Source organism: Kitasatospora sp. NPDC023120, assembly GCF_055560835.1.
This window is the reverse complement of sequence record NZ_JBVHHY010000023.1, coordinates 1-115,343: the sequence shown is the minus strand read 5'-3', so window position 1 is coordinate 115,343 and position 115,343 is coordinate 1. Positions and strand designations below refer to the sequence as shown.

Annotated in this window: 84 protein-coding genes and 2 pseudogenes (1 of these 86 running past the window's edge); 40 read left to right on the top strand and 46 right to left on the bottom strand. The window is 73.9% G+C overall.

Going from position 1 to position 115,343, the window contains the following annotated elements; all coding sequences use genetic code 11:
• From ACZ3TI_RS29980 to ACZ3TI_RS29970, 3 genes are all read left to right on the top strand, one after another.
• A protein-coding gene (locus ACZ3TI_RS29980) for an ArsR/SmtB family transcription factor (RefSeq protein WP_465731644.1) crosses the window boundary here: on the top strand, positions 1–132 show its final stretch. It extends 462 nt beyond the left edge of the window; the window shows 132 of its 594 coding nt (coding positions 463–594); its start codon lies off the left edge, out of view; it ends in the stop codon at positions 130–132.
• Between the two features lie 39 nt (positions 133–171).
• The gene (locus tag ACZ3TI_RS29975) at positions 172–1,458 is read left to right on the top strand and encodes an MFS transporter (RefSeq protein WP_465731642.1); all 1,287 of its coding nucleotides are present in this window, start codon (positions 172–174) and stop codon (positions 1,456–1,458) included.
• Between the two features lie 212 nt (positions 1,459–1,670).
• Positions 1,671–3,095 (top strand): pyridoxal phosphate-dependent decarboxylase family protein, encoded by a 1,425-nt coding sequence (locus ACZ3TI_RS29970; protein WP_465731640.1) that lies wholly within the window; start codon positions 1,671–1,673, stop codon positions 3,093–3,095.
• Between the two features lie 70 nt (positions 3,096–3,165).
• On the opposite strand, the gene ACZ3TI_RS29965 is transcribed toward ACZ3TI_RS29970, so the two are convergent.
• Both ACZ3TI_RS29965 and ACZ3TI_RS29960 read right to left on the bottom strand, forming a co-directional pair.
• Complete coding sequence (locus tag ACZ3TI_RS29965) at positions 3,166–3,669, bottom strand: DinB family protein (RefSeq protein ID WP_465731638.1); 504 nt, start codon at positions 3,667–3,669, stop codon at positions 3,166–3,168.
• Between the two features lie 99 nt (positions 3,670–3,768).
• Entirely contained in the window at positions 3,769–4,215 is a 447-nt protein-coding gene (locus ACZ3TI_RS29960; protein WP_465731636.1) for a hypothetical protein, read from the bottom strand.
• Positions 4,216–4,458: 243 nt separating this feature from the next.
• On the opposite strand from ACZ3TI_RS29960, the gene ACZ3TI_RS29955 reads away from it, so the two are divergent.
• A complete protein-coding gene (locus ACZ3TI_RS29955; RefSeq protein WP_465731634.1) occupies positions 4,459–4,887 on the top strand; it encodes a PPOX class F420-dependent oxidoreductase in 429 nt (142 codons plus the stop codon).
• Positions 4,888–4,959: 72 nt separating this feature from the next.
• Here the strand turns inward: ACZ3TI_RS29955 and ACZ3TI_RS29950 are convergent, their stop codons facing one another.
• The 5 genes from ACZ3TI_RS29950 to ACZ3TI_RS29930 all read right to left on the bottom strand — a co-directional run bounded on the left by ACZ3TI_RS29950 (position 4,960) and on the right by ACZ3TI_RS29930 (position 9,840).
• Entirely contained in the window at positions 4,960–5,763 is an 804-nt protein-coding gene (locus ACZ3TI_RS29950) for a putative protein N(5)-glutamine methyltransferase (protein ID WP_465731632.1), read from the bottom strand.
• 223 nt (positions 5,764–5,986) lie between these two features.
• Complete coding sequence (locus tag ACZ3TI_RS29945) at positions 5,987–6,793, bottom strand: TetR family transcriptional regulator (protein ID WP_465731630.1); 807 nt, start codon at positions 6,791–6,793, stop codon at positions 5,987–5,989.
• An 11-nt stretch (positions 6,794–6,804) separates the two neighbouring features.
• Positions 6,805–7,692, bottom strand: coding sequence for an AfsR/SARP family transcriptional regulator (locus ACZ3TI_RS29940; protein WP_465731628.1), 888 nt, complete (start codon positions 7,690–7,692; stop codon positions 6,805–6,807).
• Positions 7,693–8,013: 321 nt separating this feature from the next.
• On the bottom strand, positions 8,014–8,733 hold the full coding sequence (locus ACZ3TI_RS29935; protein ID WP_465731626.1) for a ScbR family autoregulator-binding transcription factor: 720 nt from the start codon (positions 8,731–8,733) through the stop codon (positions 8,014–8,016).
• A 312-nt stretch (positions 8,734–9,045) separates the two neighbouring features.
• Complete coding sequence (locus tag ACZ3TI_RS29930) at positions 9,046–9,840, bottom strand: hypothetical protein (RefSeq protein ID WP_465731624.1); 795 nt, start codon at positions 9,838–9,840, stop codon at positions 9,046–9,048.
• Between the two features lie 200 nt (positions 9,841–10,040).
• Here ACZ3TI_RS29930 and ACZ3TI_RS29925 point away from each other — a divergent pair, with 200 nt between their 5' ends.
• Positions 10,041–10,448: an ArsR/SmtB family transcription factor gene (locus ACZ3TI_RS29925; RefSeq protein WP_465731622.1), complete on the top strand. Its 408-nt coding sequence runs from the start codon at positions 10,041–10,043 to the stop codon at positions 10,446–10,448.
• Positions 10,445–10,933: an SRPBCC family protein gene (locus ACZ3TI_RS29920; protein ID WP_465731620.1), complete on the top strand. Its 489-nt coding sequence runs from the start codon at positions 10,445–10,447 to the stop codon at positions 10,931–10,933. Before ACZ3TI_RS29925 ends, ACZ3TI_RS29920 begins: the two co-directional genes overlap by 4 nt.
• Before the next feature lie 65 nt (positions 10,934–10,998).
• Here the strand turns inward: ACZ3TI_RS29920 and ACZ3TI_RS29915 are convergent, their stop codons facing one another.
• Positions 10,999–11,403 (bottom strand): RidA family protein, encoded by a 405-nt coding sequence (locus ACZ3TI_RS29915; protein ID WP_465731618.1) that lies wholly within the window; start codon positions 11,401–11,403, stop codon positions 10,999–11,001.
• A gap of 211 nt (positions 11,404–11,614) precedes the next feature.
• Here ACZ3TI_RS29915 and ACZ3TI_RS29910 point away from each other — a divergent pair, with 211 nt between their 5' ends.
• Together ACZ3TI_RS29910 and ACZ3TI_RS29905 are read left to right on the top strand one after the other, a co-directional pair.
• A complete protein-coding gene (locus ACZ3TI_RS29910) occupies positions 11,615–12,259 on the top strand; it encodes a C40 family peptidase (RefSeq protein WP_465731616.1) in 645 nt (214 codons plus the stop codon).
• A gap of 424 nt (positions 12,260–12,683) precedes the next feature.
• On the top strand, positions 12,684–13,526 hold the full coding sequence (locus tag ACZ3TI_RS29905) for a siderophore-interacting protein (RefSeq protein WP_465731614.1): 843 nt from the start codon (positions 12,684–12,686) through the stop codon (positions 13,524–13,526).
• Positions 13,527–13,587: 61 nt separating this feature from the next.
• Here the strand turns inward: ACZ3TI_RS29905 and ACZ3TI_RS29900 are convergent, their stop codons facing one another.
• Complete coding sequence (locus tag ACZ3TI_RS29900) at positions 13,588–14,484, bottom strand: AraC family transcriptional regulator (protein WP_465731612.1); 897 nt, start codon at positions 14,482–14,484, stop codon at positions 13,588–13,590.
• A 91-nt stretch (positions 14,485–14,575) separates the two neighbouring features.
• On the opposite strand from ACZ3TI_RS29900, the gene ACZ3TI_RS29895 reads away from it, so the two are divergent.
• Entirely contained in the window at positions 14,576–15,691 is a 1,116-nt protein-coding gene (locus ACZ3TI_RS29895) for a serine hydrolase domain-containing protein (protein ID WP_465731610.1), read from the top strand.
• A 58-nt stretch (positions 15,692–15,749) separates the two neighbouring features.
• A complete protein-coding gene (locus tag ACZ3TI_RS29890; RefSeq protein WP_465731608.1) occupies positions 15,750–16,301 on the top strand; it encodes a hypothetical protein in 552 nt (183 codons plus the stop codon).
• A gap of 56 nt (positions 16,302–16,357) precedes the next feature.
• Here ACZ3TI_RS29890 and ACZ3TI_RS29885 read toward each other — a convergent pair whose 3' ends face one another.
• The 5 genes from ACZ3TI_RS29885 to ACZ3TI_RS29865 all read right to left on the bottom strand — a co-directional run bounded on the left by ACZ3TI_RS29885 (position 16,358) and on the right by ACZ3TI_RS29865 (position 21,014).
• On the bottom strand, positions 16,358–16,591 hold the full coding sequence (locus tag ACZ3TI_RS29885; RefSeq protein WP_465731606.1) for a hypothetical protein: 234 nt from the start codon (positions 16,589–16,591) through the stop codon (positions 16,358–16,360).
• A gap of 161 nt (positions 16,592–16,752) precedes the next feature.
• On the bottom strand, positions 16,753–18,018 hold the full coding sequence (gene thrS, locus ACZ3TI_RS29880) for a threonine--tRNA ligase (protein WP_465731710.1): 1,266 nt from the start codon (positions 18,016–18,018) through the stop codon (positions 16,753–16,755).
• Positions 18,019–18,277: 259 nt separating this feature from the next.
• Positions 18,278–19,009 carry a leucine-rich repeat domain-containing protein gene (locus tag ACZ3TI_RS29875; protein WP_465731604.1) on the bottom strand — a complete coding sequence of 244 codons (732 nt, stop codon included), beginning with the start codon at positions 19,007–19,009 and terminating at the stop codon, positions 18,278–18,280.
• An 84-nt stretch (positions 19,010–19,093) separates the two neighbouring features.
• Positions 19,094–20,362 carry a serine hydrolase domain-containing protein gene (locus ACZ3TI_RS29870; protein ID WP_465731602.1) on the bottom strand — a complete coding sequence of 423 codons (1,269 nt, stop codon included), beginning with the start codon at positions 20,360–20,362 and terminating at the stop codon, positions 19,094–19,096.
• 163 nt (positions 20,363–20,525) lie between these two features.
• Entirely contained in the window at positions 20,526–21,014 is a 489-nt protein-coding gene (locus ACZ3TI_RS29865; RefSeq protein ID WP_465731600.1) for a carboxymuconolactone decarboxylase family protein, read from the bottom strand.
• 135 nt (positions 21,015–21,149) lie between these two features.
• On the opposite strand from ACZ3TI_RS29865, the gene ACZ3TI_RS29860 reads away from it, so the two are divergent.
• A complete protein-coding gene (locus ACZ3TI_RS29860; protein ID WP_465731598.1) occupies positions 21,150–22,109 on the top strand; it encodes a pirin family protein in 960 nt (319 codons plus the stop codon).
• 156 nt (positions 22,110–22,265) lie between these two features.
• On the opposite strand, the gene ACZ3TI_RS29855 is transcribed toward ACZ3TI_RS29860, so the two are convergent.
• Entirely contained in the window at positions 22,266–24,002 is a 1,737-nt protein-coding gene (locus ACZ3TI_RS29855) for an amidase (protein WP_465731596.1), read from the bottom strand.
• Between the two features lie 224 nt (positions 24,003–24,226).
• Between ACZ3TI_RS29855 and ACZ3TI_RS29850 the strand changes: the two genes are divergently transcribed.
• Entirely contained in the window at positions 24,227–25,228 is a 1,002-nt protein-coding gene (locus ACZ3TI_RS29850) for a LacI family DNA-binding transcriptional regulator (RefSeq protein WP_465731594.1), read from the top strand.
• 174 nt (positions 25,229–25,402) lie between these two features.
• Here the strand turns inward: ACZ3TI_RS29850 and ACZ3TI_RS29845 are convergent.
• From ACZ3TI_RS29845 to ACZ3TI_RS29795, 11 genes and pseudogenes are all read right to left on the bottom strand, one after another.
• Positions 25,403–25,621, bottom strand: a pseudogene (locus tag ACZ3TI_RS29845) (tRNA (adenosine(37)-N6)-threonylcarbamoyltransferase complex transferase subunit TsaD); the annotation flags it as partial.
• Positions 25,622–25,794: 173 nt separating this feature from the next.
• Complete coding sequence (locus ACZ3TI_RS29840; protein ID WP_465731592.1) at positions 25,795–26,880, bottom strand: zinc-dependent alcohol dehydrogenase family protein; 1,086 nt, start codon at positions 26,878–26,880, stop codon at positions 25,795–25,797.
• A 166-nt stretch (positions 26,881–27,046) separates the two neighbouring features.
• Positions 27,047–28,315 (bottom strand): APC family permease, encoded by a 1,269-nt coding sequence (locus ACZ3TI_RS29835; RefSeq protein ID WP_465731590.1) that lies wholly within the window; start codon positions 28,313–28,315, stop codon positions 27,047–27,049.
• 229 nt (positions 28,316–28,544) lie between these two features.
• The gene (locus ACZ3TI_RS29830; RefSeq protein WP_465731588.1) at positions 28,545–28,748 is read right to left on the bottom strand and encodes a hypothetical protein; all 204 of its coding nucleotides are present in this window, start codon (positions 28,746–28,748) and stop codon (positions 28,545–28,547) included.
• Positions 28,749–28,755: 7 nt separating this feature from the next.
• Positions 28,756–29,499, bottom strand: a complete 744-nt coding sequence (locus ACZ3TI_RS29825; RefSeq protein WP_465731586.1) for an SRPBCC family protein — start codon at positions 29,497–29,499, stop codon at positions 28,756–28,758.
• A gap of 46 nt (positions 29,500–29,545) precedes the next feature.
• Positions 29,546–30,796 carry a cytochrome P450 gene (locus ACZ3TI_RS29820; RefSeq protein WP_465731584.1) on the bottom strand — a complete coding sequence of 417 codons (1,251 nt, stop codon included), beginning with the start codon at positions 30,794–30,796 and terminating at the stop codon, positions 29,546–29,548.
• A gap of 9 nt (positions 30,797–30,805) precedes the next feature.
• Positions 30,806–31,030, bottom strand: coding sequence for an MbtH family protein (locus ACZ3TI_RS29815; RefSeq protein WP_465731582.1), 225 nt, complete (start codon positions 31,028–31,030; stop codon positions 30,806–30,808).
• A gap of 3 nt (positions 31,031–31,033) precedes the next feature.
• Positions 31,034–55,006 carry a non-ribosomal peptide synthase/polyketide synthase gene (locus ACZ3TI_RS29810; protein ID WP_465731580.1) on the bottom strand — a complete coding sequence of 7,991 codons (23,973 nt, stop codon included), beginning with the start codon at positions 55,004–55,006 and terminating at the stop codon, positions 31,034–31,036.
• A gap of 103 nt (positions 55,007–55,109) precedes the next feature.
• Entirely contained in the window at positions 55,110–57,407 is a 2,298-nt protein-coding gene (locus ACZ3TI_RS29805; protein ID WP_465731578.1) for an ABC transporter ATP-binding protein, read from the bottom strand.
• 204 nt (positions 57,408–57,611) lie between these two features.
• Positions 57,612–57,974, bottom strand: coding sequence for a DUF5132 domain-containing protein (locus ACZ3TI_RS29800; RefSeq protein ID WP_465731576.1), 363 nt, complete (start codon positions 57,972–57,974; stop codon positions 57,612–57,614).
• A 305-nt stretch (positions 57,975–58,279) separates the two neighbouring features.
• Positions 58,280–59,989: a DUF885 domain-containing protein gene (locus tag ACZ3TI_RS29795; protein WP_465731574.1), complete on the bottom strand. Its 1,710-nt coding sequence runs from the start codon at positions 59,987–59,989 to the stop codon at positions 58,280–58,282.
• 220 nt (positions 59,990–60,209) lie between these two features.
• On the opposite strand from ACZ3TI_RS29795, the gene ACZ3TI_RS29790 reads away from it, so the two are divergent.
• Genes ACZ3TI_RS29790 through ACZ3TI_RS29770 form a run of 5 tightly spaced genes read left to right on the top strand, consistent with a single transcriptional unit; the run spans position 60,210 to position 66,736 of the window.
• The gene (locus tag ACZ3TI_RS29790) at positions 60,210–61,793 is read left to right on the top strand and encodes an ABC transporter substrate-binding protein (protein ID WP_465731572.1); all 1,584 of its coding nucleotides are present in this window, start codon (positions 60,210–60,212) and stop codon (positions 61,791–61,793) included.
• Positions 61,794–61,807: 14 nt separating this feature from the next.
• A complete protein-coding gene (locus tag ACZ3TI_RS29785) occupies positions 61,808–62,776 on the top strand; it encodes an ABC transporter permease (RefSeq protein ID WP_465731570.1) in 969 nt (322 codons plus the stop codon).
• A gap of 35 nt (positions 62,777–62,811) precedes the next feature.
• On the top strand, positions 62,812–64,671 hold the full coding sequence (locus ACZ3TI_RS29780) for a dipeptide/oligopeptide/nickel ABC transporter permease/ATP-binding protein (RefSeq protein WP_465731708.1): 1,860 nt from the start codon (positions 62,812–62,814) through the stop codon (positions 64,669–64,671).
• Entirely contained in the window at positions 64,668–65,441 is a 774-nt protein-coding gene (locus tag ACZ3TI_RS29775; protein ID WP_465731568.1) for an ABC transporter ATP-binding protein, read from the top strand. Before ACZ3TI_RS29780 ends, ACZ3TI_RS29775 begins: the two co-directional genes overlap by 4 nt.
• A complete protein-coding gene (locus tag ACZ3TI_RS29770; RefSeq protein ID WP_465731566.1) occupies positions 65,438–66,736 on the top strand; it encodes an NAD(P)/FAD-dependent oxidoreductase in 1,299 nt (432 codons plus the stop codon). Before ACZ3TI_RS29775 ends, ACZ3TI_RS29770 begins: the two co-directional genes overlap by 4 nt.
• Here ACZ3TI_RS29770 and ACZ3TI_RS29765 read toward each other — a convergent pair.
• Positions 66,726–67,790 (bottom strand): alpha/beta fold hydrolase, encoded by a 1,065-nt coding sequence (locus ACZ3TI_RS29765; protein WP_465731564.1) that lies wholly within the window; start codon positions 67,788–67,790, stop codon positions 66,726–66,728. The two genes, ACZ3TI_RS29770 and ACZ3TI_RS29765, sit on opposite strands and share 11 nt — an antisense overlap.
• A 223-nt stretch (positions 67,791–68,013) precedes the next feature.
• Here ACZ3TI_RS29765 and ACZ3TI_RS29760 point away from each other — a divergent pair, with 223 nt between their 5' ends.
• The 6 genes from ACZ3TI_RS29760 (at position 68,014) to ACZ3TI_RS29735 (ending at position 76,052) form a co-directional block, all read left to right on the top strand.
• A complete protein-coding gene (locus ACZ3TI_RS29760; RefSeq protein ID WP_465731562.1) occupies positions 68,014–69,297 on the top strand; it encodes a metal-dependent hydrolase family protein in 1,284 nt (427 codons plus the stop codon).
• A 94-nt stretch (positions 69,298–69,391) separates the two neighbouring features.
• Positions 69,392–71,038: an AMP-binding protein gene (locus ACZ3TI_RS29755; protein WP_465731560.1), complete on the top strand. Its 1,647-nt coding sequence runs from the start codon at positions 69,392–69,394 to the stop codon at positions 71,036–71,038.
• 177 nt (positions 71,039–71,215) lie between these two features.
• The gene (locus ACZ3TI_RS29750; RefSeq protein ID WP_465731558.1) at positions 71,216–72,910 is read left to right on the top strand and encodes an HAL/PAL/TAL family ammonia-lyase; all 1,695 of its coding nucleotides are present in this window, start codon (positions 71,216–71,218) and stop codon (positions 72,908–72,910) included.
• Positions 72,907–73,854: a zinc-dependent alcohol dehydrogenase gene (locus ACZ3TI_RS29745; protein WP_465731556.1), complete on the top strand. Its 948-nt coding sequence runs from the start codon at positions 72,907–72,909 to the stop codon at positions 73,852–73,854. Before ACZ3TI_RS29750 ends, ACZ3TI_RS29745 begins: the two co-directional genes overlap by 4 nt.
• A 126-nt stretch (positions 73,855–73,980) precedes the next feature.
• Positions 73,981–74,787, top strand: coding sequence for a DeoR/GlpR family DNA-binding transcription regulator (locus ACZ3TI_RS29740; RefSeq protein ID WP_465731554.1), 807 nt, complete (start codon positions 73,981–73,983; stop codon positions 74,785–74,787).
• A 287-nt stretch (positions 74,788–75,074) separates the two neighbouring features.
• Positions 75,075–76,052, top strand: a complete 978-nt coding sequence (locus ACZ3TI_RS29735; RefSeq protein WP_465731552.1) for an endonuclease/exonuclease/phosphatase family protein — start codon at positions 75,075–75,077, stop codon at positions 76,050–76,052.
• Here ACZ3TI_RS29735 and ACZ3TI_RS29730 read toward each other — a convergent pair.
• From ACZ3TI_RS29730 to ACZ3TI_RS29705, 6 genes are all read right to left on the bottom strand, one after another.
• Entirely contained in the window at positions 76,023–76,736 is a 714-nt protein-coding gene (locus ACZ3TI_RS29730; RefSeq protein WP_465731550.1) for a cytochrome b/b6 domain-containing protein, read from the bottom strand. The genes ACZ3TI_RS29735 and ACZ3TI_RS29730 overlap by 30 nt on opposite strands.
• Complete coding sequence (locus tag ACZ3TI_RS29725; RefSeq protein ID WP_465731706.1) at positions 76,720–77,421, bottom strand: molybdopterin-dependent oxidoreductase; 702 nt, start codon at positions 77,419–77,421, stop codon at positions 76,720–76,722. Before ACZ3TI_RS29725 ends, ACZ3TI_RS29730 begins: the two co-directional genes overlap by 17 nt.
• A gap of 65 nt (positions 77,422–77,486) precedes the next feature.
• Positions 77,487–78,932, bottom strand: a complete 1,446-nt coding sequence (locus tag ACZ3TI_RS29720) for a hypothetical protein (RefSeq protein WP_465731549.1) — start codon at positions 78,930–78,932, stop codon at positions 77,487–77,489.
• Positions 78,933–78,942: 10 nt separating this feature from the next.
• Complete coding sequence (locus tag ACZ3TI_RS29715; RefSeq protein WP_465731547.1) at positions 78,943–79,794, bottom strand: S-methyl-5'-thioadenosine phosphorylase; 852 nt, start codon at positions 79,792–79,794, stop codon at positions 78,943–78,945.
• 134 nt (positions 79,795–79,928) lie between these two features.
• On the bottom strand, positions 79,929–80,417 hold the full coding sequence (locus ACZ3TI_RS29710) for a hypothetical protein (protein WP_465731545.1): 489 nt from the start codon (positions 80,415–80,417) through the stop codon (positions 79,929–79,931).
• Positions 80,414–81,739, bottom strand: a complete 1,326-nt coding sequence (locus ACZ3TI_RS29705; RefSeq protein WP_465731543.1) for a molybdopterin-dependent oxidoreductase — start codon at positions 81,737–81,739, stop codon at positions 80,414–80,416. Before ACZ3TI_RS29705 ends, ACZ3TI_RS29710 begins: the two co-directional genes overlap by 4 nt.
• 347 nt (positions 81,740–82,086) lie before the next feature.
• Between ACZ3TI_RS29705 and ACZ3TI_RS29700 the strand changes: the two genes are divergently transcribed.
• A complete protein-coding gene (locus ACZ3TI_RS29700; protein WP_465731541.1) occupies positions 82,087–83,142 on the top strand; it encodes an NAD-dependent epimerase/dehydratase family protein in 1,056 nt (351 codons plus the stop codon).
• A 2-nt stretch (positions 83,143–83,144) separates the two neighbouring features.
• On the opposite strand, the gene ACZ3TI_RS29695 is transcribed toward ACZ3TI_RS29700, so the two are convergent.
• Positions 83,145–84,302 (bottom strand): sensor histidine kinase, encoded by a 1,158-nt coding sequence (locus ACZ3TI_RS29695; protein WP_465731539.1) that lies wholly within the window; start codon positions 84,300–84,302, stop codon positions 83,145–83,147.
• Positions 84,299–85,078: a response regulator transcription factor gene (locus ACZ3TI_RS29690; protein ID WP_465731537.1), complete on the bottom strand. Its 780-nt coding sequence runs from the start codon at positions 85,076–85,078 to the stop codon at positions 84,299–84,301. Before ACZ3TI_RS29690 ends, ACZ3TI_RS29695 begins: the two co-directional genes overlap by 4 nt.
• Before the next feature lie 152 nt (positions 85,079–85,230).
• Here ACZ3TI_RS29690 and ACZ3TI_RS29685 point away from each other — a divergent pair.
• The 4 genes and pseudogenes from ACZ3TI_RS29685 to dacB all read left to right on the top strand — a co-directional run.
• Positions 85,231–85,941: pseudogene (locus ACZ3TI_RS29685) on the top strand (glycosyltransferase family 2 protein); the annotation flags it as partial.
• A gap of 99 nt (positions 85,942–86,040) precedes the next feature.
• A complete protein-coding gene (locus ACZ3TI_RS29680) occupies positions 86,041–86,568 on the top strand; it encodes a DUF2064 domain-containing protein (RefSeq protein WP_465731704.1) in 528 nt (175 codons plus the stop codon).
• The gene (locus tag ACZ3TI_RS29675; RefSeq protein ID WP_465731535.1) at positions 86,565–87,290 is read left to right on the top strand and encodes a class I SAM-dependent methyltransferase; all 726 of its coding nucleotides are present in this window, start codon (positions 86,565–86,567) and stop codon (positions 87,288–87,290) included. Before ACZ3TI_RS29680 ends, ACZ3TI_RS29675 begins: the two co-directional genes overlap by 4 nt.
• A gap of 151 nt (positions 87,291–87,441) precedes the next feature.
• A complete protein-coding gene (dacB, locus tag ACZ3TI_RS29670) occupies positions 87,442–89,055 on the top strand; it encodes a D-alanyl-D-alanine carboxypeptidase/D-alanyl-D-alanine endopeptidase (RefSeq protein WP_465731533.1) in 1,614 nt (537 codons plus the stop codon).
• Positions 89,056–89,128: 73 nt separating this feature from the next.
• Here dacB and ACZ3TI_RS29665 read toward each other — a convergent pair whose 3' ends face one another.
• Positions 89,129–89,782, bottom strand: coding sequence for a DUF4360 domain-containing protein (locus ACZ3TI_RS29665; protein WP_465731531.1), 654 nt, complete (start codon positions 89,780–89,782; stop codon positions 89,129–89,131).
• A 213-nt stretch (positions 89,783–89,995) separates the two neighbouring features.
• On the opposite strand from ACZ3TI_RS29665, the gene ACZ3TI_RS29660 reads away from it, so the two are divergent.
• The gene (locus ACZ3TI_RS29660; RefSeq protein ID WP_465731529.1) at positions 89,996–91,303 is read left to right on the top strand and encodes an aldehyde dehydrogenase family protein; all 1,308 of its coding nucleotides are present in this window, start codon (positions 89,996–89,998) and stop codon (positions 91,301–91,303) included.
• A 263-nt stretch (positions 91,304–91,566) separates the two neighbouring features.
• A complete protein-coding gene (locus tag ACZ3TI_RS29655) occupies positions 91,567–92,775 on the top strand; it encodes an IS110 family RNA-guided transposase (protein ID WP_465731527.1) in 1,209 nt (402 codons plus the stop codon).
• Positions 92,776–92,870: 95 nt separating this feature from the next.
• On the opposite strand, the gene ACZ3TI_RS29650 is transcribed toward ACZ3TI_RS29655, so the two are convergent.
• A complete protein-coding gene (locus ACZ3TI_RS29650; protein WP_465731525.1) occupies positions 92,871–93,410 on the bottom strand; it encodes an EF-hand domain-containing protein in 540 nt (179 codons plus the stop codon).
• 302 nt (positions 93,411–93,712) lie between these two features.
• Here ACZ3TI_RS29650 and ACZ3TI_RS29645 point away from each other — a divergent pair, with 302 nt between their 5' ends.
• The gene (locus tag ACZ3TI_RS29645) at positions 93,713–94,657 is read left to right on the top strand and encodes a tetratricopeptide repeat protein (protein WP_465731523.1); all 945 of its coding nucleotides are present in this window, start codon (positions 93,713–93,715) and stop codon (positions 94,655–94,657) included.
• 50 nt (positions 94,658–94,707) lie between these two features.
• Here ACZ3TI_RS29645 and ACZ3TI_RS29640 read toward each other — a convergent pair whose 3' ends face one another.
• Positions 94,708–95,148: a COG4705 family protein gene (locus ACZ3TI_RS29640; RefSeq protein WP_465731521.1), complete on the bottom strand. Its 441-nt coding sequence runs from the start codon at positions 95,146–95,148 to the stop codon at positions 94,708–94,710.
• A gap of 7 nt (positions 95,149–95,155) precedes the next feature.
• Here ACZ3TI_RS29640 and ACZ3TI_RS29635 point away from each other — a divergent pair, with 7 nt between their 5' ends.
• Entirely contained in the window at positions 95,156–95,389 is a 234-nt protein-coding gene (locus ACZ3TI_RS29635; RefSeq protein ID WP_465731702.1) for an MGH1-like glycoside hydrolase domain-containing protein, read from the top strand.
• Positions 95,390–95,412: 23 nt separating this feature from the next.
• On the opposite strand, the gene ACZ3TI_RS29630 is transcribed toward ACZ3TI_RS29635, so the two are convergent.
• Both ACZ3TI_RS29630 and ACZ3TI_RS29625 read right to left on the bottom strand, forming a co-directional pair.
• The gene (locus ACZ3TI_RS29630; protein WP_465731519.1) at positions 95,413–97,545 is read right to left on the bottom strand and encodes a SpoIIE family protein phosphatase; all 2,133 of its coding nucleotides are present in this window, start codon (positions 97,543–97,545) and stop codon (positions 95,413–95,415) included.
• Positions 97,546–97,694: 149 nt separating this feature from the next.
• On the bottom strand, positions 97,695–98,750 hold the full coding sequence (locus ACZ3TI_RS29625) for a serine/threonine-protein kinase (protein WP_465731517.1): 1,056 nt from the start codon (positions 98,748–98,750) through the stop codon (positions 97,695–97,697).
• Between the two features lie 171 nt (positions 98,751–98,921).
• Here ACZ3TI_RS29625 and ACZ3TI_RS29620 point away from each other — a divergent pair, with 171 nt between their 5' ends.
• Complete coding sequence (locus ACZ3TI_RS29620) at positions 98,922–99,740, top strand: HAD-IIA family hydrolase (protein ID WP_465731515.1); 819 nt, start codon at positions 98,922–98,924, stop codon at positions 99,738–99,740.
• A 152-nt stretch (positions 99,741–99,892) separates the two neighbouring features.
• Here ACZ3TI_RS29620 and ligD read toward each other — a convergent pair whose 3' ends face one another.
• The gene (gene ligD / locus ACZ3TI_RS29615) at positions 99,893–100,795 is read right to left on the bottom strand and encodes a non-homologous end-joining DNA ligase (protein WP_465731513.1); all 903 of its coding nucleotides are present in this window, start codon (positions 100,793–100,795) and stop codon (positions 99,893–99,895) included.
• A 223-nt stretch (positions 100,796–101,018) separates the two neighbouring features.
• Between ligD and ACZ3TI_RS29610 the strand changes: the two genes are divergently transcribed.
• From ACZ3TI_RS29610 to ACZ3TI_RS29600, 3 genes are all read left to right on the top strand, one after another.
• Positions 101,019–101,657, top strand: a complete 639-nt coding sequence (locus ACZ3TI_RS29610) for an endonuclease (protein WP_465731511.1) — start codon at positions 101,019–101,021, stop codon at positions 101,655–101,657.
• Positions 101,658–101,680: 23 nt separating this feature from the next.
• A complete protein-coding gene (locus ACZ3TI_RS29605; protein WP_465731509.1) occupies positions 101,681–102,163 on the top strand; it encodes a hypothetical protein in 483 nt (160 codons plus the stop codon).
• A 158-nt stretch (positions 102,164–102,321) separates the two neighbouring features.
• The gene (locus ACZ3TI_RS29600) at positions 102,322–103,320 is read left to right on the top strand and encodes an asparaginase (RefSeq protein ID WP_465731507.1); all 999 of its coding nucleotides are present in this window, start codon (positions 102,322–102,324) and stop codon (positions 103,318–103,320) included.
• A gap of 231 nt (positions 103,321–103,551) precedes the next feature.
• Here the strand turns inward: ACZ3TI_RS29600 and ACZ3TI_RS29595 are convergent, their stop codons facing one another.
• The 4 genes from ACZ3TI_RS29595 to ACZ3TI_RS29580 all read right to left on the bottom strand — a co-directional run bounded on the left by ACZ3TI_RS29595 (position 103,552) and on the right by ACZ3TI_RS29580 (position 107,576).
• The gene (locus ACZ3TI_RS29595; protein ID WP_465731505.1) at positions 103,552–104,568 is read right to left on the bottom strand and encodes a chitinase; all 1,017 of its coding nucleotides are present in this window, start codon (positions 104,566–104,568) and stop codon (positions 103,552–103,554) included.
• Between the two features lie 196 nt (positions 104,569–104,764).
• A complete protein-coding gene (locus tag ACZ3TI_RS29590) occupies positions 104,765–105,586 on the bottom strand; it encodes an MBL fold metallo-hydrolase (protein WP_465731503.1) in 822 nt (273 codons plus the stop codon).
• The gene (locus tag ACZ3TI_RS29585) at positions 105,579–106,484 is read right to left on the bottom strand and encodes an NAD-dependent epimerase/dehydratase family protein (protein ID WP_465731501.1); all 906 of its coding nucleotides are present in this window, start codon (positions 106,482–106,484) and stop codon (positions 105,579–105,581) included. Before ACZ3TI_RS29585 ends, ACZ3TI_RS29590 begins: the two co-directional genes overlap by 8 nt.
• Positions 106,485–106,547: 63 nt before the next feature.
• Positions 106,548–107,576, bottom strand: coding sequence for a helix-turn-helix domain-containing protein (locus ACZ3TI_RS29580; protein WP_465731499.1), 1,029 nt, complete (start codon positions 107,574–107,576; stop codon positions 106,548–106,550).
• A 229-nt stretch (positions 107,577–107,805) separates the two neighbouring features.
• On the opposite strand from ACZ3TI_RS29580, the gene ACZ3TI_RS29575 reads away from it, so the two are divergent.
• Positions 107,806–109,509, top strand: a complete 1,704-nt coding sequence (locus ACZ3TI_RS29575) for a CocE/NonD family hydrolase (protein ID WP_465731497.1) — start codon at positions 107,806–107,808, stop codon at positions 109,507–109,509.
• Between the two features lie 70 nt (positions 109,510–109,579).
• On the opposite strand, the gene gltX is transcribed toward ACZ3TI_RS29575, so the two are convergent.
• Entirely contained in the window at positions 109,580–110,950 is a 1,371-nt protein-coding gene (gene gltX, locus ACZ3TI_RS29570) for a glutamate--tRNA ligase (protein ID WP_465731700.1), read from the bottom strand.
• 702 nt (positions 110,951–111,652) lie between these two features.
• On the opposite strand from gltX, the gene ACZ3TI_RS29565 reads away from it, so the two are divergent.
• The 3 genes from ACZ3TI_RS29565 to ACZ3TI_RS29555 all read left to right on the top strand — a co-directional run bounded on the left by ACZ3TI_RS29565 (position 111,653) and on the right by ACZ3TI_RS29555 (position 115,252).
• On the top strand, positions 111,653–112,318 hold the full coding sequence (locus tag ACZ3TI_RS29565) for a response regulator transcription factor (RefSeq protein ID WP_465731495.1): 666 nt from the start codon (positions 111,653–111,655) through the stop codon (positions 112,316–112,318).
• Positions 112,315–113,604, top strand: a complete 1,290-nt coding sequence (locus ACZ3TI_RS29560; protein ID WP_465731493.1) for a sensor histidine kinase — start codon at positions 112,315–112,317, stop codon at positions 113,602–113,604. Before ACZ3TI_RS29565 ends, ACZ3TI_RS29560 begins: the two co-directional genes overlap by 4 nt.
• A gap of 403 nt (positions 113,605–114,007) precedes the next feature.
• A complete protein-coding gene (locus ACZ3TI_RS29555; RefSeq protein WP_465731491.1) occupies positions 114,008–115,252 on the top strand; it encodes an alpha/beta fold hydrolase in 1,245 nt (414 codons plus the stop codon).
• Positions 115,253–115,343: the final 91 nt, after the last annotated feature.

Sequence of the window (115,343 nt, the reverse complement as noted above, 5' to 3'; positions counted from 1 at the left end):
GAACTGGGCGAGGAGTTGCAGAAGCTGTCCCGGCGCTGGCGGGAACGCGGCAAGGCCGCCAGGGCGGCGGGTGACACCGCGGGCCGCGAGCACGTGTCCGTCCACCTGTACGGGTTCCCCTTCCGCCCCTGACGCCCCGTCGGCCGCAGCCCTCACCCACCGGAGCCCACCATGGCCGTCGCGGAAGCGACCCCGCCCCTCCACTCCGCCACACCACCCGCCCACCGCGACCCCAACGTGCTGCGCTGGCTCGCCGCGTACACCGCATCGCTCATCGGCGACAGCGTCTACTTCGTCGCGCTCGGCTGGTCCGCCCAGCGGGCCACCGGCCCCACCGAGGTCGGCCTGGTCATGGCCGCCGGGGCGCTTCCGCGCGCGGCGCTGATGCTCGGCGGCGGCGTGCTGGCCGACCGGCTGGACCCGCGACGGGTGATCCTCGGCAGCGACGCCCTGCGCTGCCTGCTCATCCTCGCCGTGGCCGCCGCCATCGCGCTGACCACGCCCGGGCTCTGGCTGCTGGTCGCGGTGGCGCTGGCCTTCGGCGCCGTGGACGCGCTGTTCGTGCCCGCCGTCGGTGCCCTGCCGCCCCGGATCACCGGACCCGACCAGCTGGCGCGGATCACCGGCATGCGGTCGCTGTCGATGCGCGTCGGCCAGATCGCGGGCCCGCCGCTCGGCGGCCTGGCCATGGGCCTGGGCGGCCCGGCGGCCGCGTTCGGCGTCGCGGGGATGCTCTTCGCGCTCTCGCTGCCGCTCCTGCTGAGCATCCGGGTCCGGCCCCTCGAAGCGCCGGCCCGGGAGACCGCGCCCGGCACCGGCACGGCTCGCGCCGACCTCCTCGACGGGCTGCGCTACCTGCGTCGCCACCGGCTGATCGGCCCGCTCGTCGCCGTCGGCGCCGTCTGCGAACTCGGACTCACCGGCACCCTCAACGTCGGCATGGTGCTCCTCAACGCCGAACGCGGTTGGGGCCCGTCCGGCTACGGCTGGATCGCCGCCTGCTTCGGCGCCGGGGCCACCGCCGGCGCCGCGCTGCTCACCTTCGCCGGCCGACTGCCCCGGGCGGGCCTGACCATGGCGGGCACCCTGCTCGTCGCCGGTGCGGGCGCTGCGGCGATCGGCCTGGTCCCGAGCCTGTGGACCGCCGCCGTGCTCGCCGCGCTCGTCGGCCTGACCGCGGGCATCTCCGGCAGCCTCATCCACGCCCTCGTCCAGACCGCGGCCTCCCCTGCCTACCTCGGCCGGGTGACCTCCGTCGTGATGCTCGCCATGCTGGGCCTCGCCCCGCTCAGCTACCCGCTGGTCGGCGCCGCCATCGGCGTTTGGGGAGCGGCCCCGGTGTTCATCGCCTGTGGCGGCCTCTCCTTCCTGGGCGCGGCCGTCGCCCTGGCCTCCGGGGCGGTCCGGCGCGCCGAGCTGCCCCGGCGACGGAACCCTGACGATCGGACAGCACGGTAGCGTCCCGGCCCGTGTGGGAGGAGTGGACGCGGCTGGCTACCCCCGCACGCCGGCCCGCCCCACTGACCGCTCCCCCGCCCGAACCTCGCCCGGACCCCGCCCGGACCCAGCCCGGACCCAGCCCGACCAGGCCACTCGTACCGGATTGGCCCGGGACGGCGCACCCGCGGCCAGCTACCCTCGGGCGAAGTCGATCACCGAGGAGAACCGTCATGCAGCCCGAACTCGCCGCCGACCTCCGGCGGTTGCCCGAGCTCCTGGAGGAGACCCGGCAGCACGCCCTCGCCTTCCTCGGCGGCCTCGACGAGCGGCCCGTCGTCCCGCAGGCCGCCCCGACCGGCACCGGAGCGGCCGCGACCGGCACCGGGTCCCTCGGCGCGGCGAAGCTCGCCGAGGCGGGTGGCGGGCTTCCGGCGGCGCTGGCGGAGTTCGCCGAGCGATGGGAGCCGCGGCTGTCGGCCAGTGCCGGGCCGCGCTACTTCGGGTTCGTGACCGGTGGTGCGACCCCGGCGGCGCTGGCGGGCGACTGGCTGACCTCCACCGTCGACCAGAACTCCAACTCCTCGCTGGACCCGGCCGGTCAGCACCTGGAGCGGGAGACGGTCGGCTGGCTGCGCGAGCTGTTCGGGCTCTCGGAGGCGCACCACGGCACCTTCGTGAGCGGCGCGACCATGTCGAACACGGTCGGACTGGCGATCGCCCGCGAGTGGCTGGGTGAGCGGCTCGGCGTGGACGTCGCCCAGGACGGGGTCGGTGCGCTGGGCCCGGTCCGGGTGCTGTCGGGCGGCGCGCACTCCTCCGTCTCCAAGGCGCTGTCGGTGCTGGGTCTGGGCCGGACGGCGCTGCGGCCCGTGCCTCTCCTACCCGGCCGGGAGGCAGTGGACGTGGCCGCGCTCGAGCGGGCGCTGGCCGAGGCGGACGGGCCGTGCGTCGTGGTGGCGAACGCGGGCACGGTCAACACCGTCGACTTCGACGACCTGCGGGCGATCGCCGACCTCCGCGAGCGGTACGGGTTCTGGCTGCACGTGGACGCCGCCTTCGGCGCCTTCGCCGCGCTGTCGCCGCAGCACGCGGAGCTGGTGGCCGGCCTGGACCTCGCCGACTCGGTCTGCGTCGACCTGCACAAGTGGCTCAACGTGCCGTACGACAGCGCCGTACAGTTCACCCGCCGCCCCGACCTGCAGGCCCGGGTGTTCCAGAACTCCGCCGCCTACCTGGGGCCGCTGAGCGAGCACCCCGACCTGGTCCACCTCACCCCGGAGAACTCGCACCGGCTGCGCGCCCTCGCCGCCTGGTTCACGCTGCGCGCGTACGGCCGCTCCGGTCACCGGGAGATCGTGGAGCGCAACGTCGCGGGCGCCCGTGCGCTCGGCGAGGCGGTCGAGCGGATCGACGGCCTGAGCCTGCTGGCACCGGTCCGGCTGAACGTCGTGTGCTTCACCCTGGCGGCGGACCCCACCCCCGAGCGCCTCGCCGCCCTCGCCGGCGAGCTGGCCGACGAGGCCTTCGTCACCCCGACCCGCTACGCCGACCGGCCCGCCCTGCGCGCGGCGTTCAGCAACTGGCGCACCACGGACGCGGACGTCCGCCGGACGGCGGAGGCGCTGGCGCGGGCCGTGCGGAAGCTGACCGTCTGACGAGGCGGCTCGGAGGCGGCTCGGGGACGGCACCAGGACAGCTCCGGGGACGGCACCGCGCTACCGGGGGTCAGCTCCGGTTGTGGTCCCCGGTGCCGCCGTCGATCAACTCCCGCAGGATGTCCAGGTGTCCGGCGTGCCGGGCGGTCTCCGTGGTCATGTGGATCAGCACCCAGCGCAGCGAGACGGTGTTGCCGGACCAGGACGTCCCGAGGTCGTCCAGCTCGAGCTCCCGGATCACCTCGTCCGCGGCGGCCCGCGCCCGTGCGTAGAAGGCCAGGATGTCGGCCGTCGACTCGTGCGGCTCCACCCGCATGTCGGACGAATCGTCGGCGTCGATGTCGAACGGCAGCGGCCCCATGTCCCGTCCGAACGTCTGCCGGAACCAGCCGAGTTCGGCGCCGCCGAGGTGCTTCAGCAGACCCAGCAGGTTCGTCCCCGACGGTGTCATCGGACGGCGCAGCTGCTCGTCGTCCAGACCCTCCGTCTTCCACACCACCGCCTCGCGGTGCCGGTCCAGCGCCGCGTGAAGGCTTTCCTTCTCCCCACCCGTGAAGGGCACTCGTTTGCTCATGCGCGGACCGTACCAGCCGACACTGACACTCCCTTCGCTCACGTCCGCCATGCCCGCCATGCCCGCCCGGCGGGGGTGCCGCGCCCGCCCGCCAGGCGGTCACGGGTGCGCGCCGTCCCCGTACACGCCGCCCGCCTCGTCGGTCAGGTCGGCCATGAACTCCGCGTGGGCGAGGTTCATGAACCGCAGCGGCCGCCACCGGGTGCGGTAGTCGGGGTGGTCGCGGAACTCCCGCGCCGTCTCGCACAGCCGCGCCCACCACACTGACGCGTCATGCCGAATCCGCTGCGTCGACCCGGGCTCGTCGCGGCAACCCTCGAGGATCGCGTCCTCCCAGGCGCCGAGGGTGTCCGACAGGAAGATGCAGTCGCTCTTGGTGATGTCCGCCAGCCGCTCGGCGGCGAACCGGGCACCGCTGCCCTCCGGTTGGGCCTCGACCAGCTCGCCGAGGCGGGCGGACAGGAAGGCCTGCAGCGGCGTGACGTCCTGGTAGTGGAGGTCGTCGGAGAACTCCAGCAGTTCCACGGGCCTGCGTTCGCGTGCCATCGTGCGGTGCCCCCTCGGTTCGGACCGGCGCGTGCGCCGACGGCCCGTCACGCAGAAGTGACAGACCGTCACATTCATCGGGACCCCCGACCCTAGACCCTCCCCGAGCGCCGCCACACCCGGATTCCCGGACTTCCCCGCCGGCCGGTGACGCCCGTGCGTGTGCCGCCGCCGGCGTCGCCCTCCGCAACACGCCTGGCGCACCTTGACCTTCACACCGGTGTGAAGGCCGATGATGCTCCCATGACCGCCACACCTTTCGACCCGTACGCGCTGCTCGCGCAGAGCCGCCTCGGCGTCCTCGCCACCATCAAGGCGGACGGACGCCCCCAACTCTCCCCCGTCCTGCCGTTCTACGACCGGGAGGCGAACGTCATCCTGGTCTCCACCCGGGACGGGCTGGCCAAGACCGCCAACCTGCGCCGGGACCCGCGGGTCAGCCTGGAGGTGACCGGGCCGGACGGACGCTCCTGGGTCACCGCCGAGGGCGTCGCCACCCTCACCGGCCCGGGCACCGACCCCGACGGACCCGAGGTGGAGGCGCTGGTCGACTACTACCGCCGCGCCGCCGGGGAGCACCCCGACTGGGCGGAGTACCGCGAGGTGATGGTCTCGGACCGCCGGGTGCTCCTCACCATCCCGGTCGACCACGTGTACGGCACCCACCTCTGAGCGGTCCCGCCGGGAGTCGCGCCGGTCACTCTCACGGGGGATCGGCGGCGGCCGGGGGACACCCGAAAGTGGTCACCCCAGCGTCGCGGTGACCACCGTGGCGTCCAGGTCCTCGTGCCGGCTCGCCACCGCCGTCAGCCCGGCCGCCCGCGTCACCGCGATGGCCGTCGCCACCTGCCGGTCGCTGGTCTCGAACAGCAGCGACCCGCCCGCCGCCAGCCACCGCGGCGCCTCCGCGACCACCCTGCGCAGCACGTCCAGGCCGTCCGCGCCGCCGTCGAGCGCCGGCCGGGCCTCGTGCAGCCGCGCCTCGGGCGGCAGTAGCGCGAGGTCGCCGGTCGGGACGTACGGGACGTTGGCGATCAGCACGTCCACCCGCCCGCGCAGCTCGGCGGGCAGGGCGGCGAACAGGTCGCCCTGGTGGACCCTCGCGTCGGCCCCGGCCAGGTTGCGGCGGGCGCAGCGGACGGCGTCCGGGTCGATGTCCGCCGCGTACAGCTCGACCGGGTGCGCGGCCCCGGCGGCCACGGCTGCGCCCAGTGCGCCGCTGCCGCAGCACAGGTCGAGCACCACCGCGCCGGGGCCGCGGGGCGGGCCGGTCAGCTCGGTGGCGGCTGCGGCGAGGAACTCGCTGCGCCGGCGCGGGACGAAGACGCCCGGGTCGACGGCGATCCGCAGACCGGCGAACTCGGCCCAACCGACGACGTGTTCGAGCGGCCGCCCCTCGGCCCGGGCGCGGACCATGGCGGCCAGGTCGGCGGGCGAGGCGGCGGCGGAGAGCAGGATCCGCGCCTCGTCCTCGGCGAACACGCAACCGGCGGCGCGCAGTCGGGAGACCACGGAGGAACGGAGGGCGGAGGAGGAGAAGACCGGCAAGAGAACACCTTGGGGGATGACGGGAGGAGGGTGAACGGAGGAGAACGACTCCGTCAGGGCTCCCGCAAGGGCCGGCACCGCGTCGGCGCGCCGTCCGCGCTACGCGCGCGTGGCGCCCGCACGGCCGCGCTCCGGGAGCACCCGCTCGGACATTCCGGTAATGGGTCTCACCTCCCTGAGTCGCGGTCATACTCGGCGTATGCCAGCCTATCGCACTGCCCGGTCACCGGGACCGGTGGTCCCGTCCGGTAGGAGTGGGCCCGTCCGGTAGGAGTGGTCCCGTCCGGTAGGAGTGGGCCGCGCCCGGGGGGACCAGGCAGGGCAGCAGCCAGTCCCAGAGGGTGCAGAGCCGGCGGACGCGTTCCTCGGCGGGGCAGCCGTCGGCGAACACCACCTCCAGGCCGCAGGCGACGGTCACGACGAGCGTCTCCGGGCCGGGAGAGCCCGGGCAGTCCCGCCCCGGGCAGTCCCGCAGTTCGCCGGCACGGCGGGCTGCGGCCAGCAGGTCCCGGACGATGCCGGCCCAGACGCCGTGGAGGCCGCGCATGTCCGCGAAGGGTTGCTGGGGGTCGGCTGCCCCGGGCCCGCGCCCACCGGCCGTGCACCCGCCCGCCGCGCACTCGTCGGCCGGGCACTCGTCCGCTGCGCGTTCGTCGGCCGGGCACGCATCCGCTGCGTGTTCCGCCTGCCACCCGCCGTCCTCGCGGCCGAGGCGGAACGCCGCCCGGACCACCGGATCCGCCCGCACGGCGTCGACCAGCCAGTACCCGGCGTCGATCAGCCGTTGGAGCGGCGAGGCGGCGGCGTGCCGGTCGCCGCAGGCCGACCGCAGTGCACGTTCGGCCCGCGCGAACACCGCTTTGGCCAGCTCCTCCTTGGAGGCGAAGTGGAAGTAGAGCGCCCCCTTCGTCACCCCCGCGGCCGCGGCGATCTCACCGAGGGTGGCACCGGCGTAGCCACGGCGGTCGAACAGCCCCGCCCCCGCCTCCACCAGCCGCCCGCGCGTCCGTTCCGACCTCTCCTGGACCACCCGCGCCTCCCTCAGCCGACCCGGCTCAACGGGGCCGCCGCGACCTCCGCCACCACGGCCGCGCCGGGTTCCCGCTCCGGGCCGGCGGGCCGCTCCGGCCCCGCGGACCGCTCCGGGCCGGCGAGCAGGATGGAGCGCTGCAACCGCCGCAGTCCGGCCGAGGGCTCCATGCCCAACTCCCCTACCAGGGTGTTCCGCAGGCGCTGGTAGGCCTCCAGCGCCTCGCCTCGGCGCCCGGAGCGGTGCAGGGCGACCATGTACTGCCCGTGCAGGCTCTCGTGGGTGCGGTAGCGGTCGACCAGGACGGTCAGTTCCGCGAGCAGCCCGCGGTGGCGGCCCAGGCGCAGGTCGGTGTCGATCCGCTGTTCCAGTGCGCAGAGCCTGGCCTCCTCCAGCCTTCGGGCCTCGACGGCGAGTTGGCCGCCGACCGGGACGTCCACGAAGGCCGGTCCGCGCCACAGCGCGAGCGCCTCGCCGAGCGTCCGAGCGGCCAGCGGGTGGTCCTCGCCGTCGATCGCGCGGTAGCCCAGCCCGGTCAGCCGCTCGAACTCCCGGACGTCCGACGGTCCGCCGCCGCTGTTCAGCAGGTAGCCACCGGGCGAGGTCACCAGGACGTCCTTGGCACCGGACGCTCCCGCCTCGCCACCGTCCTCCGCACCCGCGCGGGCGAGCGCGCGGTCGATCAGATCGCGCAGCTGGAGGACGTACGTCTGCACGGTGGCTCGCGCGCTGCGCGGCGGACGGCCGGACCACAGCTCGTCGGCCAGCACGACCGCCGGGACCACCTCGTCGGCGCGGAGTGCCAGCAGCCCCAGCACCTGACGCGGCTTCGGTGCCGACGGCACCACCGACACCCCGCACACCCGGACGTCCAACGCCCCGAGCACCCGAATTTCCACGAGGACCCACCCCAATCACACGGAACGCCGCAGGCTCCTCCGCCGCGGCCGGCACCCGGGTCGACACCCCAGGGGGCAACTGCCACCAGTGAAAAACAGGACGCGCGGTTTGTCAATACAAAACCGAACGCGCTGTTTGTTTTCGGCGAAGAGCGACCACACGCGACCACACCACTACACGAATCCGCCCGGACACCCTCGGTGACGGCCGGAAGGCAAACCAAAGGCGGCGCCGGACCCCACAGTCCCGCCGCCGCCCATGCGCCGCGCTCAGCCACCTCCCGCGAACGGGACGCCGGTTGAGCCCGCGTCAGCCCCCGTTCACCCCACGCCGACGCCCGCCTGCGCCTCGACCGGCGCACCGTCGCCCCCCGCCGCATCCCCCTCAACCGCACGGGCCGCCGCGACCTCGGCGACCACCTGGGCGCCCCGGTCCGGCCCCATCCGCAGCGAACCGAGCACACCGGGAACCGCGATGCTCGGCATCAGGTGCTGGAACAGCCCGGACACCCGAAGCTCCAGGTCAGCCCGCCCGGAGAGCTTCTGGGACTGGATCTGGACGCCCGTCCACGCCGCGATGATCAGCCACGCGGTGTCCGCCGGAACGACGTGCGGCAGCAGCTCCCCGCGCTCGCCGGCCGCGAGCAGCAACGTCTCCATCCGGCTGATCCACCCCGGGATCGCACCCCCGCCGAGGTCGTCGATCACGTCCTGGCCGAGCGACAGTCGGGCACCCGCGCTCAGCAGCGGGTCGCGCGGCATCAGATGCGCCACCACCATTCCGGTGTCCACGAACTCCTGGAGCTTGCAGCTCCGTTCCGGAACTCCGTCCTGGGAGAACTGTTCCTCGACCACGCCCTGCGCGAGATCCCGCTTCGACGCGAAGTGGAAGTAGACCGCACCACGCGTCACCCCGGCCCGCGAGACCACCTCCCCGATGGTCGCGCCCTCGTACCCGAACTCGTCGAAGACCGACGCCGCCGCCTCCAGGATCAGCCGACGCGTCCGGAGCGCCCGCTCCTGCCGTACCACCGCAACCACCCCGCCCTGAGCTCCCGGAAAACAAAACCAAACACCCCGTATCTTAGCTACGGCGCACCCGCAACCGACAAGACAATGCCGGTTTGCCCCGACTGCTCACCCTTCACGACAAACTCGGCGAGCCCCACCTGAACGTTCGTCATCACACGGCCCACCCGAACCCCATCGCGACGTCTCTCCCTCAGGGCGCATCTCCCCCACGAAAACCGAATGATCGGTTTCTTTGAGAGGGTGTGCGAGACCGCGCGTTTCCCATGAGCGCAGCTACGCGCCACGCACCGCTTGCCCGCCCCACGCGCGGTCGAAGGGGTGTCAGGTCGCCCAGGGCAGCCGGAGTGCCTCGAGCTCGGGATCGTCCAGCAGCGCCTCGATGAGGGCGGGCGGCCCGGCGATCTTGGTGGCCCAGAGGTCGTAGTCGGTGCACAGCACCCAGGAGCGGTCGGCGGGCCAGAGGTTGGAGGGGCTGGAATCGGCGTCGTGGGTGTCGTAGAGGAACTCGGCGTCGCCGAGGCGGCCCGCGCGCACATGGTGCCGGTCGAAGTCACCGGTCATCAGCGGGTTGTGGAAGGAGAAGCAGCGGGTGTCCGGGCCGGCCGGGCCGTGCGCGGCGAGGACGGCGATCAGACGGTTCCAGGTCTCCCGGTCGAGGCTGCCCTCGGTGGGCGGGACGATGCCGACCGGCCAGCTGCCGTCCTTCCGCGCGGACGGGAGGCAGCGGTGGCAGGGCAGCACGCCCTCGGGCACGACGGGATCGCCGGTCCGTCGGGCGAGTTCCGCCCAGCGCAGGCGCCTCCAGCCCGGCCCCGGGTGCTCCGCACGGCCCAGGCCACCGCCCGTGACGACGCCCACCGCATCGAGGTCCACACCGACGAGCACCAGCGGCTGCGCGCTCCCGTCCGCCAGCCGGGCCCGGCGCTCCTCCTGGTACGAGACCTCGCCCGGCCCCCGCTCGTGCTCGTACATCGCATTGAGCACCCACGCGGCGTCGGGCATCGCGGGCGGCATGAACCCGAGCACTCCGTCCCCGCACAGCTCCTGCAGCCAGTCGGCCTCGGCGGACGGCGCGAGCGGCCACAGGCCGGACAGCGGATCGGGTTCCTCGGACATCCGGTCATGATCCCATAGCGGTGGACCGGCGGACCCGTGCCGCCGGGGCGGCTCGGGGGCCCGGCCCACCCGAGGAGTGGCGGCCGTCGACACGTCCGGCGCGGAAGCCACCCCGGGGATCCACAACCAAGCGGTTGAATACGTAGGCGGAGCGGCGTAGCGTTGTTCTCAACCAATCGGTTGAGAATGAACAGGGGTGCATGGTGGCTGTGGACCAGCTGTCCCGGGCGTTCGTCGCCCTGGCGGATCCGACGCGGCGGGACATCGTCGCCCGGCTTTCCATCCGGGACGCGACCGTCGGCGAGCTGGCCGAGTCCTATGCGATGTCCATGCAGGCCGTCTCCAAGCACCTCAAGGTGCTGGAGGAGGCCGGGCTGGTGAGTCGCAGCCGGGAGGGGCAGCGGCGACCGTGCCACCTGGAGCCGCAGGTGTTCGACTTGATGACGAGCTGGATCGAGCGGTACCGGCGCCAGGCCGAGGAGCGGTTCAGCCGCCTGGACGCCCTCCTCGCGGACCTGGCCGACGAGACCGACGACACCGACGGCACCGACAAGAACAACAACGACGACAACGACCGACCCCAGCAGAGCGAAGGAGCCCCGTCATGACCTCCAGCACCGGCCACGAGACCCGGATCGAAGCGGACCCGCAGCTGCCCACCATCCGGATCGTCCGCGAGTTCGACGCCCCGCAGCAGCGGGTGTTCCGGGCCTGGATCGAGCCCGAGCTGGTCACCCAGTGGCTCGGCCCGAAGGACCTCGAAATGAAGATCGACACCTGGGAGGCGCGGACGGGCGGGCACTACCGCTACTCGGCGCACCGGGACGGCCAGGAGATCGCCGCCTTCTACGGCTCGTTCCACGAGGTCCGACCGGCCACCCGGCTCGTCCAGACCTTCACGTTCGAGGGCGTGCCGGACGGCGTCTCGCTGGAGACCGCGACCTTCGAGCCCGTCGGGGAGGGCCGCACCCGCGTCACCGTGCTGTCGGTGGTCGACAGCCTGGAGGCCCGGGACGCCATCCTGAGCAGCGGCATGGAACGCGGCGTGGTCGAGGGCTACCTGAAGCTGGACGCCCTGCTCGCCGCGGGCTGACCCGCCGACGCCCGGGAGGGCCGACGCCTCCGGGGATTCAGCGCTCGGGGTCAGCGTTTCGGGATTCAGCGCAGCACGGCCACCGCCTCGACCTCCACCAGCTGGTCGTGGTAGCCGAGCACCGAGACACCGAGCAGGGTGCTGGGCGCGTCGTGCTCCCCCATGTACGCGCGGTACACGTTCCACACCTTGACCAGGTCCGCCTGGTCGGCGGAGGCCACGTACACGGTGGTCCGGGCGATGTCGGTGAGGGCGGCGCCCGCGTCCTCCAGCACGGCTGTCAGGTTGCGCATCACCTGATGGGCCTGCCCCTCGTAGTCGCCGACGGCGACCGTACGGCCGTCCTCGTCGAGCGGGCAGGCCCCGGCCAGCCACAGCGAGCGCGCCGGGGCGTCGACCACCGCGCCGTAGGCGTAGTCGACGGCCTGCGTCAGCCGTGTGGTGCGGATCAGCTTGACGGCGCTGCTCATGAAGTCCTCCGACGGTCCCGACCGAACGTTCGCGCCCATCGTTGGCCCCACCTGAACGACCGTCAAACCATTTACGGGCGAACTTCCCGCCCCACCAAGCCCGGTGCGCCCACGATTCACCGTTGCGGGTGATGGCGGACGGCCCGCCCGGACCGGAATCCTGGTGCCGGTACGCACGCCTCCACCGCAACCACCGCCCGGGAGCCGCCCCATGGAACCCCAACCCGCCGACCGCGACCAGGACGCCGGCGTCGGTCGGCGCCGCATGCTCGGCCTCGCGCTCGGGGCGGGCCTGGTCCCGGCGCTCGCCCCGGCGGCCCTCGCGACCCCCGCCGCCGCGGCCGCCCGTCCCGCCGCTGCGCCCGCACCCACGGATGCACCGACCGAGGCCCTGGGCCTGCGGGTCGCCGCCGTGGCCGCGGCCCAGATCGGCGTGCCGTACGCCTGGGGCGGCGGCGACCGCCTCGGCGCGAGCCTCGGCTTCTGCGACGAGGACAACGGCTGGCTCAACGGCGTGTGCATGGGCGAGAAGACGGTCGGTTTCGACTGCAGCGGCCTGTCGCTCTACTGCTGGTACCGAGCCAGTCACGGCACCGTCGAGCTCGGGCACTACACCGTCGCCCAGTTCAACCTCAGCGCCCCGGTGGCCCGGGACGCGCTGGCCCCCGGCGACCTGCTGTTCTTCTCCCGCCCCGACGCGCCCCTCCACCACGTCGGGGTCTACGTCGGCGACGGCGCGATGGTCCACGCCGAGCGCACCGGGACGCTGGTCGCCCGGGTCGAGGACGTGCTCGACGTCCCACGCTGGGCGGGCGAGTTCGCGGGCGCCCGCCGCCCGGGCCAACCCGTCGGCTGAACCCGCGCGCCCCCGGTCAGAGGCCGCTGCGCCGCTCCCCTCTCGGCGACCTTGGCGAGGTCGCTCGGGTCGAGGCCCAGCCGCCGCACCAGGTCCCGCTGGGCCTGCGGACCGAAGTCGGCGAGCGCGGCCGGCACCGCCATGTCCCAGAGCCGCAGGCCGCGTTCGGCCAGCCGCCCGCCCGAGCCGACCCGAGCCCACACCCCCAGGAGTTCGACCGTGGACGCCCTGTACCCCCGCCTGCTCGTCACCCGCTTCGCCGACTGCTTCTGCGCGACCCGGACGGCCACCTGATCGAGCTGCAGTCCTACTGACCCCGCCCCCTCCCGGAAGCGCCCCCGGCTCCCCCCTCCGTCGACCAGGGCCGCCAACTTAGGCTAGCCTAACCATCTGATCGACCTGACGACATGACCGGGGGGTCCCCATGACCGATCAGTCAGCCCGTAGGACGCCGCGCGCCCGCGAGACGCGGATCCTGCGCACCGAGCGGATCACGCCGCACATGGTGCGCCTGGTCCTCGGCGGCGAGGGGCTGCAGGACTTCGACGCCGCGGAATTCACCGACCACTACGTCAAGGTGCTGTTCGCGCCCACGGGCGTGACGTACCCGGAGCCGTTCGACCTGGCGCGGATCCGCGAGGAGTACCCGCGTGAGCAGTGGCCGGTCGCCCGAACCTACACCGTGCGGGCCTGGGACGCAGTGCTGCGCGAGCTGACCGTCGACTTCGTGGTGCACGGTGACGAGGGCCTGGCCGGGCCGTGGGCCGCCCGGGCGCAGCCGGGCGAGACGGTGCGCATCCTGGGCCCCGGCGGCGGCTACGCCCCGGATCCGGACGCCGACTGGCACCTGCTCGCCGGCGACGAGAGCGCGCTGCCCGCGATCGCGGTGGCCCTGGAGCGGATGCCGCCCGGCGCCGTGGTGCACGCCTTCGTCGAGGTCGCCGACGCGTCGGAGGAGCAGAAGATCGTCTCGCCCGCCGCCGTCGAGCTGACCTGGCTGCACCGCGGCGAGCGCCCGGTGGGCGAGGCCCTCGTCGAGGCGGTGCGCGCCTTGGAGTTCCCCGCCGGCACGGTGTCGGCCTTCGTCCACGGGGAGGCGGCCTTCGTCAAGGAACTGCGGCGCCAGCTGCGCATGGAGCACGGGGTGCCGCGCGAGCGGCTGTCCGTCTCGGGCTACTGGCGGTTCGGCCAGAACGACGATGCCTGGCGGGCGACCAAGCGCGAGTGGAACGCCCAGGTGGAAGCCGAGCAGGAGCCGGTCGGCTGACCCGGATCCGGCCCACGGGCAGTCGGCGCACCGGAGCCGAACGGCGTTCCCGTCCGGCCGGTCAGGCGCCGGTGGTCGTGCCCGCGGCGCTCCCGCCGCTCAGCTCGACCGGGATCCACAGCTGGGAGCCGGTCTGCGCGCCGATCTCCACGGGCCGGGTCCGGAGTAGCTCCGGACCCGGCCGGCTCGCGTAGGGGTTCGAGGGGAACCACTGCGTGAACACGTCCCGCCACAGTTCCTGGAGGGCCTGCGGATAGGGCCCGTGGTTGTCGAAGACCGCCCAGGTCCCGGCCGGTACGTCGAGGGCGTCGAGCTCCTCGGCGGCCGCCTCGGGACCGGTCACCACGCCGATCCAGTAGTCCACCTCGGCGCCCTCCTCCCGGCTGTCGGTCAGGTGCACCGCCGCCGACAGGATCCCTTCCGGCTCCCGGTCCGACAGCTCCTTCATCCGGACGATCGCCCGCTCGTCCAGGCTCTCCAGGTGCGCCGCCGCGGCCGCGTTGACCCCCTCGTGCACGAGCGGGACCCGGGCCTTCCTGCCGATGATCCGGAACGGCTCCTTCTCCACGATCCGGTACCGCATGGTCGTACTCCCTTCAACCACGACGCGGAAGGACATGCGCGGCTGCGCCGTGAGCACCGCACCCGTGCGACGGGCCTCGCCCGGCCCGATGCCGTGCGCCGACCGGAACGCCCGGGCGAACGCCTCGCCCGAGCCGTACCCGTACCGCACCGCGACATCGAGCAGCGTCCGCTCCCCGGACAGCACCTCGGCCCCGGCGAGCGTCATCCGCCGGCGCCGCACGTAGACCGTGAGCGGCATCCCGGCGAGCGTGGCGAACAGCCGCCGGAAGTGGTACTGCGACATCGCGGCGATCCGGGCCGCCTCGGCAATGTCGACCTCGCCGTCGAGGCGGGCCTCCAGATGGTCCAGCGCCTGATTCAGCCGCTCCAGCACGCACGTCCGCCCTTCATCCGATCGCGACGCCCGACCGAACCGGTGCGGGAATTGTCGGGCAGGAACCCCGGCGTCACCTGAGGCTTACACCATGACCGATATCAAGGGAGCATGCGAGCCCCGCTTCGCCGCGGTCCGGACGGCCCTCGCGGCCTCGCTCGACAGGGACGACGTGGGCGCCTCGGTCGCCGTCTACCTCGACGGCGAGCCGGTGGTCGACATCTGGGGCGGCTACGCCGACGCGGACCGCTCGGTCGGCTGGGAGCGCGACACCCTCACCGCGGTGAACTCCACGACCAAGAACATGACCGCCCTGTGCGCGCTGATCCTGGCTGACCGGCGCCGGCTCGACCTGTCCGCGCCGGTCGCCGCCTACTGGCCCGAGTTCGCCGCGGCCGGCAAGGAGGACGTGCTGGTACGGCACGTGCTGTCCCACACCGCGGGGCTGCCGACGCCGACCGGGCCGATAGCGGTCGAGGACCTCTACGACTGGGAGAAGGTGACGGCGGGGCTGGCCGCGCAGGCCCCCGCGTGGGAGCCCGGAACAGCCGCCGGCTATCACGCGCTCACCTTCGGGTTCCTGATCGGTGAGATCGTCCGCCGCATCACCGGCCGCAGCCTCGGCGGGTTCTTCGCCGAGGAGGTGGCCGGGCCGTTGGGCGCGGACTTCCACATCGGCCTCTCCGCCGAGCACGACCACCGTGTCGCACCGCTCATCCCGCCGCCGTCGCTGACCGACGAGTACGTCGCCGCCGCACCGCCCGGACCGGACGGCGCACCCCGGGAGACCACCGGCCCCGCGATCCGGGTCGAGGACGTCAACTCGGTGGCCTGGCGCCGTGCGCAGATCCCTGCGGTGAACGGCTTCGGCAACGCCCGGTCCGTCGCCCTCGTCCAGTCGGTACTGGCGAACCGGGGAGCGGCCGGCGGCGTGCGGCTGCTGTCTCCGCAGGGCTGCGAGCCCGCGTGGCAGGAGGTGTTCCGCGGTGAGGACCGCGTCCTGGGAACACCGATGTGCTGGACGACGGGCTTCGGCAGGTTCGGCAACACCTTCGGCTGGGGCGGTTGGGGCGGCTCGTTGGTCGCGAGCGACCCCGACGCACGGATGACGGTGGCCTACGTGATGAACCGGATGATCGACCGGGACCGGCAGGAGGACAACCGCGGCATGGAGATCATCATGGCCGCCTACAGCGGACTGCGCTGACAGGCAATGGGAGCGGTCCGCGCCCGGGCGCCCACGGTGGTTCCGCTACGGTTCCCCGGTGACCTCTCCTGCCTGGACCGACGACGCGATCGTCGCCGCCATCCGCGACTTCGCCGAGGAGCGCGACCTCCCTCGACCGGCACCCCCGGAGGCTGCGGACGAGTTCGAAGCCCTCACCGGGTTCCCGATGGCGCGGCTGCTGCGGAGAATCTACTGCGAGGCCGCCGACGGCGGGTTCGGTCCCTACGGCGGCGGTCGGCCCGGCCGCGGGGTCGAGTGCGGAGTGGTGTCGCTCACCGACTCCAGGAGACGCTTCAGCAACGAGGCGTCCCTGTCGAAGCTCTACCGCTCGTGGAACTCCCAGCCGTACGAGGAGCTGCAGTCCTATCCGCGCAACGTGCTGCCGCTGGCCACCCTCGGCGGCGTGATCTGGTGGTGCATCGACCTCAGCAGCCCGGACGGCAGCATGTGGGGCGCGGACGAAAACGCGTGCGACCGCCACTGGCTCGCGCCACAGAACCTCAGCCTGGCGGAGTGGCTCACCGAGTGGCTCCGCGGCAATGTCCTCGTCCCGACGATTCCCCCCGTTCCGGGCTGCCCCGGCTGCTGACAGCCCGCCGGCCGTCGGTCACCACCCCAGCAGCCGGCGGCCGTCGGGCCGGGCCGTCAGCTGTGGTGGGCGAGCGCGTCGGCGTGGGAGGCCGGCGAGCAGGCCCGACCGAAGACCGGTGAGGCCGCGTCCGCGCCGGGGACGTGTCCGAGCACGGCAGCGCAGTACTGGACGTCGGGTACCGGCAGCGGGCGGGGCCGGATCGAGCCGGCCGGGGCGGCGGCGACCGCCCCGGCCAGGGCGAGACAGCCGGCGAGCGCGGGGGCCAGGAGACTGCGCGGGACGCGCATGGGGTACCTCCGGTGCGGGGTGGGGACGGCGGCGGCCGTGGACTCGGCCGCCGCGCCCATTCGACGGGCGGCTCCCGCCCACGGCCCGGCCGACACACCGCGCACCGCACTAGTCGTACGTATGCCCCGGCCCGAGGACCGCCGCGTGCGCGGCGGCCCGCTCACCCCTCGGCGCCGTCCCCCCACAGGTCGGCGCTGCACCCGGCCACCAGCGCGCCGATCCGCGCCCACGCCTCCTCCGCCGACAGCGGCTCCAGCCGGCGGCCGTCCCGCAGGCGCAGCGCGACCCGGTCGTCCACCGCCTCCTTGGCGCCGATAACGGCCTGGTACGGCACCAGCCGGGCCTCCCGGATCCGGGCGCCGAGGCTGCCGTGCTCGGGCCCGGCGACCTCGGCGCGCAGCCCGAGGTCCAGGCAGCGCTGCCGGAGCCGCTCGGCCTGCGGCAGTTCGGCGTCGGAGATCGGCAGCAGCACGACCTGGACGGGCGCGAGCCAGGCCGGGAACGCGCCGCCGTACAGCTCGATCAGGTGGGCGACCACGCGCTCGACGCTGCCGATCACGCTGCGGTGGACCATCACCGGACGGTGCTTGGCGCCGTCCGGGCCGATGTAGTGCAGGTTGAACCGCTCGGGCTGGTGGAAGTCGATCTGGACGGTGGAGAGGGTGAATTCGCGCCCGGCACCGTCGGCGATCTGCACGTCGATCTTGGGCCCGTAGAACGCGGCCTCGCCCTCCGCCGCCTCGAACGGCACCCCGGAGCGCTCCAGCACATCGGTGAGCAGTGCGGTCGCCCGCTCCCAAAGCGCCGGATCCGCAACGTACTTGCCGCCCGCGCCGGGCAGCGAGAGGCGGTAGCGGATCGGCACCACGCCGAGCGCCCGGTGCGCGTCGCGGATCAACTCCAGTGCGGCGACGGCCTCGTCGGCGGCCTGCTCGGGGGTGCAGAACACATGGGCGTCGTTCAGCTGGATCGCCCGCACCCTGGTCAGCCCGCCCAGCACGCCGGACAGCTCGGAGCGGTACATGCCGCCCAACTCAGCCATCCGCAGCGGCAGTTCCCGGTAGCTGTGGGAGCGGGAGCGGAAGATCAGCGCGTGGTGCGGACAGAGGCTGGGTCGCAGCACCACTTCCTCCGAGCCCAGCTCCATGGGCGGGAACATGTCCTCGCGGTAGTGCGCCCAGTGGCCGGAGATCTCGTACAGCTCCCGCTTGCCGAGCACCGGGGAGTAGACGTGGCGGTAGCCGGCCCGGCGCTCGCGGCCGCGGATGAACTCCTCCAGGGTGTGCCGGATGGCTGCGCCACCGGGCAGCCAGTACGGCAGGCCGGAGCCCATCAGCGGGTCGGTGTCGAAGAGGTCGAGTTCGCGGCCGAGCTTGCGGTGGTCGTGCGCGGAAAGGTCGCGGTCGTGCGCGGAAAGGTCGTTCACGGGGCGGTCGTTCACGGGGCGGTCGTTCACGGTGACGGTCTCCACTCGGGGGTTGCGGGCGAGTGGAGCCGGAGACGACGAAGCCCCGGGGCACTCGCCCCGGGGCTTCGGACTAGGTCAGCAGTCAGCGCGCCGGGACTCTCTCCGGCGTCGTCGTGACGAGTGCAGCGCGCTTCATGTGATCAACCGTAGCAGGTCCGCCGACGAGCGCAAGATCTTTTCCGGCAGCCCCGACAGGCTGACGGCGCCGGCACGGGTCTCAGTACAGGACGACGCACCCGCGCGCACCGAGCGCGGCCAGCATCCGCTCCGACGGCCGGACGTCGTTCCACCGCAGGTCCAGCTTCTCCAGCGCGGGCAAGGCCTCCGATTCGCCCAGCCAGTGCGGCAGTTCGGTGATCCGGTTGCCGCGCAGGTCGAGTCGGCGCAACAGCGGGAGCCCGGCGAGCGCGGCCGGGACCTCGGCGAGGGCGTTCTCCCTGAGCTCCAGCTCGCGCAGCTCCGCCAGCCCTGCCACCGAGTCCGGAAGTGCGGTCAACTCGTTGCCGCGGAGCCAGAGTTCGCGCAGCGACCGGAGCTTGCCGAGCTCCACGGGCAGTGCGCCGATCCGGTTGTGCTGCGCGCGGAGCTCGACCAGGCCGGCCATCTCGCCGATGGCGGCGGGGAGTTCGGTGAGCCGGTTCTCGCCGACGTTGAGGTACCGCAGCGCGGTGAGCCGCCCGAGGGCCTCCGGCAGGGCGGTCAGCGCGTTGTCGTGCAGGTAGAGGAAGTCGCCGAGCCCGGTGAGGTCGCCGAGTTCGGCGGGCACCTCGGCGAGCTTGTTGTGCCCGAGATCGAGGGTGCGCAGCCTGGTCAACCGTCCGATCTCCGGGGGGAGTTCGGCGATTCCGGTCTCGGCGAGGATGAGCACCGTCAGGTCGGTGCGCTCCCACACCGCGGCCGGCACCTCGCCGAGCGGCTGCCGCCAGAGGTTCAGGGTCGCGTCGGTCACGGCTGCACTCCTCGGGTCTGCGGCACGGCGCCGGGCAGGGGGAACCGGCAGACTACCGCGCGCAGCAGCGTCGGCCGGCCCGGATCACCGGCCTCCACAGAAGGCCTGTTCCAGGAAGCCGACCTCCGCCACCACCTGTGCCTGGATCTGCGTGGCGTCACCGCGCGTGGTGACGGACATCGCGACCTGCCGGTCCCCCGAGTTCCACAGCTGCGTGCTGTAGCCGGGCACCCCGCCGTCGTGCCCCTGGATCACCCCGCAGGACAGCTGCCACTGGGCCAGCCCCAGCCCGTAGCTCAGGCCGGTGGGCTGCCCGTCGACCTCGATCGGGATCGTCGTGGTCATCTCCTTCATCAGGTGCGGCGGGAGCAGCCGCCCACCGGTGAGCGCCTGCTCGAAGCGGTCCAGGTCGCTCAGGGTGGAGATCAGCTCGCCCGCGGAGTTCGCCCAGGAGACGCTCGCCACGGTCACGTCCCGGTCGCTGCGGTCCGCCGGGCCGGGGCCGTCGGCGACCGTCCAGTAGCCGTGCGCGTGCGGGCCGCGGATGCCGGTCGCCGTCCCCGGGAAGTACGTGCCGTCGAGCCCGAGCGGGCGCAGGATGCGCGCGGTGATCTCCTGCGCGTATCCGTGCCCGGTGACCCGCTCGATGATCATGCCGAGCAGGGTGTAGTTGACGTTGGAGTAGCCGAACCTGGCGCCCGGATCGAAGCTGGGCGCGTGCGCGACGGAGGCCGCGACCACCTGTGCCGGGGTGATCGTCCGGGTGAGCCCGCCCTGGTCCAGCCAGTTCCGGATCGCCGCCGGGTCGGTCGGGTCGGGGAAGAGCCCGCCCTTCTCGTTGGTCGGGTCCCAGAGGCCGGAGCTGTGGTTGAGCAGTTCGCGCACCGTGATGTCGGCTCCGTTCGGGACCAGGCCCGGTAGGTGGCGCTCCACCGGGTCGTCCAGGGCGATCCGGCCCTCCCCCACCAGCTGGAGCACGGTGGTGGCGGTGAACATCTTGGTGACGCTGCCGGCCCGGAACCGCCCGTCCGCACGGACCGGCGCGCCGGTGGCCAGGTCGGAGACGCCCGATCCCGCGCGCCAGACGCCGTGGCGGTCCTTGACCTCCGCGATCGCCGAGACCGCGCCCGCCCCGGTGACCGCCCGCAGCGCCGCCGCCCGGCGGTCGGCGACCTCCCGCTGCCCGCCGGTCGCCCCACCGTCCTGCTCGACGGCCCCCGCCGAGGCGACCGGCGCGACCAGCGCCAGACAGACCGTCGCCACCAGCGCGGAGACCGTCCGCCGCGCCGCGCGCGCCCCGCCCGACATCGCGCCCGCCCCGCCGAGCGCCGTACGTCCCCTGCCCTGCGCCATGCGTCCCCACCTTCGCCCCGCGGCGAGCACCCCCTCGCCCTCGGCCTCCAGCCTCGCCGCCGCCCGACGACCGGTCATCCACCGCCAGGAGGAGCGGGTGTCCACCCTTCAAAGGAGGGCCTACGCCGAAAGGGGGAGGCCCTCCCCGACGGGCTGTGATCGACTACTTCGCCCGGGCCGGGCGGACCGGGTGCTTGCTCATGATGGAGACCCGGTTGAAGGCGTTGATGGCGATCGCCACCCACACCACCGCCGAGATCTCCGCCTCGCTCAGCGCCGCGCGCGCCGCGCCGTACGCGGCCTCCTGCGCGGCGGCGTCCGCCGGGTCGGTGGTCGCCTCGGCCAGTGCGAGCGCGGCGCGCTCCCGGGCGTCGAACACCTCGGTGTCGCGCCACGCGGCAAGGACGCCCAGCCGCTGCGTCGTCTCGCCCTCGCGCAGCGCGGCCCTGGTGTGCACGTCCAGGCAGTAGGCGCACCCGTTGATCTGCGAGACCCGCAGGTTGACGAGCTCCACCAGTCGGCGGTCCAGCCCGGCCTCGGCGGCCACCGCGCGCGTCGCCTCGGCGGTCGCGACCAGTGCCTTGTACGCCTGGGGGCTCTGCCTGTCGATGAACACCCGCCGGTCCGCAGGGACCGCCGTCACGTCACTCACCTGAACTCCTTAGGCTTGATCACTGTCATCCGCCACTCTGCCATGGCATGATAGTTGAATCTAGAACTATCTGGGATCCGGAACCGGCCACGGCTCGGCTCCGGAACCGCCCGGCACCTGGGAGGGACCCCGACCGTGAGCACCGCCGAGACCGACCTCGTCGAGCCGCACGCCGCCGACCCGCGCGTGGAGGTCCTGCCCCCGCGGGACGTCCCGCTCGGCGGACCGCGCGCGATGACCGTACGCCGGACGCTGCCGCAGCGCTCCCGCACCCTGATCGGCGCCTGGTGCTTCGTGGACCACTACGGCCCCGACGACGTCGCCCACACCGGCGGCATGGACGTCGCCCCGCACCCGCACACCGGACTGCAGACGGTCAGCTGGCTGTTCACCGGCGAGATCGAGCACCGGGACAGCCTCGGCGTCCACGCGTACGTCCGACCGGGCGAGGTCAACCTGATGACCTCCGGCCACGGCATCGCCCATTCCGAGGTCTCGACCCCGGCCACCACCACCCTCCACGGCGTCCAGCTGTGGGTCGCCCTGCCCGAGGAGCACCGGCACACCGGGCGCGACTTCCACCACCACGCTCCCGCCCCGGTCGCCCTCGACGGCGGCGAAGCCCGGGTCTTCCTCGGCTCCCTCGCCGGCGACACCTCCCCCGTCCCCACCTTCACCCCGCTGCTCGGCGCCGAACTCACCCTGCGCCCGCACGCCACCGTCACCCTCGCCGTCGACCCCGCCTTCGAACACGGCCTCCTGGTGGACCGCGGCGAGGTCCGCTTCGCCGGCACCCCCCTGCACCCCGCCGACCTCGGCTACCTCGCCCCCGGCCCCACCACGATCACCCTCACCAACACCGGCGACACCGACGCCCGGACGATCCTGCTCGGCGGCACGCCCTTCGAGGAGCAGATCGTCATGTGGTGGAACTTCATCGGGCGATCTCAGGAAGACATCACCCGAGCCCGCGAGGAGTGGATGAGCTCCGCGAACCCCGACCGCTTCGGCGCCGTCGAGGGCTACCCGGGCGACCGCCTGCCCGCCCCGGAGCTGCCCGCCATCCCGCTGAAGCCACGCGGGCGAGTGCGCTGACCCGGTCGCCCGGCCGGCCTTCAGCGTTGTGGCAGTGAAACAGCCTGCCTCAGTGTGACGCGGACGAGGTTGACGGTGGCCGTGGTTGTCGACTCCCGGGCGTCTCACAACGGCGGCGCGCGGCACCACGGAGGATGGTGCCGCGCGCCGCCCTTGTCACTGCGCCGGGAGTCGAGGCGTACGCGGCGGCTCCGTCCGCCGGCTGCCCGTCGCCTCGAAGGCCGCGGCGAGGGTCAGCAGGGCGTTGTCGTCGTAGGCGCGGCCCGCGAAGGTCAGGCCGACGGGCATGCCGGTGTCGGCCATGGTGCCCATGGGCACGGTCACCGTCGGGATGCCGAGGTGACGGGGCACCAGGTTGCCGTTGGCGACCCAGACGCCGTTGCGCCAGCCGAGGTCGGCGGAGGCCTCGTTGACGTCCATGTCGGCCGGGGCGACGTCGGCCGAGGTGGGGAAGACCACGGCGTCCAGGCCGAGGTCGTCCATCCACACCTCCAGGTCGACCCGGCGGGTCTCCTCGAGCCCGCGCAGCCCCTGTTCGAGGTGCGGCATGTCGGTGAAGGACGCGTACGGGCGCTCGCGCACGAAGCGCGGGTAGTCGCCGATCGAGTCGTCGAACCCGGGGTAGCGGTCGGGGAGTTCACCTTCGTGCTTGGGCCAGATGCGGTCGCCGTCGACCTCGGTCAGGGTGGTGAGCTCGGGATCGCCGTTGGCGCGCAGGAAGTCGTCCCACGCCCAGGCGGACAGGTCCTCGATCTCGACGGTGAGGAAGTCGCGGCCGACCAGCCCCCGGGTGAACAGGGAGGGCGCGCCGGGACGGTCGGCCTCGTAGTTCGTCACGACGGGGAAGTCGACCTCGACCACCTCGGCACCGGCTGCCTCCAGGTCGCGGCGCGCGGCCTCCCACAGGTCGATCACCGAGGGACGGGTGTCGACGCGCTGCCCGGTCTGGCCGCCGATGCCGCCTTCGGGGTTCGTCCCGGCGTCGGGGTCGGCGTTGATGTACATCCGGGGAACGCCGACGCGCTTGCCGGCGAGCGTGGCGCGCGCCGCCACCGTGTCGACGGGCGCGAGGGCCGGGTAGGAGGCGGGACGGACCTGGGAGGCGGCGGGCAGCGCCACCCAGGGCTGGGCGCGCCACAGGTCGCCGCGGGTCTCCGGGTCGTCGGCCACGACGACGTCGAGCAGTTCGAGCAGGTCGGCCATGGTCCGGGTGTGCGGGACCACGACGTCCATGGTCGGCACGAGCGGCCAGTTGCCGCGCACCGAGATCACGCCGCGGCTGGGGGTGTAGGCGCACAGGGCGTTGTTGGAGGCCGGTGCCCGGCCCGAGGACCAGGTCTCCTCGCCGAGGCCGAACGCGCCGAAGGACGCCGCCGTCGCGGTGCCCGAACCGTTGGACGAGCCGGAGCCGTAGGCGCTGGTGAGCCAGTCGGCACTGTACGGGCTCTCAGCGCGGCCGTACACGCCGCGCTGCATGCCGCCGTTGGCCATCGGCGGCATGTTGGTGAGGCCGATGAGGACGGCGCCGCCCGCACGCAGCCGCTCGATCGCGAAGGCGTCGCGCTGGGCGACGAGGTGCTCGAAGGCCGGCGAACCGGCGGCGGCGGTGAGCCCCTTCGCGAGGTAGCTGTCCTTCGCGGTGTAGGGGATGCCGTCCAGCGGGCCGAGCGTCTCGCCGCGCGCGCGGCGGGCGTCGGAGGCCTCGGCCTCGGCGCGGGCGTCCGGGTTCATCACGACCATCGCGTTGAGCGCGGTGGCGGTGCCGGGCCGGTCGTAGGCGTCGATCCGCGCGAGGTAGGCGTCGAGCAGCTCGACCGCGGTGGTCTCGCCCTTCTCCAGCGCCGCGCGAAGGTCGGCGATACCGGTCTCCACAACATCGAATCCGCGCGTCATGCGGGTGTCTCCCAGGTGGTCGGGTCGGGCAGGGCGGACTGCCTGGCGTCGGGCCGATCGCCCGTGCACGGCGGCCACGCTTCCGGTCGCACTGGCCGGGTCGGGTCGGCAGTGCTGCTGGAACGTTCCAGCAGGCGCATCGTATGCATTGCTGGAACGTTCCAGCAAGGGAGTGCGAACGGGAGGGAGAGAGCGAGCCGGAGCTGCGTCTAGACTTCCGGGCTGTGACCAGCCGCTCCGTGACCCTGATCGACGTGGCCCGGGCGGCCGGGGTGTCCAAGAGCACCGCCTCCAACGCGCTCGGCGGCTCCGGCCGGGTCTCCGGGACCACCCGCGAGCGCGTCCAGGACGTGGCCCGGAAGCTCGGCTACCGGCCGAACACCGCGGCGCGCAGCCTGCGTCGTGCCGGCACCGGCGCGATCGGACTGCACCTGCCGCGCACGGCGACCCGCCTGGACTACTACATGAACCTGGCGTTCGGTGCGGTCGAGCGGGCCAGGGAGGACGGGCTGGACCTCGTCCTGCTCGCCCCCGGAACGGCTGCCGGCGGCGGGCTCGCCGCCCGGGTGGACGGCCTGCTGGTGATCGACCCGGAGGTCGACGACCCTGAGGTTCCCGACCTGCTGGGCGCGGGCGTCCCGGTGGTCACCGGCGAACGCTACCTGGGAGGGGGCGTCGCACCCAGCGGTGCCGTGGTGTGCGACAACGCGGCCTCCCTGGTCACGCTGCTGGACCACCTGGCGGAGCGCGGCGCCCGGCGCCCGGCCCTGCTCGTTCCCGGCCCCGGCTCCGACTGGGCCGCCGCACTTCGGGCGGCAGCCGGTGCCTGGAGCCGGCGCGAGGGAGTCGAGGTGGCCGTGCGGACGGTTCCGTTCGCGGCCACGCCGGGCGAGGCGGAGGCGGCCACCGCCGACCTGATCGGCGGGGCCTCGGGTGCGGACGCGGTGGTGTGCGCCCCCGACGGTGCGGTCACCGGCGTGCTGGCGGCAGCGGCACGGGCGGGCCGGAAGGTCGGGGCGGACCTACTGGTGGCGGCCTGTGTCGACGGAGCCGCGGCGCGCGGTTCCAGCCCCCGGGTCACCGCGGTCGACCTGCGCCCGTCGGAGTACGGGCGCGCGTGCGCGGCCCTGCTCAGCGATCTGCTGGCCGGGGCAGCCGAGCCCGGAGCCGTGCGGCGTCACGACTGGGCGCTGAAGGTGCGGGAGTCCACGGCCGACCGGGCTTGATACCGGTTCGCGGGCGGCAGGACGCCGCCCGGCAGCCGTCCCGCGGAGGTCGGGCCCCCCGCTCTCGGCCGGTCTGAACGTGCGGCCGGCAGCGCCCCCCGTCACCTCGGAGTCGCAAATGGGGGCGCCCATCTGCTGCGCACGGGTGAGGCGTTGGGCGAGGGCCTCGGCCGGTCACGCGGCCCGCGCGGCGTCCTGCGGGGTGAGGGCCGCTAATTCCAGCGGCACCGAAGGGTCGATCGAGAGATTCATCGGGGCGGGTTCGGCGCCGGCGCGCACCAGCAGGTCGCCGATGGCGGCGATCATGGCGCCGTTGTCGGTGCACAGCCGCAGCGCGGGGACGCGCAGGGTGATGCCGGCGGCTGCGCAGCGCTGCTCGGTGAGGGCGCGGAGGTTTTGCAGATCGGCCAGGTCCGGGTGCGCGCTCGTCCTGTGGGTGACGCGGAGCCCGCCAAGGCGCAGGTGGGAACGCCGGACCGCTTCAGGGCACCACTCTGAGTCACGGATACGGCGCTTCGTGACGCCGGACCCGCAAAAGGATCCGGACGCAGGAGAGCGTCATGCGATCAGCGCAGAAGCTCGGTGACCCGCCCGGAACCTTCGCCGGCCGTCTGTTCCGCGACGAGGACGGCGACGCCGGTGACCCGGTCCGCTGCGAGGTCCGCGAGCGCCGCGTCCGCCTGCCGCAGGGGGTAGCGGGTCACCTGGACGACCGGTCGGGTCCGGGCCGCCTCCGCGAGGTAGGCCAGCCCGTCCGCGCGGGTGTTGGCGGTGACGCTGCGCAGGGTGCGTTCCTGGAAGAGGTGCTGCTGGTAGTCGAGTGCCGGGATGTCGCTCAGGTGGATGCCGGCGACGGCCAGCGTGCCGCCGCGGTCCAGGGCCGCCAGGGCAACGGGCACCAGCTCACCGACCGGGGCGAAGAGGATGGCGGCGTCCAGCGGGCGCGGCGGCGGGTCGTACGAGTCGCCGGCGAAGGCGGCGCCGAGGTCCAGCGCCAGTCGTCGGGCCGCGGGCGCCCGGGTGAACACCGCCACCCGGGCGCCCCGGGCGAGGGCGAGTTGAGCGGTCAGGTGCGCGGACGCGCCGAAGCCGTAGATGCCCAGCAGTCCGCCCGCGGGCAGTTCGGCACGCTCCAGCGCCCGGTAGCCGATGATCCCGGCGCACAGCAGCGGGGCGAGTTCCTCGGCGGGCGGGCCGTCGGGCAGCCGGTAGGCGAAGCGGGCGTCGGCGGTCAGGTGCCCGGCGTAGCCGCCGTGCCGGTCCCAGCCGGTGTAGCGCGAACCGGGGCAGAGGTTCTCCCGCCCGCTGCGGCAGTAGGCGCAGCTGCCGCAGGTCCGGGACAGCCAGGCGATTCCGGCGCGGTCCCCGACCGTGAACTCCTCGACCCCGGCACCGACCGCCCGCACGCGCCCGACCACCTCGTGCCCCGGGGTGCACCTGGCGGTTCTGGGGGCGAGGTCCCCCTCCGCGAGGTGCAGGTCCGTGCGGCACACCCCGCAGGCCTCCACCTCCACCAGGATCTCGTGCGGCTCGGGGCCGGACAGCGGCCGCCGCTCCCACTCCAGAGGCCCGCGGGGCGTTCCGTCGACCGGGCCCGGGTGGGCCACCACCCAGGCGCCGGTGTCGGCCGGCACTGCTCCTGCCGTGTCCATCGCCGCCTCCCGTCTGTGGTTGCTCGGTCCGTCGGGTCGGAGCCGCCCCTGTCGAGTCTGACGGGTGGGCACGCGTCGGTCATCCGGGCGGCGTGGGCCGCGACCCGGAAGGCCGTCCGAGGGCGGGCGCGTGACCGAGCCGGACCGGCGCTGCCCCGCCGCTCGGTCAGCTGCGGTGCGCCGTCGCCTTGCGCACGCCGTACGCGGCGGCGCCGAGGGCGAGCACCACCGCACCCCACAGGACGGAGGACGCCGGGAGGGCGAGGGCCAGGGTGAGGCAGCCGACCGTGCCGACCACCGGGACGAACCTCGAGGGGCGGCCCTCGGCGGGGGTGAGGGTCCAGGCGGAGGCGTTGGCGACGGCGTAGTAGGCGAGCACGCCGAGGGAGGAGAAGCCGATCGCGCCGCGCACGTCACCGACGGCCGCGACGACGGCGACCACCGCGCCGACGGCCAGTTCGGCGCGGTGCGGCACGCCGAAGCGGGGGTGGACGGCGGCCAGGGCATGCGGCAGGTGCCGGTCGCGGGCCATCGCCAGGGTGGTGCGGGAGACCCCGAGGATCAGCGCGAGCAGTGAGCCGAGGGCGGCGACGGCCGCTCCGGCGCGCACCACCGGGACGAGGCCGGGCATCCCGGCGGCCCGGACGGCGTCGGCCAGCGGCGCTGCGGAGTGGGCGAGGCGGTCGGGGCCGAGGGCGGCGAGGGCGCCGAGGGCGACGGCGGTGTAGACGACCAGGGCGATGCCGAGCGCGAGCGGGATCGCGCGGGGGATGGTGCGCTGCGGGTCGCGGACCTCCTCGCCGAGGGTGGCGATCCGGGCGTACCCCGCGAAGGCGAAGAACAGCAGGCCGGCGGCCTGCAGCACCCCGTGGAACCCGGCGTCCGCGCCGACCGCCCAGCGGCCGGTGTCGGCGTCGCCGCCGGTCAGGCAGGCGGTGACGACGGCGGCGAGCACCGCCAGCACGACGGCGACGATCGCCCGCGTCAGCCAGGCGGCCTTCTGCACACCGACGTAGTTCACCGCGGTCAGCGCCACGACCGCGGCGACCGCGACGGCGTGCGCCTGGGCGGGCCGGACGTACGAGCCGACGGTGAGCGCCATCGCCGCGCAGGAGGCGGTCTTGCCGATGACGAAGCCCCACCCGGCCAGGTAGCCCCAGAACTCGCCGAGCCGCTCCCGGCCGTAGACGTAGGTGCCGCCGGACTGCGGGTACCGGGCGGCGAGCCGGGCCGAGGAGGTCGCGTTGCAGTACGCCACCACGCCGGCCAGCGCCAAGCCGATCAGCAGTCCGGACCCGGCGGCCGCCGCTGCGGGTGCAAGAGCGGCGAAGACGCCCGCACCGATCATCGACCCCAGCCCGATCACCACCGCGTCGAACAGGCCCAGGTGCCGCCGCAGCTCCCCCGGCCCGGCCGCCGGCCCCGACGAATCCATGGATCTGTGCCTCCCGACGCGTTCCGATGTCGGCGCACCCTACTGGACGGAGGATGCGATCGTCTGAACGAGCTCGATCAGAGGTCGGGGGGCCCGGCGGTGATCCGCTGGTCCGGCGACTGGGGTCCATCGCACCGGGTCCCGCCGGGGCGGCCGCCGGACGTGGCGGGGCCGGTGTCGTGGAAGCGGTGGCTTCCGGACGACACCGGCCCCGTGGAAGCGGAGCGGTCTACCAGCGACGGCGGCGCGACGGCGCCGGGTCGAGCTTGGCGGCGAGCGCCGAGAGGAAGGTCGGGAGCTTGTCGACCATGTCCTTGGGGACCGGGGTGGTCTGGACGCTGCCCCGCCGCACGTCCTCGACGAGGAGGGTGTAGGTGCCGTTCTCCTCGACGAGTTCGGCGGCGAAGAGCAGTGTTCTGGTGGAGGTTTCCATCGGGGTCCTAGGCTTGGGTGTCGTTGAGCCAGGCGGTCCACGCCTTGGTGGCCCGCTGTTCGTCGGCGTCCTCGGTGAACAGGTGGTGGCCCAGCCAGATCGGCCAGTTCCAGGTGCTGCCGTTGAAGAACCGGTAGAGCGCGTCGGGGCCGCGCAGGCCGATGAAGTCGGGGTTCAGCCAGTCCACGACCACCTCTTCCGGGCCGCCGTCCGGACCGGGGACGTCGAGCGTGATCCGGTCGCCGACGGCCGCGTCCTCGGCGAGGCCGAGGCGTCGGCGCAGCGCGGCGAACTCGGCGGGGTCGGCGGTGGGTTCGGGGCGCTGGGCCTTGACGTAGACGGCGGGGCGGCCGGCGAAGTGCCGCAGGTACTCGGCGAGGCCGTGCTGGTAGAAGTCGACGTGCTTCTCGGCCGCGTCCGCCTTGACGTCCCAGGTCTCGTCCCAGACGCCCTCGTGGACCCAGTGGATTCCCATCCGCAGGTGGCTCGTCGCGCCGTCGACCGGGTCGATCAGGTAGGTGAGGGTGTTGGAGAAGCCGTTGTCCATGGCCACCCGGATGGCGAAGTGGTTCGGCGGCTCCCAGACCTTCACGGTGCCGTCTCCACGGGTGACCTTCCCGCCGACGCGCGGCTCGATCTCCATGGTGTACAGCCAGCCGAGGTTGCCGGCGCCGGTGGCGACGGCGTGCCAGACCTGTTCCGGGGTGACGGGCAGGTCCTGCTCCCGGCGCACCTCGAACTCTCGGGCCATGGTCGGTTCTCCTTCGTCGTCGTTCGGTCGTTCGGTCGATCGGGTGTCAGTAGGTCAGCGGGAGTTCGCTCAGCCGCCGCTGCAGCGGGTTGGGCCGCCATTCGAGGGCCGCGCCGTCGGCCAGTCGCAGGTCCGGGAGCCGGCGGACCAGCGTGCCCACGGCCACCTCGGCCTGGAGCTTGGCCAGCGGGCCGCCGAGGCAGAAGTGCGGGCCGTTGCCGAAGCTCAGGTGCCGGTTGCCGGGGCGGGTCAGGTCGAGCCGGTCGGGGTCCTCGAAGCGCTCGGGGTCGCGGTTGGTCGCGGCGAGGAACAGGTAGACCAGTTCGCCCTCGCGCAGCGTGCGCCCGCCGATCTCGACGTCCTCCGCGACGACCCGGACGATCGCCTGGGTCGGCGTGTCGTAGCGGGACAGTTCCTCGACGGCGCTGCGGATCAGCGCCGGGTCCGCGCGCAGCCGGGCCAGTTGGGCGGGGTGGCGCAGCAGGGCGAGCGTGCCGTTGCCGACCAGGTGGGTGGTCGTCTCGTCGCCCGCGGTGATGAGGACGAAGCAGGTCGAGAGCAGTTCCGAGTCGGTGAGCCGGTCGTCCTGCGCCTGGGTGGCGACCAGGGCGCTGATCAGGTCGTCGCCCGGGTCGGCCCGGCGGCGGCGGACGAGGCGGGCGAGGTACTCCTCGTACTGGTCGATCGCGGCCTCGGTCTTGTCGATGTCCTCGGTCAGCCGCCCGAAGCGGCGGAACCAGGCCTTGACCTGGGGGCGGTCCTCGGGCGGAATGCCGAACAGCTCGCAGACGACGGACAGCGGCAGCGGGGAGGCGACCTGCTCGATCAGGTCCATGGTCGGCCCGGCCTCGACGGCCCGGTCGATCAGCTGGTCGACGATCCGCTGGATGCCGCCGCGCAGGGCTTCGACGCGCCGGGCGGTGAACGCCCGGTTGGCCAGCTTGCGCAGGCGGGCGTGGTCCGGCGGGTCGGTGTTGGTCATCACCCGGCCGAGCCGGTCGGTGAGGCGGCCGAGGGCCTTGAGGTTGCCGCCCAGCCCGCCGAAGGCGGCGGTCATCCGGTCCCGGTCGTTGGACAGCCGCAGGTCGCTCAGCGCCGCCTCGACGTCGGCGTACCGGGTGAGGTACCAGATGCCCTGGGCGCTGCGGTGGACCGGGCTCTCGCGCCGCATGCGGGCGTAGAACGGGTACGGGTCCCGGCGGGCCTCGGGCGTGTTCAGCAACGCGGCGAGGTCCTCGGACGGCCCGACGGGGCCCGCCGTGGGGCGGGCCTCGTCCGTGGTGTCGGTCAGGTTCACTGCGAGCCGCTACCGCTGGGCGTCCGTGGCGCCCATGGCGTCGACGAGGCTCTGGGGCCGCATGTCGGTCCAGGACCGCTCGACGTACTCCAGGCAGTCGGCGTGGGTGTCGGGGCCGTGGACGACGGTCCAGCCCTCGGGGACGTCCGCGAACTGGGGCCACAGCGAGTGCTGGTTCTCGTCGTTGACGAGCACGAGGAAGGTGCCGTCCTGGTCGTCGAAGGGGTTGGTCATGGGTCAGTCCTCCTGAATGGGGATGGTGGTGTCACCGGCCGCCTCGGCGAGGCGGGCCGCCAGGACCGGTCCGATCTGGGCCAGTGAGCCCGGCTGGGTCATCCGGTCGTGGCGGGTGGTGATGTCGTGCGAGTCGACCCGCCCGGCGATGTAGCGCTGCCAGATCGCCGGGCCGGCCGAGTCCTCGGTGCGGTCGATCGTGGAGTTGAACAGCAGCAGGTCGCCGTGGAAGCGGCCCGGGGTGTGGGCGATCGCCAGCTTGGCGTTGTTGATCATGATGTCCACGACGGCCCCGATCCGCCGCTCGTCCAGGCAGGCCAGGGCGCTGCCGCGACGGCGGAGGATCTCGGCGACCTCGGCGTGGGTCAGCGGCCCGTCGCCGAGCTCCTCCGGGTCGACGTCCATGATGCCGACGAGGATGTCCCGCTCCTCGGGCACGGGCACCTCCTCGAAGGCGATGTCCTGCACGGGGTAGGCGTCGAGGACCGCCAGCAGCCCGGTCCGCTCCCCCCTGGTCTGGAGCTCGCAGGCGATCGCGTGGGCGATCAGCCCGCCGGCGGACCAGCCGAGCAGGTGGTACGGGCCGTCGGGCTGGACCTTGCGGATCTGGTCGGCGTAGTCGGCCGCCATCTCCTCGTACGATCCGGGCAGCGGCTCGGGGCGTGCCAGGCCGCGGGCCTGGAGCGCGTAGACCGGGCGGTCCGGGCCGATGTGGTTCAGCAGCCCGGAGTACGACCAGCTGATGCCACCGCCGGGGTGGACGCAGAACAGCGGCGGCAGGCTGCCGGTCGCGCGCAGCGGCAGCAGCCCGTCGAAGGCTTCCTCGGGGTCGCTGATGGCCAGGCGCTCCGTCAGTCCGGCCACCGTCGGCGCCTCGAACAGGGTGCGCAGGCCCACGTGGACGCCGAGCGTCTCGCCGACCCGGGAGACCAGCCGCGCGGCCAGCAGGGAGTGTCCGCCCAGGTCGAAGAAGTCGTCGTCGAGGTGGACCTGCTCCCGGCCGAGGATCTCGGCGAACAGCTCGCACAGCAGCTGCTCCTGCGGGGTGCGGGGGCCGCGGCCGGTGCCCGTGGTGTCGTACGCGGGCGCCGGGAGGGCGGCCCGGTCCAGCTTGCCGTTGGCGGTCAGCGGCAGCCGTTCGAGGGTGACGAAGGCGGACGGCACCATGTACTCGGGCAGTTCGCGGCCGAGTCGGCGGGCCAGCTCGTCGGGTGCCGGTGCCTCCTCCTCTGCGGCCGGCACCAGGTAGGCCACCAGGCGCTGGTCGCCGGGCTGGTCCTCGCGGGCGACCACGGCCGCCTGGGCGACGCCGGGGCATCCGGCGAGGACGGCCTCGACCTCGCCGGGTTCGATCCGGAAGCCGCGCAGCTTGACCTGGTCGTCGGCGCGGCCGACGAACTCCAGGGTGCCGTCGGGCAGCCGGCGCACCAGGTCACCCGTCCGGTACATGCGTTCGCCCGGCCCGAACGGGCAGGCGACGAACCGCTCGGACGTCAGCCCGGGGCGGCCGAGGTACCCACGGGCCACGCCCGTCCCGGCGAGGTAGAGCTCACCTGCCACACCCGCGGGCACCGGTTGCAGCCCGGCGTCGAGCACGTACGCCCGCATGTTCGCCATGGGGCGGCCGATCGGCACGGTCGCCGCGTTCGCGGGGAGCGCGCGGACCCGGTGGTGGGCGCCGAAGGTCGTGGTCTCGGTCGGGCCGTAGCCGTTGACCACCGCGATGTCCGGGCAGGCCGCGAGGACCCGGGCGACGGCCGCCGGCGGCACCACGTCGCCGCCGGTCCACACCTCGCGGACGCCGGCGAGCAGCTCCGGCCGTTCCTCGGCCACCAGCCGGAACAGCCCGGCCGTCAGCCACAGGCCGGTGACTCCGTGCCCGGCGACCGCTCCCGCGAGCAGGTCGAGGTCGAGCCGACCGGGCGGTGCGACGACGACCCGGCCGCCGCCGAGCAGCGGCACCCAGAACTCGTAGGTCGAGGCGTCGAAGGCCGTCGGCGAGTGCAGCAGCACCCGCTCGTGGCCGCCCCCGCGCCAGCACGGGGCGAGCGCGAGCGCCGCCACGTCGCGGTGGGTGACGCCGACGCCCTTCGGTCGGCCGGTCGAGCCGGAGGTGTACATCACGTACGCCAACTGCCCTGGATCGAAGCCGACTTCCGGGTCGCTGTGGTCACGCTCGGCCTGGATCAGCGCGGACAGGACGTCCTCGGTGAGCACCAGCGCGGCGCCGGTCTCCCGGACGATCAGGTCGGTCCTGGAGGACGGGAAGCGCGGGTCGAGCGGAACGTAGGCGCCGCCCGCCTTGACGATCGCCAGGATCGCGACGACCAGCTCCGCCGAACGCTCCAGCAGCACCGCCACCGGGGTCTCCGGCCGCACGCCCTGCCCGATCAGGGCCCGGGCCAGGCGGTTGGCCCGCCGGTCGAGCTCCCGGTAGGTCAGTTCGGTCGCGCCCGCGACCACCGCGACCGCGTCCGGCGTGGCCGCCACCCGGCGGGCGAACAGCTCCGGCAGGCCCGCCTCGGGCAGCTCGGCGTCAGTCCGGTTGAACCCGACCAGCAGATCGTGGCGCTCCTCGCCGGACAGCAGGTCGAGTCGGCCGATCGGCTGGTCCGGCTCGGCGGCGGCCGCACGCAGCAGTCGCGTCCAGCGGTCGAACAGCCGCACCACGGTGTCCGGGTCGAACAGGTCGGTCGCGTACTCCACCACGCCGAGCACGCCCGCCGGGCTGCCGTCCGACCCGTACCGCTCGGCCAGGCTGACGGTCAGGTCGACCCGCGCGGTGTCGGTCGGCGCCTCCAGGTAGGCGGTCTCCAGGCCCGGCAGGGTGAACTCGCCGACCGGCGCGTTCTGCAGGGCCAGCATGACCTGGAACAGCGGGTGGTGGGCCAGCGACCGGGTGGGGTTGACGGCCTCGACCAGGTACTCGAAGGGCACGTCCTGGTGGGCGTACGCGGCCAGCGCCTTCTGCCGGACCCGGCCGATCAGTTCGGCGAAGCCGGGGTCCCCTCCGGTGTCGGTGCGCAGCACCAGGGTGTTGACGAAGAACCCGACGAGCTCGTCCAGCGCCTGGTCGGTCCGTCCCGCGATCGGGCTGCCGATGGGGATGTCGGTGCCAGCCCCGAGCCGGGTGAGCAGGGCGGCGAGGCCGGCCTGGAGCACCATGAACATGCTGGCGCCGTTCCCGGCGGCCAGGTCCCGCAGCTCCCGGTGCAGTTCGGCGTCGAGCCGGACCTCGACCCGGCCGCCGCGCTGGGAGGCCTCGGCCGGCCGGGGCCGGTCGGCGGGCAGCCGGACCTGGTCCGGCAGGCCTGCCAACTCCTGCTTCCAGTAGTCGAGTTGCCGGGCGAACAGGCTGTCCGGGTCGCCCGCCTCACCGAGCAGGTCGCGCTGCCAGAGGGTGTAGTCGGCGTACTGGACCGGCAACGGGCACCACTGCGGCTCCTCGCCCCGGCAGCGCGCCCCGTAGGCCGCGGCGAGGTCCCGGGACAGCGGGCCCATCGACCAGCCGTCGGCGGCGATGTGGTGGACCACGACGAGCAGGACGTGCCGCTCGGGGGCGAGCGCGTACAGCTCCGCCCGGATCGGCGGTTCGACGGCCAGGTCGAAGCCGCGCTGGGCGCCCCGCGCCAGCCGCTCGGACAGCTCGCTCTCGGCGAGCTCGACCACCGGCAGCTCCGGGCACGCCTCGGCCGCGCCGAGCACCAGCTGGTACGGCAGCCCGTCCGCCTCGCGCAGGACGGTCCGCAGGCTCTCGTGCCGGGTGATCACGTCCGTCAGGGCGGCCCGCAGGGCCCGCCGGTCGAGCGGGCCGTCCAGACGCAGCGCGAGCGGCATGTTGTAGGTGGCACCGGGCCCGTCCATGCGGTGCAGGAACCAGAGGCGGCGCTGGGCGTAGGACAGCGGGATCCTCTCCCGGCCTTGACGGCCGGGAGGTGCCCCCACGGGGCGCGGTCGCGCGGTCAGCGCGGGCCGCTCCGTGACGGAGCCGTCGAGGCGGGCCGCCAGGGCGGCCACGGTCGGGTACTCGAAGAGCGTGCGGACCTCCAGCTCGGCGCCGAGGACCGCCCGGATCCGGGAGGCCAGCCGGGTCGCCAGCAGCGAGTGCCCGCCGAGGTCGAAGAAGCTGTCCTCGACACCCACCCGGGGCAGCCCGAGCAGGTCGGCGAAGAGTTCGGCGAGCAGCTGCTCCTGCGGGGTGCGCGGGGCCCGGCCGCCGGTGACCGTCCCCGGATCGGGGGCGGGGAGGGCGCGGCGGTCGAGCTTGCCGCTGGCGGTCAGCGGCAGCGCGTCCAGCACCACGAAGGCCGAGGGCACCAGGTAGTCGGGCAGGCGCTCGCGCAGCCGGTCGCGGAGTGCGCCGACCAGGGCGCTGCTGCCGCGGCTGCCGGTCGGGCGGTTGGTGAGCGAGGACAGCGGGGCGCCGGACGGCCGGTAGGCCTCGACGAGGGCGTCGTCGGGTCCGTCGGACAGGAGCACGTCCAGGGTGTCAGCGGCGGCGGTCGACCAGGTGACGTCCGCGCGGCGGCCGAGGTCCCCGGCGAGGGTGTGGAAGTCCTCCGGGTCGGGCAGGCCGGCGTCGTCCGGTCCGTGCAGCCGGTCCAGCAGCTCGGCGAGCGTGCCGTCGCCGTCGCGCACCGCCCGGGCCAGCGCGGACTCGCACGCCACCCTCCGGTTCGGCACGCCGGTGAGGCGCAGCGGGGGCGTCTCCGGCCGTACGAGCAGTTCGCGCAGCTCCTCGAGGTCGGCGACGTCCCGGCCCCAGGCCAGCTCCCGCGCCTGAACCGGCGCAGCCGGGCGCTTGTGCAGGGTGACGTCGTAGCGGTAGCGGGTCAGCTCGTTGTGGTGTCGGCCGCGCTTGAGCTCCACCGACACGGCACCGAGGTCGATGCCGGTGTCGCCCCCGCGCAGGGCGGCGAAGAAGTCCGGGTCGACCAGGAGCTCCTTCTCCACCAGCAGCGCCTGCTCGACGGCGCGGCCGACCGCGGACAGGTCGGCGCCGTCGCCGGCCCGGTGCAGCTGGACGGCGGTGGCCAGGGGGCGCAGCAGCCGCAGGTTGCGGACGTCGCCGACGAAGAGCGCGCCGCCGGGGGCGAGCAGACCCATCAGCTTGCCGATCACCTCCGCGAGGTACTCGGCGGACGGGAAGTACTGCACCACCGAGTTGATCACGATGGTGTCGAACCGCCCCGCCGGCAGCCCGTCGGTGTCGTGCGCCGGGCGGGTCTGCAGCACGACGCGCCCGGCCAGGCCGTCCTGCCGGGCCACCTGCGCGGTCAGCGCGTCGATCGCAGTGGCGGAGAAGTCGGTCGCCCAGTACGACTCACAGTACGGCGCGATCTGCGAGAGAAGCAGTCCGGTACCGACGCCGACCTCCAGCACCCGGCGCGGGCGCAGGGCCAGGATGCGGGCCACGGTGGCGTCCCGCCACTCCCGCATCTGCTCGACCGGGATCGGGCTCGCGTCGTAACTGCTGTTCCAGCCGACGAAGTTCTGTCCGAAGGCGGCCTCCTCGGGAGCGATGGGCAGGGCGTCGTAGATGTCCCGCCACTCGCCGACGTGGTCGGCTTCCAGGCCGTCGTCCCGGGCGGTGTCCTGGCGCGGCACGACGTAGCCGATCAGCCGGTCGTCCCGGGCCACCACGGCGGCCTGCGCGACGTCGGGGTGCTCGGCCAGGGCCGCCTCCACCTCGCCGGGCTCGACCCGGAAACCGCGCACCTTCACCTGCTCGTCCCCGCGGCCGATGTACTCCAGCTGCCGGTCGGCGCGCCGGCGCACCAGGTCTCCGGTGCGGTACATGCGCTCGCCTGCCGCGCCGAACGGGCAGGCGACGAACCGTCCGGCCGTCAGCCCCGGCCGGTTCAGATAGCCGCGGGCCAGACCCGCGCCCGCGACGTACAGCTCACCCGGTACGCCCGGCGGCACCGGCCGCAGCCGCTCGTCGAGCACGTAGACGCGGGCGTTGGCGATCGGACGGCCGATGGGCGGCACGCCTTCCCCGGGAACGAGCGGGTCGCTCATCGTCGCGCAGACCGTGGTCTCCGTCGGGCCGTACGCGTTGATCATCCGACGCCCGGGCGCCCAGCGCTCCACCAGGTCCGGCGGGCAGGCCTCCCCCGCCACGACCAGTGTCGACACGGCCACCGAACCCTCCGGCACGGCGGCGAGGACGGACGGAGGCACGGTCACGTGGGTGACCGCGAGGTCCGGGTCGGTCAGCGCCGCGACCGGGTCGGCCGCAGGAGGCAGCACCAGGGCCGCACCGAGCAGCAGGGCGGTGTAGATCTCCGACACCGAGGCGTCGAAGCTGGGCGAGGCGAACTGGAGCACCCGGCTGCCGGATTCGATCGCGAACCGCTCGATCTGCCCGGCCACCAGGCTCGCCACACCGGCGTGGCCGACCACGACGCCCTTGGGCCGGCCGGTCGAACCCGAGGTGTAGATCACGTAGGCCGGGTGCCGGACGTCGAGCGGCACGACCGGGTCGGTCTCCGGCCAGTCCCCGTCCGCCACCAGCGCCGGGTCGTCGACCACCACCGAGGGACGGGCGTCCGCCAGCATGAACGCGATCCGCGCTTCCGGGTACGCCGGATCCACCGGCAGGTACGCGGCACCGGCCTTCAGCACACCGAGGACCGCCACCACGGATTCCACCGACCGTGGCAGGGACACGGCCACGAGCTGCTCCGGGCCGACACCCTTGGCGATCAAGGCGTGCGCGAACCGGTTCGCCCTGGTGTTCAGCTCACGGTAGGTCAGCTCCGTCCGGCCGCAGACCAGGGCGACGGCCTCCGGCGTAGCCGCGACCTGCGCCGCGAACGCCACCGGCACCGGGACGGCGCCCACCTCGCGGGCGGTCTCGTTACCGCGCTCCAGCAGTTCGTACCGCTCCTCGGCGTCGAGGAGCTCGATCCGGCCGATCGGCTGCTGCGGGTCGGCGGTGACCGCCTCCAGCACCAGCATCCAGCGCCGGGCCAGCGCGGCGACGGTCGACCGGTCGAACAGGTCGGTGGCGTACTCGACCGCTCCGACGATCCCGGCCGGGCTGCCGTCGGCGCCGAACCGCTCGCTCAGGTTGAAGCCGAGGTCGAACTTGGCCGTCCCGGTCGGCACGGCGAAGGTGGACGCCCGCAGGCCGGGCAGACCGAGCTCGCCCATCGGGGCGTTCTGCAGGGCGAGGATGGTCTGGAACAGCGGGTGGTAGGCCAGCGAGCGGGACGGGTTGAGCACCTCCACCAGGTGCTCGAACGGCACGTCCTGGTGCGCGTACGCGGCCAGCGCCGTCTCCCGCACCCGGCCCAGCAGTTCGGCGAAGCTCGGATCGCCACTGGTGTCGGTGCGCAGCACCAGCGTGTTCACGAAGAACCCGACCAGCTCGTCCAGCGCCTCATCGGTCCGGCCCGCGATCGGGCTCCCGATCGGGATGTCCGTGCCCGCGCCCAGCCGCGTGTACAGCGCCGCCAGAGCGGCCTGCAGCACCATGAACAGACTCGCCCCGCTACGCCGCGCCAACTCCACCAGAGCCGCGTGCAGTTCCGGCGACAGCTCCAGACCGAGCTGCTCGCCCCGGTAGCTCGCGACCGCCGGCCGCGGCCGGTCGACGGGCAGCGGGAGACGCTCCGGAATTCCAGCCAACTGACCTTGCCAGTAGCCGAGTTGCTCGGAGAACCGGCTGTCCGGGTCGGCCGGGTCGCCGAGCAGCTCGCGCTGCCACACGGTGTAGTCGGCGTACTGCACCGGCAGCTCCGCCCACTCCGGGCCGCTGCCCTGGCACCTGGCCGCGTACGCCCCGGCCAGGTCGCGCGCCAGCGGGCCGGTGGACCAGCCGTCGCCCGCGATGTGGTGCACCACCAGCAGCAGCAGGTGGTCATCCGGCGCGAGCACGAACAGCTCGGCCCGCAGCGGCGGTTCCGTCGCCAGGTCGAACGGTTGCCGGGCCGCCTCGCCCAGTCGCCGCGCCAGCTCCTCCTCCCGGACCTCGGTCACCCGCACCCGCGGCCGGGCCTCGGCCGGGTCCAGGACCGATTGGCAGGGTACGCCGTCGACCTCGGGGAACACCGTCCGCAGACTCTCGTGCCGGGCCGACACATCGGCCAGCGCAAGGTCCAGCGCCGCCCGGTCCAGCGTTCCGGAGAGCCGCAGCGCCAGCGGGATGTTGTACGTGGCGGAGGCACCCTCCATCCGGTGCAGGAACCAGAGCCGCCGCTGTGCGAACGACAGCGGTACGGTCCGCGGCCGCGGCCGGGCGGCCAGCGCCGGACGGACCGGGCCGGATCCCGCGAGCCGGGCGGCCAGGCCGGACACCGTCGGCGCTTCGAAGAGCGCGCGCAACCCGAGCTCGACACCGAGCACCGTCCGCACCCGCGCGACCAGGCGGGTGGCGAGCAGCGAGTGCCCGCCGAGGTCGAAGAAGCTGTCGTCCGCGCCGACCTCCGCGACGCCGAGCACCTCGGCGAAGAGCTCGGCGAGCAGCTGCTCCTGCGGGGTCCGCGGCCTGCGGCCGTCCACGGCACCGCTTCCGGCGGGGTCCGGCGCGGGGAGCGCCGCGCGGTCCAGCTTGCCGCTCGGCGTCAGCGGCAGCGCGTCCAGCACCGTGAAGACGGCCGGCACCAGGTACTCGGGCAGCCGCCCGAGCAGGTGCCCGCGCAGCTGCGCCGGGGTGAGCGGGGTGTCCGCCCGCGGCACGACGTAGCCGATCAGCCGGTCGTCCCGGGCCACCACGGCGGCCTGCGCGACGTCGGGGTGCTCGGCCAGGGCCGCCTCCACCTCGCCGGGCTCGACCCGGAAACCGCGCACCTTCACCTGCTCGTCCGCCCGGCCGACGAACTCCAACTGCCGGTCGGCGCGCCGGCGGACCACGTCGCCGGTGCGGTACATGCGCTCGCCGGCCGCACCGAACGGGCAGGCGACGAAACGTCCGGCCGTCAGCCCCGGCCGGTTCAGGTAGCCGCGGGCCAGACCCGCGCCCGCGACGTACAACTCCCCCGGCACGCCCGGTGGCACCGGCCGCAGCCGCTCGTCCAGCACGTACACCCGGGTGTTCACGACGGGCCGCCCGATCGGCGGCACGCCGTCCCCGGGAACGAGCGGGTCGCTCATCGTCGCGGCGACCGTGCTCTCCGTCGGTCCGTAGGCGTTGATCATCCGCCGGCCCGGCGCCCAGCGCTCCACCAGCTCCGCCGGGCAGGCCTCGCCGCCCACCACCACGGTGGCGGCCGCGGGCTCGGCATCGCCCAGCGCGGCCAGCGCCGAGGGCGGCAGGATCACATGGGTGACACCGAGCCCCCGGTCGGTCAGCGCCTCCAGCGGCGTCTCCGCCGGGGCCAGGACCAGGGTGGCCCCGGTCAGCAGGGCGCTGCACAGGTCCCAGAACGACGCGTCGAAGCTGGGCGAGGCGAACTGGAGCACCCGGCTGCCGGCGCCGACGGCGAGCCGCTCGACCTGGGTGGCGACCAGGCTCGCCACACCGCCGTGGCCGACCACGACGCCCTTGGGCCGGCCGGTCGACCCCGAGGTGTAGATCACGTACGCCGGGTGCCGGGCGTCCGACGGCACCGGCGGATCGGTCTCCGGGAAGCCGCTCGTCTCCCGCACGCGGGCGGGATCGTCGACCACCGCGACCGGCGCGGCGTCCTCCAGCATCAGGTCGATCCGCGACTGCGGGTACGCCGGATCCACCGGCAGGTACGCGGCCCCGGCCTTGAGGACGCCCAGGACGGCGACCACCCACTCGAGCGACCGCGGCAGGGCCACGGCGACAACCTGCTCCGGACCCACCCCGCCCGCCTTCAGCGAGTGTGCGAACCGATTGGCCATGGCGTCGAGCTGACGGTACGTCAATTCGGCTCCGTCGACGGAGACCAGCGCGACGGCCTCCGGCGCCGCGGCGACCCGCGCCGCGAACATGCCCGGCACGTCGAGCTCCCGCACCTCCCGCACGGTCCCGTCGGCATCGGCCAGCAGAGCGCGGCGCTCCGCCTCGTCGAGCACGTCGATGGCACCGATCGGCTGCGCCGGGTCGGCCGCGGCCTCGGCCAGCAGCCTGGTCCAGCGGCTGAACAGCAGCTCGACGGTCCGCCGGTCGAACAGGTCGGTGCTGTACTCGACCATGCCGGTCAGGCCCGCCGGAGTACCGTCCGGGCGGCGGTTCTCCGCGAGGCTGAAGGTCAGGTCGAGCCGGGACGTGCCGGTCGGCACCGCGAGTCCGGAGACCTCCAGTCCGGGCAGCGCGAAGTCGCCGCCCGGCGCGTTCTGCACGGCCAGCATGGTCTGGAACAGCGGGTGGTAGGCCAGCGACCGCGACGGGTTCAGCACCTCCACCAGGTGCTCGAACGGCACGTCCTGGTGCGCGTACGCGGCCAGCGCCGTCTCCCGCACCCGGCCCAGCAGCTCGGCGAAACTCGGGTCACCACTGGTGTCCGTCCGCAGCACCAGCGTGTTCACGAAGAACCCGACCAGCTCGTCCAGCGCCTCATCGGTCCGGCCCGCGATCGGACTGCCGATCGGGATGTCCGTCCCCGCCCCCAGCCGGGTGTACAGCGCCGCCAGACCGGCCTGCAGCACCATGAACAGACTCACACCCGAACGCCGCGCCAACTCCACCAGAGCCGCGTGCAGTTCGGCGTCGATGCGGACGTCGAGCCACTCGCCGGCGTAGGACGCCGCCGCAGGGCGGGGCCGGTCGACCGGGAGCCGGAGCTGCTCGGGCAGCCCGGCCAGCGCCTCGGTCCAGTAGCCGACCTGGCGGGCGAACACGCTGTCCGCGTCGGATTCGTCGCCGAGGATCTCATGCTGCCACAGCGTGTAGTCGGCGTAACTCACCGGCAGCGAAGCCCAGTCGGGCGCTCCGCCGTTCCTGCGGCTGGTGTACGCGGTGGCGAGGTCACGCGACAGCGGGTCGAGGGACCAGCCGTCGCCCGCGATGTGGTGCATCACCACCAACAGCACGTGCTCGTCCGGCGCGATCGCGAACAGCTCGGCCCGCAGCGGGACTTCGGTGGTCAGGTCGAAGCCGCGCACGGCCGCCTCACGCAGCAGCGCCGGCACCTCCGCCTCTCGGGCCGCGCGCACCGTCAGCGGGACGCCCGCGTCGGCAGCGTCCAGCACCCGCTGGTGCGGGATGCCGGCGGTGTGCGGGAAGACCGTACGGAGGGTCTCGTGCCGGGCCACCACGTCCGCCAGCGCGGCGCCGAGGGCCTCGCGGTCGAGGTCGCCGGACAGCCGCAGCGCCAGCGGCATGTGGTAGGTGGCGCTCGGTGCCCCGAACTGCTGGAGGAACCACAGCCGACGCTGCGCGTAGGACAGCGGCATCGGCTCGCGGCGCGGCCTGGGCATCAGCGCCTGCCTGGCCGCCGCGGACTCGCGCAGCCGAACCGCGAGACCGGCCGGGGTCGGGCTCCGGAACAGGGCGCGCAGCTCCAGCTCGACCCCGAGGGTCGCCCGGACCCGCGACACCAGCCGGGTGGCGAGCAGGGAGTGCCCGCCCAGGTCGAAGAAGTCGTCGTCGACCCCGGCCACCGGCAGGCCCAACACCTCGGCGAACAGCTCGCACAGGATCTGCTCCTGCGGGGTGCGCGGTGCCCGGCCCGCCGCCGTGGCCGTGGCTTCGGGCGCGGGCAGCGCCGCCCGGTCCAGCTTCCCGTTCGGCGTCAGCGGCAGCGCGTCCAGGAGCACGAACGCCGACGGCACCAGGTAGTCGGGCACCCGGTCGCGCAGGTACGCCGCCAGTGCCGCCGGGGTGGCCGGCTCCGACACCGAGGGCACCACGTACGCGACGATCCGGGTCTCGCCCGGCCGGTCCTCACGGGCGAGCACGGCGACCTGGGCGACGCCCGGGTGCGCGGTCAGCTCGGCCTCGATCTCGCCCGGCTCGATCCGGAACCCGCGGACCTTCACCTGGTGGTCCACCCGGCCCGCGAACTCCAGCTCGCCGTCGGCCCGCCAGCGGACCAGGTCGCCGGTGCGGTACATGAGCGCGCCCGCCGGGCCGTACGGGTTGGCCACGAACCGGGCAGCGGTGAGCCCGGGCCGGTTCAGGTAGCCGCGGGCGAGCCCCGCCCCGGCCAGGTACAGCTCCCCCAGCACGCCGGGCGCGACCGGTCGCAGGGCCGAATCCAGCACGTACGCCTGGCAGTTGTCGATCGGACGGCCGATCGGCACCGGCAGCGGGCAGTCGGCGGGGTCGGTCGGCAGCGGGTAGGCGGTGATGACGTGGGTTTCGGCGGGGCCGTAGTGGTTGTGCAGCACGCGGCCCGGTCGCCGGGCCTGGAGGCGGCGCACCGCACCGCCGAGGCGCATCGCCTCCCCGGCCTGGGCGACCAGCCGCAGGTGCGGCAGCTCCAGCCCGGCCTCCTCGGCGGCCTCGGCCAGCGCCTCGATCACCAGGTTGGGGGCGAACAACTCCCCCACCTCGTGCCGGTCCAGCCAGTGCGCGAACAGCTCGGCGCTGCGGCGCTGTTCCTCGGTCGGCACGACCAGGGTCTTGCCGTACAGCAGCGCGGAGAGCACCTCCTGCACCGAGACGTCGAAGCTGATCGCGGTGAACTGCGCGGTGCGCGTACCGGGTTCGCCGCCGACGGCCCGGTGGTGCCACGCCAGCAGGTTCAGCAGCCCGGCGGCGGGCATCACCACGGCCTTGGGCCGACCGGTGGAGCCGGAGGTGTAGATGACGTAGGCCGGGTGGCGCGCGTCCACGGGGACGGCCGGGTCGTGCTCCGGCAGGTCCCCGTCCGGTGTGACGGCCGCGAGGTCGTCGAGCACCACGGCCGGGCGGGCGTCGTCCAGCATGTACGCGATGCGGGCCGCCGGGTAGTCCGGGTCGACCGGCAGGTACGCCGCACCCGTCTTGAGCACCGCGAGGACGGCCACCACCAGCTCCGTGGAGCGCGGCAGCCGCAGCGCGACGACCTGCTCCGGCCCGACCCCGCGCCCGATCAGGGCGTGGGCCAGCCGGTTGGCCCGGCGGTTCAGCTCGCGGTAGGTCAGCACGGTGGACTCGAACACCACCGCCGGAGCCTCCGGGGTCGCCCGCACCCGAGCCTCGAACAGGGCGGGCAGGGTGGTGGCGGCCACCGGACGCGCGGTGTCGTTACGGGCGACCAGCAGCTCGTGCCGCTCCTCGGCGGCGAGGACGTCGATCCGGCTCAGCGGCCGGTCCGGTTCGGCGACCACCGCCGCCAGCAGCCGCAGCCACCGGGCGACCAGCGCCTCCACCGTGGCGTGGTCGAACAGGTCGGTGCTGTACTCGACCCGCCCGACGATGCCCCCGGCCGGCCCGCCGGTGCCACCGCGCTCCAGCAGGTGGAAGCCGAGGTCGAACATCGCGGTCGGCGTCCGCACGAGGACGATCTCGGAGCGCAGCCCGCTCAACGCGAACTCGGTGCGGGGCACGTTCTGCAGCGCGAGCAGCACCTGGAACAAGGGCTGGCGGGCGAGCGACCGGGACGGGTTGAGGGCCTCGACGACGTGCTCGAACGGCAGGTCCTGGTGCGCGTACGCGCCCAACGCACCCTCCCGGACCCGGCCCAGCAACTCGGCGAACGACGGGTCGCCACTGGTGTCCGTGCGCAGCACCAGGGTGTTGACGAAGAACCCGACGAGGTCGTCCAGCGCCTCGTCCGTCCGGCCGGCGATCAGGCTGCCGACCGGGATGTCCGTGCCCGCGCCGAGCTTGTCCAGCAGCGATGCCAGGGCGGCCTGCAGCACCATGTAGACACTGGCGCCGTGCTCGCGGCCCAGGCGCACGAGCGCGCCGTGCAGCTCCGGGTCCAGGTCGATCGCCAGGTGGCCGCCTCGGTACGAGGTGGTCGCCGGGCGGGGCCGGTCGGCGGGCAGCCGGATCTGCTCGGGCAAGGCGGCCAGCTGGTCCGTCCAGTAGGCCGACTGCCGGGCGAACAGGCTGGTGGGGTCGTCGCGGTCCCCGAGCAGCCTGTCGTGCCAGAGGGTGTAGTCGGCGTACTGGACCGCCAGCGGCGACCAGCGCGGCTCCTCGCCCCGGCGGCGCGCCGCGTAGGCGGTGGCCAGGTCGGCGGCCAGCGGGCCCAGCGACCAGCCGTCGCCGGCGATGTGGTGCACCACCAGGAGCAGCACGTGCTCCTCGGCGGAGAGTTCGAACAGCTCGGCGCGCAACGGCGGTTCGGCCGCGAGGTCGAAGCCGCGCGCCGCGGCGCCGGTCAGCAGCTCGGTCAGGTTCGTCTCGTCGGCCGGGGTGACCGGAAGGTCTGGCCGCACCTCCCCGGTGGTCAGTACGTGCTGGTACGGCACGCCGTCCACCGTCCGGAAGACCGTGCGCAGGGTCTCGTGCCGGTCGACGACGTCGCCGAGGGCCTCCGCCAGGGCCGCCCGGTCCAGCGGGCCGGACAGCCGCCACGCCAGCGGCATGTTGTAGATCGGCCCGGCGCCCTCGAGCTGGTGCAGGAACCACAGCCGCCGCTGGGCGGACGACAGCGGCACCGCCCCCCGGCCTTCGGCCTGGGGGCACCTCCCGGCCGCCGGGCTGGGGGCGGGCGCCCCCACGGGCCGCTCCACCCGCTCCAGGGCGAGCCGGGCGCGCTCGGCGCCGCCCAGCCCGGCGGCCAGCCCGGCCACCGTCGGGGTCCGGAACAGGGTGTGCAGCGCCAGCTCGACGCCGAGGGTCGCGCGGACCCGGGCCACCAGCCGGGTGGCCAGCAGGGAGTGCCCGCCCAGCTCGAAGAAGTCGTCGTCGAGGCCGACCCGCGGCAGGCCCAGCACCTCGGCGAACAGCCCGGCCAGCACCTGCTCCTGGGGCGTGTGCGGTGCCCGGCCGGTCCGCGCCCCGGTGAAGTCCGGCTCGGGCAGGGCGCGCCGGTCGAGCTTGCCGCTGGTGTTCAGCGGCAGGGCGTCGAGGGCGACGAACGCGGCGGGCACCATGTACTCCGGCAGCCGCTCGCGGAGGTGTGCGCGCAACTCGTCCGGCCGGAGTTCGGCGCCGGCGGCGGGCACCAGGTAGGCGACCAGGCGGGTCTCCTCCGCCCGGTCCTTGCGGGCGATCACCGCGACCTGACCGACCTGGGAGTGCTCGGCCAGCGCCGACTCGATCTCACCGAGCTCGATCCGGAAGCCGCGCACCTTCACCTGGTCGTCGGCCCGGCCGACGTACTCCAGCTGGCTGTCCGGGCGTCGACGCACCAGGTCACCGGTGCGGTACATCCGGGCGCCGTCCGGGCCGAAGGGGCAGGCCACGAACCGACCGGCGGTCAGGCCCGGCCGGTTCAGGTAGCCACGGGCCAGGCCCGGGCCGGCGAGGTAGAGCTCCCCGGTCACACCCGGCGCCACCAGTGCCAGGCGGTGGTCCAGTACGTACGCCCGGAGTCCGGCGACGGCGCGGCCGATCGGCGGCACGCCCGATCCCGGCGACAGCGGGTCGCTGATCGTCGCCACGACCGTCGTCTCCGTCGGACCGTACGCGTTGATCATCAGCCGGCCCGGCGCCCAGCGCGCCACCAGCTCCGGCGGGCACGCCTCACCCGCCACCGTCAGCGTCGGCACGTCCACCGCGTCCGGCGACAGCGCCGCCAGCACCGAAGGCGGCACCGTCGCGTGGGTGAGTGCGAGGCCCGGGTCGGTCAGCGCGGCGACCGGCTCCCCCGCGGGCGGCGGCACCAGGGTCGCACCGCTGAGCAGGGCGCCGAGGATGTCCCACAGCGAGACGTCGAAGCTGGGCGAGGAGAACTGGAGCACCCGGCTGCCGGCACCGATGCCGAGCCGCTCGACCTGCGCCGCGACCATGGCCCGCACGCCCGCGTGGCTCACCACCACGCCCTTGGGCCGGCCCGTCGAGCCCGAGGTGTAGATCACGTACGCCGCGTGCCGGGCGTCCGCGGCGACAGCCGGATCGGTGTCCGGCCACTGCGACACCTCGTTCACCGTCGCCGGGTCGTCCACCACCACGGTCGGCCGCGCGTCCGCCAGCATGAACGCGATCCGCGACTGCGGGTGGACCGGATCCACCGGCAGGTAGGCCGCGCCGGCCTTCAGCACGCCCAGGACGGCGACCACGAACTCCACCGACCGCGGCAGCGAGATCGCCACGACCTGCTCGGCGGCCACCCCGCGATCCGTCAGCCCATGCGCGAACCGGTTGGCCCACGCGTTCAACTGCCGGTACGTCAGCTCGACGTCCCCGTCGGCCAGGGCGACAGCCTCCGGGGTGGCCGCCACCTGCGCCGCGAAGGCCTCCAGCACGCTCCCGGCGGCTGCCGGGCCCTCGGCTGCGGGCAGCAGCTCGCGCCGCTCCTCGGCCGACAGCAGGTCGATACTGCCGAGCCGGCACCGCGGGTCGGCGACGGCCGCGGTCAGCAGCCGGACCAGGCGCGCGACCATGGTCTCCACGGTGGCCGCGTCGTACAGGTCGCTCGCGAACTGGACGAAGACGTCGATCCCGGCCAGGGTGGGGGCACCTCCCGGGCCGCCAGGCCCGGCGGGACCGTCCTCGGCGTGCCGCTCGGACAGTGAGAGGACCAGGTCGAACTTGGACGTGGTGCTGGTCAGCTCCACCTCGCCGACCCGCAGGCCGGGCGGGGCGAACTCGGCCCGGGCGTTGTTCTGCAGCACCAGCATGACCTGGAACAGCGGGTGGTGGGAGAGCGACCGCACCGGGTTGAGGGCCTCGACCAGGTGCTCGAACGGCAGGTCCTGGTTGGCGTACCCGGCCAGCGCGGTGTCCCGGACACGGGCGAGCAGCTCGGCGAAGGTCGGGTCGCCCGAGGTGTCCGTGCGGAGCACGAGGGTGTTGACGAAGAAGCCGACCAGGTCGTCCAACGCCTGGTCGCCGCGGCCGGCGGTGAGGCTGCCGACCGGAATGTCGTCGCCCGCGCCGAGCCGGCTCAGCAGCGCCGCGAGCCCGGCCTGGAGCACCATGAACAGACTGGTGCCGTTGGTGCGGGCGAGCTCGCGCAGCCCGCGGTGCAGCTCCGCGTCGAGCTCGGCCCGCACGAAGCCGCCCCGGTGCGAGGCGACCACCGGGCGGGGCCGGTCGGTGGGCAGCTGGAGCTGCTCGGGCAGGTCGGCCAACTGCCGTGTCCAGTAGGCCGCCTGGCGGGCGAACGGGCTGTCGCTGTCGGTCGCCTCGCCGAGCAGCTCGTGCTGCCACAGGGTGTAGTCGGCGTACTGGACAGCCGGCGGCTCCCGGCGCGGCTCCTCGCCACGGCAGCGGACGGTGTAGGCCGTGGTGAGGTCGATGGCGAGCGGGCCGAGCGACCAGCCGTCGCCCGCGATGTGGTGGAGCACGAGCAGCAGCACGTGCTCGTCCGGCGCCAGCTCGAACAGCTCGGCGTGCAAGGGAAGTTCGGCTTCGAGGTCGAACCGGTGCGCCTGCGCCGCCGCCAGTGCGTCGGGCAGCTCGGACTCCGTGGTCCGGCGCACGGCCAGACCCGGGCGGGCCGCGACGACGTCCAGCACCTGCTGGTACGGCACGCCGTCCACCACCGGGAAGACCGTCCGCAGGCTCTCGTGCCGGGCCACGACGTCCGTCAGCGCGGCCTGCAGCGCCTCCCGATCGAGCGGGCCGGACAGCCGCCAGGCCAGCGGGATGTTGTAGTTCGCACTGGCGCCCTCCAGCTGGTGGAGGAACCACAGCCGCCGCTGCGCGAACGACAGCGGGATCCGCTCCGGCCGTCGGTACGGGGCCAGCGCGGCCTGCGCCGGTCCGGCCGCCACGAGCGCCGCCGCCAGGCCAGCCGGGGTCGGCGCCTCGAACAGGGCGCGCAGCGCCATCTCCACGCCGAGCGTCGCCCGGATCCGGGCGGCCAGGCGGGTGGCGAGCAGGGAGTGCCCGCCCAGGTCGAAGAAGCCGTCCTCGACGCCGACCGACCCCACGCCGAGGACCTCGGCGAACAGCTCGCAGAGGATCTGCTCCTGCGGGGTGCGCGGCGCGCGGCCGGTGGCCGCCGGGGCGAGGTCGGGTGCAGGCAGGGCCCGGTGGTCCAGCTTGCCGTTGGCGGTCAGCGGCAGTGCATCCAGCAGCACGAAGGCCGACGGCACCATGTACTCGGGCAGCCGACCGGCCAGGTGCTCGCGCAGCTCGGCCGGACGCGGCGCGGCGCCCGCGGCCGGTACCAGGTAGGCGACCAGCCGGGTGTCGTCGGCACGGTCCCGCCGCGCCAGCACGGCGACCTGGGCGACGCCGGGGTGAGCGGCCAGTGCCGCCTCGACCTCGCCGAGCTCGATCCGGAAGCCGCGTACCTTCACCTGGTGGTCGGCCCGGCCGACGTAGCGCAGATCCCCGTCCTCGGCGCGGCGCACCACGTCGCCGCTGCGGTACATCCGGGAGCCCGCCGGTCCGAAGGGATCGGCGACGAAGCGCCCGGCGGTCAGGCCGGGCCGGTTCAGGTAGCCACGGGCCAGACCCGGGCCCGCGACGTACAGCTCGCCGGGCACGCCCGGGGCGACCGGCCGCAGGCCGGAGTCCAGCACGTACGTTCGCAGGTCCGGAAGGGCCGCGCCGACCTGGCCGGCCGCCGTACCGGACCGGTCGAGCGCCGCGTACGTGACGTGCACCGTGGTCTCGGTGATGCCGTACATGTTGACCAGCCGCGGCGCGTCCTCCGGGTGCCGCTCGTACCAGCTCGCGAGCCGGGCGTGTTCCAGCGCCTCGCCGCCGAACACCACCGTGCGCAGGGCGAGTTCGCGGCCGGTCTCCGGGGCCTCCGCGTCCGCCTGCATCAGCTGGTAGAAGGCGGACGGCGTCTGGTTGAGGATGGTCACCCGCTCGCGGGCGAGGAGCTCCAGGAACCGGCCGGGCGAGCGGCTGGTGTCGTGGTCGACGACCACCAGTCGGCCGCCGTGCAGCAGCGGGCCCCACACCTCCCAGACGGAGAAGTCGAAGGCGTAGGAGTGGAAGAGCGTCCAGACGTCCTCGGCGGAGAAGCCGAACAGCTCCTCGGTGGTGGCGAACAGCCGCACCACGTTCCGGTGCGGGACGACGACGCCCTTGGGGTTACCGGTGGAACCGGAGGTGTGGATGACGTAGGCGGGGTGCGCGGGGTCGACGGCGATCCCCGGGTCCGTGTCCGGCTGTCCGTCCAGGTCGCACGCGTCCAGCCGGAGCCGGTCCACCGCCTCCGCGCCCGGCAGCTCGCCGGTCCCGCTGGTCGTCACCAGCAGCGCGGGCCGGGCGTCCTGGAGCAGGTAGGCGATCCGGGCGGCCGGGTACGCCGGGTCCACCGGGACGTACGCGGCGCCGGCCTTGAGCACCGCGAGCACCGCCACGACCAGTTCCGCCGAGCGCGGCAGGGCCAGCGCCACCAGCTGCTCGGGGCCCACTCCCCGATCGATCAGGGCATGCGCGAGCCGGTTCGCGCGGGCGTTCAACTCGCCGTACGTCAGGGTGACTTCGCCATCTGTGAGCGCGACCGCGGCCGGGCTCTCCCGGACCTGCCGCTCGAAGCGCGCGGTCAGGCTGCTCCCCTGCGGCTCCTCCGGCGCGTGGACGGCGGGCAGCAGCGCCGCGAGCTCCTCGGCGGACAGCACGTCGATCCGGCCGATCCGCCGGCCGGGGTCGGCGACCACGGCGCGGAGCAGCCGCAGCCACCGGTCGACGAGCCCGGCCGCGGTGGCCTCGTCGAACAGGTCGGTGCTGTACTCCAGGACGCCCGAGAGCCCGTCGGGTTGCTCGGCCAGGATGAAGGTCAGGTCGCACTTGGCGGTCCCGGTGGGGACCAGGTCGGTCGCCACCCGCAGCCCCGGCAGGTCGAACGCGCCGAGCGGCGCGTTCTGCAGGGCGAGCATGGTCTGGAACAGGGGGTGGTGCGCCAGCGTGCGGGTCGGGTTCAGTGCCTCCACCAGGTGCTCGAAGGGCACGTCCTGGTGCGCGTACGCGGCCAGCGCGTCGGAGCGCACCCGGCCCAGCAGTTCGGTGAACGACGGGTCGCCGGAGAGGTCGGTGCGCAGCACCAGGGTGTTGACGAAGAACCCGACCAGGTCGTCCAGGGCCTCGTCGGTGCGGCCGGCGATCGGGGTGCCGATCGGGACGTCGGTGCCGGCGCCGAGCTTGCCCAGCAGGGCGGCCAGGCCGGCCTGGAGCACCATGAAGAGGCTGGCTCCGCCGTCGCGGGCGAGCGCCCGCAGGCCCTGGTGCAGTTCGGCGTCGATCCGCACCGGCAGCTGCGCGCCCCGGTAGGACATGGCCGCCGGGCGGGGCCGGTCGAACGGCAGCTCCACCTGTTCGGGAAGCTCTGCCAGCTGCTGGCGCCAGTAGGCGAGTTGGCCGTTCAGCAGGCTGTCCGGGTCCGCGCCGTCACCGAGCAGCTCGCGTTGCCAGAGGGCGTAGTCGGCGTACTGGACCGGCAGTGGCGACCACTCCGGCTTCGCCCCCTCGGCGCGGGCGGCGTAGGCGGTCGTCAGGTCGCGCAGGAGCGGCCCGGCCGACCAGCCGTCACCGGCGATGTGGTGCACCACCAGCAGCAGCACATGCTCCTCGTGGCCGGTCCGGAACAGCTCGGCGTGCAGCGGCGGCTCCTGCGAGAGCTCGAAGCCGTACCGGGCCGCCTCCGCCAGCCGGTCCGGCAGGTCGCGCTCGCCGAGCTCCGTCACCCGCAGTCGCGGCCGGGCCTCCTCCACGTCCAGCACCTGCTGGCACGGCACGCCGTCGACCACCGGGAAGACGGTGCGCAGGCTCTCGTGCCGCTCGACGACGTCCGCCAGGGCGGCCTCCAGGGCCCGCTGGTCCAGGTGTCCGGAGAGCCGCAGGGTCAGCGGGATGTTGTAGGTGGCGCTCGGGCCCTCCATGCGGTGCAGGAACCACAGCCGGCGCTGCGCGAAGGACAGCGGGAGCGCCTCGGGCCGCTCGCGCACCGCGAGCGCGGGCCGGGCCCGGCCCGCGACGTCCACCGCCGCCGCCAGTCCCGCCACCGTCGGCGCGTCGAACAGGTCGCGCAGCCGCAGCTCCACACCGAGGACCGATCGCGCCCGGGCGACCAGTCGGGTGGCCAGCAGCGAGTGCCCGCCGAGGGCGAAGAAGTCGTCGTCGGCGCCGGCCACCGCCACGCCGAGCACCTCGGCGAACAGTCCGGCGAGCAGGTGCTCGGTCGCGGTGCGCGGCGCGCGGCCGGGGGCGGCGGACTGCCGCTCGGGGGCGGGGAGGGCGCGCCGGTCGAGCTTGCCGTTCGGGGTCAGCGGCATGGCGTCGAGCACCACGAACGCCGACGGCACCATGTACTTGGGCAGCCGCTCCCGCAGGTGGTCGCGCAGGGCCGTGTCGGTCACCGTGGCGGCGCCTGGCTCGGGAACGGCGTAGGCGACCAGCCGCGGTTCCTCCTCCTCGGTGCGCACCACGACGGCGGCCCGGGCGACCCGCGGGTGCTCGGCGAGGACGGCCTCGATCTCGCCGAGCTCCACCCGGAAGCCGCGGATCTTGACCTGGTCGTCCGTGCGCCCGAGGAACTCCAGGTTGCCGTCGGCGCCCCACCGCACCAGGTCGCCGGTGCGGTACATCCGCGAACCACTCGGCCCGAACGGGTCCGCCACGAACCGACCGGCGGTCAACCCCGGCCGGTTCAGATAGCCGCGGGCCAGGCCCTCACCCGCGATGTACAGCTCGCCGGGCGTGCCGGCCGGCAGCGGCCGCAGCGCGCCGTCGAGCACGTACAGCCGGGCGTTGGTGACGGGCCGGCCGATGGCCGGGCGCGGGCTCGACCCGACCGAGGCGATCACCGAGTTGACGGTGCATTCGGAGGGTCCGTAGAGGTTGAGGCAGGACACCCCCTCGGCCGCCCGCAACCGTGCCCAGAGCTGCTCGGGTACGGCCTCGCCGCCCGCCCCGAGCAGCGCCGGACGCCACTTCGGGTCACTCAGCAGTCCGTGTGCGACCAGGACCTGGAGGTAGGACGGGGTGGCCTCGATGAAGTCCAGCCCGCAGCGGGCGGCGTAGCGGACGAAGGCGTCCGGGTCGGTCCAGGTCGTGTGGTCCAGGACGTGCAGCTCGTGGCCCGCGAACAGGGCGAGCAGCTGGTTCCAGGAGGCGTCGAACGACACCGAGGTGGTCAGGGCCACCCGCAGCCGCTGCCGTTCGTCGACCACCGGCGGGAGGTGCACCTGCCGGAGACCGGTGAGCAGGTCGAGCAGGCCGCCGTGGGTTGGCAGCACGCCCTTGGGCCGTCCGGTGGAGCCGGAGGTGTAGATGACGTACGCCGGGTGCCCCGGGCCGACGGCCACCATCGGGTCCGCCGCCGGCTGGTCGGCCACCAGGGCGGCCGTCTCCGGGTCGTCGAGCACCAGCCGGTCGACGGGACCGCCGTCGGGCAGACGCTCCGCGCTGCGGGAGTCGGTCACCACCAACGCCGGCCGGGCGTCGTCCAGCAGGTACCCCATCCGGGCAGCCGGGTACTCGGGATCGACCGGGACGTACGCCGCACCGGTCTTCAGCACCGCGAGGATCGCCACCACCAGCTCGGCCGACCGCGGCAGGGCCACCGCCACCAGCCGTTCCGGCCCTGCGCCCCGCTCGATCAGGGCGTGCGCCAGCCGGTTCGCCCGCGCGTCCAGCTCCGCGTACGTCAGCGAGACGCCACCGCCCACCAGCGCGGTGAGGTCGGGAGTCGCGCGCACGTGCTCGCGGAACAGCTCCGGGAGGCTCTCGGCCGGTGCGGCCGCCACCGGCCCGGTGCCGAGCACCGCCAGCTCCCGGTGCTCGTCGGCGGTGAGCAGGTCGATCCGGCCCACCGGCTCGTCCGGGTCGCAGTCCGCGACGGCGTCGAGCAGGGCGAGCAGCCGCTGCTGGTGGGCGGCGAGGTCGTCGTCGCCGTACGCCTCCGGGGCGCCGTGCAGCCTGAGGAGCGGCGGGTTGCCGTCCCGGTAGTCGAACACCCAGACGGCGAGGTCGGTGGTCGACCCCGACACGAAGTGGTGCACGGAGGCGGGATGCCCGGCGAAGCTCGGCCTGGAGTTGAAGGCCATGATGTTGACGATCAGCGGGAACGCCGTCCCGATGCTGCCGGGTACGCCGAGGTCCCGCAGCAGGTCCTCGCTGCGGTAGCGCTCGTGCGCGACGGCCGACGTGACCTCACGCGCCGCCTGGGCGACGAGGTCGCGCCACGACATGTCCGGTCGCACGGTCAGCCGCAGCGGCACCACGTTGGACATCGTGCCCGGCACCGACATCAGGTCGCGGTCGGAGCCCCGCCGGGCGGTGACGGGCATGGCGAGCACCACGTCCTGGGTGCCGCTGAGCCGGTGGGCGTAGAGCGCCGTCGCCGCGATCACGACCCGGGACCACCGGACGCCGGCCCGGTCGGCCGCCGCTCGCAACGCCTCGGGGCTCCGCAGTTCCAGCTCCTCGGCCAGACGCAGGGGGCGGTGCGGGTCGGTCGCGGAGCTGTCGGTGAGCCTCGTCGGGGCGGGCAGGTCGGCGAAGCGCTCGGTCCAGTAGGCGCGGTCGGCCGCGAAGTCCGGGGATGAGCGGTAGGCGGCGTCGCTGTCGACGAGGTCCCGTAGCGATCCGAACGGGCAGGGCGGCAGGGCACCGCCCTCGGCCAGCTCCGAGTACACGTCACCGACCCGCTGTCGGAGCATGGAGCTGCTGATCGCGTCCAGCACCACGTGGTGGTAGTTCAGGTACCAGAGGAACTCCGTCGCCGACAGCCGGATCAGCGCGTGCCCGAACAGCGGGTCGTGCGCGAGGTCCAGCGGGCGCATCAGGTCCCGCTCCATCCACTCCATGGCCGTCGCACGGGGTGCGGGCTCCCCGCTGAGGTCCAGGTGCGCCGGCGCCCAGTCCCGGGCCTCGCGCAGGACCTGGCGCGGGCCGTCGCCGTCGTCGACGAAGCTCACGTGCAGGGCGTCGACTTCGTCGACCACCTGGCGCAGCGCGGTCTCGAACAGGTCCCGGTCCACCGGCCCGTGGATCTCCAGGCATTCGCCGACGCGGTAGCCCGGGATCGGCGTGCGGGAGCGCTGCTCGGCGAGCCAGATCTCGCGCTGGGCCGCGGTCAGGGGAAGGACGTCGCCGTCGCGACGGGACATGGGGGTACCTCCAGAAGTGTGGGCAGGCGTCGTCGCAGGGCGCGCCGGGCCGCGCCGACCGCGGTGACGTCACGCGGTCGGCGGGCGGGGCGGCCTGCTGCGGTCAGGCGGCGAGTTCGCCGGCCTGGAGCTGCCAGAGGGATGCGTAGAGTCCGTGCCGGTCGAGGAGTTCGTCGTGGGTGCCCTGCTCGGCCACGACGCCGCCCTTGTCCATGACGTAGATCCGGTCCGCGTGGCGGACGGTCGAGAGGCGGTGGGCGATGACGACCATCGTCCGGTCGGCCGCGAAGCTGCGGAGCGCGCGCTGGATGGCGGCCTCGGTCTCGTTGTCCACGGCGGAGGTGGCCTCGTCGAGGATGACGACCGGCGAGTCCTTGAGGATCGCGCGCGCCAGGGCGATCCGCTGCCGCTGGCCGCCGGAGAGCGCCGCGCCGCGTTCGCCGATCAGGGTGTCGTAGCCGTCCCGCAGCGTGGTGATGAAGGTGTGCGCCTCGGCCATCGTGGCTGCCCGGGCGACGGCTTCGTCGGAGGCCTCGAAGCTGCCGTAGCGGATGTTGTCGGCGATGCTGCCGTCGAAGAGGAACGGGTCCTGGGAGACGAACCCCACGGCGCGGCGCAGGTCGTGCCGCCGCAGGTCCCGGACGTCCTGCCCGTCGAGCAGCACGTTGCCGAACTCCGCGTCCTGGAAGCGCATCAGCAGCTTGGCGATGGTGGTCTTGCCGGAGCCGGTGGCACCGACCAGGGCGGTGGTGCTCCCGGCCGGGATGGTCAGCGAGAGGTCCTCCAGGGCCGGCGGCCGACCCGGGTAGGCGAAGGTCACCCCGTCGAGGACGATCTCGCCGTGCACCTCCCCGATGTCCAGCGGTCCGCCGGTGCCGTCCGCCTCGACGGGCAGGGCGCGCAGCCGCTGGACCCGGTCGTGGGCGGCGAGGGTGCGCTGGTACTGGTCGACGATGCCGCCGAGCCGACTCATCCGGATCAGCAGCATCTGGGGCAGCCCGATCAGCGGGCTGAACACCTCGAAGCGCAGGGTGCCGTTGAGTACGGAACGACCGCCGATCAGCAGGGTGCCGGCCATCGACGCGGTGGTGCAGGCCCGGACGGTCTCGGCGTGGCGGATCGTGCTCCGGTCGGTGTGGCGGCTGCTCTCCTGGGCCGCCTCGCTCAGTCCGTCGACGCGTTCGGCCTCGTAGTCCTCGGTGCAGAAGCTCTTGACGGTGGCACCGGCCTCCAGCGAGTTGATCACCTGGCTGCGCAGCCTGGCCCGGCGCTCGCCGGCGGCGGCGTAGTCGGCCGCGACCTTGTCCTGGTGGTGCAGCGACAGCCAGGCGATGACCGGGATCGGCAGGAACGCGATCCAGGCGATCTGCGGCGCCAGGAGCAGGAACGCCGGCACCAGGAGGGCCAGGCTGGTGCCGAGTTGCAGCACGTCGTTGGCCTGGCCCGCGAAGAAGGCGCCCAGCTGGCCGACGTCCTCGGTCAGCGTGCCGGCCACCCGGGTGGTCCGCTCGCCCTCCAGGTGCCCGAGTTCGAGGTGCTGGACGTGTCGGTAGGTGCGGCTGCGCCAGTCGTGCTCGATGTCCTGGCCGAGTCGGCGCCACTGGAGGTTCGAGGCGTACGACAGGCCCGCAACGGCGGCGCAGGCGGCGGCCACCAGCCCGGCCAGGCCCCAGAGTTGGGCGGATGCGGTGGTCAGGCCGAGGCTGACCAGCGGTGCTGCCTCGCCCTTGATGAGGACCAGTCCGGTCCAGCCGAGGAAGGTGCCCAGCGCCATCTCCGAGACCTGGCAGGCGACCGAGAGGGCGGAGGCGCGGTAGAGCCGCTTGCGGTGCGGTCCCACGATCTCCAGCAGGGGGTGGCGCTCGGCGCCGGGCCCGACCGCCTCCCTGGTCGCGTCCACCGTTCTGTGCCAGGCCTTCCGCAGGACGGCCGCGGTCGCCGCGGCCACGCCGCCCACGGCCACCAGCTGCCTGCTCAGCGCCGACCCGCGGATCAGTGCGACGCCGGCCGCGACCCCGCCGCCCACGGCGAGGACGGGGCGCACGACGAGGCCGCGGTCCGGACGTACGGCCGGTTCGGCGGCCGGTCGGCTCGACGCCGGGCGTCCGGTCCTGGCCGGTCCCTCCGCGACCTGGGCGACGGCCCTGCGCACGATCCGGCCGATGTCCACGGCGGGCATCCGTACGTCGTGTCGGACGAGGACGCCACCGGTGACCGGGTTGGCCTGAGCCGCGGTGATCCCGGGGACGCGGCGCAGGGCCGCGGCGAGGGCTTCGGCCGTTCGGGGTCGTCCGAGCACCAGTTTGACGTCCCAGCGCTGGCGGCCCGGAATGACCGAGCGCGGGCTCACGTCCGATTCCCCGGAGCGGAATCCTGCTGCGGCACCCAGCAGAGATGGCATGTGTACGATCACCTGTTTGCGGAGGTCGCGGGTATCCCTCGGCCGGCACGGCGGAATTCTGCGCGCGGCGGATTACTGCGACGGAGTGGAAAGTCTGGAGGGCAAAACGATGCGGCCGACAGGCCGCGGCCGACCGCCGCGTGGACCCGCCCTCCGAGGTCGGAAGGCGCACCCAGGCGGCGGCCCTGGCCGCGATTCAGGGCGTCAGTGCGCCTTGCCGGGGCCGACTCCGGCGGTCGCCCGGATCTTCGGGGCCCTCGCCTCGCTCTCGACCCGGCCGAGCTCGACCTTGTCACCGCTCGAGGGCGCGCTCTTCTCGCCGCTCGAGGCTTCGCTCTCGGCGGGCCGGTGGCCGTCACCGGAGGCGACCTGTGCCGCCACCATGTCGGCGGCCACCTCGGCCGCGAGGTCGTGGATGTTCTCCCCGGCCTCGTGGGCCGCCTTCTTCACCTCCAGGACGACACCGACGGACGTCTTGACGACGCCGCGCACCAGCGGCTTGAGGAGACGCTTGGCCAGTGGCGCGACGATGAGACCGATCAGGAACGGCGGGACTACGGGCGGCATGATGCTCCAACCTCTCTACGCAGACGTATGACAGGGGACCCCGGGCACTGCGAATTCCGGAGCGCGCACAGCGGGACGGACGGAAGCACCCGTTTCCGGAATTCTCGACTCCCGTGCCGGATTCCCAGCCGGATGGAATTCCTCGTCGACGGGGCGCACCGCCCGTTCCTCGATCACCGTAGTCCAGTCATGTCCATCGAGGCCAAACAGTCCCGGCGGGTTTCACTCATGCGAGTGCTATCAACGCTCCCGACCGCTACGGATTGCAGTAGGCGCACCCACCAGACAGTTGTCCTCTTTTCCTATTACCAATGACCGCCTTCTTGGCGTCCGCCGAGTTCGCGCGCCACCCTCCGGCGCAGGGCGGGAAACGGCAGCGCACCGCCGCCCAGCACCACCTCGTGGAAGGCCCGTACGTCGAACCCGGCAACCAGCTCCCCCTCGGCCCGCGCCCGCAGCCCGACGAACTCCAGGTAGCCCGCGCGGTAGGACAGCGCCTGCCCGGGTAGGTCCGTCGAGTACCGCAGCAGGTCCGAGGCGATCTGGCCGTCCGCCTCCGTGGTGTTGGCGCGCATGAAGTCCCGGGCCTGCGCGAGGCTCATCGTCCCGAGGTTGAGCCCGGTGTCCACGACGAGCCGCTGGGCGGTGAACCGCTCCTGGGCGAGGCGCCCGTACGCGTCCCACGGGTCGTCGTAGAGCCCCATCTCCCAGCCGAGCCCCGCCGCGTACTCCGCCCAGCCCTCACTGAACGCAGCGAACTCGGCCGCCTCACGCCGCAGTTGAGGAAGTGTTCGGTCCTCCGCCTGGCGGGCGAGGTGGAAGTGGTGCCCCGGCGCCAGCTCGTGGTAGATCAGGGAGGCCGAGCCGATCAGCGATCTCCCGTCCAGGCCCGAGCCGTTGTAGCGGTAGCGCCCGACCGGAGTCGCCGCTGTCGGCAGCTCGTAGTACCCGAAGGTCATCCCCGGCTCCAGCGCCGGGTCCAGCCGGGCCAGCCCGTACGGCGCGGCCGGCAGGGTGGCGAACCACCTCGGCAGCAGTGGCTCCAGCCGGTCGAGGTGGCCGCGGAACCGGGCCTCGACCTCCTCGGGCGTCCGGGCGTACAGCTGGGGCTCGGTCCTGAGCCGGTCGTGGAACTCGGTCTCGGGGCCCTCGAAACCCAGGGTCGCGCGCACCTCCCGCATCCGCCCGGCCAGTTCGCGGCACTGGTCGCGGCCGAGCTCATGGAGCCGCTCGGGCGGGGTGTCGTCCCCGGTGCCGGTCCGGACGAAGTCCCGGTAGGCCTCCTCGCCGTCCGCGTAGCGCGCCCAACCGACCTCCTGCGGCGCCTCGCCCCGGTGGACCGGGTCGTCGACGAGGGCGAGCAGCCGGTCGAAGGCCGGCGTCAACTCGCTCTCCACCAGCCGCCGTACGCCGTCCCGAAGGCGTCCGCGCTCATTCGGCCCCAGTCCACCGAGCCGGTCGTCCGCCACCGTCACCCGGCGCGCCGCCGACGACCGCAGGCCCTCGACGGTGGCCCGCACCCCGGCCAGCGCCGGGGCGGGCACCCGGAAGCCGCGCGCGGCCTGCCCGACCACCTTGTCGCCGATGGAGCCGACCACCCCCGCCAGTTCGCGCACCAGCGTCAAGTACCTCTCGGCATCCGCTCGTTCGGCGAACCGGAAGGCGCACAGGACCGCGTCCACGTACAGCGACAGCGGGAACAGCCGGTACGGCGTGACGGCGGGCGTCAGCCAGTACCACCGGCTTGCCCGCAGCTCCTGCTCGGCCAGCGCCGCGAGGACGGCCGCGGTGTCGGCGTCGGCACCGGACAGCTGCGCGTCGTCCAGCACCCGGACCCGGTCCAGCACGCCCGCCGCGAACCGCGCCCGCTCCTCCGCCTCGGCGAGCGACGCCCCCGGCAGCGTCTCGACCGGCAACCCCTGGCGCACTCGCAGCAACGGGTCCCGCGCCAGCAGGAACTCCCAGTAGTGGTCTGCCAGATGACCGACCGCACGAGCCGGTTCGTTCGTCCTCATGCCGACATCCTGGCCATGCCGGACCGCCACGTCGCCCGGTCGGCGTCACCCGGACCGTGACACCCCTCGAAAGGGTGAATCAGGATCACCGGCCCCACCCGTCCCACACCGACGCCCCACCGCTCACGCCCAGGTGAGAGGCGGCTCCATTCATTCGAACATGCCTTCCCCGTACGCGAGTTGACTCGCCACCGCCAATGCCCGGTGGCACCATGACGCCATGCTCCGTCGCCCCCTGCCGGTCGCCCTGGCGGCCGCCATGACCGCTGCGGCCCTCGTGCTGAGCGGCTGCGGCGGCGCCGCCCGGTCCTCGACGACCTCGCCCCTGGTGGACCGCGGGACCGTCCGGATCGCGGCGGCCAGCGAGATCCCGAGCTTCAACCCGTACACCGCCTTCGGCGCCGCCCAGGCCCACTACGCCTACGACTCCCTGGTCGGCATCGCCGCCGACGGCACCGTGGTCTCCGGCCTCGCCTCCTCCTGGCAGGCCACCACCACCACGGCGACCTTCACCCTCCGCCCGGGCGTCACCTGCTCCGACGGCACTCCCCTCACCGCCTCGGCGGTGGCCCGGGCGCTCACCTACGCGGGCGACCCGGCGAACCAGCTCGCCGGCGCCCGGACCGTCCTCCCCACCGTCCCGTTCACCGTGACGGCCGACGACGGGAGCGGCACGGTGGCGGCGACCACCACCACCCCCTTCCCGTTCCTCACCCGCACCCTCGGCCTGCTGCCGATCGTCTGCCCCGCCGGGCTCGACCGACCGCAGTCGCTGGACCGCTCCACCCAGGGCACCGGCCCCTACGTGCTGACCCGCTACACCCCCGGCGGACCGTACGAGTTCACCGTCCGCGAGGGGTACACCTGGGGCCCGGACGGTGCGACCACCGCCGAACCCGGTCTTCCGGCCCGGATCGTCGTCTCGGTGGTGCCCCAGGCCTCCACCACGGCGAACCTGCTGCTCACCGGCGGAGTCGACATCGCGAACGTGGACGGACCGGACCGCGACCGGCTCACCGACCACGGCCTGGCCACCACCGACGTGCCGACCGTGGTCGGGCTGACCTTCTTCAACCAGCGCCCCGGCCGGGCCCTCGCCGACCCGGCGCTGCGCCGGGCCCTGGTCTCCGCCCTCGACCGCCGGGGGCTCGCCAACGTCGCCGTCGGCGGCACCGGCCGACCTGCCACCGACTTCGGCGCCGAGGGCGCCGTCTGCCACGCCGACCTCGCCGCCGCCAACCTGCCCTCGCAGGACGCCGCCGAGGCGCTGCGCGCCGCCGGCTGGACCCGTACCGGCGGCGGCCCCCTCACCAAGGACGGCCACCCGCTGCGGCTCCGCCTGATCACCAGCCCCGAGCTCGGCCCGACCCTGGCGTCCGTCGCCGAGCTGATGGCCCGGGACTGGACGGCGCTCGGCGCGCAGGTCGACCTGGTCACCGAGAGCCTGCCCGCCCTCGTCAACGCCATGTACCAGAGTGCCGACTTCGACGTGGTGGTGGGCAGTACGCCGGGCTTCGCCCTGCCGGTCGGCTTCATCCCGTTCTTCTCCGGACCCACCCCCGCCCAGGGCCTCAACTTCGCGGGCGTGACCAACCCCGAGTACGACGCGCTGGTCGCCCAGGCCCTCCGGGAGAACGACACGGCGGGCTGCGGCACCTGGAACCGGGCCGCCGCCGCGCTCTTCCGCTCGGCCGACGCGCTGCCGATCGCCGACGGCCGGGGCACCGTGTACGGCTACCGCACCACCTTCGCCACCACCTTCGGCGGCCGGCTCATCCCCACCAGCATCCGCCTCCACCAGTGACCGGGAGGGCGACCGTGTCCGTACCCCAGCTGCTGCGGCACCCCTGGACGGTGTTCCTCGGCCGCCGCACCGTCCGGCTGCTCCTCTCCCTCGGGGTCGTGCTCACCGCGTCGTTCGCGATGGTCCGCCTCGTCCCCGGCGACCCGGTCCGCGCCGCGCTCGGCGTCGACGCCGACCCCGCGCTGGTGGCCGCCCGCAGACACCAGCTCGGGCTCGACGCGCCCTTCCTCTCCCAGTACCGGCAGTACCTCGACGGCCTCGTGCACGGCGACCTCGGCACCTCGCTGGTCACCGGCACGCCGGTCGCGGAGCTGGTCCGCACCCGGCTGCCGGCCACCCTGGAGATCGCCGGCCTCGCCTTCCTGGTCACCCTCGCCGTCGCCCTGCCCTGCGGCCTGCTGGCCGCCGTCCGCACCCGCGACCGCCGCCATCCGCGCACCGAGCTGGCGTTCACGGCGGTCACCGCCGCCCTCGCCGGGGTGCCGGACTTCGTGCTGGCCGCCGGGCTCACCGCGCTGCTGGCCGTCGGCCTCCAGCTGCTCCCGGTGGCCGGTGCGGCGGGCGCCGAGTCCTTCGTCCTGCCGGTCCTCGCGCTCTCCCTCGCGCCGACCGCCGTCCTGGTGCGCATCGTCCGGGTGGAGGCACTGAAGGTGCTGGGCGAGGACTACCTGCGCACCGCCCGGGCGAAACGGCTGTCCCCCGCACGGCGCCATCTGCGGCACGCCGCGCCGAACATGGCGACCGCCACGCTCACCGTCGCCGGGAGCCTGCTGCCCGCCCTGATCGCCGGCACCGTGCTGGTCGAGAAGGTCTTCGCCTGGCCCGGCATCGGTTCGGCCATGGCGCAGTCCGTGGTCGCGCAGGACTACCCGGTGGTCCAGGCGACGGTCCTGATCCTGGGCACCACCGTGCTGCTGGCCGGCCTCCTGGTCGACGTGCTGCTGGCGGTGCTCGACCCCCGTTCGGCGATCCGGGAGATCTGACCATGCCCCTTCCCCTCCGCCGCCGGCACTCGACCATGGCCTGGGTCACGGCCGCCATGCTGACCTCGCTGGTCGTGCTCGCGCTGGTCGGCCCGCTCGTCTGGGGCGAAGCGGCCGACCGCCCGGACCCGTCCGAGGTGCTCCAGGGCCCGTCCGCGGCACACCCGTTCGGCACCGACAACCTCGGCCGGGACCTGCTCGCCCGGGTCCTGACGGCCACTCGGCCCTCCCTGCTGCTCGGGCTGACGTCGGTCCTGCTCGGCGCGACCGCGGGCGTCCTCCTCGGGGCGTCCACCGCCGTCCTCGGCACCCGGGCCCGTCGGTTGCTCGCCGGGCTGATCAACCTCCTGCTCGCCTTCCCCGCGCTGCTGGTCGCGATGTTCCTCGCGGTCGTGTTCGGCGCGGGCGCGAGCGGGGCGGTGCTCGCGCTCGCGGTCGTCGCCGTCCCCGGGTTCGCCCGGCTCGCCCAGACCCTCGCGGCCGGCGTGGCGGGCACCGACCACCTGGCCGCGGCCCGCGTCCTCGGTCTGCGCCGGCACCGGCTGCTGTGGCGGCACGTCCTGCCCAACATCGCCGAACCGCTGCTGCTGAGCACCACCACGGCGGCGGGCACCGCCCTCGTCGCGCTCGCCGGGCTGAGCTTCCTCGGCCTGGGTGTCCAACCGCCCGGCTACGACTGGGGGCAGCTGCTCAACCAGGGGCTCGACCGCGTCTACGCCGAGCCCCTGCCCGCCCTCGCCCCGGGCCTGGCCGTCCTCTACGCGGCCCTGGCCTTCCAGCTGCTCGGCGAGGTCCTGGCCGGCGGCATCGCGGGGCGCAGCGCGGCACCGCGCCTGCCCGCGCCACCGCCCGCCCCAGGGGGGTCGCCCAGGCCGAAGGCTGGGGGAGGGCCCGCCGAGGACGGCCTGGTGCTCCAGGTGGAGGACCTTCACGTCGAACTCCCCACTCCGGAGGGCGTGATCCGGCCGGTGCGCGGTGTGAGCCTCTCGCTGCGGCCGGGCGAGGTCGTCGGGCTCGTCGGCGAGTCGGGGTCGGGCAAGTCGCTCACCGCGCTCGCCATCGCCGACCTGCTCCCGGAGGATGCCCGGGTGTCCCGGCGCACCCTCCGGTTGCTCGGTGCCGACCTCGCCGCCATGACGCCGAAGGAGCGGGACCGCCACCTCGCGACGGGCCTGGCGGTGATCTTCCAGAACCCGGCGTCGGCGCTGAACCCGTCCCTGCGGGTCGCCACCCAGCTCACCGAGACCGTCCGGGCCCATCGCGGCGCGAGCCGCGAACAGGCCACCGCGGAGGCCGCCGACGCCCTGCGCCGGGTCGCGCTCCCTCCCACCGTGCTGCGCGCGCGCCCCCATCAGCTCTCCGGCGGCCAGCGCCAGCGGGTGATGATCGCGTCCGGGCTGATGGTGCGGCCGGGCCTGGTCATCGCCGACGAACCGACCACCGCGCTCGACGTCACCGTGCAGCGGCAGATCACCCGGCTGCTCTCCGAGGTCCGGCGGGACACCGGCGCCGCGGTCCTGTTCATCAGCCACGATGTCGCGCTCGTGGGCGAGTTCTGCGAACGGGTCCTGGTGATGTACGCGGGCACCATCGTCGAGTCCCTGCCCGCCGACCGCCTCGCCGACGGCACCCGGCACCCCTACACCCGGGCCCTGGTCGCATCCGTCCCGGACCTCACCGCGGACCGCGACCGGCCGCTGCCGACGGTGGAGGGCGCACCGCCCGACCCGCTCGCACCCGCGCCGGGGTGCCCGTTCGAGCCCCGCTGCCCGCACCGCCGGGACCAATGCGCCGAGCAGGCCCCACCGCTGGTGGACCTCGACGCCGGGCACCGGGTCGCGTGCTGGTACCCGGTACCGGTGGCGGTGGACCCGGCGTCGGTGGTCGCGTCATGACCGCCCTTCAGGTGGCCGACCTCACCGTCCGCCACCCCGGCCCCCGCGGCCCGGTCGCCGCCGTGGACGGCGTCTCGCTGGAGATCCCGTCCGGCACCACGCTGGGGCTCGTGGGCGAGTCCGGTTCCGGGAAGTCCAGCCTGGCCCGGGCGATCGTCGGCCTCGTCCCCGTGCACGGCGGCCGGGTCCTGCTCGACGGCCGGGAGGTCCGCATCCGCACCGTCCGCGACCGGCGCAGGCTCGGCCGCCTGGTCCAGGTCGTCCTCCAGGACCCGGACACCGCGCTGGACCCGCGGATGACGGTCCGCCGGACGCTCGTCGAAGCGGCCACCGTCTTCCACCGGCTCGACCGGCCCGCCCGTGCCGCGCGGGTCGCCGAGCTGCTCGGGCTCGTCGGCCTGGACCCCCTGCTCGCCGACCGCCTGCCACGACAGCTGTCTGGCGGTCAGCGCCAGCGGGTCGCCGTCGCCCGCGCCCTGGCCGTCGGACCCGGCCTGCTGATCGCCGACGAGATCACCTCGGCGCTCGACGTCTCGGTGCAGGCCGCCGTCCTCAACACCATCCGCGAACTCCAGCGGCGGCTCGGCCTGTCCATGCTGTTCATCGGCCACAACCTGCCGGCGGTCTGCCACGTCGCGGACACGGTGGCGGTCATGCGGCACGGCCGGATCGTCGAGACCGCGCCCACCGACGCCCTGCTGCGCGACCCGCAGCACCCGTACACCCGGACGCTGCTCGACGCCGTACCGAACCTGAGGGGGCAGCGATGACCACCCGCCGACCGGACGCCATCGTGGTCGGAGCCGGGGTGATCGGCGCGGCCGTGGCCCTCGAACTCGCCCGCACCGGGCGGCAGGTGGTCGTCGTGGACAAGGCGGGTGCCGCCGGCCACGGATCCACCAGCGCCTCCAGCGCGATCATCCGGTTCAACTACTCCACCTTCGCCGGCGTCGCCACGGCCTGGGAGGCGCAACACCTCTGGGCGTCCTGGCCCGAGCACCTGCGGCTCACCGGCGCCCGCCCGCTCGCCGCCTTCCACCGCACCGGCGCCGTGCTGCTCGACTCCCCCGCCGTCGCACCGTCCGAGGTCGCCGGTCTGTTCGACCGGGCCGGCGTCCCGTACGAGCGGTGGGACGCCGCGACGCTGCGCGAGCGCCTGCCCGGGATCGACCCAGGCCGGTACTGGCCGCCGAAACCGGTGGACGACGACGCCTTCTTCGCCCGCCCGTCCGGCGAGCTCGGCGCCCTGTTCATGCCGGACGCCGGGTACGTGGACGACCCGCAGCTCGCCGCCCAGAACCTCGCGGACGCGGCGGGCGGGCTGGGCACGCGCTTCCTGTTCCACCACACCGTGGTGGCCGTCGACCGGCACGCGGACCGGGTGACGGGCATCCGTCTCGCGGACGGCGCGCGGATCGCCGCGCCGGTGGTGGTCAACGCCGCGGGCCCGTGGTCCGGAGGCCTCAACCGGCTGGCGGGCGTCGGCGGCGACTTCACGATCGGCGTGCGCCCGCTGCGCGAGGAGGTCCACCAGGTCGCCCTGCCCACCGGCCACACCTCCGTGCCGGTCGTCGCCGACCTCGACCTCGGCACCTACCTGCGGGCGGCCCCGGGCGGACACCTCCTGGTCGGCGGGACCGAGCCGGACTGCGACCCGCACGAGTGGATCGACGACCCGGACACGGCCGACCCCCGCCCCACCGCCCGGCGCTTCCGCACCCAGGTGACCCGGGCCGCGCGCCGCTTCCCGTCCATCGGCGTGCCCAACCGTCCGGTCGGGACCGCGGGCGTGTACGACGTCGCCGACGACTGGACCCCGATCTACGACCGCACCGCCCTCGACGGCTACTACGTCGCCATGGGCACCAGCGGCAACCAGTTCAAGAACGCCCCGCTGGTGGGCCGCTTCCTCGCGGCCCTGATCGACGCGGTCGAGGCCGGCCACGACCACGACCGCGACCCGGTCCGCCACCGCTGCGAACGCACAGGCAACGTCGTGGACTTGGGCGCCTTCTCCCGCCGGCGCCCCGTCCGGGCGGACTCCGCGCGGACGGTCATGGGCTGACCACCCGCAGCTCCCGCACCAGGTCCCCGACCACGCCGACCACGAACTCCGGCGCCTCGCGCGGGAAGTCGTGGCCCGTCCCCTCCGGCGTGTGCACCAACCGTGACGCCGTCGACGCCGTCAGGTACCGGACCCTGCCGCGGAGGTAGAACCGGCTGATCCGCTCGACCTCGGCCGCATCCCGGGCGCCGGCCAGCACCGCCTCGCCGCCGATGAAGTCCCGGGGTATCACCAGCACCAGCGGCAGGTCCCCGAGATCCCCGTCGTACACCACGGTCTCCCACCCCACGCGCGCCAACCCGGACGGAGCCAGTTCGGCGAAGATCGACGCGGCGGCGCACAGCTGCCCGGTCCGCCCGCCCCGGCCCCGGTGCGCTCCGAACAGCTGCCGCACCGCCGTCAGCAGGAAGGTGCGGCGCATCCCCGCGAGCTGCCGGTTGGGCGGCGCGAAGGCGATGACCTCCAGGGGCGTCGGATCCAGCAGCACGAGCCCGGCCACCAGATCCGGCCGCCGCCTGGCCACGTTGGCGACCAGCAGGCCGCCGAAGGAATGGCCGACGAACACGAACGGGGGCCGCTCCCCCGCCCTCTCCAGCGCCGCCGGCAGCTCCTCCGCCTCGCCCGCGGTCGTCCGCGGGAAGGGCCCGACGTCGCTCCAGCCCGTGCCGAAGCGGTCGACCAGCACCGAGCGGGTCCGGGCCGACAGCATGGTGTGCAGCTCCCGGAAGTCCTCACCGGGCGCGTGCCCGCCGGGCATCCAGACCACCGTCGGCCCGCCGCCCGCCTCCCCCTCGGCGAGGACGTGCATCAGGTGCCCGCCCACCTCCACCAGCCGCCCCGGCGGCGGATTCACCCGCGCCTCACGGGCCACCAGCATCCGGTGACGAACGGCTCCCGCCGCCAGCAGCACACCGACAGCCACCAGCAGGCCACCGAGCGCCACCGCCCATGCCGCCCCCACCCCGACGAGGCCGCCGCCCACCGCTACGACCACCAGCGCGACGGGCACCCCCGCCCAGTCGCGGCTCAGCAGCGCTAACAGCAGGTTCGCCATCCGTCCGTCCCGGCGCATCGGTCCTCCGCGACAGCAGCATCCGACTACTGGCCCCTCTCCGGTTCTTTCCCGCCCGCCCGCGTCTTCACCCCACGACCGACCGACAACGCACCGCGCAGGCCTGAGGACCCTGGGTCACCTGCCTGCCCGTCAGGGCACGGGTGGACCCTCCGTTCGGGTGAACCGCCTGGTAACGGCCGGGCAGCCGGTCGAGGATGGCGCCATGACTGTCGACCGCCCCGGTGCCGGGCTGCTGGTGACGAACGTCCGCGTCTTCGACGGGACCGGAGCGGAATCGGTGCCGGGGCACGTCCGGGTCGAGCGGGACAGGATCGCGGAGGTGGTGCTGGGCTCTCCCTTCCCGCGCGACGCCCCCGGAGGCGCGACGGTGCTCAACGGCGGCGGCCGCACTCTCCTCCCCGGTCTCACCGACGCGCACGTCCACCTGTTCGCGATCGGTGGCACCATGGCGGAGCTGCAGCTCGCACCGACCGGCACCGTCTACTACCAGGCGCTGGCCGCGGCCCGCGACATGCTGATGCGCGGCTTCACCACGGTGCGGGACATGGCCGGCGACACCGCGCCGCTGCGGCAGGTTCTCGACCGCGGGCTGTTCCCGGGCCCACGGATCTACCCGAGCCAGGCGGCCATCTCCCAGACATCCGGCCACGGCGACTTCGGGACGGTCTACGACACCCCGACCGCCCTGGGCGGGCCACCGGCCCGATCCGAACAGATCGGCTTCACCCGGGTGGCCGACGGGCCGGACCGGGTGCTCGCCGCGGTCCGCGAGCAGCTGAAGAAGGGCGCCACCCAGATCAAGCTGATGGCCGGCGGCGGCGTCATCTCGGAGTTCGACCCGCTGGACGTGCTGCAGTTCACCACGACCGAACTCGAAGCCGCCGTCGCGGCGGCCTCCGACTGGGGCACCTACGTGACCGTGCACGTCTACACCTCCGAAGGCGTGCGCCGCGCGGTGGAGGCCGGGGTGCGCTGCATCGAGCACGGGCACCTCGTCGACGAGGGCACCATCCGCTACCTCGCGGAGAAGGGTGTGTGGCTGAGCACCCAGCCGTTCGAGGCCGACGACCACCACTACGCCTCCCCGGACAGCGCCCGCAAGAACCGCGAGGTCTGCGAAGGCGTCGCCCGCACCATCGCCTGGGCGGCGAAGCACGGCGTACGGCTGGCCTTCGGAACCGACCTGGTCCTCGACCCCGCGAAAGCCCACCGGCAGAACGAGATGCTCATCCGCCTCGCCACCCACCTCGGCCCGGTCGGGGCCCTGAGGACGGCCACCTCCGGCAACGCCGAACTCTTCCGCCTCTCCGGCCGCCGCGACCCCTACCGCGCCGCGCCGCTCGGCGTCATCGCGCCGGGAGCGTGGGCCGACTTCCTGGTCGTCGACGGCGACCCGACCACCGACCTGTCCGTCCTCGCCGACCCCGAACGCACCCTGCGACTGATCGTCAAGGACGGCGTCGTCCACAAGAACGAACTCGGCTGACCCCAACCGGCTTCCGGCCGCACGCGGGTGCCTCCCCGCCGCAGCCGCTACCCTTGCGCCGGGTGATCACCCGGTTTCGCTCCGCAGTCGCGAGGTGCCTGTGCGTCCTTCCTGGAATTCCTTCACGCCGTTGCCGGATGCCGCGCGCCGCTACCGCGAGCAGGGCTGGTGGCGCGACCGGACGTTCTCCGACGATCTCCGGGAGTCTGCCACCGAAAGGCCTGACGAGACCGCACTCTTGACGTGGCGTCACCGCGAACGCCGACTCGTCGCACTGTCGTTCGGCGAGTTCGACGTTCGTGCGGACGCCGTGGCCGGGGCCCTGCGGGAGCTCGGAGTGCGCCGCGGGGACGTGGTGGCCCACCAGCTGCCCGCCTGGTGGGAGACGGCGGTCCTGATGGTCGCGTGCCTGCGGGCCGGAGCGGTGATCGCTCCCCTGCCCACCCTGTTCGGACCGTTCGTGACGGAGCGCGCGCTGGCGGCCGCCGGTGCCGTCGCCTGTGTCGTGGCCGAGGAGTGGGACGGCGTCGGGCAGGCGCGGCTGCTTCTGGAGCAGGCGCCCCGGCTGCCCTCGCTGCGCCATCGCATCGTGCTCGGCGACGCCGCCGCCACGAACGCGGTCGGGCTCGACGACGCCCTCTACGGCCGTCCCGCCGCCGTGCGGCCGAACGACCTCGACCCGCTCGGAGCCGACGAGGTCTGCGCCCTCATGACGACCTCCGGCACCACCGGCGAGCCCCAACTGGTCGTACACAGCGCCAACACGCTCTACGGGGTACCGCAGCCCGCGCTGACGGACTCCGTGCGGCTGCGGGCGCTCACCTCCGGCATGTCCTTCGTCGCGGCGTTCCGCCGGACCCTGCACGCCACCTCTCCCGGGGTTCCGACGCTGCTCAGCGACAGCCGGGACCCGGGCGGCTGGCTGGACCTGATCGAGCGGGCCGGCGTGAACGAGCTGTGGACCTCGCCCCGGACGCTTCGCGACCTCACCGAGGAGCAGCGGCGCCGGGCCCGGGACGTGTCGAGCCTGCAGAGCATCTGCAGCTTCGGCGGTCCGCTGCCCCGGGTGACCCTGACGGCGGTGCGGGACGGGCTGTGCCCCGTCGTGCGGAACGTCTGGGGCATGACCGAGTGCGGCAACGTGCTGGCCACCAGCCCGGAGGACCCGCCGGAGCACGCCGCGCGGAGTGTCGGGCGGATGGGTCGAGCGGGTGAGGTCCGGCTGGAGCCGGCCGGACGGACGCACCACGGCGAGGTCTTCCGCTTGCACGTGCGCGGGCCCGCGGTGTGCCTGGCGACGGTCGGTCGCGACAGCGGACGGGCCGGCTGGTCGACGCACGACGACGAGGGCTGGCTGGACACGGGTGACCTGGTCGCGCCCGACGGGGGCGGCGGACTGCGGTTCGTCGGCCGGGCGGCCGAACGCATCGGCGACTCCTGGCAGGTCCCGGTGGCCGATGTCGAGGACGCGCTGCTGACCCACCCCGGCATCGAGGACGCGGTGCTCGTGCCGTGGCGGCACGCCGACGGCCGGGAAACCCCCTGCGCCGTCGTCGTCTCCGCGGGCCGGACGGACCTGGAGGAGGTGCGCGGCTTCCTGCGGCGGCTCGGCTTCCACGACTCCTGCCTGCCCACCCGGGTCGAGCAGGTCACCGAGCTCCCCCGCACCGAACTGGGCAAGGTCCGCCGGAAGGAGCTGCTCGGCCGGCTCGGGGAGCGCGCGACGGCCGCCACCGGCTGAGCCGGCCGCGACGCGTCCGCACGTCCTGCTACGCCGCGGCCGCCGATCTGCCCGTACCTCCCGTGCCCTCCCGGGCCCGGCCTCGTTGACCTCCTCGTGGGAGGAACGCTCGGCGACCGGAGTCCCATCCGGGGAAGTGTCGCCGCGCATCCGGGTGGCAACCGACTTGGGAGACACGTGAGCACGGCAGGACTGGCGCAGACGGCTCCGCATCCGGACGCGGAGCCGGGATCCCGTACCGACCTCGCCCTCGACGGGCACGGCCTTCTGGTGGAGGACGTCGTCCGCGTCGCCCTGCGGCAGGACGTCTCCGTGCGGCTGGCCGAGGACGCGGCCGCCCGGATGGAGCGGTCACGGGAACTCAAGCGGCAACTCCTCGCCACCGGGCAGCCGATCTACGGTGTGACGACCGGCTTCGGGGCCAGCGCCGACCGGCAGATCTCGGTCGGCAAGACCGCCGAACTGCAGCGCAACATGCTGCGGTTCCTGCGCAACGGGACCGGTCCGCTCGCCCCGCCGGACGTCTGCCGCGCGACGCTGCTGATCAGGGCGAACTGCCTGGCCCGCGGCAGCTCCGGCGTCCGTCCGCTCGTCGTGGAGCGGCTGCTGGAGCTGCTGCGCCACGACGTGCTCCCGGTGATCCCGGAGCGGGGTTCGGTCGGCGCCAGCGGCGACCTGGTGCCGCTGGGGTACCTGGCCGCACCCCTGATCGGGGAGGGCGAGGTCCGGTACCGGGGCGCGGTGCGCCCCGCCGCCGAGGTGCTGGACGAACTCGGGCTGGATCCGGTCGAGTTGGAGGCGAAGGACGGCCTCGCCCTGGTCAACGGAACCTCCTTCTCCGCGGCGTTCGCGGCCCTGGCCGTCGCGCAGGCGGCCGAGCTGGCCGAGTTGGCGGAGACCGGAACGGCCATGGCCTGCGAGGCACTTGCGGGCAACCGCGGTCACTTCTCGGCCTTCCTGCACGAGAGCAAGCCGCACCCGGGCCAGGTGGCGAGCGCGCGCCGCATCGCCGGGCTGCTCACCGGCTCGCACCTCGCCCTGGACCACGGCCAGGTGGTGGGGCTCAGCGACACCCTCGGCGAGCGCGGCTACCAGCGGCTGAACCGGAGCGTGCAGGACCGGTACTCGGTGCGCTGCGCACCGCACGTGATCGGCGTGCTGCGGGACACCGTCGACTGGGTCCGCCGCTGGGTCGAGACGGAGATCAACTCCTCGAACGACAACCCGCTCTTCGACACCGCGACCGGTGCGGTGCACAGCGGCGGCAACTTCTACGGCGGTCACCTCGCGCTGGCGATGGACGCGCTGAAGGTCGCGGTCGCGAACGTCGCGGACCTGCTGGACCGGCAGCTCGCGCTGCTGGTCGACGACAAGTCCAGCAACGGCCTGACGGCCGGCCTGGTGGCCCCGGTCGGCGAGGAGGACTGGGCGGCGGGGCTGCACCACGGCTTCAAGGGCATGCAGCTGGCCTGCTCCGCCGTCACCGCCGAGGCGCTCAAGACGGCCGGGCCGGCCGGTGTCTTCTCCCGGTCCACCGGGGCGCACAACCAGGACAAGGTCAGCATGTCGCCGATCGCGGCGCGGGACGCCCGCACCGTGCTCGACCTGGCCCGGGAGGCCGCCGCGATCCACCTGCTGGCGGCGTGCCAGGCGGCCGACCTGCGCGGGGCCGGGCAACTGGGCACGCGCACCGGGCAGGTGTACCGGCTCGTCCGCACCCTGGCCCCGTTCAACGCCGCCGACCGGCCGATGGACGGCGACATCCGGGCGGTGCTCGGCGCGATGCGCGACGGCTCGCTGCTCCGGGCGGGGTCCTTCGAGGACGAGCCGGGACGCGACGGGACGGACGCGCGAACCTCGGCGGCCCGATGATGATCAGCGGAACGGGGACGCGGATGCGGGCGGTCGTCAAGAACGGCGCCTCGGTGACGGTCGACCGGGTGCCGGTGCCCGTACCGGCCCCGCGGGAGGTGCTGATCGGCGTCGAGGTCGCCGGGGTGTGCCGGACCGACATCTACGCCGCCCGGGGGTTGCTGACCTGCGCCGACCCGCTGATCCTCGGACACGAGTTCGCCGGGGTGGTCGCCGCGGGCGGCGCGGAGGTCCGCCGGTTCTCGCCGGGCGACCGGGTCGCGGTGATGCCCGTGCTTCCCTGCGGCGCGTGCGCGCGGTGCGCGGTGGACGAGCCCGAGTGCTGCCCGCACCACAAGTTCCTGGGCGTCGCCCGGAACGGGGCCTTCGCCGAGTACGTCACCGTGCCCGCGGACGTCGTGCACCACCTGCCGGACCACCTGTCCTTCCGGGAGGGGGCGTACGCCGAGCCGGTCTGCGCCGCGCTGGCCGTCCTGAAGACGGCCATCCGCCCGGGCGAGCGCGGGCTGGTCTACGGCGGCAACCGGATCGCCGAGCTGACCGCGCGCGTCCTGCGGGAGGCCGGGTTCGACGGCGTGGAGGCCTTCGGGGAGGGCACCGCGGCCCCGCTGGAGACGGACGCCTACGACTACATCATCGAGACCCGCCCGACCGGGGCCGCGTTCGCCGAGATGATCCGGGCGGTGCGCCCCGGCGGCCGGATCGTCCTGAAGAGCCGTCCGCCCGCCCCCGTCCCGATCGACCTGACGGCCGCCCTGCGCAAGGAACTCGTCTTCGAGTCCGCGTCCTACGGCGCCTTCGGTGACGCCCTGCACTTCCTGGCCAAGCACGACGTCTCGGATCTGCTCGGCGAAACCCACGCGCTGGAGGACTTCGCCGACGCGTTCGCCGCCGACTGCGCCGGAGAGGAGCGCAAGACCTTCCTCTCCTGCCGGGAGCGGTGACCGCGGCGGCCTCTCCCGACGCGGTCACTCCAGTCGATCACCGCCGCCGCCCTCGGCGCCCGTGGCAGGGTTAGTCTTCCGACCGAGGGAAAGCAATCGGGCACCCGTTCGACAGGAAGGGCCCTCGTGGCTGATCAGAGTTTGCTCGCCCCGCAGCGCCAGGCGCAGATCCTGGAGGCGATCCGTCGGACCGGCGCGGTCCGCGTCGCCGAACTGGTCGACCGGTTCGGGGTGTCGGACATGACGATCCGCCGCGACCTCGACGCGCTGGTGCGCCAGGGGACGGTGCAGAAGGTCCACGGCGGTGCCATCGCGGTGGGGGCCGCCAGCACGGACGAACCGGGCTTCGACGTCAAGTCCGAGCTGGAGGAAGGCACCAAGGCCGCACTGGCGGACGCCGCGGCGCAGCTCGTGGAACCCGGCAGCGTGGTGGCTCTCTCCGCCGGCACCACGACCTACGCGGTCGCCTCCCGTCTGCTGGACATCCCGCAGCTGACGGTGGTCACCAACTCGCTGCCGATCGCGAACCTGCTGTGGGCGGCGGAGAGCGGCGGCAGGGAGAGCGTCCCGTCCCTCCTGCTGACCGGCGGGTCGCCCACCCGCTCGGCCGCCCTGGTGGGTGCCCTGGCCGACCGGACCATCGGCTCGCTCCACGTGGACCTGCTGATCCTCGGGGTCCACGGCGTCAGCGAACACGCCGGCCTCACCACCCCGAACCTGGCCGAGGCCCAGACCAACCGCGCCCTGATCGCCTCCGCCCGCCGCACGATCGTCGTCGCCGACCACACCAAGTGGGGCGTGGTCGGTCTGAGCAGCTTCGCGTCCCTGGACCGGATCGACTGCTTCGTCACGGACGACGGCCTCCCCGCGGCAGCCCGCAAGGTCCTGGCCGACACCGTGGGAGAACTCGTCGTCGTCCCGGCCGCGGGCTGAACCCGCCCTCCCCGCCTCGGGTCCGCTCGGCGTCGTCGGCCCGCTCCGCGGTGCTTCGGCTCCACCCGTTCGGCGGCTGTGGCGCCCGGAGCCGGTTCGGTAGACATGGCCTGCTCGTACGTACACCTCCCCCGACCGGTACCGGAACCGTCCCGCCGTGGGCAGGGCCCCGTCGGGGGCGCCGGGGTCGGTCGCGACCGTCTGATCCGGCGTCAGGAACGGGGACGGACGGGCGCGAGCGCCGCCGTGTCGGACGGCTGCGGAAATCCACGACGACTGGAGCAGTTGTGACCACCATCGCGACCTGGAACCTGGAGAACTTCTGTCGGCCGCTGCCGCCCGGCAGTGCGCCCGACCCGAGCAAGTGCGCCGCCAAGGACCAGGTGACCTACGACGCCAAGGTCGAAGCCCTGGCCGGCGTCATCGGCGAGATCGGCCCGGACCTGCTCGGCGTCCAGGAGGTGGGGAGCCAGGAGGCGCTGGACGACCTCGTGGCCAAGCTGCCCGGCACCTGGCACACCGCGCTCTCCGACCACCCGGACCCGCGCGGCATCCGGGTCGGTGTCATCAGCCGCTTCCCGCTGCTCGACGTCCGGCAGACCAAGGACTTCCCGAGCGGCCTCCACCCCGTCCAGGTCGAGGACGACGGCGTCCCCGGCAGCCCGACCGGCGAGATGGGGCGCGGCGGCCTGGCCGTACGGGTGGAGCCGGCCCCCGGCAAGAGCCTCCAGGTGGCCGTCTGCCACCTCAAGTCGAAGCTGCTGACCTTCCCGGACAAGTCGCACGACACCACCGACGAGCGCCTACGCGCCCGTTACGAGGCGTACGCGCTGTTCCGCCGCACCGCCGAGGCCGTCACCATGCGCGCCCTGGCCGACGACCTGCTCCAGGGTGACGGCCGGAACCACGACGTCATCGTGCTCGGCGACCTCAACGACGAGTGGCAGGCCGCCACCACCCAGATCCTCTACGGCCCGCCCGGTTCCCAGATGGGCACCGGCGGGTTCAAGCGCCCCGACCCGGGCGACGCCGAGCGGCTGTGGAACCTGGCGCCGAAGATCCTCGAGCAGGGCGGGTTCTCCCGCGTCTTCGAGGGCCAGCACGAGCTGATCGACCACATCCTGATCAGCCACTCGCTGCTCGCCAAGTTCCGGACGGTCTCCACCACCGTCGACAAGCTGCCGAACGTCCTGGCGGCCCACCCGGCGGCCGCCCACGGCAACCCGTCCGACCACTCACCCGTGGTGGCCACCTTCGACCTGTGACGCTCCGCGGCATTCGGGACCGGAGGCGCTCCCGGGTTTCACCCCCTGGTCTCCGGCCCCGGCGGTGTCCACCGGCGGCGGGGTGCGGGCGGCCTGCCACTGCGGGTGCTCCCGCTCGGCCCAGTCCCGCTCCACCAGCCCGGTCCGCATCCCCAGCCGCGCCTCCGGGTCCCGCCAGGCCATCCGGACGTGCCCGGCGACCACCACCGCGATGGCGGCGGCCAGCCAGTCGTGGACGAAGGTCGCGCCGGTGCGCCAGGACGGCGGGGCGAGGTGGGTGAGCCACATCAGCAGCCCGGTGCCGACGATCACCAGCATCGACCCGAGCGTCCACTGCGCGTACAGCTTCTGCCCGGCGTTGAACTTGCCGGCCGGACGGTCCCAGGAGCGCCGCCGCACGGCCCGCAGCCACGCCCAGTCCGCCGGGGTGAACCGGCTCAGCCGGGCGGCGTCCGACCGCAGCGCACGGGAGGCGAGCCCGAGCAGCAACGGCACCGGCAGCGCCAGGCCGCACCACACGTGCGCGGTGACGACCAGCGGTCGGTTGCCGACCAGTCGGGCGAGCGGCGCGAGGTAGAGGCAGGCCGCCGTCGCCAGGCAGACGCCCATCAGCGCGGCGGTCGTCCGGTGCACCCAGCGCTCGGCCCTGGTGAAGCGGAGGACCGGGTCAGTTCGTCGGTGCATCGTCCCGCCCGTTCGACCGGCCGACCCAGGCGTCGACGTCATAGCCGTTCTGCTCCCAGTAGCCCGGCTCCACCGAGCCGGTGACGGTGATCCCCGAGAGCCACTTCGCGGACTTGTAGAAGTACATCGGCGCGACGTACAGCCGCACCGGCCCGCCGTGGTCGTGCGAGATCGGGTCGTCCTGCATCCGCAGCGCGACCAGCACGTCGTCCCGCCGGGCCTGTTCCAGGGTGAGGCTCTCGGTGTACTCGCCGTCGAAGCAGCTGAAGCGCACCGCCTTCGCCCCGCTCCGCACGCCCGCGGCGTCCAGCAGGTGGGCCAGCGGCACGCCCTCGAACGGGGTGTGGGGCACCCGCCAGCCGGTGACGCACTGGACGTCCTTGACCAGCCGCTGCTGCGGCATCGCCTGCAGGTCGGCCAGCCGGTGGGTGGCGGGGCGCTCCACCAGGCCGTCCACGGTGAGCGTGTAGTCGCCCGCGTCCCGCCGGGGGACGGAGGTCACCACCGAGTAGTACCGGAACCCGTTGTTCCCCGGCAGCAGCCCGCTGAGCCCGGTCCGGTCCCGCTCCGCCAGCGCCGACTCCGCGCGCTGCAGGTAGGGGCCGGCCGCGACGCCCGCCGCACCGAGGCCGAGCAGCCCCAGCACCACCCGCCGCCCGACCGGGGTGCCCTTGGGGTGTTCCATTTCTCTGGTCACGCCCCGATTCGACCAGGTCGGACCGGCCCTCGGCCAGTGGCCGCCGCCTCCCGTCAGGATTTCGTCATCTCCGCGGCCGCGCCGCGCGTCGACCGGAGCGGTGCGGCGTTCACGAGCCTGCGCAGCACCGGCACGACGAGCACGCAGGCCAGGGCGGCCCCGTACGCGGCACGCTGGGCGTCCTCCCCACCCACCAGGTAGAGCACCTGGCCGGCCGCGGGCACCGCCAGCCACTCCGCGCGCCCGTCGAGCGCGACCAGGGCCACCACCAGCAGCCCGTACCAGGGGTAGCTCGGCGCGACGAGCAGCAGGGCGGAACCGGTGACCAGGAGCGCGCCGCGCCAGGGCCGGTGGGGGTCCCCGTGCCGCAGCACCCACAGCACCACCGCGGCGAGCACCGCGGCGGCCGCCCACGGTACCCAGCGGTCGGGCAGCACCGCCCGCAGCAGGCCGAACCGCTCGAGGTGCCCCTGCTCGTAGCCCTCCTCCCGCAGATACCCGGGCAGGTACCCGAGGACGCCCACGCCCGAGACCGCGACGTACGGGAGACAGGACAGGACGAACGCGGCGAGGGCCGCCGCGGCGAGCACCAGGTCGTCCCTCGTCGGCCGCCGGGCCAGCAGCCCGGACACCGCCCCCGGCACGGCGAGTGCCGGCAGCAGCTTGGTCGCGACCGCCGCGCCGAGCAGGGCGCCGCCGGCACCCGCCCGGCGGCGGGCCGCACAGCCCAGCCCGGCCACCATGAGGAGCGCACCGAGGGTGTCGACGTGCGCGTCGTTGACCGCCCACACGGTCACGCCCGGACACCACCCCCACACTGCCGCCCGCCGCCCGCGCCCGCCGACGGCGAGCAGCACGCCGGTGGTCGCGACGGCCAGCAGCGCCCCGGCGACCTGCGCACCGCGCACCCCGCCGCCGAAGGGATGCACGACCAGGAACCACGCCTGTGCGACCGGCGGGTAGACGGTGTGCACGGCGGGCCGGTTGATCCGGGTGCAGTCCCCGGCCGCCGTCCGGTGCTCGTCCCACCCCGTACACCCGTCCCCCGCCGGGAACAGGCCCGCATCGCGCAACGGGGAGAGCGCCGGGTCGTCCGGGGTGTGCGCGTACGGGGAGACCCCGGCCGCCTGGACCCGCCCGTCCCACACGTACCGGTAGGCGTCGTCGCTGGTACGCGGGGGCGCCAGCAGTCCCGCCAGGGCGACGGCGACGCTACCCGCCATCACGAGCCGCGTCACGTGCCGGTCGCTCACCCACCGGAGCAGGACCAGCGCGAGGGCGAAGAGCGCCGCGTCGAGCACGTACCAGGCGTACAGCGGCGACCGGTCGGCGAGCGTTCCACCGCCGGTCACGGTCAGCGCCAGGGCCCCCACCAGGGCGGTGACCGCGAGGACGCAGGGCAGGAGGGTGCGGGCGAGCACGCGCTGCCCCCCGCCGTCCCGCGGTCCGGTGGCGACTCCGGCGATCCGACGGTCCTGCCGCTGTCCTGCCGGCGTCACGGGCCCGCTCCTAACCCGGAACACCGGCAAGGCCGGTCGTGAGGCCGTCCAGGGCGTGCGAGCAGACGCACGCGCGGTCGGTCGGCATCAGCCCGATCGCCTTGAACAGCACCGTGCGCAGCCGGTCGACGTTGTCGGCGAAGGCCTTGAACACCTCGGCCTGGGTGACGCCCTCGCCGCTCTCCACGCCGGCGTCGTGGTCGGTCACGAGTGCCAACGAGGTGTAGCAGAGGCCGAGTTCGCGGGCCAGCGCGGCCTCCGGGTGGCCGGTCATGCCGACCACCGACCAGCCGTTGGCGGTGAACCAGCGGGACTCGGCACGGGTGGAGAAGCGCGGCCCCTCGATCACCACCAGGGTGCCGCCGTCCACCGGCTCCCAGGCGGCCCCGGCCGCCGCGTCCAGCGCGGCCCGCCGCCCCGCGGGGCAGTACGGGTCGGCCATCGACACGTGCACCACCTCGGGGACGGAGCCGTCGGGCAGCGGCAGCCCGTCGTAGTAGGTCTGCATCCGCCCGGAGGTCCGGTCGACGAACTGGTCCGGCACCAGCAGCGTGCCCGGCCCGTACTCCGGCCGCAGCCCGCCCACCGCGCACGGCCCGAGCACCTGCCGCACGCCCAGCGAGTGCAGCGCCCACAGGTTCGCCCGGTAGTTGATCCGGTGCGGCGGCAGCCCGTGGCCTCGCCCGTGCCGGGGCAGGAACGCGACCCGGCGCCCGGCCACCTCCCCCACGAACAGCGCGTCGCTCGGCGCCCCGTACGGCGTGTCGACGCGCACCTCGGTCACCTCGTCCAGCAGCGCGTACAGCCCGGAGCCGCCGATCACGCCCACCTCGGCCCACGCTTCTTCCTGATGCCTCGTCATCAATGCCACCTCTCGGGGGAAGAACGTCCCGGCCACTGTAGGAGCCGGCCGCAGCGGACTCCGCGAACCACAGCCTTACGATTCGCGGACGCCGCGCTGCCGTTCCTCCGGTGGGGTGACACGGGGGTCGTCGCTCATCGCGGCTCGGCTCGCTCCGCGCGATGGGCACCGCGCAGCTTGAGCGCCAGGCCGACGGCTGCCGCGCCGAACAGGATCCCGGTGATCGCGAGCCATCGGCCGAGGTAGACCTCCTCCGACAGCCCGGTGGCGCCCGGGTAGGGCTCGGACAGATCGAGGACGAGGGGGAACCAGACGATCAGCAGGAGACCGGACAGGACGGCCGGTACGCGGAGGTAGTTGATCCATTCCACCGCGGCGGCCCGTTCACGGCGGTGGCGCAGCACGGACTGCGCCGAGAGATCGGCGAGTGAGTACAGCGGAAGCAGGATCAGGTCATGGGCGACGGCCGCGCCGACGAACCAGATCGCCACGGAGAGAGCCTGCTCGGCCACGAGCCGCTCGACGGCGTAGCCGACGAGCGCGAAGGACGCGAGGAGGACGAGCAGGTGCATCGGGCCGGCGCCGTACCAGCGGGTGAGGCGGGCGAATCGGGCCACGGTCACGTCCTGAAGGTGAGTCGGCGAACCCACTTGGTGTTGTTCACACCGGGGTTGGCGGGGACGATGATCCGGGCGGGATAGCCGTGGTCGAGTGAGAGCTCGGCCCCGTTGACCGCGAGGGCGAGGAGCGAGCGGGGGTCGCGGATCTGGTTGCCGCGCAGCACCACGGAGGCGTAGGGGCCGGGTGGTTGGACCGACTCCACCAGCACGCTCGACGCCTCGGGCAGCCCGGCCATGGCGGCGAGGTCGGCGAGCCGCAGTCCGCTCCAGTGCTGGTCCGCGGTGGACCAGCCCTCCACGCAGGCGATCGGCAGCCAGGCCGACTGCTGCGGCAGCGCGAGCAGTTGCTCACGGGTGAGTGACCGGGCCGCCCCGGCGCCGTGCAGCTCCAGCCGCCAGTCCGGACCGACCATCGCCGCCGAGATGCCCACCGCGGCAGCCGTCTTGTTGATCTGGAAGCCGTTCGGACCGTCTCCCGGGTCACGGTTGTGCGGTGCCAGCAGTGCGGTGACCCGGAGCCGGCCGCCGATGCTCTGCCCCGCGGTCACCACGAACAGGGCCAGGGAGCCCGCGCCCACCAGCGCGAGCGCACCACGCCGGGCGATCGTCGGCGCGGCGGGTGCGACCGCCACCAGGCCGGCCGGGTCGGGCGGCTCGGGCCTGGTGTCGGCGAGGCCCGTCCTCAACTCCCGCGCCAGGGAGCGAGATCGCAGCGCGCCGACCATCGCCCCCAGCCTGAGGGCCACGTGAACGGCGAAGGCGGCGATGAACACCCACGCGCCGTAGAAGTGCAGGGTGTAGAAGGATCCGGGGAAGACGTAGTGGAGCTGGATGTTGAGGATCCCGGTGACGAACTCGAAGACGGCCCCGCCGACCAGCATCAGCAGCGACAACCGCTCCAGCGCGTGGGCGCCGCTGCGGACGGGCGGCCACTCGAAGAGCTTCGGGATCACCGACCACAGCTTGGCCAGCACCACCGGCACCAGGGTCACGCCGAGGGTCACGTGCACGCCCTGGGTGAGCCGGTACAGCCAGGCCGGGCTGGTGGGCCAGTCGAAGAGGTAGAAGCCCAGCAGACCCTTGTCCGGGGTCTGGTCGTTGAGCGGGCCGAGGTCCGGGTTGTACGCGGCGTAGGACAGGGCCCCGGTCACGAAGAGGACCGGAAGACCGACCAGCAGTACCAGGCCGAACACCGAGGTCAGCCAGGGCCCCCGGATCGGACTGCGCCAGGTGCTGCCACCGGCCCGGGTGAGGCGCCGCAGCGTACCGGCGGCGCGCCGCCCCCGACCTGTCCCGGACGATCCACCACGTCGAGCCGCGACCATCCACCACCTCCGACCCGGACCCCACCGTGGAAGCGCGGTTCACCGATCCTCTGGAGCTCGGAGGAACCGGCGATCGCCGCCTCCCCGCAGCCGCGGTCAGAGCTGGTCGACCGACGCCCACCGGACAGCCAACCACCACCGGCGAAGCCGCCCTGCGACGCCGAACCCGACTGGCGGACACCATCACCCGCACGGATGCACCGCGGGATCGAGGCCGCGACTGCGCCGTCCCCCTCCACCGTCACGGCACCACGGCCCGAGGGCGCGGCAGTCGGCTCATTACCGATGGATGACACGCTGCTCGCTGCGGCGGGCCGCGCGGTCGTCAGCCGGTAGCGTCGGCGGGCATGAGGATTCTGGTCACCGGCGGTGCCGGATTCATCGGTTCGGCGGTCGTGCGGGCACTGGTGGCGGCCGGTCACGAAGTGCGCGCCCTGGACGCGCTGCTTCCGGCGGTGCACCCCTCCGGGGCGGCACCGCTCCTGCCGGCCGGGGTGGAGTTCCTGCACGGGGACGTACGGGACGCCGTGGCGCTCGGACGAGCCCTGGCCGGGGTGGACGCGGTCTGCCACCAGGCGGCGATGGTCGGCCTGGGACTGGATCTCGCCGACGCGCCCGCCTACGCGGGCTGCAACGACCTGGGGACGGCGGTCCTGCTCGCCACCATGGCGCGCCACGGAGTCCGGAACCTCGTGCTCGCCGGGTCGATGGTGGTCTACGGCGAGGGCCGGTACCGGTGCCCGGCGCACGGAGACGTCTCGCCCGGTCCGCGCCGTCCGGACGAGCTGGACGCCGGCCGGTTCGAGCCGCCGTGTCCGCGGTGCGGCGGCGACCTGCGCCCCGGGCTGGTCGCGGAGGACGCGCCGGCTGACCCGCGCAGTGTGTACGCGGCCACCAAGCTCGCCCAGGAGCACCTGGCGGGCGCCTGGGCCCGTGTCTGCGGAGGCCGCGTTCTGACGCTGCGCTACCACAACGTCTACGGGCCGGGGATGCCGCGGGACACCCCGTACGCCGGGGTGGCCTCGCTGTTCCGCTCCGCCGTGGCCCGGGGTGCGTCGCCCCGGGTGTTCGAGGACGGCGGTCAGCGCCGGGATTTCGTCCACGTCGAGGACGTCGCCGCCGCCAACCTCGCCGCCCTCGAGGCGGTCGGCGACCGGCCGGCGGGCGGCGCCCGGGCCTACAACGTGGGCAGCGGCGAGGTGCACACGATCGGGGAGATGGCCCGAGCGCTGGCCTCCGCTCACAGCGGTCCGCCTCCGGTGGTGACCGGCGAGTACCGGCTCGGCGACGTCCGGCACATCACGGCGGACTCCTCCCGTCTCCGCGAAGAGCTCGGCTGGCGTGCCAGGGTCCCCTTCGCCAGGGGAATGGCGGAGTTCGCGGCGGCGCCCCTGCGCGCCTGAACTCAGGTCCGCGCGGCGGGGAGGACGATCTCGAAGCAGCAGCCTCCGGCGACGTTGCGCACCCTGGCGCGCCCGGCGTGCGCCTCGACGATGCCGCGGACGATGGCGAGCCCGAGCCCGGCACCGCTGTCCCCGCCCTCGCCCCGCTGCCGCGGATCCTCCTGGTCGGCCGACCGGGGCGTGCGGGCGGCACTGCCCCGCCACCCCGTTTCGAACACCCGGGGCAGGTCCTGCTCCGGGATGCCACCGCAGCCGTCGGTGACCGAGAGCACCACCTCGTCGGCCTCCCGGCGGGCGGACACCGCGACCACCCCGTCCTCGGGAGTCGAGCGGATGGCGTTGACCAGCAGGTTTCCGAGCACCCGGGTGATCTCGCCACCGTCCACCTCGACGGGCTCGGCGTCGACCCGCCGGCCCTCCAGCCGGACACCGCGTTGCCGGGCCAGCGGGTGGGCGCCGGCGAGCGCGTCGTCGACGAGGTCGTAGACGGACACCCGGGACAACGACAGGGACAGCGCTCCCGCCTGGATGCGCGAGAGCTCGAAGAGGTCGTCCACCATCCCGGTGAGCCGCTCGACCTCGGTCCGCATCCGTCGCAGGTACCGCTGCGGGTCCTCGGCGACGCCGTCCTCGAGCGCCTCCGCCATGGCGCGCAGTCCCGCCAGCGGGGTGCGCAGGTCGTGCGAGATCCAGGCGATCAGCTCCCGGCGGGAGGTGTCCAGGGCCTGCGCGCGGGCCCTGGACACGGCGAGCCGGGCGCTGGTGGCGGCGAGTTCCTCGCTGAGCTGGGCCAGTTCCAGGCCGAGCGGATGCTCCGGCGCGGTGAACCCGGTGTCGCTGCCGACGGTCCGGGCCGCCTCGGTCAGTGCCCTGCTCCCGGCCACCACCTGGCGGCCGAGCAGCGCGGCGGTCGCCAGCGACACCACCGAGGCCATTCCGAGCACCGTGATCACCACGCCGAGGTCGTGCCCGGACAGGAACATCGCCTGGGCGACGGCGAAGGTCCCGGAGGTGACCGCGAGTACGGTGACGGCGGCGACGCAGAACAGCGCCAGCGAGAGCGAGCGCCGCCGCAACCACCGGACGGCCGCCCAGCCGATCAGGCCGGCCCCGCCGGCTCCCAGCGCGGCGAACAGGGCGATCAGCAACAGGTCCTTCACGCCGGGCCACCCGCCGGGCCCGCCGCCGGGCCACCGCCCTGGACTGCCGCCGGGTCGTAGCGGTAGCCGGCACCCCAGACCGTGGTGATCAGTACCGGCGCGGCCGGGTCGTCCTCGATCTTCTCCCGCAGTCGACGGATGTGGACGGTGACGGTGGACAGGTCGCCGAATTCCCAGCCCCACACGCGTTCCATCAGCTCCTGGCGGGAGAAGACCGTGTGCGGGTGTCCGAGGAGGAACGCCAGGAGGTCGAACTCCCGCAGGGTCAGCATCAGTTCACGCCCACCGCGGTGGGCGCGGCGGGCCTGCGCGTCGAGCGCGACGTCACCGGAGACCACCGGTCCACCGGGCGGCGAAGCGGGTGCGGCGGCCCGGGAGCGGCGCAGCACGGACTGGACCCGCAGGACGAGTTCCCGGGGGCTGAAGGGCTTGGTGACGTAGTCGTCCGCGCCCAGTTCGAGGCCGAGGATGCGGTCGTTCTCGTCGCCCTTGGCGGTGAGCATGACGACCGGCAGCTCGGCGCCGCCCGCGGAGGCGCGCAGCCTGCGCAGGATCTCCAGGCCGTCGATGCCGGGGAGCATCAGGTCCAGGACCACCAGGTCCGGGCGGCGGGCACGGGCCAGGGCGAGACCCCGGTCGCCGTCGGCGGCGCGGTCGACCCGGTGGCCCGCCCGGGTGAGGTAGCCGACGACGACCTCGGCGACGGTCGGATCGTCGTCGATCACCAGGATGCGGTGGGGGCGCGCCGGTCCGGGGGTGGCAGGGCTCTCGTTCACCCCGCCGAGGATACGAGCCGCGGCCGCTGCCGAGCGCCACGCCCGGTCCGACGTCCGGGTTCCGTAAGATCCCCCGGACGGGCCACCGGTGCCCGGATGTCGCACTTCCGTAAGGGCGCGGTTCGGCTTCGCCGGACCGGACCACGGTTAGCGTGACCGGCGTGATCCCTCCCCCTGTTGCTGACGTCGTCCTGCCCTGCCTCGACGAGGCCGAGGCCCTCCCGTGGGTGCTCGGACGCATCCCCGACGGATGGCGGGCGATCGTGGTGGACAACGGCTCGCGGGACGGCTCGGCGGAACTGGCCCGCTCGCTGGGCGCCACCGTCGTCGAGGAGAGCCGGCGCGGTTTCGGCGCCGCCTGCCATGCCGGGCTGCTCGCCGCGACCGCCGAGCTGGTCTGCTTCCTGGACTGCGACGGCTCGCTCGACCCGGCCCAGCTGCCGAGGGTCGCCGCACCGGTCGCGACAGGTGCGGCGGACCTCGTGCTCGGCCGACGCCGCCCCGCGACCCCCGGTGCGTGGCCGCCACACGCCCGGCTCGCCAATGCGGTGCTCGCCCGGCGCCTGCGCGCCCGTACCGGCGCGCCGCTGCACGACCTGGGTCCGATGCGCGCCGCGCGCCGGGAACGGCTGCTCGCGCTCGGGCTGGGCGACCGCCGCTCCGGCTACCCGCTGGAGATGGTGCTCGCCGCCTCCGCGGCCGGGATGCGCATCGCCGAGACGCCCGTCGACTATCTGCCGCGTGCCGGGCGCTCCAAGGTGACCGGGACGCTGCGCGGCACCCGGCAGGCCGTACGGGACATGCGGGCCGTCCTGGCCGCACCGCCGCCCACCCTGCTGGTCATCGCGAAGTCCCCGGTCCCGGGGCGGGTGAAGACCCGCCTCACCCCGCCCTGCACCCCCGAGCAGGCGGCGGCCATCGCGGAAGCCGCACTCGTCGACACCCTCGCCGCCCTCGACCGGATGCCGGCCGGGCGGCGGCTGCTGGTGCTGGACGGCGAACCGGGCGGGTGGCTGCCCCCGGGATGGGAGGTCGTGCCGCAGTGCGCGGGCGGGCTCGACGCACGCCTCGCCGCCGCCTTCGCGCACGCCGCCCGGGTGGCCCCGCGAGCGCCCGCCCTGCTGGTCGGGATGGACACCCCGCAGCTGGAGGCCGGTACGCTGGCCGAACCGCTGTCCGCGGCCCACCGCACGGGCGTCGACGCCTGGTACGGACCCGCGGCCGACGGCGGCTTCTGGGCCCTCGGTCTGGCGCGTCCCACCGAACACCTCGCCGGGCGGCTGCTGCTGGGCGTACCGATGTCCACGCCCGACACCGGGCGTGCGCTGCTCGACCGCCTCACCCTCGCCGGTTTGACGGTCCACCATCTCCCCTTGGTCACCGACGTGGACACCATCCTCGACGCGCGACAGGTCGCCGCTGCGGCGCCGCAGACCGCGTTCGCCGCGTGCCTGCGCTCGATCGGCGCCGCGTCGGAGACGGGGGGATGACCGCCCCGGCTGCCGCCTGGGTGGACGATCCGTTCGCCGAGGCCGTCCGCGCCGGGCGCGGCCCACTGTGGCTGCGCCGGGAAGACGGGACTCGCATCCCCCTCGATGTCGAACGCTGGTGCTCACCCGCCGCCGGGAGCGACCACAGCCTGCTGCGGCGCTGCCTGCGGCTGAACGCGCCGGTGGTGGACCTCGGCTGCGGGCCCGGCCGCCTGGTCGCCGCCCTGCTGGCCCTCGGCGTCCCGGCGCTCGGGGTCGACGTCACCGGCGCCGCGGTGGCCAGGACCCGGCACCTCGGCGGGCCGGCGCTCTGCCGCTCGGTCTTCGACCGCCTGCCCGCCGAGGGCCGCTGGGGCGCCGCGCTGCTCGCCGACGGCAACCTCGGCATCGGCGGCGACCCCGGCGCCCTGCTCCGCCGGGGCGCCGAGCTCGTCGAACCGAACGGGCTGCTGCTGGTGGAGGTGGAGCCGGAGGAGGTGGACGAACGCACCGTCGTCCGGGTGGAAGGGCCGGACGGCCGGCTCGGCCCGCCCTTCCCCTGGGCCCGGCTCGGCACGGCCGCCACCCTGCGGCGGGCCCGGGCCGCGGGCCTCGCCGAGGCGGAGCGCTGGACCTCGCACAGCCGCAGTTTCCTCGCGTTGCGCAAGGGCTGCGGCACTACCGGCTCACCCGCACCGGCTGAGCCCTTCCCACACCCGCCACCACCGCCGTCGATCGGCTGACCGGTGGACTTTCCCGCCACGCGCCGTCAGCACGCCGACGGGTACCGGAAAGTACGCCGCTCGGGTTCCTACGATCCGCCCCATGAGCAGCCGGTCCACACCAGCCTGCGCCGGGACTGCCGAACCCCAGCGATGACGACGGGACGCACACATGAGACGAACGATCCGCGGCCGCCTGCCGGCCTGGGCCGCCGCCGGCGCGACGCTGGCCGCCGTGGCGGGCACGACCGCCGCACCCCCGGCGGCGGCGCACGGCGACGACCTCGGGCCCGCCATCGAGGCGATCATGCACAAGCCGGGCTACGAGCACGCGCAGTGGGGCGTGCTGGAGACCGACCCCGCGACCGGCCAGGTGTTCCACTCCCGGTTCGCGAACCAGTTCTTCGTCCCCGGCTCGACCGTCAAGCTCGTCACCATCTCGGGAGCCTGGCACACCCTCGGCCCGGACCACCGCTTCACGACCCCCCTCTTCGCCACCGGCACGCGCACCGGCTCGACCCTCGACGGCAACCTCGCGCTCGTCGCCCAGGGCGACCTCACGATGGGCGGCCGGACCAGGCCCGACGGGACGGTCGACTACACGTCCATCGACCACACCAGCGCCAACGACCTGCCTGGCGCCACCCTCACGCCCGAGGACCCGCTGGCCGGCCTGGACACGATCGCCCGGCAGGTCCGGGACGCGGGCATCACGCGGGTCGACGGCGACGTCGTGGTCGACCCGAGGCTGTTCACGCCCCCGGCGCTGGACCCGCAACCCACCCCGCTCATCATCAACGACAACGTCATCGACCTGCTCACCACCCCCACCGCCCCCGGCCAGACCGCCCAGCTCACCTGGCGCCCGCAGGTCGCGCCGTACCAGGTCTCCTCCACCGTGCAGACGGTGGCGGCCGGCGGCACGACGGACATCCGGGTCTCCGCCTCCCCCGACGGCACGCAGATCGCCCTCAGCGGCACCATCGCCGCCGACGCGCAGCCCGTCCTGCGCATCTCCAACGTCCGGGACCCGAACGCCTTCGGCCGCACCGCGCTGATCGAGGCGCTCGCCCGGGCCGGCGTCACCGTCACCGCCGACCCGACCGGCCCGAACCCGGACGGCAAGCTGCCGGCCTCCTACGCCGGAGACCCGCAGGTCGCCGCGTACGTCTCCCCGCCGTACAGCCAGTACGCCAAGCTGATCCTGAAGGTCAGCCACAACCTCGGCGCCAACCTGGCCCTGTGCAACATGGCCGTCACCCGCGGGAGCACGGACTGCCTCGACGGCTTCGGCGTCGAGCACGACTTCCTCACCGACGTGGCGCACGTCGACCCGACCCAGTTCCAGCTCGCCGACGGACGCGGCGGCGTCTTCCAGGACCGCGTCACCCCGATCGGCCTCGACCAGCTCCTCGCCTACTGGCTGCACACCCCCGACGCGGACGCCTTCCGCCACGCCCTGCCGATCCTCGGCGTCGACGGTTCGCTCGCGATCTCCTGCGCCACCGACTGCCCGGCCAAGGGCAAGGTCTTCGCCAAGCCCGGCACCATCGTCGGCACCGACGACCTCAACCAGCGGATCGCCTACAACGCCGAGAACCTGGCGGGCTACCTGGAGACGGACGACGGCTGTCTGCACCTCTTCTTCGTCGGCGTGAACGGCGCCTCGGCCACCGACATCAATGACGTCATCCGCATCTTCGACGACGTCAACCAGGTCGCCGCGCTGCTCCAGGAGCAGGCCTCGGCCGGGCACCGCGCCCCGGAGCAGGGCAACGGCTCCTGATCCCACCGCCCGGGGAGGCACGCGGTCTGCGTCGACCGCGTGCCTCCCCGGGCGTCCGCTGTCCCTCCGACGGTCAGCGGAGCTCGGGGCACTGCTTCCAGGCGAGGTGGTAGACGGTCCTGATGTTGCCGTCGGTCGAGTCCATCGTCATGAAGCTGGTGGTCCGGGTGGGGTCCGAGCTGCCGGCCGCGACCCGCAGTTCGGTGTTGATGTTGAAGTTGCGCTCCTCCCCACAGGGGGCCCAGACCAGGGCGGCGACGTCGACGGTGTCCGTCGCCTGCCAGTTGTCGTCGCGCGGACCGTCGAAGCGGTGGGCCCGGTAGGCGGTCTGGGGCTGGCCCTGGAAGTAGTAGTTGGCCCGTTCGATCCCGCTCGCGCCCTTCTCCAGGTGGGCGAAGCCGCGGTAGTCGGCGGAGGCGATCGCGTAGGTGAAGCCCTGGGGGACGTGCACCCGCAGGTTGAGCTGGCAGTTCTTGCGGAAGTCGGTCGGCTTCGACCCCACCCCCACCTGGGCGAGGTAGTCGCTGTAGGTGACGGTGAAGGCGGTGTTGTCCGGGGAGACGGCCACGGCGGCCGTTCCGGTCGGACAGCCGGAGCCGTTGACCGTCGCGACGTCGATGACGATCCGGTCGGGCGGGGTCGGGAGCGAGTCGATGCCGAAGGCCGACGGGCCGGACAACGATGCGGCGGCGACGGCGGTCGCGGCGGCCAGCACACGGAGCAGCATGGGCTTCCCCTTCGATCGAGCCGATTTGACATGACTATGTCATCACATCCACAGGCCCCTGCCCAGGGGTGCGACAGCCGGATCGCCCGCAAGGCGGCAACGCGGGATAATGCTTGACAAACTCAACCTTTCATCCCTAGGGTCAGCATTGCTTCACGTGGTGAAAGTTCCACGTGTCAAGCGCCGACAACGCCTCGAGACCGCGAGATCCTCATGCACGACAGCATTCCTTCAGTGGTCGCCCGCCTCCGGGCCGAATTCGCCACCGGCCGGACCAGGCCGCTCGCCTGGCGCCTGGACAAGCTGGCCGCCCTGCGCACCCTGCTCACCGAACAGACCGAGGTGCTCCAGCAGGCCCTGCACACCGACCTCGGCAAGAGCGCCGCCGAGGCGTACCGCACCGAGATCGGCTTCACGATCAACGAACTCGACCACACCACGGCGCACCTGGAGCAGTGGCTGGCGCCGCGGCCGGCCACCGTACCGGAGTTCTTCCGGCCCGCCGAGGCCCGGGTCGTCCGCGACCCGCTGGGCGTGGTGCTGATCATCGCGCCCTGGAACTACCCGCTCCAGCTCGCCCTGGCCCCGCTGGTCGGCGCCCTGGCCGCCGGGAACACCGCCCTCGTCAAGCCCAGCGAGCTCGCCCCCGCGACCTCCGCCGCCATCGCCGAGCTGCTGCCCCGCTACCTCGGCGAGGAGGCGGTCGCGGTGGTCGAGGGCGCCGTCCCGGAGACCACCGCCCTGCTGGAGCAGCGCTTCGACCACATCTTCTACACCGGCAACGGCGCGGTCGGACGGATCGTCATGACCGCTGCCGCCAAGCACCTGACCCCGGTCACCCTGGAGCTCGGGGGCAAGAGCCCGGTCGTGGTCGAGCCCGGCGCCGACCTCGCCGAAACCGCCCGCCGGATCGCCCGCGGCAAGTTCCTCAACGCCGGCCAGACCTGCGTCGCCCCCGACTACGTCCTCGCCATCGGCGACACCGCGACCGGACTGGAACAGGAACTCGCGGACGCCGTACGGGAGTTGTTCGGCGACGACCCGGCCGAGAGCACCGGCTACGGGCGGATCGTCAACGAGCGCCACTTCGACCGGCTCACCGCCCTGCTCGACGACGGGCGGACCGTCGTCGGCGGCGAGCACGACCGCGCCGCGCGCTACCTCGCCCCGACCGTCCTCGCCGACGTCCCGGCGAGCGCCCCGGTGATGCAGGCCGAGATCTTCGGCCCGATCCTGCCCGTCCTCACCGTCCCCGACCTCGACGCGGCGATCGCGTTCATCAACGAGCGCGACAAGCCGCTCGCCCTGTACGCCTTCACCGAGTCCGCCGACACCAAGCGGCGGCTCGCCGAGGAGACCTCCTCCGGCGCACTCACCTTCGGCCTGCCGGTCTCGCACCTGGCGATGCCCGAGCTGCCGTTCGGCGGCGTCGGCGAGAGCGGCATGGGCCGCTACCACGGCGAGTACTCGATCGACACCTTCAGCCACACCAAGGCCGTTGTCGACAAGCCGCTCGCCTGACGCCCCGTTACCTTCTTCGTGGCCCTGAAACGGGGCTCCTGGCCTCCGGGCCCGGCATGACTGTTGCCCCCTGTCGATCGCATGACCTGGGGGGTGGTGTCACCGCGGCCCGGAGCACCGTATGACCGCTGATGAGAGGCCTGACCGGCATCCGGCCGAGCGCAACGCCCGGCCACCGAAGGTGCCGGGTCTGCGTAACGTGGATGCGCGCGAACGGTGCCGACGGGCGAGGCCGGGACGATGAACGACCTTCGGGGGGTTCGGTGTTCGACACAAGTGACATCGCGGTCTTCCTCGGCCTGGACGTCGGCAAGGGCCACCACCACGGCCACGGCCTGACAGTCGGCGGCAAGACCGTGTTCGACAAGCGGCTGCCCAACAGCGAGCCGAAACTGCGGGCCGTCTTCGACAAACTCACCGCCAAGTTCGGCCGTGTCCTGGTCATCGTCGACCAGCCCGCCTCGATCGGCGCACTGCCGCTCACGGTAGCCCGTGACGCCGGCTGCGAGGTCGCCTACCTGCCCGGCCTGGCGATGCGCCGCATCGCCGACCTCTACCCCGGCGAGGCCAAGACCGACGCCCGCGACGCCCACGTGATCGCGGACGCCGCCCGCACCATGCCCCACACCCTGCGCGCCCTCGAACTCGCCGACGAGACCGCAGCCCAGCTCACCGTCCTGACCGGCTTCGACCAGGACCTCGCCGCCGAGGCCACCCGCACCAGCAACCGCCTGCGCGGCCTGCTCACCCAGTTCCACCCCTCCCTCGAACGCGTCCTCGGCCCACGCCTGGACCACCCCGCCGTCACCCACCTGCTCGAACAGCACGGCTCCCCGGCCGCCCTGCGCAAAGCCGGCCGACGAAGACTCGTGACCCTGATACGGCCCAAAGCCCCGCGCATGGCCGAACGCCTGGTCGACGAGATCTTCAACGCGCTCGACGAGCAGACCGTCGTCGTCCCCGGCACCACCACGCTCGACACGGTGGTGCCCTCCCTGGCCCGCTCGCTCGCCGCCGTCCACGAACAGCGGCAAGCCGTCGAGGCCCAGATCGGCGAGCTGCTGGCGGCCCACCCTCTTTCCGAGGTCCTGACCTCGATGCCCGGAGTCGGGGTCAGGACCGCCGCCACCCTTCTGGTCACCGTCGGCGACGGCACCACCTTCCCCACCGCCGCCCACCTGGCCTCCTACGCCGGCCTCGCGCCGGCGACGAAGTCCTCCGGGTCCTCCATCCACGGCGAACACGCCCCCAGAACCGGCAACCGGCTCCTGAAACGGGCCATGTTCCTCTCCGCGTTCGCCGCCCTCCACGACCCCGACTCCCGGGCCTACTACGACCGGCAGCGAGACCGCGGCAAAACCCACACCCAGGCCCTCCTCCGCCTCGCCCGCCAACGCATCAGCGTCCTGTTCGCCATGCTCCGCGACGGCACCCTCTACGAGACCCGCACCCCCGAAACCGTGCCCGCATGACCCGCGCAGCCTTGACGAAGGACATAGAGGCACCCCCCCGGGCCGGGCCGATGCCCGGCCCGGGCGAGGGCGGTACCCGGCCCGGGCGAGGGCGGTCAGTACAGCGCGTCGCCCATCGGGGAGTCCTCGCCCGTGACGTAGGCGCGGATCGAGGCCAGGTACGCCTGGCGGCCGACGCGTCCGTCGCCGTCGCCGTCCAGCGCGTCGAACGCCGCGTCGGCGTTGTCGGCGCGGTTGCCCAGCGCCTGGCGCAGCATGGTGAACTGCGCGCGGTCCAGGGCACCGTCCCCGTCGGCATCGGCGAGGTCGAACAGGGCGCCGAGCGCGTACTGGCAGACGGTGTCGAACTTCTCGGCGTCCACCCAGGCCTCGTACTCCTGGTAGGTCATCACGCCGTCGCCGTTGGCATCCATCGCGGCCCAGGCCCGTTCGCCCGCGGCGCGCGCGGCGGCGACCAGGGGGTCGTCGTCGCCGCGTCCGGTCGCGCGCTGGGCGCGATCGATCCGGACGAAGTAGTCGTGCCGGGAGGCGACACCGTCTCCGTCCGTGTCGAGCATCGCGTAGATGCGGGCCTTCGGGGCGGTGGGGTCGGCCGGGGCGGAGCCGGGGTGCGGATCGGTCGAGGGGAGCGGCATGTGGTCGTCCTTCGGGTACGGGCCGGCGGCCACCCGGCCGCCGTGACCATGATCGGCAGCAATGCCCTCGATGTCCGGACGACCCGCCCGGCACCGTCTATGGGGATTGACGATCCCTCACGATTGGGAGCGCTCCCAATGCCACGCCGAGGGAAACCGCCGCAGACACCTTTCAGGTATTACGCATCGATCAATTGATCAAGATCGCCATACGGAGCGGTAGGTTCACCGGATAAACCGGAACCAGAACGTTTCATTCCGGGGGCTGTCCGAAAATCGCCCTGGGCCCTAGGCTGCGCTCCGTGTCGCTCTTCCGAAGAATTCGCTCCTCCGGCCCGAACCTGCTCCCCGAGCTCGACGACGTCGAACTCGGCCGTGTGCGGCGCCAGCTCAAGTCCCCGGGACTGCCTGGTCAGAGCTCCATCCAGGCGGACCAGGTCGAACGGCTGCTGCGGGAGACCGGCGCGGACTGGGACCGGCGCGCGCACCGTTTCGCCGTACTCGCCGAGGCCGCCGCGCCTTCCTCGCTCGCGCACAACTGGCGGATGCGTCGCGTCCAGAATGCGGACGCGCTGATTTTCGAGGCGTGGGTCGAACTCTTCCGCGGCCGGCATGCGGGACGGATGGAAGATCCCCGCGCGGCTGCCGACAACTGCTACCGCGCCGCCGAGCTCCTGCCCGATGATCCGACGCCCTGGGTGGTGATTCTCGGAATTCTGCGTCTGATGCGTGCCGAATCCCGCGACGTGGTCGCCGTCTGGCACGAGGTCACCGCACGCGACCCGTGGAACCGCGAGGCCCACCTGCAGATGCTGCGCTACCTGTCACCGGAGGAGTGCGGGTCCCGCAGCGCCCAGCTCAACTTCGTGGACACCGTCCGCGCCTCGGCTCCGCCGACCGCGCCGACCGCCGGGGTGGAACTGACGGCACTGGTGGACGAACACGCCCGCACGACCGCCGGGGGCGGCGTCGAGGCCCTGCTGGTGCGCCGCCAGTGGACGCACCACCGGGCGGTCACCGCGCTCGACACCGCCCTGCGCGCGTGGTCCGGGCCCGACGGCCTCGAACACGCGGCGGCCGCGGCCGACCTCAACCTGCTCGCCTTCGCCCTGGTCCAGGCGGGCCGCCAGGGCGAGGCCGGCGACGCGTTCCGCCGGATCGGCAACACCGTCACCGCCTGGCCGTGGAACCTCATCGGCGACCCGCTCCAGGAGTTCGGCTACTGGCAGGCCCGCACCACGGCCTGACACCGGGACGCGCGGGTCGGCGGGCCGAAGGCCACCCGCGGGCGGGTGCGTCAGGCCGAGGCCCGACCCGCCCGGCGGTCGGCGGCGCCCAGCCATGCCACCGCCGCCACGATCACCACCGCGAGGACGAGGCTCACCGGACCGGTGCCGAGGTCCAGTCCCCCGCGTTCACGGCTCACACCGGCCCAGTCGGCGAAGCAGGCGCCGAGCGGGCGGGTCAGGACGTAGGCCCACCAGAAGGTCAGGACCGGCGACAGCCCGGAGAACCGGTGAGCGAGTGCGGGCACGGCGATCAGGCCCGCGAACAGTTGCCCCGAGGCCAGGTAGCCCCACCCCAGGGTGGCCGCGGTCAGATCACCGACGGCCGTGCCGAGGGCGAAGGTGGCCATGACCGCGCACCAGTAGAAGACCTCGCGGCGCCCACCCGCGACCGTCTCCACCGCGAGCGTCCCCTCCGTCCGCCGCCACACGGCGAACACCAGGGCGAGCAACTGGTACCTGTACTGGGGCCTGCGCCGGCGCGGCTACCGCGCGGAGGCCGACACGCTCGCGGCGCGCAGCTGCGCGCTCGTGGCGGCCCCGGGCACCCGGGAGTGCTACGGCCCGGAGGACGCCGCCGGGCACGGCGCGCGGTCCTTCGGCTGGAGTGCCCTCGTCCTGGACCTTGCAGCCGCCATGACCTCGTCGACGGAGACGGTGACGGAGACGGCAACGGACACGGCGGAGGACTGACCGCCCGGAGCCGGCGCCCCACGTCACAGGTGTGCAGGCCCGGCCGCGTACGAGCGCGACCGGACGCGGGCGACGAGCAGGGCGACGTCGTCGTTGCCGCCCTGGTGGTACAGGGCGCCGAGGAGGAGGTCGCAGGTCTCCTCCGGGGAGCTGCGGGGCCTGCCGAGGAGGTCGGTGAGGGCCGCGAGCCGGAGGTCGATGTCGTGGTCGCGGGTCTCCACCAGTCCGTCGGTGTAGAAGACGAGTTCGTCGCCGGTCGCGAGGTCGACCGGGGTGTCCTGGAAGTCGATGCCGCCGACTCCCAGGGGTGCGCCGGTGGGCAGTTCGAGCAGGGCCGGCGGGCGGCCCGGGTGGGTGTGGACCGGCGGCAGGTGGCCGGCGGTGGCGATGCGGCAGCGGTGGTGGCGGGGGTCGTAGAGGGCGTAGACGCAGGTGGCGATGGACTCCCCGAGACCGGCGGCGATGCCGTCGAGGTGGGTCAGCACCGCGGCCGGCTCCAGGTTGAGACCGGCCAGCGTCCTTGCGGCGATGCGGAGTTGGCCCATCGTGGCGGCGGCGTTGATGCCGCTGCCCATCACGTCGCCGACGACCAGCGCGGTCCGGTCGGCGGTCAGCGGGATGACGTCGAACCAGTCGCCGCCGACCTCGCCGACGCCGGAGGCCGGCTGGTAGCGGTAGGCGACCTCGAGCCCGGGCGACTGCGGGGGCGGGCCGGGCAGCAGGTGCCGCTGGAGGGCGACCGCGGCGTGGCGCTGGCGCTGGTACCAGCGGGCGTTGTCGATCGCGACGGCGGCGCGGGCGGCGAGTTCACCGGCCAGTACCAGGTCGTCGTGGTCGAACGGCTGCTCGTTGCGGGTGCGCTTGAGGTCAAGCGCACCCAGCACCTGCCCGCGGGCGCGCAGCGGCACGGCCAGGTAGGAGTGCAGGCCGGCTCGGCCGAGCAGTTCGACGGCCTCCTCGTCGCGGGCGATGCGCGGCAGGTCGCGATCGGTGACCCGGGCCAGCAGGATCGGGCGGCCGGTACGGGCACAGCGGGTGACCAGGCGCGTCGCGTCGTAGCGGGCGATCTGCCCGACGGGATCGGCGGCCTCGAGCGCGGGCGTGGGGTGGGCGGCCTTGACGGCGAGGGCGCGGAACAGGGCCGGACTGCTCCGGTCCCCCGTGGGCGGGCTGTCGGTGAGGACGTCCTCCAGGATGTCGACGGCCGCGATGTCGGCGAACTCCGGGACGAGGACGTCGGCGAGCTCGCGGGCGGTGACGTCGAGGTCGAGGGTCGTGCCGATGCGCTCGGAGGCGTCGGCGATCACGGTGAGGCGCCGCCGGGCCGCCGCCGCTGCGGTCGCCGCCCGGTGCTGCTCGGTGACGTCGACGACCGAGACGGCGACGCCGATCACCCGGTGCGCGGGGTCCTCCAGCCGGTAGAAGGACGCCGACCAGGCGTGCTCGACCCCGGGGTCGGCGTGGGTGCGCCCGGTGGTGAACCGGTTCAGCAGCGGCACCCCGGTGGCCAGCACCTCCCGCATGGCCGCCTCGATCGCATCGACGTCCAGGAACGGCAGCGCCTCCCGGACGGTGCGGCCCAGGCAGTCCTCGGCGGGCAGTCCGTTGATGCGCTCCAGCGCCGGGTTGACCAGGATGAAGCGCAGGTCGGTGTCCATCAGCGACAGCCCGATCGGGGACTGCTCCACCAGGCGCAGCGACAGCGCGAGGTCCCGTTCCAGGCGCCGCAGCGTCGCCTGGTCCGTGGCCAGACCGAGCGCGTAGAACCGGCCGCTCTCGTCCTCCAGGCGCATGTTGCGGAACTCGGCCGGCACCGTGTGCCCGTCCTTGTGCCGGACCGGGAACACCCCCGCCCAGGCCCCGCCACCAGCCATCACCTTCGCGAACAGCGCCAGCACCAGGTCCAGGTGCTGCTGGTCGACCAGCACCTGCGCGGCGGGGCGCCCGAGGGCCTCGGCGGCCGGGTAGCCGAACAGTTCCTCGGCCTGCGGGCTCCAGAGGACGATCCGCCCCTCCGCGTCCAGCACCACGGCGGCGACGCCCAGGACGTCCAGCAGCCCGCCGGGCTCCATCGCGGGATCCCGACCCGGCGGACCGACACCCGACGGCACCGCGTGCGCGGTGTTCCCGGCGTTCCCGGCATGCCCGGTGTCCATCCGGCCACCTCCTCCCGCCGCGCGTGCTGGATGGGGGTCCCACTCCATGGATGGGGGGTCCACTCCATCGTCCCGCCTGCTCCCCCGGCCGCCAGCCGGACGGCCCCGGCCGGTCCTCACACCGCCGCGGCGCGTTCGGTGGGCGCCCCTCAGGACTCGGGAACGCCGTGTCCCTCGACCATCGTCCGTACCGGCGGCGGCAGCCAGTCGTCGACCCCGGGCTGGAGCCCCGAGAGCTGCCGCAGGACGTCGGAGGCGGTGGGCCGGCGCCCGGGGTCGTGGTCGAGGCACCGCGCGACGATCCCGGCAAGATGCACGGGCAGCAGGCCCAGGACCGACTCCAACGACGCGCCCTGCGGGAACGGCGCGGCCCCGGCCGCGTGGCATAGCACCATGCCGAACGCGTACAGGTCGACGGCCGGGGTGACCGGCGCACCGGAGAGCTGCTCCGGCGAGACGAAGCCGGGCGTGCCGATCACGAACCCGGTGGAGGTCAGCTGGGTGCCGTCGGCGAGCTGGGCGATGCCGAAGTCGATCAACCGCGGCCCGGTGCCGGAGACGATGATGTTGCTCGGCTTGAGGTCGCGGTGGACGACCCCGCACGCGTGGATCTCCGCCAGCGCCTCGGCGACACCGGCCGCCAGCGCGTGCAGGGTCCGCGCGGGCACCGCACCGTGCCGCCGGAGCACCTCCTGCAACGACGGACCGGGAATGTACTCGGTGGCCAACCACGGCGGATCGCCGTACGGATCGGCGTCGACCACGGGAGCCGTGTGGAACCCACCGACCTTGCGCGCGGCCTCGACCTCCCGGGCGAAACGGCGCCGGAAGCCGGGGTCGGTGGCGAGCTCGGGGTTGATGACCTTCAGCGCCACCGGCCGCCCGCCCGGCGTCCGCCCCAGGTACACCGTCCCCATGCCGCCCTGCCCCAGCCGCGCGGCCAGCCGGAACCGCCCGAGACTGCCCCCGGCGGGCGGGTGGGCGGGCTGGTCAGCCAATGGGTAAGCGGGCAGGTCAGCCGGCGACACCGTCCGGAAAGCCGGCGGCGGACCGGCACTCGGAGCCCCCTGCGACGCCGCAAGAGGGCCGGCGCCCTCCCGTCCGGTCAGCCGGCGGACCAGCTTCAGCCGCCTGCGCACCCCCCGCACCGAGAGCCAGACGACCAGCACCAGCAGCACCAGGGAGACCAAGAGCACCGGTTCCATCCAAACCCCCTGGTACCGGACGACAGTGGCCGCACGCCGCGCCACACGCCGGAGTCTCCCAGATCCCCCACACCCCGCGGTACGGAACGCGAACATCGGGACGCCCCCTCCCCGACCCGTGGTCCGAGGACGTCCGGGGCGAGAGCGCCCGGGCGGGGCTATGGTCGGGCCATGGACGGAACAGCGGTCGGCGGGGTGCTGATCGACATCGACGGGGTGCTCACGGTGTCCTGGAAGCCGCTCCCCGGTGCCGTGGAAGCGGTGCGACACCTGCGCGAGCAGGGCCTTCCCTTCGTGCTCCTCACCAACACGACCTCTCGTACCAGGGGTGCCGTCGCGACGGCCCTCGCCGAGGCCGGCTTCGCGGTCTCGCTCGACGACGTCCTGACCGCGCCTTCGGTCACCGCGTCCTATCTGGCCGAACACCACCCGGGCGCTCGTTGCCTGCTGCTCAACAGCGGCGACGTCCGGGAGGACCTGACGGGGGTGACGCTGGTCGAGGATGTCGAGGACGTGGAGGATGTCGAGGACGGAGAGGTGGACGTGGTCCTGGTCGGCGGCGCCGGCCCGGAGTTCGACTACCGGTCCCTCAACCGCGCGTACGGTCACCTCCAGCGGGGCGCCAGTCTGGTGGCGATGCACCGCAACCTGTACTGGCGCACCGATCGGGGCCTGCAGCTCGACGGCGGCGCGTTCCTGGTCGGCCTGGAGCAGGCCTCGGGTCAGCGGGCCGAGGTGGTCGGCAAACCCGCCGAGGCGTTCTTCGGCGAGGCGCTGGCCCGGCTGGGCACCGAGGCCCGCCGGACGCTGATGGTGGGCGACGACCTCGAGTCCGACGTGCTCGCGGCGCAGCGCTGCGGGATCACCGGTGTCCTGGTGAAGACGGGCAAGTACCAGGAGCGCGCGCTGCGGGAGGCCGATGACGCTCCCGACCACCTCCTCGACTCCGTCGCCGACCTGCCCGCACTGGTGTCCCGGCTGAACGGGTGACGGGTGGCGGTCGGGCTGCCTGCTGTCCTTAGGGCCACGGTCCCGGTCCGGTTTGCCACCCCCACGGACGCCGACGTGGTACGTCTGCACGTCCGACTACGCCGGACCCGGAATCACGTCCGACCACTCCGCACCCGCAGCCCCCGCAAGGCTCAGAGCTTCCCCAGCCTCCGGGCGGCTGCCGTCAGGGAGCGGCCGCGGCGCAGCTCCTGCTCCCAGGGGTCGTCGCCGTCCAGGCGTTCGCCGATGGTGGCGATGGTCCAGCGTTGCGCGGTGAGGTCGGGGTCGTCCAGTTCGCTCCAGCTCAGCGGGGTGGCGATCGGGGCGCCGGGCAGGGCGCGGACGGCGTAGGGGGTGACGGCGGTCTGGGCGTAGGCGTTGCGTTGGACGTCGAGGTAGAGGCGGCCCTTGCGGGCCTGTTTGCGTGCGGCGGTGGTGAGCTCGTCCGGGTGCCGGGCGGCGAGCAGGTCGGCGAGGTCGTGGGCGAAGGCGCGGACGTCGTCGAAGGGGGCGCGGCGGTCGAGCGGGACCAGCACGTGCAGGCCTCGGGAGCCGGTGGTCATCAGGGCGGCGGGCAGGTCGAGTTCGTCGAGCAGCTCGTGCAGCTGGGCTGCGGCCTGCCGGACCGGTTCGAAGTCCTGGCCGGGAGGGTCGAGGTCGAGGACCAGCCGGTCGGGGTGGTCGGGTTTGTCGGTCCTGGACAGCCAGCGGTGCGGGGTGATGCACGCCTGGTCGGCCAGGTAGAGCAGCGTGGCCAGGTCGTCGCAGACCGGGTATTCGACGGTGCCGCCCTCCTTGGGCAGCTCGGCGCGGTGGATCCAGTCCGGGAAGTAGTCGGGGGTGTCCTTCTGCATGAAGCGCCCGTCGTCGATGCCGTCCGGGTGGCGCTCCAGCATCAGCGGGCGTCCGCGCAGCTGCGGCAGGATGCGCCGGCCGGCCCGGCGGTAGTAGTCGGCGAGGTCCGCCTTGGTGATCCCGTCGTCGGGGAAGAGCTCCTTGTCGGCCCGTTTGATCTCGACGGTCCGGCCGCTCACGCGGATGTCGGTGGTGGTCATGGTGGCGTGCCTCGCTCGCGGATGACGTCGGTCGGCCGTTTGCCGTCGCGCAGCCCGGGAAGCGGGCCGTTCCTCCTCCCGGCTCGCTCCGGCGCCTACCCCGCCGGGATCGTCCGACACGTTCGGCGTGACGGCGCCGATTCGGGGAAGTCGCAGCACTGTGGGGCCGTCGCGGAAGGCGAGGTGCCGGAGCAATGACAGCGGAAGGCGAGGTGCCGGAGCAATGACAGTCGACACGATCACGTCCAGGCTGCTGTCCGAGCACGGCCGGACGTACGCCGAGGAGGCCGGCATCACGCTGCGCGACAAACCGTCGCCGCTGTACCAGTTGCTGGTGCTCACGGTGCTCTGCTCGATCCGGATCAAGGCCGACACGGCCACCGCCGCGGCACGGGAGCTGTTCCGGGCCGGCCTGCGGACACCCCGCGCGATGGCCGACTCCGACTGGCAGGACCGCGTGGACGCACTGGGCCGCGCCCACTACGTGCGGTACGACGAGAGCACCGCCACCGCCCTCGGCAACGGAGCACAATTGCTACTCGACCGCTGGCGCGGCGACCTCCGCCGGATGCGGGACGAGGCCGACGGCGACCTGGACACGCTGCGCGACCTGCTGCAGGAGGTTCCGCGGATCGGCCCGGTCGGCGCGGGCATCTTCTGCCGGGAGGCCCAGGCGGTCTGGCCGCAGCTGCGCCCGTTCTTCGACGAGCGGACGTGCGGGACGGCGAAGGACCTCGGTCTGCCGCACACGCCCCAGGGCCTCGGCAGCCTGGTGCCGCCGAAGGACCACGCCAAGCTGGCCGCCGCCCTGGTCCGGGTCAGCCTCTCGAAGGACGCGGCGAAGGAACTCCAGGCCGCGTGACGCCATCACCCCGGGAGGAAACGATGGGGCTTCCGCTCGCACCCGGTCATGTGCTCGTACGACTGTCGGACGGCCCCCAGGAAGCGGCGGATGCGGTGCTCGACGCGCTTGAGGCCGTCTGTCCGACCCACACCGGCCGCGGGCACACCCGTGCCGGCAACGCCTGGGAGGACCCGCCCACCCTCACGGCGGAGAACACCTGGTCCGTGGCCGCACACCACGCCGACGGCACCTGGACGGCCCCGTCCCGTGGCCCCGAGCCGGCCTCCTCGCAGGCCTTCGACACCACTGACGCCGGCACCGCCGCAGGGCAGCGCCCGCTGCCGCTGACGGGTGGGATCACCGCCGAGCTGCTCGGCGTCCCCGACGACGTCGAAGCCATGCTGCACACACTCGAGGACCTCTGCGAGGCGCAGGAGGAAGACCGGGACCAGCAGGGACCGCTGCTGGCGGCGCGACTACGGCTCACCCCGCGGCGAGAGAGCCCCGCGGCATCGGAGCGCTGACTCCGGCGGGCACGCCGTCCGAGCGGACGACCGCCAGGCTCCCGGGGTGGCGGTCACATGGCGCCGACCTCGACGGGCAAGGCTCGCTTGCCCCCGGGCGGTGAGCGGGGGAAGGCTGGCCTTCACCGTGTCCACCCACCGCGCAAGAAAGGCCCCACGTGGCCCTCGACAGCACCGCCCGCCGCCGCGTCCTGGTCATCACCCTGGGCGGCACGATCGCCATGACACCGTCCGCGAGTGACGCTGCGGGGGTGGCTCCGCGCCTCACCGGTGACGACCTCGTGGCGGCGGTCCCGGGCCTGGACGACGGCGCCGAGATCACAGTGGAGGACTTCCGCCGGATCCCCGGAGCGCATCTGCGGATCGACGACATCACCGAACTCGCCGTCCGGCTGCACAGGGCCGTCGCCGACGGCATCGACGGCATCGTCGTCACCCAGGGAACCGACACCATGGAGGAGGTGGCCTACCTCCTCGACCTGCTCTACCAGGCCGACGCGCCGGTCGTACTGACCGGAGCGATGCGCAACCCCGCGCAGCCGGGCGCCGACGGCCCGGCCAACCTCCTGGCCGCCGTACGCACCGCGGCCTCCACCCGGGCCTGTGGAGCCGGTGTCCTGGTCGTCTTCGCCGATGAGATCCACGCGGCTCGCCACGTGCGCAAGACGGACGCCACCAGCATCTCCGCCTTCGCCTCCCCCGGGGCCGGCCCGCTCGGGCACGTCGTCGAAGGCACGCCGCGGATGCACTTCCGGGTCCGGCGGCACAGCCCGGTGCCGCTGCCCCTTCGGCCGGCCACCGTGGAGGTCGTCCTCGCCGTGCTGGACGCCGGCCCTTCTGTTCTGACCGGTCTCGAGCAACGCGCCGACGGGCTGGTCGTCGCGGCCTTCGGCGCCGGCCACGTCCCCGCGGACTGGGTGGAGCCCCTCGGGGCGCTGGCCGCCCGGATGCCCGTGGTCCTCGCGTCCAGGACCGGATCCGGAAGCGTCCTCTCCCACACCTACCGGTTCCCGGGCTCCGAGATCGACCTGCTGGGCCGCGGCCTGATCAGCGCCGGCGCCCTGGACCCGTACAAGGCACGACTGCTGCTCATCGCCCAGCTCGGCAGCGGAGCCGACCACGCCCGGATCCGCGAGGCCTTCACCGACCGGACCTGATCCACCGCACACCCACCGTCAGGAGACGTCCACAGGCGGCCGGCCCGTCTCGCCGGACACGGCCGGCAGTGACGCCTCCAGCGCCCGAACGACGGCGACCCGCTGTCGGGGTGAGAGCAGCGGATCGTGACCCCATCCGCCCCGGGCCGGGGTACGGCCCTCGTGCTCCCGGCGGTGCGGGGGCACGAGGGCGGCCGTCACGAGGCGTCGGGCCTCGGCCGTGGCGGGGCGTCAGCCCTGGTACTGGACGACGATCTTGGTGAACTCGTACGGGGACTGCGCGACGCCGCTGCAGGCGTCGGTGTCCGTGCCCGAGCCGCAGGCGCGGTCCCGGTTGACGGACCAGAAGGCGAAGCGGGCGAGGTGGTGCTGCTTCGCGTAGCCGAGGATCGTGCGGAAGTCGCCGGTGGTGACGGTCTCCCCCGCCTCGTCGGTCTTCCCGTTCATCGAGGAGACGCCGATGTGCCGGTACGCCACGTCGTCGCTGTAGCCGTACGCGCTCTTGACCGCGGCCTTCAGCCCGTCGAGGGCGCCGACCGTGGCCTGCCCCATGCTGCCGCTGTGGCCGCCGAAGTCGAAGGGCATCACCACCCAGCCGTCGTTCGCCAGGCCCGCGGCCGCGCCCCGCTGGATGAGGTCCTTGCCGTTGGCGTCCGGACCGCTCGGCGTGGTGCCCATGGTGACGTAGGTGACGATGCCGGGGTTCTTGACCTTGACGATCTTCAGCGCGTCGACCACCCGCTGACGGGCCGTCGCGTTGCCGAACTCCGTGTTCTCGATGTCGATGTCGAGCGCCTTCAGCTTGTAGGCGTCGATCACCTTCTGGTAGGCGCCGGCCAGCGCACCGGCGCTGGAACACTTCTCGCCGAGCTTGTTCCCGCTCCACCCGCCGACCGAGATCACGACGTCACCGCCGGCTGCCCGGATCGACGTGATGGCGGCCTCGTCGGGGCCCCCGGTGAGTGCCCGGCTGCCGTCCCACTTCGGGTTGCACCCGCCGTCGGAGAGGATGAACGCCAGGGTGAACCACCCGGCGCCGGCCGCCTTCATCACGTCGGTCGGCTTCTGCGGGCTGCCCCAGCCGAGGTACTCGTACGGTGCGGCTGCCATCCCGGGCACGGCCGCGGCGGCGGGGACCGCTGCGGGGACGGCCGCCGCGGACGTCACGGGCGCAAGCAGGACGGCAGCCGGGCCGAGCGCGGCGGCCAGCAGTGGGGCGGTGAGACGGACTCCGATGGTCTTGCGCATGCCAACTCACTTTCGTCGATCCAGCGGAACGGTGACGGCAGGTCAAGGGAGCGGGACCACCCGCACGGACGACGAGGGTCCGCCGGTGGACGTCTCACAGAATCGGGGGCACCCGGCCCCAGGGTCAATGGCTTTCGTTAGGAAAGTTTCCCAATGATGCCCCCCGGCGCGCCCCACGCCACGGCGCAGGGACGGCTCACGCGACCGGTGGTCCCTGTTCGAAGCGGAGGTAGCGTTCGATCGAGCGGGCGAGGACCTCGTTGCCGTCGCTGGTGACGACGCGGTTCCACCAGGCGCCGTAGATCCGGTGGAAGCGGTAGCCGCCGAGCAGTTTGCCGGCGGCGCGTACGGCGTCCGGGCGTTCGGGGATGTGGTTGGCGTAGCTGTACATGATGGTGACCCAGCGGCGGTCCGGGCAGACGTTGACGACGTCGCCGGTGAACAGTGCGCCCTCGCCGGAGCTGTCGTGCAGGACCGCGCTGCCGGGGAAGTGGACGCCCGGGTTGATCAGCGTCAGCTCGTCGGTGAGGCGGTGGGTCTGCCCGTTCCAGAAGCGCAGGGCGGGGTCGGGGCGGCCCACCCAGTGGCGGTCCGCCTCGTGCAGGTAGACGGGGGCGTCGAAGGCGTGGGCCCAGTCGACCATGGCGGAGTAGAAGTGCGGGTGGCTGACGGCGATCGCGGTGATGCCGCCGAGTTCTCGCACCTGCCGGATCATCGCGTCGTCGAGGTAGGGGAGGCAGTCCCACAGCACGTTGCCGGCGGGCGTGCGCAGCAGCAGCGCGCGCTGGCCGATGGCGAAGCCGGGGGTGCAGCCGATGCCGAGGACGTCGGGCCCCTCCTCCTCGAAGCGGCCCTGGTGGCCTTCCTCCCGCAGCTCGGCCAGGCTGGTCCACTGCTGGCCGTCGGATCCTACGTACTGGCGCTCGTCGAGGCAGACCGGGCAGTCGGGGCGTGGGGCGGCGTACTGGGTGCCGCAGGTGCGGCAGATGGGCAGGGTGGTGCCGGTGAGGTCAGCCACGGTCGCCTCCGGCGGCGTCGACGAGGTCGGTGAGGGGGTGCGGGCGGTGGGGCTGCCAGCCGAGTTCGGTGACGGCGCGTCGGCCGGAGACCACCTGGTGGAGGGCCAGGGCTTCGGCGAACGGGGCGCCCACGACCTCGGCGGCCTGCTCCGGCGCCCAGGGCTCGGCCCGGCCGGTGCCGCCCGCGGCGACGTCGGCGGCCGCGGCCAGGGCTGCGACCGGCACCGCCTCGTGGGCCACGCCGTGCAGCACGCTGCCGGCCTCGGCCTTGGCCAGGGCGAGCGCGAAGAGGTCGGCGAGGTCGTCCACGTGCACCATCGGCCAGTGGGTCGCCGCCGAACCGACGTAGCGGCCCGTGCCGTGCTCGCGCGCCCAGCCGGTCATCAGGCCGGGGATGCCGCCGCCGTGGCCGTACACGATGCCGGGCCGCACCACGACGGCCCGTACGTCGCCCTCGGCGCTCGCCAGCACCCGCTGCTCGATCCGCGGCCGATAGCCGACGATGGCGATCGCGTTCGTCGGCGCGTCCTCGTCCGCCGCCCCACCGGGCGCCCCGCCGGCCGGCCGGTCGCCGGTGGCGCCGAGCACCCACACACCGCTGGTGTAGACGAACGCCCGTCCGCTGCCCCGCAGTCGACCGGTCAGCGCGTCCGTGGCCGCCGCGTCGACCGCCTCGTCGCCGGTCGGGGTGGCGAGGTGCAGGACGGCGTCGATGTCCTCGGTGACGGCCGCGCGCAGCGAGTCCGGGTCGGCCAGGTCGCCGACCCGCACGGGCACCTCGGGCGCGAACCGGCCCGCGTCCCGTACGAAGTGGACCACCTGGTGGCCGTCCGCGGTCAGTCGCCGCACCACCGCCGATCCGACGTAGCCGGTGGAACCCAGCACAAGTACCTTCACGTCTGCTCCCGTTCGCGTTCTCCACAGCGGGCAGCGGTTCCGCGCTGCCGACGCCTGGAGAATCTAGAGCCGTTTCTTCGACCCCGGTCGACGTAGCGTGCGCGATCGCTCGACTTCCCGTGCAAGGGCGGCGCCGAGCGCCTGGTGGCGGTGCTCGGTGGGCGTGCGGCCGTAGGCCTGGCGGAAGGCGCGGCCGAAGACGGTCGGGCTGGCGAAGCCCCAGCGGGCGGCGATCGCCTGCACGGGCAGGTCGCGCAGCTCCGGGCGGGCGAGGTCGTCCCGGCAGCGCTCCAGCCGTCGGCGCCGGATGAAGGCCGCGACGCCCTCGGGCTGGTCCCGGAACAGAGCGTGGAGGCTGCGCAGGGAGATGTTGAGGTGAGCGGCGAGGACGCCGGGGGTGAGCGTCGGGTCGCCGAGGTTGCATTCGACGAAGGTCCTGGCCTGCTCCAGGACGGCGCGGGCTCGGACCTCGGGCGGAGCGGCGTCGAGGGTGCCGAGCTGCTCGGCCAGGTAGGCCGTGGCCAGGTCGAGGGCCACCCGCCCGAGCACGGGGAGCCCCTCGGGCCGGCAGTCCGGGCCGTTGTCGCGCAGACTGGTCAGGAGATCGGCCAGCACCGCGCCGAGACCGGTCCGGGGAAGCCTGCGGACGGCGAGGCGATCGGCCCGCTCGGCCCGGAGGGGCAGTTCCGACCGCGGGATCTGCAGCATGATGACGCGGGTCGGGCCGCCGTCGCGGTCGGTTTCGCCCTCCATCGGAGCCGACGTGTTGGTGACGACGAATCCGTCGACCACCGGTCCGGAGTCCCGGCCGAACTGGCGGGTCCGCATCGCGATGCCCTCGATCAGGGCGAGCTGGTACTGCTCGGGATCACCCCGCCGGATGTGCGCCGAGGTGCGGCGGGACCACACGGGCGAGAACTCGTACGTCGACAGCGTGAGCGCGCCCAGATCGAGCTCCCCGAGCGTCGCGTGGAAGTCACTCGCCCGATCGGTGTCGATCGCCACGGGCATCAGCCCGGTGGACACCATCTCGGTGAACCAGTCGAACCTGTCCTCGACCGGTACGTCGGCCGCGGACGCACGTGTCCACATGTCAATCCCCCCGAATTCACAGCTGTTCTGATGATACGTCGAACATGATCACCGCGAACCGGGGCGCGGTGACCGGGGAGGTTCCCGCGCCGAACGGTCGGCCATCGGCCGGTGTTACCGACCGGTGTTACTGGCTGGTAATTTGGCTGATCATCACCTCCCGTGAGGCGTCGTCAGATCGCTACGCTCCGACGGCAGTCGAACGGTTCGAGCACAGATGGAGCACGTGATGGTACGACCCACCCCCAGCCGTGGACGCCGGACGGCGAGCACCGTCCTCGCGGCGACGCTCGCCCTCGGCGGGGCCGCCGTCGCCCAGCCCGCGGTCGCCCAACCCGGGTTCGTACAGCCCGGGTTCGTACAGCCCGCCGTCGCGGACTCGCCGCTCGGGACCGCGGCAGGTGTCGGGTCGTTCCGGCTGGCCGGCATCCCCGCGAAGGACGGCATCACCCTCAAGGCCGACGTCTTCACCCCGGCGCCCGGGACGCCGTGGGCCGATCCGCAGGGGCGCTACCCGCTGCTGGTGCAGCCCGCCAGCTGGGGGCAGAACGACCTGGAGTACGTCGCCCAGGGCCGCGCGCTCGCCGCCGAGGGGTACGTCGTCGTCACCTACACGGTGCGGGGTTTCTGGGGCTCCGGCGGGGAGGTCGACGTCGCCGGACCCAAGGACGTCGCGGACATCTCCACGGTGATCGACTGGGCGCTCGCGCACACCCCCGCCGACCCGGACCGGGTCGGCATGGTCGGGCTCTCGCTGGGCGGCGGACTGACCCTGCTCGGTGCCGCCGGCGATCCGCGGATCAAGGCCGTCGCCTCGCTCAGCGGCTGGGCCGACCTCACCGACTCGCTCTACAGCGGGCAGACCCGGCACCTGCAGGCAGCCGCCGTACTCGCCGGCATCCAGGCTCCGACCGGCCGCAAGAGCCCAGAGTTCGCGCGGGTGCTGGACGACCTCTTCGCCGACCGCAACCTGCCCCAGGTCATCGACTGGGCGAACACCCGCTCCCCGGCGCGCTACCTGGACCGGATCAACGCCAACGGCACCGCCGTCCTGATGGCCAACGCCTGGGGCGACAGCTTCTTCAACCCCAGCCAGGTCACCGACTTCTACCAGCGGCTGACCGTGCCCAAGCGCCTCGAACTGCGCCCGGGCGACCACGCGAGCCAGGAGTTCACCGGACTGCTCGGACTGGACAACGCCACCTGGGACAGCGCGCGTTCGTGGCTCGACCGGTACGTCAAGGGAGCCCCGGCCGCCGACACCCGCGCGCAGCCCGTCCGCCTGGACGTCCGCCCCTCCGGCACCTCCGAGAGCCACGCCGACTGGCAGTCCGTCAGCTCCCGCACCGAACACCTCGCGATCGGCGCGGACGGCCTGGGCCCGGACGGCCTCGGCGCCGACGGCCCGGGCGCGGGTACCGTCGGCGCCGACTGGCAGAGCACCGTGCTCGGCGGCACCCCCTCTGGCGCGAGCGGCGGCGTCGCCCTGCTGTCCGGGCTGGTCGACCAGGCGGTGCACCAGCCGCCGACCGTGGTCGTCCCGCTGCTGGCCCGCGCCGCCGCCGTCGTCCGGCAGTCGCAGCCCTACCCGCAGGGCCTGCCGCTGCGCGGCGTCGCCCGGGTGCACACCACGGTCACCGCGTCGGCCCCGCAGGGCACGGTCGTCGCCTACCTCTACGACGTGGACGCACTCGGCGTCGGGCGGCTGATCTCGCACGCGCCGCAGAGCTGGTCCGCTCGGACGCCCGGGCAGCCGTTCGCGCTGGACATCCCGCTCTTCGCCACGGCGTACGACCTGCCCGCCGGTCACCGCCTGGCCCTGGTGCTGGGCACCCGGGACGCCCTGTACGGCGGAGAGACCCCGCTCGGCTCCCGGGTGACCTTCGGCTCGACCACGGCCGACCCGGCCGAGCTGACGCTGCCGGTGCGCTGATCCGGTCCGATCGCCGCGGGGAGCCACGACCGGGATTTCCCGGCCGGGGGCTCCTCGCGGCGATCGTCCCTCAGGCCAGGCGCTGCGCGGCGGCGTCCAGCCGGGCCAGGGTCCGCTCCCGCCCCAGCACCTCCAGCGACTCGAACAGCGGCAGCCCCACCGTCCGACCGGTCACCGCGACGCGCACCGGCGCCTGCGCCTTGCCCAGCTTCAGCCCGTGCTCCGCCGCCACCGCCGTCAGTTCCGCCTTCAGCGCCCCCGCCTCCCAGTCCGCCAGCGCGGTGAGCCGCTCCCGGGCGGTGCGCAGCACGGCGAGCGCGAGCTCCCCGTCCTTCATCGCCTTCGCCCAGGAGGCCTCGTCCCGGACGGGTACGGGCAGGAAGAGGAAGTCGACCTGGTCGACGATCTCGTTCAGCACCGCGATCCGGGACTGCGCGAGCGGGGCGAGCACGGCGAAGGCCGAGGCGTCGTAGGCGTCGGCCGCCCACGGCGCCCGGGGCGCGGTCAGCCACGGCACGCAGGCCGCGGTGAACTCCGCCACCCCCATGGCGCGGAGGTACTCGCCGTTGAAGGCGCGCAGCTTCGCCACGTCGAAGAAGGCCGAGGCGGCGTTGACGTCCGCGACCCGGAACAGCTGCTCCAGCTCGGCGTACGGGCGGATCTCCACGTCGTCCTTCGGGCCCCAGCCGAGCAGCATCAGGTAGTTCACCAGCGCCACGGGCAGGTAGCCCTCCGCCATGTAGTCCTCCAGGGCCACCTTGTCCCGGCGTTTGGACAGCTTCTGCCGCTTCTCGTTCACGATCACCGGCAGGTGCGCCCACACCGGCGGCGTCACCCCGAGCGCCTCCCACAGCAGCTGCTGCTTCGGGGTGTTGGACAGGTGCTCCTCGCCGCGGATGACCTCGCTGATGCCCTGTTCGATGTCGTCGACGACGTTCGCGAGCAGGAAGACGGGGCTGCCGTCGCCGCGGGCGATCACGAAGTCCTCGATGGCGGAGTTCGGGAACGCGGGCTCGCCGCGGATCAGGTCCACCACGACGGTGGCGCCCTCGTCCGGGGTGCGGAAGCGCAGCGCCCGGCCCGGCTCGAAGCCCAGGCCCCGCTCCCGGCAGTGGCCGTCGTACCCGAGCTGGGCGGAGCCGGTCCGCTCGGTCAGCCGCTCGCGGGTGCAGTCGCAGTAGTAGGCGTGGCCGGCGGCGTACAGCTTCTCGGCGGCCGCGCGGTGCCGCTCGGCGTTGGCGGACTGGAAGTACGGCCCCTCGAAGGTCGGTTCGTCCTCGTGGATGCCGATCGAGGCGAGGGCGCTGACGATGCCCTCGGTCCACTCGGGCTTGTTGCGGGCCGCGTCGGTGTCCTCGATCCGCAGGACGAACGTGCCGCCCTGCTGTCGCGCCGTCGCCCAGTTGTACAGGGCCGAGCGGGCGCCGCCGACGTGGAACATGCCGGTGGGGCTCGGAGCGAATCGGACGCGTACGGGACGGGGTGCCTCGGTCATGGAGGCAGGGTAGCGGTGACGGGGACGTCACCGAGAGCGAATATCCGCGGCCTCCGCGGCCGCGCCGGACGGCCCTGGACGGCCTCGTCGATGCCCTGATGCCCTGATGCCCTCGTCATCAAATCCTCATCCGGCCCCGGCCAAGCTCCTTCCGCAGAAGGACGGTGCGAGCGGGCGGAGCTGGACAGTGCGGAAATCGTTTCTCGGTGCGGCCGGGCGGTCGGGCGTGGTGCCGGCGACGGTCCTGGCAGCGGTCGTGGCATCGGGAGCCGTGGTCCTGGCAACGGGAGCGGCGGCCCGGGCCGCGGCGGACGTCAGCGTCAGTCCCGCCGGGGCGGTCTGCGACCGCCTCGCGGGCGTGCGCCACCACCGGCTGGTGGTGCGGCACTGCCCGCCCGCCCCGGCCCGCCGGACGACCACGGTGCTCCCGCCGGGCGGGGGCGCGGCCGTCGACCACCGCGGAGCTCGTGACGGAGCTCACGTCGGAGCTCGCGAAAGAGCTCACGTCGGGGCTCATCAATTCCTCAGGTTCCCGCTGTGATGCTGTTCGCGGTCGGCGGCGGCGCCTCCCCGGCCCCCCACGGAGGGGGAGGTGCCCCGTCGATGCCGCCGACGGCTTCGCCGCAGGTCACGGCTATCCTGGCCGGCATGCGCGTACTGGTGGTCGAAGACGACGATGACCTGCGGTTCGCCGTGGCCGCCGCCCTGCGCGGCAGCGGCCTGGCCGTCGACGAGGCCGGGGACCTCCCGGCCGCGGACGAGGCGTTGTTCGTCACCGCCTACGACTGCGTGGTGTTCGACCGGATGCTGCCCTCCGGGGACTCCGCGGACTACGTGCAGCGGATGCGGGCGGACGGCCGGACCGTGCCGGTGCTGTTCCTCACCGCCCGCGACACCGTCGCCGACCGGGTCGAGGGCTTCGCCACCGGCGGCGACGACTACCTGGTCAAGCCCTTCGCCGTCCCCGAACTCGTGGCCCGGGTACGGAACCTGTGCCGACGCACCGCCGTTGCCCGCCCGCCGGTGGTGCGCTGCGGTGGCCTGGAGATCGACACCGCCCGCCGTACGGTGCACCGCGACGGCGTCCTGCTGTCCCTCACCACCAAGGAGTTCGCCGTCCTGGAGACGCTCGCCGCCCGACCCGCGGAGGCGGTGCGGCGCACCGATCTCATCGAGCGGTGCTGGGACGAGCTGACCGAGCCCAACTCCAACGTGGTCGAGGTGCTGGTGTCCCAGCTGCGCCGCAAGCTCGGCGACCCGCCGCTGATCCACACCGTGCGCGGGGTCGGCTACCGGCTGGAGTCGCAGGCGTGAGACGGGACCGGCGACGGGGGCGCAGGCCCGCGACCCCGGCGGGCCGGATCCACCGGCTGCGGCGGCGCATCACCGTGCTCTTCGCGCTCGTCAGCGCCGTCGGCCTGGTCGGCATGGCCGCCATCGCGCTGCACGCGGACGACTCGTCCTGGCGTGCCCAGGTGGACGCCGATCTCAAGCTCAGGACCAGCGAGTTCAGCGCCGACCTGCACTACGACGAGCAGGGCGCCCTCGAGTACCCGGACCCCAAGGAGGGCGCCTACGACTGCCCCCCGGTGACCCTGTTCACCGGTACCGGGGACCGGGTGGCCCCCCTCGCCTCGCCGCACCGGCCGTGCCTGGTGGTCCCCGGTGCGGCCCTCCAGGCGATCGCCGAAGAGGCCGGCCGGGAGGGCGACCTCGCCCGGACCACCGTCACCGCGCCGAACGGCCACCGCCTGCGGCTGTCCGCCCAGCCCTTCACCGTGCCGACCTCCGAGAACACGGACGGCGTGGTGGTCGCGGCCGTCGACACCTCCGGCAACCTGGACGACCACGAGCGGCTGGCGGTGCTCCTCGGCATCGCGTGCGCCGTCCTGGTGGCGGTGTCGGCCCTGGCCGGCCGCTGGCTCGCCGGGCGGGCCGTCCGACCGGCGCTGACCGCGCTCGACCAGCAGGAGGCGTTCTTCGCCGACGCCGCCCACGACCTGCGCACCCCCGTCACCTCGATGCGACTGCTCGCCGAGACCGGGCTGCGCGGCGAGGCGGACAGCCACGAGGTGCTGCGCCGCGCCCTGCGCCAGTCCACCCGGATGAGCGAGCTGGTGGACGACCTGCTCACCCGCGCCCGGCTGATGGCCGGCGCCGTCCCGCTGGACCGGGAGCCGCTGCGGCTCGACCAGCTCGTGGACGCCGTCGTGGCCGACACCCCGGCCGACGGGCACCGGGTGACCGTCCGGGCCGAGCCGGTGGTCGTGCTCGCCGACGCGCCACTGCTGCGCCGCGCCGTCGCCAACCTGCTGGGCAACGCGCTCGCCCACGGGCACGCTCCGGGCGAACCGGCCGATGTCGAGATCACGGTCGGCGCGGACGGCACCGTCACGGTCGACGACGCCGGCCCCGGCATCCCGCCCGAGCAGGCGCAGTCCCTGTTCGAGCGCTTCCGCAGCGGTGCCGGCTCCAGTGGCCTCGGGCTGTCGATCGCCGCGTGGGTGGCGCACGCGCACGGCGGCTCGCTCAGCGTGGACCGCGGCAGCCGCGGCGGCGCCCGCTTCCTCCTCCGCGTCCCGGTGCAGAAGCTGCCCTGACCGCCCGGACCGGACCCGGGCGAACGGGACCGGCAACTCGCCGTGCTCAGCGGCAGTTGCCCGGCGCCACCCTGCTCGACAGCGACAACTGGCCTTCGCTGCCCTCGGGTTACTGGGTCGTGCGCGCCCCCGGCACGTTCTCCGACGGCTACCGGGCACTCGACTTCTGCGCCGAGCACGGCCGCAAGCAGTGCTCGGGCCCGGTACCTCAGCGGCGGCCGCACCGACCGTGGCTACCTCTGCGAAGCCGCTCCCGCCCCGGACCCCGCCACCTGCCGCCGCCCCGACGACCGGGCCTGACCCGCGCCGTACCGGGCCCCGGTCCGGCCTCAGCAAAACCTCAGGTCACCCGGGCCATGCTCCTGCCCGTACCAAGCACCCGAGAGCGAACGGAAGCAGCACCGTGCACGGAACCGTCCCGCCCCCGCACCACCCGTCGGACACCCCCGCGGCGAACGCCCGACGCGGCACCGCCGTACGGATCGGCGCCCTGACCCTGGCCGTGACCGCGCTGGGCTCCACCGCGCTCGTCGGGTGCGGTCCCGAGCAGGTACAGCACCTCGACCTGTCGGCGCCGCCCACCGCCACCGAACCGGCCGACCAGCCGGCCCTGCAGTCCTTCTATTGGCAGAAGCCTGCCTGGACCGCCTGCGGCGACCTCCAGTGCGCCACGCTGACCGTCCCCATGGACTACGCCCAGCCGCAGAACGGGAAGACCTTCACCCTGCCGCTGGTGCGCGCCGCCGCCACCGATCCGGGCCGGCGGATCGGGTCGCTGGTCCTCAACCCGGGCGGCCCCGGCGGGTCCGGCGTCCAGGCGGTGAAGTCGGGCGGCGCGAACTCCTTCGGCACGCAGGCCCGGGCGCACTTCGACATCGTCGGCTTCGACCCGCGCGGGGTCGCCGGCAGCAAGCCCGCCGTGGACTGCACCCCACCGGACGCCGCCCGCGACGCCGCCCGCGACCAGGCCCCGAACGGCACCGACGCGGCGGCCTCCCCGCTGTACCCGCGCACCGACGCCGAACGCCTCGCCGCCCTCGCGGAGGCCGACCGCAGCACCGCGGACTGCGTCGCCCGCAGCGGCGACCTCCTACCGCACGTCGGGACCCCGGACGCCGCCCGGGACATCGACGTCCTGCGGGCCGCACTCGGCGACGACAAGCTGACCTACCTCGGCTGGTCCTACGGCACCTGGCTCGGTACGGCCTACGCGGAGCAGTTCCCGCGCCGGGTGCGCGCACTGGTCCTCGACGGCGCCGTCGACCCCGCCCTCGACTGGTCCCAGCGCGCCCTCGGCGGCGGCCGCGCCTTCCGCAAGGCCGTCGACGACTACGCCGACGACTGCGCGAAGATCGTCAGGACCGGCTGCCCCGCGACCACCCCGGACGGAATCCGCCGACTCGTCGCCGACCTGTACGCCAAGGTGGCCCGCCACCCCCTGCGGATCAAGGGCAGCACCGACCGCCTCGACGAGAACGCCCTGCACAGCGCCGTCGTCATGTCGATGTACACCCCGGAAGCCCAGTGGCAGGACCTCTCCGAAGCACTCACCGCGGCGAACAAGGGCGACGGCGGCAAGCTCGCCGCGATCGCCAAGGCGACCGCCTCCCTCCAGGACGACGGCTCCGGCTCCTCCGACACGCCGTGAACCGCCCCGGGTTCGGTAGAGACTCGATTTCATGTAAGGATTCGAGTCATGGCACGTCCCTCCTCCTACCCGCTTGAGCTGCGCCGTCGTG

What these genes read in the sequence shown, in the direction of transcription:
- dacB (WP_465731533.1), top strand. Translation starts at nt 87,442, where the DNA reads ATGAGACGAACGATCCGCGGCCGCCTGCCGGCCTGGGCCGCCGCCGGC.
- ACZ3TI_RS29970 (WP_465731640.1), top strand. Translation starts at nt 1,671, where the DNA reads ATGCAGCCCGAACTCGCCGCCGACCTCCGGCGGTTGCCCGAGCTCCTG.
- ACZ3TI_RS29925 (WP_465731622.1), top strand. Translation starts at nt 10,041, where the DNA reads ATGGTGGCTGTGGACCAGCTGTCCCGGGCGTTCGTCGCCCTGGCGGAT.
- ACZ3TI_RS29595 (WP_465731505.1), bottom strand. Translation starts at nt 104,568, where the DNA reads ATGCGCAAGACCATCGGAGTCCGTCTCACCGCCCCACTGCTGGCCGCC.
- ACZ3TI_RS29745 (WP_465731556.1), top strand. Translation starts at nt 72,907, where the DNA reads ATGATGATCAGCGGAACGGGGACGCGGATGCGGGCGGTCGTCAAGAAC.
- ACZ3TI_RS29610 (WP_465731511.1), top strand. Translation starts at nt 101,019, where the DNA reads ATGACAGTCGACACGATCACGTCCAGGCTGCTGTCCGAGCACGGCCGG.
- ACZ3TI_RS29565 (WP_465731495.1), top strand. Translation starts at nt 111,653, where the DNA reads ATGCGCGTACTGGTGGTCGAAGACGACGATGACCTGCGGTTCGCCGTG.
- ACZ3TI_RS29835 (WP_465731590.1), bottom strand. Translation starts at nt 28,315, where the DNA reads ATGGATTCGTCGGGGCCGGCGGCCGGGCCGGGGGAGCTGCGGCGGCAC.
- ACZ3TI_RS29975 (WP_465731642.1), top strand. Translation starts at nt 172, where the DNA reads ATGGCCGTCGCGGAAGCGACCCCGCCCCTCCACTCCGCCACACCACCC.
- ACZ3TI_RS29605 (WP_465731509.1), top strand. Translation starts at nt 101,681, where the DNA reads ATGGGGCTTCCGCTCGCACCCGGTCATGTGCTCGTACGACTGTCGGAC.
- ACZ3TI_RS29810 (WP_465731580.1), bottom strand. Translation starts at nt 55,006, where the DNA reads ATGTCCCGTCGCGACGGCGACGTCCTTCCCCTGACCGCGGCCCAGCGC.
- ACZ3TI_RS29775 (WP_465731568.1), top strand. Translation starts at nt 64,668, where the DNA reads ATGACCGCCCTTCAGGTGGCCGACCTCACCGTCCGCCACCCCGGCCCC.
- ACZ3TI_RS29885 (WP_465731606.1), bottom strand. Translation starts at nt 16,591, where the DNA reads ATGCGCGTCCCGCGCAGTCTCCTGGCCCCCGCGCTCGCCGGCTGTCTC.
- ACZ3TI_RS29955 (WP_465731634.1), top strand. Translation starts at nt 4,459, where the DNA reads ATGACCGCCACACCTTTCGACCCGTACGCGCTGCTCGCGCAGAGCCGC.
- ACZ3TI_RS29660 (WP_465731529.1), top strand. Translation starts at nt 89,996, where the DNA reads ATGCACGACAGCATTCCTTCAGTGGTCGCCCGCCTCCGGGCCGAATTC.
- ACZ3TI_RS29855 (WP_465731596.1), bottom strand. Translation starts at nt 24,002, where the DNA reads ATGACGCGCGGATTCGATGTTGTGGAGACCGGTATCGCCGACCTTCGC.
- ACZ3TI_RS29580 (WP_465731499.1), bottom strand. Translation starts at nt 107,576, where the DNA reads ATGTGGACACGTGCGTCCGCGGCCGACGTACCGGTCGAGGACAGGTTC.
- ACZ3TI_RS29705 (WP_465731543.1), bottom strand. Translation starts at nt 81,739, where the DNA reads ATGGTCGCGGCTCGACGTGGTGGATCGTCCGGGACAGGTCGGGGGCGG.
- ACZ3TI_RS29675 (WP_465731535.1), top strand. Translation starts at nt 86,565, where the DNA reads ATGACCGCCCCGGCTGCCGCCTGGGTGGACGATCCGTTCGCCGAGGCC.
- ACZ3TI_RS29825 (WP_465731586.1), bottom strand. Translation starts at nt 29,499, where the DNA reads ATGGCCCGAGAGTTCGAGGTGCGCCGGGAGCAGGACCTGCCCGTCACC.
- ACZ3TI_RS29895 (WP_465731610.1), top strand. Translation starts at nt 14,576, where the DNA reads ATGACCGATATCAAGGGAGCATGCGAGCCCCGCTTCGCCGCGGTCCGG.
- ACZ3TI_RS29840 (WP_465731592.1), bottom strand. Translation starts at nt 26,880, where the DNA reads ATGGACACGGCAGGAGCAGTGCCGGCCGACACCGGCGCCTGGGTGGTG.
- ACZ3TI_RS29665 (WP_465731531.1), bottom strand. Translation starts at nt 89,782, where the DNA reads ATGCTGCTCCGTGTGCTGGCCGCCGCGACCGCCGTCGCCGCCGCATCG.
- ACZ3TI_RS29700 (WP_465731541.1), top strand. Translation starts at nt 82,087, where the DNA reads ATGAGGATTCTGGTCACCGGCGGTGCCGGATTCATCGGTTCGGCGGTC.
- ACZ3TI_RS29680 (WP_465731704.1), top strand. Translation starts at nt 86,041, where the DNA reads ATGCCGGCCGGGCGGCGGCTGCTGGTGCTGGACGGCGAACCGGGCGGG.
- ACZ3TI_RS29765 (WP_465731564.1), bottom strand. Translation starts at nt 67,790, where the DNA reads ATGGCGAACCTGCTGTTAGCGCTGCTGAGCCGCGACTGGGCGGGGGTG.
- ACZ3TI_RS29815 (WP_465731582.1), bottom strand. Translation starts at nt 31,030, where the DNA reads ATGACCAACCCCTTCGACGACCAGGACGGCACCTTCCTCGTGCTCGTC.
- ACZ3TI_RS29915 (WP_465731618.1), bottom strand. Translation starts at nt 11,403, where the DNA reads ATGAGCAGCGCCGTCAAGCTGATCCGCACCACACGGCTGACGCAGGCC.
- ACZ3TI_RS29715 (WP_465731547.1), bottom strand. Translation starts at nt 79,794, where the DNA reads ATGACGAGGCATCAGGAAGAAGCGTGGGCCGAGGTGGGCGTGATCGGC.
- ACZ3TI_RS29960 (WP_465731636.1), bottom strand. Translation starts at nt 4,215, where the DNA reads ATGGCACGCGAACGCAGGCCCGTGGAACTGCTGGAGTTCTCCGACGAC.
- ligD (WP_465731513.1), bottom strand. Translation starts at nt 100,795, where the DNA reads ATGACCACCACCGACATCCGCGTGAGCGGCCGGACCGTCGAGATCAAA.
- ACZ3TI_RS29800 (WP_465731576.1), bottom strand. Translation starts at nt 57,974, where the DNA reads ATGCCGCCCGTAGTCCCGCCGTTCCTGATCGGTCTCATCGTCGCGCCA.
- ACZ3TI_RS29920 (WP_465731620.1), top strand. Translation starts at nt 10,445, where the DNA reads ATGACCTCCAGCACCGGCCACGAGACCCGGATCGAAGCGGACCCGCAG.
- ACZ3TI_RS29630 (WP_465731519.1), bottom strand. Translation starts at nt 97,545, where the DNA reads ATGGACACCGGGCATGCCGGGAACGCCGGGAACACCGCGCACGCGGTG.
- ACZ3TI_RS29770 (WP_465731566.1), top strand. Translation starts at nt 65,438, where the DNA reads ATGACCACCCGCCGACCGGACGCCATCGTGGTCGGAGCCGGGGTGATC.
- ACZ3TI_RS29725 (WP_465731706.1), bottom strand. Translation starts at nt 77,421, where the DNA reads ATGGAACACCCCAAGGGCACCCCGGTCGGGCGGCGGGTGGTGCTGGGG.
- ACZ3TI_RS29575 (WP_465731497.1), top strand. Translation starts at nt 107,806, where the DNA reads ATGGTACGACCCACCCCCAGCCGTGGACGCCGGACGGCGAGCACCGTC.
- ACZ3TI_RS29790 (WP_465731572.1), top strand. Translation starts at nt 60,210, where the DNA reads ATGCTCCGTCGCCCCCTGCCGGTCGCCCTGGCGGCCGCCATGACCGCT.
- ACZ3TI_RS29870 (WP_465731602.1), bottom strand. Translation starts at nt 20,362, where the DNA reads ATGGCGCAGGGCAGGGGACGTACGGCGCTCGGCGGGGCGGGCGCGATG.
- ACZ3TI_RS29910 (WP_465731616.1), top strand. Translation starts at nt 11,615, where the DNA reads ATGGAACCCCAACCCGCCGACCGCGACCAGGACGCCGGCGTCGGTCGG.
- ACZ3TI_RS29780 (WP_465731708.1), top strand. Translation starts at nt 62,812, where the DNA reads ATGGCCTGGGTCACGGCCGCCATGCTGACCTCGCTGGTCGTGCTCGCG.
- ACZ3TI_RS29620 (WP_465731515.1), top strand. Translation starts at nt 98,922, where the DNA reads ATGGACGGAACAGCGGTCGGCGGGGTGCTGATCGACATCGACGGGGTG.
- ACZ3TI_RS29830 (WP_465731588.1), bottom strand. Translation starts at nt 28,748, where the DNA reads ATGGAAACCTCCACCAGAACACTGCTCTTCGCCGCCGAACTCGTCGAG.
- gltX (WP_465731700.1), bottom strand. Translation starts at nt 110,950, where the DNA reads ATGTTCCACGTCGGCGGCGCCCGCTCGGCCCTGTACAACTGGGCGACG.
- ACZ3TI_RS29805 (WP_465731578.1), bottom strand. Translation starts at nt 57,407, where the DNA reads ATGCCATCTCTGCTGGGTGCCGCAGCAGGATTCCGCTCCGGGGAATCG.
- ACZ3TI_RS29905 (WP_465731614.1), top strand. Translation starts at nt 12,684, where the DNA reads ATGACCGATCAGTCAGCCCGTAGGACGCCGCGCGCCCGCGAGACGCGG.
- ACZ3TI_RS29625 (WP_465731517.1), bottom strand. Translation starts at nt 98,750, where the DNA reads ATGGAACCGGTGCTCTTGGTCTCCCTGGTGCTGCTGGTGCTGGTCGTC.
- ACZ3TI_RS29795 (WP_465731574.1), bottom strand. Translation starts at nt 59,989, where the DNA reads ATGAGGACGAACGAACCGGCTCGTGCGGTCGGTCATCTGGCAGACCAC.
- ACZ3TI_RS29650 (WP_465731525.1), bottom strand. Translation starts at nt 93,410, where the DNA reads ATGCCGCTCCCCTCGACCGATCCGCACCCCGGCTCCGCCCCGGCCGAC.
- ACZ3TI_RS29930 (WP_465731624.1), bottom strand. Translation starts at nt 9,840, where the DNA reads ATGTCCGAGGAACCCGATCCGCTGTCCGGCCTGTGGCCGCTCGCGCCG.
- ACZ3TI_RS29730 (WP_465731550.1), bottom strand. Translation starts at nt 76,736, where the DNA reads ATGCACCGACGAACTGACCCGGTCCTCCGCTTCACCAGGGCCGAGCGC.
- ACZ3TI_RS29965 (WP_465731638.1), bottom strand. Translation starts at nt 3,669, where the DNA reads ATGAGCAAACGAGTGCCCTTCACGGGTGGGGAGAAGGAAAGCCTTCAC.
- ACZ3TI_RS29760 (WP_465731562.1), top strand. Translation starts at nt 68,014, where the DNA reads ATGACTGTCGACCGCCCCGGTGCCGGGCTGCTGGTGACGAACGTCCGC.